A 114,926-nucleotide genomic window follows, 5' to 3' on the forward strand; every position below is an offset into this window, starting at 1 on the left:
TCGAGCTGCGAGCCGTCGCCGTCGACGACCACCGGGGAGGCCGCCTCGACCTCGAAGTGCAGGCGGCGTCCGGCCACCAGGGGCCGCACGGCCTCGGCGGCCGAGCGCAGGACGGCCGCGAGGTCGACCTCCTCGGCGCGCCAGTCGATCGTGCCGGCGTCGAGGCCGCTGAGGGTGAGCAGGTCGTTGCACAGGTCGATCAGGCGGGTGCCGTTGCGCGCGATGATCCGCAGCAGCCGCTCCTGCTCCTCGTCGGGGTCGGTGACCGTGCCGTCGAGCAGCATCTCCGTGTAGCCCAGGATGCTGGTGACCGGCGTGCGCAGCTCGTGGGAGACGGTCGAGACGAACTCGTTCTTCGCGTCGTCCAGCGCGGAGAGCCGCTCCACGGCGGTGCGCTCGCGCTCGAGGGCCGCGAGCAGCGCCTGCTGGCTGCGTCGCTGCTCGGTGACGTCGCGGGCCACGCACAGCAGCGAGCCGGACCCGGGGCCGGAGCCGGGGTCGATCAACGACAGCGACATCGACACCTCGCGCCGCGAGCCGTCGCGCGCCACCCACGTCCAGTCCTGGGCGGGCAGCTCCTGGCCGTCGGCGGTGACGGCCGCCAGGAAGGTCACCGCCTCGCGCAGGTCGGCGGCGCCCGTGCGCTCGAGCAGCTGCGCGGGGTCGAAGAGCTCGGCGAAGGGCCGGCCGATGCGATCGCGTCCCTCCATGCCCAGCAGCCGCTGGGCGCCGGGGTTGAACACGGTGATCAGCCCGGCGCCGTCGATGCCGACCAGCGCGGTGGTCAGCGGCGCCTGCAGCAGGTGGGTGACCAGCTCGGACGCGGCGCGCTCGGAGGTGATGTCGATGCCGGTCATCACCGCGTACGCAGGCAGCCCGTGCTCGTCGCGCACCAGGTTGCTGGTCCATACCAGACGGTGGCGGTCGCCCGAGCGGGTGACGACGTCGGACTCCCGCACCACCGGCGTGCCGTCGCGGTTGGGCCACAGGAAGAGCGCCTCCAGGTCGGAGGCGTCCTCGGGCGCGAGGGTCGTGCGCCACAGGGGCACGCCGACGAGGTCCTCCGCGGCGTAGCCGGTGAGCGCGGTGGTCGCGGCGTTGACCCGCACGATCCGGCCGTCGAGGTCGGTGACGAGGATGACGCAGGCGGTGGTGTCGAGCGTCGCGCTGGTGAGCTTCTCGGCGTCCTCGAGCCGTCGACGCGCCTCGCTCTCGGCGGTGGTGTCGAGCAGCTGCGCGGCGTAGAGGTCGGGCTCCTGCGGCCCCGAGATGCGGGTGACGGTGATCTCGACGCGCCGCTCGGGCCGGGCCGCGACGCCCGCCCGGAGTCGCAGCCCCTCGGGCCGCATCATCTCCCCGCGCAGCGCCGGGCCCAGCGCCGTCGCGATGCGCCGACCCTCGAGGTGCTGGTCGAGGCGGGTCGCGACGAGCTGCTCGCGGGCGCGACCGAGCAGCCGGACGGCCGCCTCGTTGAGGTCGGAGACGACGAGCGCGCCGTGCTCCGGGTGCAGCAGCAGCTGGCCGACGGCCGACTGCTCGAAGCTGCGGCGGTAGCGCCGCTCCTCGGCCCGCACCCGCCGCAGCAGCCGGGCGCGCTGCTGGGTGGCCAGGGTGAGGGTCAGGCAGAGCAGCGACTGCACCAGCACGGTGGCCTGGGCGAGCACCTCGTGCTGCACCACGCTCAGGCCCTCGCCGACGGTGTGGGCGAAGGGGCCCGCGCCGTGCCGGGTGGCGACCGCGACCGCGACCGCCATGATGCCGAGCTCCGCGGCCACGACGTGCACGCCCATGCGCACCGTGGCCCACCCGACCGCGATGAGCGGCAGGAAGCCGAGCGGCAGGTGCTGCGAGGGATGCAGCAGGATCGCGAGCATCGCGCCGAGGGCGACCACCTGCAGCGCGAGCTCCTCGCCGCTGGCCGCCACCTCCTGCCGGCGGCGCGCCAGCACCGGGGTCACCGCGAGCAGCAGGGCCACGGCGTGGGCGCTGCCGAGCGAGGCCAGGCTCCACCCGTCGTCCGGACGGTCGACGACGGCGACGACGAGGGCCGCCACGAGGCCGGCGACCGCGGCCGCGAGCGCGGGTCGGACGAGGTGCTCGGGGGCGGAGACCAGGGGGCCTCGGGCGCGGCCCCGCTCCTCCTGCAGGCGACGCGGCCCGACGAGCACCGCCACCAGGGCCGCCGCCCCGAGCGGGGTCGCGAGCGCCAGGCCGGGCGCGAGCGCCACGGGTCGGACCACGGCGTCGGCCAGCAGCGTGGCGAGCATGCCGAGCACGAGCAGGGTGCGGACGCCGCCGAGGTCGCCGAGCGGACGCCGGGGCGGCGCGACGGGCCGCGTCGCGACCCCGCGTCCCCCCGACCGCGCCTCCGCGCGGGCACTCCTCGCCTCCACGCATCGCATTCTCGCCGGTCGGTGGGCGGCGGCGCGGCCCAAACCCCCCAGGAGGCCTCCCGGGCGAGTCGTAGCATGGACGCCGTCCGCCCTCGTCGAAGGAGAGGCGCCCGTCCGGGCATCCATGACTGACTCCCGCACCGACCCGCACGCCACCGCCGCCGGCGGCGTCCCCACGCCCCACCAGACCACCCGTCACACCGTCACGGTGCCGACCAGCATCGACATGGTGAGCCTCCTCGGGCCGGGCGACGAGTACCTCGGCATCATCGAGGGCGCCTTCGACGCCGAGATCCACGTGCGCGGCAACCGCATCACGCTGCGGGGCGAGCCGGGTGAGATCGCGCTGGCCGAGCGGCTCCTCGACGAGCTCGTCACCATCCTGCGCACCGGCCAGGGCCTCACCAACGAGACCGTCGAGCGCGTGCACTCGATGCTGCGGGCCGAGACCAACGAGCGCCCGGCCGACGTGCTGAGCCTCAACATCCTGAGCAACCGCGGTCGCTCGATCCGGCCCAAGACGCTCAACCAGAAGCGCTACGTCGAGGCGATCGACCAGAACACCATCACCTTCGGCATCGGGCCCGCGGGCACCGGCAAGACCTACCTGGCGATGGCCAAGGCGGTGCAGGCGCTGCAGTCGAAGCAGGTCAGCCGGATCATCCTCACCCGTCCGGCGGTCGAGGCCGGCGAGCGCCTCGGCTTCCTGCCCGGCACCCTCAGCGAGAAGATCGACCCCTACCTGCGGCCGCTGTACGACGCGCTGCACGACATGGTCGACCCCGAGACGATCCCCAAGCTGCTCGCGGCGGGCACCGTCGAGGTGGCGCCGCTGGCCTACATGCGCGGGCGCACGCTCAACGACTCCTTCATCATCCTCGACGAGGCGCAGAACACCACGCCGGAGCAGATGAAGATGTTCCTGACCCGCCTCGGCTTCAACTCAAAGATCGTCGTCACCGGCGACGTCACCCAGGTCGACCTGCCCGGCGGGCAGAAGTCCGGCCTGCGGGTGATCGAGGGGATCCTCGAGGACATCGAGGACATCTCGTTCAACCGCCTCACCGCGGGCGACGTCGTCCGGCATCGGCTGGTCGGACGCATCGTCGCCGCCTACGACGAGTTCGACGCCCGGCAGCCGCAGGTCGGCGCCGCCCCGTCGGGCGGGGCGGGTGCGGGGGGCCAGGCCGGACGCCCCGGCCGTCCCGCGCGATGAGCGGAGTCGCCGCCGGGCCCGCCGACCCCTACGGTGGTGCCGACATGACGATCGAGATCCTCAACGAGTCCGGCGCCGACCTCGACGAGCGCTCCCTGCAGCAGCTCGCCCGGTTCGTCATGGACCGCATGCACGTGCACCCGCAGGCCGAGCTGTGCATCAAGGCCGTCGACGAGGCGACCATCGCCGAGCTCAACGAGCGCTGGATGGAGAAGGAGGGCCCCACCGACGTGCTGGCCTTCCCGATGGACGAGCTGCGGCCGGGCCTGGTCGACGAGGAGCCCGAGGAGGGCGTGCTCGGCGACCTCGTGCTGTGCCCCGACGTCGCCCGACGCCAGGGCGAGACCGCGGGCCACGGCTTCGTCGCCGAGGTCGAGCTGCTCACCGTGCACGGCATCCTGCACCTCCTCGGCTACGACCACGCCGAGCCGGAGGAGCACCGGGAGATGTTCGGGCTCCAGGACCAGCTCCTGGCGGCCTGGCGCCAGCGGTGACGATCTCGCCCGGTGACGCCGGGCTGGTCGTCGTCGCGGCCGTGCTGGTCGTGCTGGCCGGCGTGCTCTCGGCGGCCGAGGCCGCGCTGGGCGCGTTCTCCAAGGCCCGGGCCGTCGAGCTGCGGGCGGAGGGGCGCTCGGGCACCGTGCGGCTGCTGCGGTTCCTCGACGACCCCGTGCCGCACCTGAACACCGCGCTGTTCCTGCGCCTGGCCTGCGAGGTCGGCGCGATCGTGCTCGTCGCCCAGCAGGTCGACGCCGCTTACGGCGACGCCTCGCCGTGGTGGGTCGCGGCCCTGACCTCGATCGCGATCATGCTCGTGGTCTCCTTCACCGTCATCGGCGTCGGCCCGCGCACGCTCGGCCGGCAGAACTCCGAGACCGTCGGGCTGCTGGCCGCCGGTCCGCTGATGGCGCTCACCGGCGTCCTCGGCCCGCTGCCGCGGCTGCTCATCGTGCTCGGCAACGCGCTGACGCCCGGGCGCGGCTTCCGCGAGGGCCCGTTCGCGACCGAGACCGAGCTGCGCGAGCTCGTCGACCTCGCCGAGGCCAGCGCGGTGATCGAGTCGGAGGAGCGGCGGATGATCCACTCCGTCTTCGAGCTCGGCGACACCACCGCCCGCGAGGTGATGGTGCCGCGCGGCGACGTCGTCTTCGTCGACCGCTACAAGAACCTGCGCCAGACCACGTCGCTCTTCCTGCGCTCGGGCTTCTCCCGGCTGCCGGTCGTCGGCGACGGCCTCGACGAGGTGGTCGGCATCGCCTACCTCAAGGACCTCGTGCGCCGCGACTTCGAGGCGCCGGACGCCGAGCTGGTGCAGCGGGTCGAGGAGGTCATGCGCCCGGCCTACTGGGTGCCCGAGTCGAAGCCGGTCGACGCGCTGCTCAAGGAGATGCAGGCGCGTCGCCAGCACCTGGCGATCGTGGTCGACGAGTACGGCGGCACCGCCGGGCTGATCACGATCGAGGACGTGCTGGAGGAGATCGTCGGCGAGATCACCGACGAGTACGACGCCGAGGCGGTCGAGGTCGTCGAGCTCGGCGACGGGCTCTTCCGGGTGCCCTCCCGCTACCCGGTCGACGACCTCGAGGAGCTCGTCGGCTTCGACGTGGAGGAGGAGGACGTCGACTCCGTCGGCGGCCTGATGGCCAAGCACCTCGGCCTCGTCCCGATCGCCGGCTCGAGCGTCGAGGCCCACGGGCTGCGGTTCACCGCCGAGGCCGTCGCGGGCCGGCGCAACAAGATCAGCACGGTGCTCATCGCGCCGCTCGCCCCGGCGTCCGACGCCGACGACCCCGAGGAGGACCCCGATGCCTGACGCCACCCCCGCGCCCGAGCTCGCCGCGGAGGACCGCAAGCTGCTCACCCTGGCCCGGGCCACCCGCGCCCGCACCGGCGCGGCCGAGGGCGCCGCGGTGCGCGACGCCGACGGCCGCACCTACGCCGCGGCCACCGTCGCCCTGCCGTCGCTGCAGGTCTCGGCCCTCGGGGTGTGCGTGGCGATGGCGGTGGCCTCGGGCGCGCGCGGTCTGGAGGCGGCCGTCGTGCTCACCGCGGCCGACGGCCTGGCCGACGCCGACCGGGCGGCGCTGCGCGACCTCGGCGGCGCCGACGGCGCCCCGATCGTCGTCCACGTCGCCGACGAGCGCGGAGCGGTGCGGGGCTCCACCACCGCCTGACCGCCGCCCGACCACCGCCTGACCCTCACCCGCACGGGCATCCGGGGGCCGGAGGGCGACGGGCGGCGCCCGTCGGGAGTAGCGTCGCGGACCGTGATGAGGAGCGGTCTCAGGCGGCCGACCGGCCCGGGTTGGGCGACCCACGAGCAGGCGGTCGCGCGGCTGCAGGCGTCGTACGCGGCGCTGGAGCCGACGGCGCCGGTGCGCCTGGCCAAGCGCACGTCCAACCTCTTCCGGCCACGCCACGCCACGCAGGCGCCGGGCCTGGACGTCACGGGCCTCGACGACGTCATCGAGATCGACCCGCGGCGGCGCACCGCCCAGGTGCAGGGCATGTGCACCTACGAGCGCCTGGTCGAGCGGACGCTCGTCCACGGTCTGATCCCGGCGGTCGTGCCCCAGCTGCGCACGATCACCCTCGGCGGCGCGGTGAGCGGCCTGGGCATCGAGTCGACCAGCTTCCGGCTGGGCCTGCCGCACGAGTCGGTGCTCGAGATGGACGTCTTCACCGGAGCCGGCGAGGTCGTCACCTGCCGACCGGGCGACGAGCTGTTCGACGCCTTCCCCAACTCCTACGGCAGCCTCGGCTACGCCACCCGGCTGGAGATCCGGCTCGAGCCGGTGCCGGCCTACGCGGCGCTGCGCCACGTCCGGTTCGACGACGCCGCGGCGCTGACCGCGGCGGTGGCCCGGATCGTCGCCGACCGGTCCTGGGCCGGCGTGCGGGTCGACGGCCTCGACGGCGTCGCGTTCGCCCCCGACGAGCTCTACCTGACCCTGGCGACCTGGAGCGACGTCCCGCGCCTGGTCGACGGCACGTCCGCCGCGCCGTCCGACTACGCCGGGCAGGAGATCTTCTACCGCAGCATCACCGAGCGTCCCGCCGACCTGCTGACCCTCGAGGACTACCTCTGGCGCTGGGACGCCGACTGGTTCTGGTGCTCCGGCGCGTTCGGGGTGCAGCACCCCGTGGTGCGCCGCCTGTGGCCCCGCCGGTGGCGCCGCTCGGACGTCTACCACCGGCTCGTCGGCCTCGACGAGCGGTTCGGCGTCGTCGAGCGGCTCGACCGGCGCGCCGGTCGTCCGCGCCGCGAGCGGGTGGTGCAGGACGTCGAGGTGCCACTGGAGCGGCTGCCCGACTTCCTCGCGTGGTTCGACCGCGAGGTCGGCATGCGCCCGGTGTGGCTGTGCCCGCTGGTCTCCCTCGGCACCCGCGACGGCGCCCGCTGGCCGATCTACCCGCTCGAGCCCGGCGACGTGTACGTCAACGTCGGGTTCTGGGGCACCGTCGCCGTCGGGCCGGACGCGCCCGAGGGGCCCGTCAACCGGGCGATCGAGGCCGAGGTGCACCGCCTCGGCGGCCACAAGTCCCTCTACTCCGAGGCGTTCTACGACCGCGCGACCTTCGACGCGCTCTACGCCGGGCCGCACCTGGCCCGGGTGAAGTCCACCTACGACCCCCACGGTCGACTGACCACTCTCTACGACAAGGCGGTGAGACGCAGATGACCCTCCTGACCCGCACCTCCGCGCCCCCCACGCCCGCCGGCATCGGCGACGCGGTGGCGTCCCTCCTGCGCGAGGGCATGCCCCTGCGCTTCGAGGCCTACGACGGCTCCTCGGCCGGCCCGGTCGACGCCGACATCACCCTGCGGCTCACCTCGCCGCGGGGCCTGGCCTACCTGCTGACCGCGCCGGGCGACCTCGGCATGGCCCGCGCGTACGTCTCCGGCGACCTCGACACCGAGGGCGTGCACCCGGGCGACCCGTACGAGGCGATGCTGCTGCTGCAGAGCAACCTGCGGTTCCGGGTGCCGCGGCTCGCGGAGGCTCCGGGCCTGCTCTCGACGCTGGCCCGCGGCGTCCTGCCCGGGCTCCTGCGCGAGGGCGGGCTCTCGCAGTCGCTCCTGCCGACGCCCCCGCCCCAGGAGCACCTGCCGCGCTGGCGCCGCACCCTGGAAGGGCTGCGGCACTCCCAGGCGCGCGACGCCGAGGCGATCCACCACCACTACGACGTCTCCAACGCCTTCTACGAGCTCGTGCTCGGCCCCTCGATGGCCTACACCTGTGCGGTCTTCCCCGACGAGGACGCCTCGCTCGAGGAGGCGCAGGCCGAGAAGTTCGACCTCGTGTGCCGCAAGCTCGACCTCCAGCCGGGCCAGCGGCTGCTCGACGTCGGCTGCGGCTGGGGCGGCATGGTCCGCCACGCGGCCGAGCACTACGGCGTGCGGGCGCTGGGCGTCACGCTCAGCCGTGAGCAGGCGTCCTGGGCCCAGGCCGCGGTGGAGCGGGAGGGCCTCGGCGACCGCGTCGAGATCCGGCACAGCGACTACCGCGACGTCGCCGAGACCGGCTTCGACGCGATCAGCTCGATCGGGCTGACCGAGCACATCGGCGTCGCCCAGTACCCGGCCTACTTCGCCTGGCTGCACGACCACCTGCGCCCGCAGGGCCGGCTGCTCAACCACTGCATCACCCGGGCGCACAACCGGCCCGAGGCCACCGGCCAGTTCATCGACCGCTACGTCTTCCCCGACGGCGAGCTCACCGGCTCGGGCACCGTCATCACCGCCGCGCAGGACGCCGGCCTCGAGGTGATGCACGAGGAGAACCTGCGCCGCCACTACGCCCTGACGCTGCAGCAGTGGTCGGCGAACCTGGTGGCCAACTGGGACGCCGCGGTCGCCGAGGTCGGGGAGGGCACCGCCCGCGTGTGGGGGCTGTACATGGCCGGCAGCCGGATCGCCTTCGAGCGCAACGAGATCCAGCTGCACCAGGTGCTGGCCGCGCGCACCGACGACGCCGGCGTCGACGGATTCCCCCTGCGCCCCTCGTGGTGACTACGCTCCGCTGAGTGAGCACCCGGGCCCGGACCTTCGAGGCGCAGGTGCTGCGTCGCGAGCGGCTCTCGCCGCACCTGCTGCGGCTGGTGCTGGGCGGGCCCGGGCTCGCCGCCGAGGGCGGCCTGGTCTCCACCGGCGTCGCCGACGAGTGGCTCGGCCTGGTGGTGCCGGGGCAGTTCCAGAGCCGGTACTACACGGTGCGGCGCCTCGTCCCGACGGCCGACGGCTGCGAGCTCACCCTCGACGTCGTCGTGCACGACGTCGGGCTCGTCACCGAGTGGGCGCAGCGCGGCCTCCCGGGCGACGACGCGGTGATCGGCGAGACCGTCGTCGTCACCGAGCCCAAGGGCTCCTTCGCCCCGCCGGCCGACGCCGCCTGGCTGGTGCTGGTCGGCGATCTCACCGCGCTGCCCGCGATGGCGCGGATCGTCGAGGAGCACGGCGCCCGCCTGCCGGTGCAGGTGTGGGCGGAGGTGCCGGAGATCCCCGAGGGCTACCTGCCCGAGCCCCGCGAGGGCCTCGAGATCACCTGGCTGCCGCAGCCGGGCGACGGCGCCAGCCGGCTCGCCGAGGTGGTCGAGGCTCTGACCCTGCCGGAGGGCCCGGGCTACTTCTGGATGGCGGGGGAGTCCGCCCAGATGCGAGCGGTGCGCAAGCACCTGATGCGCACGCTCCGGCTGCCGGCCGAGGCGTTCGACGTCATGGGCTACTGGCGCGGCACGGCCGGGCGGCAGCCCCGGGCGGTCGACCCCGCGCCGATCTGGCGCGCGGGCAAGGCGGCCGGCAAGTCCGACGAGGAGATCTGGGCCGACTACGACCGCGCCCGCGAGGAGGCGGAGGCCCCGTGACCGACCAGACCGACCAGACCGACCGGACCGAGCCGACCCGGACGTCCGGCGAGGGCTTCCGCAGCGGCTTCGCCTGCTTCGTCGGCCGCCCCAACGCGGGCAAGTCGACGCTCACCAACGCGCTGGTCGGCACCAAGGTGGCGATCACCAGCGACAAGCCCCAGACCACGCGCACCGTGGTGCGGGGCATCGTCCACCGTCCCGACGCCCAGCTGATCCTGGTCGACACGCCGGGCCTGCACCGCCCCCGCACGCTGCTCGGCGAGCGCCTCAACGACCTGGTGAAGACCACGTGGGCCGAGGTCGACGTCGTCGCAGTCTGCTTCCCGAGCGACGAGCGGATCGGCCCCGGCGACCGCTTCCTGGTCACCGAGCTGGCCAAGGTGCGCCGCACGATCAAGATCGCCGTGGCCACCAAGACCGACCTCGTCGGCCCCGAGCGGATCGGCCAGCACCTGCTCGACATCGCCCGGCTCGGCGAGGAGACCGGCACCGACTGGGCCGAGATCGTGCCGGTGAGCTCGGTGGGCGGCGACCAGATCGACCTGCTCGCCGACCTCCTCGTCGCGCGCCTGCCCGACGGACCGCCGCTCTACCCCGACGGCGAGCTCACCGACAGCCCGGAGGAGACGATCGCCGCGGAGCTGATCCGCGAGGCCGCCCTCGACGGCGTGCGCGACGAGCTGCCGCACTCGATCGCCGTCGTGGTCGAGGAGATGGGGCTGCGGGCCGACCGCCCCGCCGATCGGCCCCTGCTCGACATCCACGCCAACCTCTTCGTCGAGCGCGACTCCCAGAAGGGGATCGTCATCGGCCACCGCGGCAGCCGGCTCAAGGAGGTCGGTCGCGTCGCACGCACCCAGATCGAGGCGATCCTGGGCACCCCGGTCTACCTCGACCTGCGGGTCAAGGTGGCCAAGGACTGGCAGCGCGACCCGCGCCAGCTGCGTCGCCTGGGCTTCTGACCCGGCCAGCGCAGGCGTCGGCTCAGGCCGGCACCCAGCACAGCCCGACCCGCTGGCCGGCGTCCCACTGCGCCTTCGTGGGCCACTCGTAGCCCCACTGGAACCGCAGGCTCGAGCCGGCGCGCCGCTGGCCGACGGCCTTGCAGCGCTGCTGGCCGGCGGCCTTCGCCGCGGCCTCGCCGGGGTAGGAGCCTCCGCCCGGCAGCCCGACCACCTCGACGGCCTGCCAGGAGTGCCGCTCCGCGCACGCCACCCGCTCGAACCCGCTCGTGCCGGGCTCGGCGGTGCCGCACATGGCGTAGCGACTGCGGACGGCGTCGCGCTCGAGCGCGCCCCGCAGCCCGCCCTGCAGCGCCAGCAGCCGCTTGTCGCCGGCCAGGGCGATCAGGTCGCAGCGGTACCAGTCGGTGCCGGCGGCGACCTGCGCGGCGGTGGGCAGGAAGCCCACGGCGTGCAGCATCGAGAGCTCGCGCGCCTCCCGGTCGCCGCCGAGGTAGCGGACCTGGGCCCGGCGGCACGCCTCGGCGATCGGCTGCTGCACCGCGGCGGCCGTGAGGTCGGCGTCGCTCGTGGCGTCGCGGGCCGCGCGGGGGAGCCGGCCGACGGCGATCGTCACCGCGGTGTGCCGCTTCTCGCAGGACACCGTGCGGGTCGCGTCGCTGACGGCGATGGCGCGTCGGTAGGTGAGCAGCCGGCACGCCGAGACGGCCGGGCGCGGGGCAGGACGGGCCGTCGGCGAGGCCGAGGCCGAGGGCGCGGCCGAGCCGGTCGCCGCGCCGGACGAGGGGCCGGCGCTCGCCGGGGGCGCCGCGTCGGGGGTGCCGCCGCTGCAGCCGCTGAGGACGAGCGCCAGCAGGCAGACGAGCAGCAGCGGGACGGCGGGGCGGGCGGGGCGGGTCACGGGCATCGCTCCAGGGCGGGTCGGGTGCGGGTCGGGTGCTGCGGATCAGCGGCTGGTGCGGGCCCAGCACACCGAGCGCCGGTTGCCCCGGCTCCACTCGGCGGCCCCGAACCAGGTGTAGCCGTAGTCGTAGGACGCCGGGTACCGCAGCCAGGCGGCCACGGAGTCGGCGCAGAACTGGCGGGTGCGGCGCTCGACCGCGTCGTCGCCGGGGTAGGCGGTGCGGGCCTCGCCGAGCCGGATCGTGGTGACGGCGCGCCAGTCGTGCGGCTGCGCGCACGAGACCCGGCGTCCCTGCTGCACCGAGGCGCCGCGGGCGCAGGCCATCCAGCGGTCGGCGGGGAGGCCGGCCAGGAGGCCGCGGGTGCGGCCGGGCAGGGTCGCCAGCCGGGAGCTGGTGGGGCCACCGCCGACGAGGTCGCAGCGGTACCAGCGGGCGCCGTCGTCCCAGGCCCGGCGGGAGGGCCCGAACCACGCCCAGCCGAGCACGGTGCGCAGGGCGGTCGACTCGCCCGCGCCGAGGTGGTCGGCGAACCGGGCGGCGCAGGTGCGAGCCGTCCAGGCCACCAGCGCGTCGCCGTCCGGGCCGTCGCCGGCGACGTCGTCCGGCACCCGGCCCACCACGAGGGTCTGCGCAGTGTGCTCCTCGGTGCACGCGACCGTGCGGGTGGCGTTGACCGTGCGCGTGAGGTCGTCCGGCACCAGTCGACGGCAGGCGTCGTCGGCGGGCGGGGCGACGGCGTCGACCTGTGCGGGATCGGGGTCGCTGCCCTGGCCGGGGTCGTTGCTGCAGGCGCCGAGCAGGAGCCCGAGCGCGGCGACGACCACGAGCAGCGCCACGTGCCGCGGGGCCGTGGAGCCGCGGTGGGGTCGGGCGTCGCCGCCGTCCCGTCCGCTGCGCTCCACGGCCCCGAGGGTAGCCGGGCCGCTGAGCCCGGCTCAGGTCAGCCGCACGGTCCGTCGCTGGTGGCCGCCGTCGGGCAGCGTCAGCTCGACGGTCACCCGCCGGATCGACGCGTCGCGCACCGCGGCCCGCGCGACGTCGCGCACCTGGAGGCTGACGTCGCGGGCCCCGGCGGCGAACCGCACGCGGCGGTCGGCCAGCACGGTGCCGCGTCGGACGCCGGAGCCGGCGTCCGCGGCGAGCACCCGCAGGCGCACGGTGCCGGTGCGGGCGCTGGTGACGTGCACCCGCAGCGCGTCGCCGCGGGCGGTGCCCGCCACGACCCGGCCGCAGCCGCCTCCGCCGCCCCAGCTCCCGCCGGTGCCGCCGGTGCCGCCGCCCCAGCCGCCCGTGCCCGTGCCGGCGCCGTCGTCGACGACGGTGGTGGCGCTGGCCTGGTCGTCCGCGGTGGTGGCGTCCGGCGTGGTGGTGCTGACGATCGCGGTGTTCACCAGCGTCGTGGAGCGGTAGCCGGCCCCGGTGCGCAGGTCGAGGCAGCGCAGCGCGATCTGCGCGTCCAGGTACGACCAGGTCGGGTTGGCGAAGGTGAACACCCGGACGTCGTCGCGCGGGTCGTCGCCGAGGAACACCAGCCCGCTGTTCGAGGTCCACGAGGCCAGCACGCCGGTCGACCCGGTCGGGCAGGTCAGCGCGGCCGACGACGTGCGGCCGGGGGCGACGCGGAACGTGCCGCCGACGGTGCGCGTGCGCAGGGCGTGGGCGTGCCCGTCGCGGGCGTCGACCGTGGTGCCGAGGCAGCGCACGGTGAGGCTGGCGGTGAAGCTCGCCGTGCCGGAGGGCACGTCAGAGCCGAAGCCCCAGTCGCTGGTGCCGGGCTGGCTGGTGCGCATCTTGCCGGGGCCGCCGGTCAGCGACCAGCCCGGCGCGATCGGCAGGCGGCCGGTCGGGCAGTCGAGGCCGGACGTGCGCGTCCCGGCGGACCAGGCGACGCTCGACTTGGCGACCGACGAGGCGGGCAGCGTGTGCGGCCGGGCCTCGCGGGTGCTGGTGCTGCCGGTGAGGCAGACCGCGACCACGGCGCCCTGCAGCGAGACCCGGTTCGGGTTGCGGATGCGTCCGGACCAGCCGGTGCCGTCGCTGGTCGGGGTGCTGACCAGGACGCCGGCGTCGGCCAGGCTGCCGTAGCGGGTGTCGATCGAGTCCAGCCGCACCGAGCCGTCGACGACCGTCGAGCCGGCGGGGCAGGTGGCGGTGGCCTGGCCGATGGTGCCGGCGGGCACGCTCACCTTGGTCTCCACGTCGCTGGTCACCAGCGCGTGGGAGGCGGCGTCGGTGGCCGAGAGGGCGTCGACGGTGGCCTTGACCACCACGACCCGCTTCGCACCGACCGCCAGCGTGCCCTGGGGGCAGCTGATCGTCGTGGCCGTGCGGGTGCAGGCGCTGGGCGCGCCGGCCGCGCTGGTCACCGAGGTGACCGTGACGCCGGCGGGCAGGCGATCGCTGAGCATGACGTTCTCCGCGGCCGCGGGTCCGGCGTTGGCGGCGACGAGCGTCCAGGTGAGGGTGTCGCCGCTGCGCGCGGTGGGCTTGTCGACGGTCTTGGTGACCGACAGGCCCGCGAGCCTCGGCGCCGCGACCGCGGTGATCGGGGTCGAGGTCGACGCCGTGTTGTTCGACAGGTCGGCGTCGGGCTCGCTGGTGCCCACCGTGGCGGTGGAGTCGACGGTGCCGGGCGCGCTGGCCGAGGCGGCCAGGGTGCCGACCACCCGGATCGTCGGCACCGTGGCGCCGGCGGCGACCGTGCCGAGGACGCAGGTGACGCGGGTGGCGTCGGTGGCCCCGTCGAGGGTGCAGCGGGAGTCGAGCGAGGACGCCGCGACGGAGACGCCGGTGGGCAGGCTGAAGCGGAGCACCGAGTCGGCCGCCGGCGATCCGCCGAGGTTGCGGGCGTCGAGGAGCCACGCGTAGGTGGTGCCGGCGGTCAGGCTGGCGGGCGCGCCCTCGACCCGGTCGGTCACGGCGAGGTCGACCGGACGCACGGTCACGGTGGCCTTCGCGGCGTTGCCGATCAGGTCGGGGTCGGGCTGCCGGGCGGTGACGACCGCGGTGTTGGTCTGCGTGCTGCCGGCCGTGCCCAGCGCGGCCCGCGCGGTCACCCGCAGGGTCGCGGACCGGCCGACGGCCAGCGTCCCGACCTCGCAGCTGACCTGGCTGCCGGTGGCGTCGGCGCTGCAGGCGGCGTCGGCGCTCACGAACGTCAGGCCGGCGGGCAGGGTGTCGACGACCGTCGAGCCGCTGGAGGTCGAGGGACCCTGGTTGCGCACGGTCAGGGCGAAGTCGGTGGTGCCGCCCACGGGGACGACGGTCGGGGACGCGGTCTTGGCGAGCACCAGGTCGGTGATCGCGACCGTGGGGGCGGAGTCGGTGCTGGAGTTGTCGTCCGGCACGCCGTCGCCGCCGCCGACCACGGTGCCGGTGTTGGCCACCGCGTCGGGCGCGGCGTCGGCCACCCGGGCGGTCACGAGCACCGGCGGGTAGGTGCCGCCGGGCTCCAGCCGGTCGGAGGTGGTGCACACGACGGTCGGACGACCGGAGTCGACGACCGGCGCGCAGTCCCAGCCGATGCCGGAGGCGTCCTGGTAGGTCAGGCCATCGGGCAGCGGGTCGCTGAGCGTGACGACGCCCTGCGTGCCGGCGTGGCCGACGTTGCGCACGGCCAGGCGGTAGGTCACCGGCGCGCCGCGGACGATGGACCCGGTGTGGGTCTTGGCCAGCCGCAGGTCGGCGGTCGCGACGACGGTGTCGACGCTGCTCACGACGGTGAACGGCGTGCCGAGGGTCGAGGAGACGAACGACGCGGTGGCGCGGTCGGTGAGCGTGGTGCCGTCGGCCAGGGCCGGCTCGGGGCCGTTGACGGTGACGTCGAAGACGAGCGTGTAGTCGTCGCCGGGGGCCAGCCGCCCGCCGACCGAGGCGTCGGCGCCCGCGCCGAGGCGCGCGACGATCCGGTTGTCGACGGCGTCGTACTCGGCGGCGTCGTCGCCGGAGGGGTCGGTGGCCGGCGCGGCGGCCGTGCCGATCGGCGCCACCTGGAGGCTGCCGGGCACGTAGGTGGTGTCGGTGGGCACCGGGTCGCGCACCACGAGCTGGTCGGCGGCGTCCTCGCCGGTGTTGACGCCGTGCACCGTGTAGCGCAGCCGGTCTCCCTGCTCGACGACCCCGCCGTTCAGGTCCTGCACCGTCACGTCCTGCGTGACGGCGGGGGAGTAGAGCTCGGTGGCGAAGGTGACGACGCCCGGCGCGTAGACGTCGCCGGCCGTGGAGAGCCGGATGGTCGCGCTGGTGTCGCCGTTGCCGATGTAGGTGTTGCCGACGCTCACCTGCGCGTGCTCGTAGCCCAGGCCGTTGGGGTAGGCGGGGTCGGAGCCGCCGACCAGCGCGCCGTCACGGCTGGAGCGGGAGTCGAAGAAGTTGGTCGAGGGGTGCTGGGCGTCGGCGAGGGTGAGGCCGTTGAGCGTCGCGGCGTCGCCGACCAGGCCGAGGTCGCCCTCGTAGGTGACGAACCCGACCGTGCTGCGCACCGGGCCGGACGAGGGCGTCTGGAAGCCGTCGACGGTGATCTGGCCGGGGTTGGTGCCGTCGATCGAGGTGAGGCCGTCGAAGACCGTGAGGTTGCGGGCCGGCTGCGCGGGGTCGTGGTAGGCGACGACCAGCGACCAGCCGCCCAGGCGGTCGTTGCCGGTCGCGGCCTGCACGTTGGCCACGGTGTACGCGCCGGCGCCGGCGTCCTGCACCTGCTGGGTCACGTCGGCGAAGCCCTGGTAGATGACCAGGCCGTCGTCGAGGCTCGAGGCCTTGACGCTGCGGTAGCCGCCCTCGCCGGGGGCGTCCAGCAGCACGGTGCCGCGGGCCTCGCGGTCGGGTGCCGGCAGCCCGTTGGCGCCGGCCTCCACCTCGCCGCCCCAGTAGAGGCCGGCGAAGAGCACCTGGGCGCCGTCGGGCAGGTCGAGCGTGGCGGTGCTGGAGTCGAAGGTGTCGGGGTCGGAGTCGACGTCGACGTAGGTCATCGGGAAGGCGTTGTTGTTGACGCCGTTGCTCTGGGTGGTGCGCGGGCCGGCGTTGCGCGCCGTGAGGCAGCCGGGCGAGGAGTCGGGGCAGGTCATGACCGTGGTGCCGACGATCGTGAGGTCGCCGGTGTCGTTGACGCTGAACCGCTGCGTGAAGCCGCGGTCCGCGGCGTGCGCGGCGGGCGTCGGCAGCGCCAGGAAGACCGCGCCGGTGCCAGCCACGAGGGCCAGCGCCGTCGTCAGGCTCAGCGCGCCGGTGCGGGCGCGGGCGACGATCCTGCGGGATCGGGCGGCGAGGCGGGCGGCGGGACGGCGGGCCGAGACGGTCATGCCCGACGGGATCGGCGGGCCGACGGCCCGACCGAGACGTCGTTACCGGATCGTTACCATTCTGTGGGGGTCGACCGGTTGTCGTGTGGGCGAGGGATCAGTCGAGCAGGAGCGCCGCGAGGGTCGCGCCGAGCTCGCCGACGGCCCCGAGCGCGGCGTCGTCGACGTCGCCGAGCAGCTCGACGGGCGCGGCGGCGGCGACCCAGCCGAGCGCTCCCGCGATCGACGTCACCGCCCGCACCGCGCCCGTCACGTCGTGCCGGCCGTGCACCCACAGCCCGTACGGACGCCGCGCGGCGCGCCCGCCGACCGGCTGGCCGTCCGGTCCCAGCGCGCCGCCGACCTCGAGGAACACGGTGTCGAAGAAGTGCTTCATCGCGCCGGCCATGTAGCCGAGGTTCGCCGGGCAGCCGAGCAGCACCGCGTCGGCGTCGAGCACGTCGGCCGGCTGCGCCTCCAGCGCCGGCCGCTCCACCACCTCGAGCGCCGCGCCCCGCGCCTGCGCGTCGGCGAGCGCGTCGACGAGGTCGGGGTGCCGCGTGCCGGCGAGCGCGGCGTCGGCCAGGGCGCGGGTGCCGCGCGTGGGGGCGTGGTGGACGACGAGCAGCCGGGGCACGCGCCGCAGGCTAGCGGCGTCCCTAGACTCGCGACGTGGACTTCCTCTCGGCCTACGCGCAGGGCTTCGCCCGGGTCGCGGCCTGCACGGTGCCCGTCGCGATCGCCGACCCGGCCCGCAACGCCCGCACCGTGCTCGAGGAGGTGCGCGCCTGCCACGACGACGCGGTCGCCGTGGCCGTCTTCCCCGAGCTGTGCCTCTCGGGCTACGCGCTCGACGACCTGCTGCTGCAGGACGTCCTCCTCGACGCCGTCGTCGCGGCGCTCGGCACGCTGCTCGAGGGCACCCGCGAGCTGCTCCCGGTGGTCGTCGTCGGCGCGCCCCTGCGCCTGGGCACCCGAGTGCTCAACTGCGCGGTCGTCCTGCACCGCGGCCGGGTGCTCGGCCTCGCGCCGAAGTCGAGCCTGCCGACGTACCGCGAGTTCTACGAGCGCCGCCACTTCGCGCCCGGCGACGACCGCCGCGGCTCGGTGGTGACGATCCCCGGGCTCGGCGCCGCGGGCGTCGACCTGCCCTGCGGCCCCGACCTGGTCTTCGCCGCCGCCGACCTGCCCGACCTGCGGCTGCACGTCGAGGTCTGCGAGGACATGTGGGTGCCCATCCCGCCGTCGGCCGAAGCCGCCCTGGCCGGCGCCACGGTGCTCGCGAACCTCTCCGGCAGCCCGATCACCGTCGCGCGCGCCGAGGACCGTCGGCTCCTCGTCCGCAGCGCCAGCGCCCGCTGCAGCGCCGCCTACGTCTACGCCGCGGCCGGCGAGGGCGAGTCGAGCACCGACCTGTCGTGGGACGGGCAGACGCTCGTCTACGAGTGCGGCGACCTGCTGGCCGAGGGCGAGCGGTTCCCCAGCGGCGCGCGACGGATCGTGGCCGACGTCGACCTCGTGCGCATCCGCCAGGAGCGCATGCGTCAGGGCACCTTCGACGACAACCGGCGCACCCACGCCGCGCGGGTCGACGCGATCCGCACGGTCCCGTTCACGCTCGCCCCGCCGGCGGGCGACGTCGGCCTGCGGCGCACGGTGCGCCGCTTCCCCTTCGTGCCCGACGACGCCTCCCGGCTGGCGCTCGACTGCTACGAGGCCTACAGCATCCAGGTCGCCGGCCTCGAGCAGCGGCTGCGCGCGATCGGGACGCCGAAGGCGGTCATCGGCGTCAGCGGCGGCCTCGACTCCACCCACGCGCTGCTCGTCGCGGTGCGCGCGATGGACCGGCTGGGCCGCCCGCGCAGCGACGTCCACGCCTTCACCATGCCGGGCTTCGCGACCACCGAGACCACCCGCTCCTACGCCGAGCGGCTCGCCACGAGCCTCGGCGTCACCTTCGAGCAGGTCGACATCCGTCCGGCGGCCGAGCAGATGCTCGCCGACCTCGGCCACCCCTACGCCGCCGGTGCCGACGACTACGACGTCACCTTCGAGAACGTCCAGGCCGGCCTGCGCTACGACTACCTCTTCCGGCTCGCGAACCACCGAGGCGGCATCGTCGTGGGCACCGGCGACCTCTCCGAGCTCGCGCTCGGCTGGTGCACCTACGGGGTGGGCGACCAGATGTCGCACTACAACGTCAACGCCGGCGTGCCGAAGACGCTGATCCAGCACCTCATCCGCTGGGTCGCCGACAGCGGCGAGGTCGACGCCGCGACGTCCGGGCTGCTGCACGAGATCCTGGCGCTGGAGATCACCCCCGAGCTCGTGCCGACCCGCGAGGGCGAGCGACCCCAGGCCACCGAGGACGCCGTCGGGCCGTATGCCCTGCAGGACTTCACGCTCTTCCACGTGCTGCGCCACGGCATGGCGCCGAGTCGCATCGCGTTCCTGGCCTCGCACGCCTGGCGCGACGCCGAGGCCGGCTCGTGGCCGCCCGGACTGCCCGACGACCGGCGCGTCGCCTACGACCTGCCGACGATCGTCCGCTGGCTCGAGGTGTTCTGCCGGCGCTTCTTCGCCAGCCAGTTCAAGCGCTCGGCGCTGCCGAACGGCCCGAAGGTCAGCGCCGGCGGGACGATGTCGCCGCGCGGCGACTGGCGGATGCCCTCGGACGCCTCGGCGTCGGCCTGGCTGGCCGACCTGGAGCGCGTCCCCCGCTGATCGGGCAGGTCCCTCGGCGGTGTCCTGAGATCTCCTGAGGACTCCTCGCCCGCGGTCGCAACCGGATCGCGATCGCCCGCGTCCACGGTGGCGAACCCGCTGAACGCGGTCAGCGCGGACGCCGACGTGGCGCCGCGCCCCACCCTGGGTCCCCACGAGGGGCCCGCCACCCCAGAAGGAATCCCCAGCATGTCGCTGCTCGGCTCTCGGGGCCCGGCTCTCGCCGGCGCCGTCCTCGCCCTCTCCGCCGTCGTCGCCCCCCTCGCCGCCACCACGGCGCCCGCCACCGCGGCCGCGGCTCCGCTCACGAAGGTCACGCTGAAGGTCTCGAACTGCGAGGGCTGCTCGTTCGCCCCGACCTCGGCCGTCGAGGGCGCGTCGGTGTTCCAGACGTGGAGCGCGGAGCCCCGCACCGTCCAGGACGGCACCGTCACCTTCACCGTGCCGACCTGGCGCACCCGCGGTCTCGTCTTCGCGGTCGACGCCCCGTGGGCCGGTCGATACGGCGCCCAGCCGCTCGTCACGATGCACGAGAGCGGCGCGAAGGTCGGCTCGGCGGTCACCGCCACCCAGGCCGCGACGGCGAAGGCGGGCCACGTCTGCTTCGCCGGCACCGCGTCGCGCAGCATCACCCTCGCGGTGAAGGTCGGCCGGGTGACCCTGAAGGACGAGCGCGGCCGTGCGTCGGTGCAGCCCCGGGCCTTCGCCGCGGTCACCCAGCCCTACCTCGGTGACTCCCGCCGCACCGACGGCGGCGTCGTCTTCACCCAGGAGACCGTGTTCTGCTGATCGGCCGGGCCGCACGGCCCGCGCCGGCGAACCACCGCACCAGCGCCGCGAGGGCGCGTCGACCTCCCGGGAGTCGACGCGCCCTCGTCGCGCGTCCGGGTGTCCGGCGTCACATCCCGTGCGCGTCGGGCCCGAAATGGGCGTGTCGACGCCGCCCGGCTGGTAGAACCGGGGCGCGCGGTGCGGGACCGCGCAGGGGATGCGGTCGGAGGACTCGGGGCGTGGCACAGCGGTACGGCCTGCGGCGCGGTCTGAGCAGGGTCGCGCAGTCGCAGCTCGCCGCCCTCGCCACCATCCTCGTGCTGCTCGCCAGCATGCCGGCCGATGCGACGGCCGCCACCCGCGAGCCCATGCCCTCCTCCGAGGCCGTCTCCGTCGGCCGCGGCCTCGGCCCGTCGGCCGTCGACACCACGCCCAGTCGCAGCGAGTGGAGCGCCGCCCGCGCCGGTCGCGGCACCGTCTACCAGGTCACGTTCTGGGCGCCGGCCGGCGTCAAGATCCTGGTCGAGGGGCTGCTGCCGCTCACGGTGCCCGCCAGCGCCGCCGACGGCCATCTCGCCGGCATCGCCGTGGCCCGCTGCCGCGGCGACGGCGGCGACCGGCGCACCATGACGATCGCCCGCAACATCCGCCGCGGGCAGACCGTGCGGCTGCGCCCCGGCTTCCTCTACACCCCGACGATCACCGGCGACCACCGCTGCGAGGTCGCGCTGCGCACCGGACGCCCGCGGCCGGCCCGCTACGGCGGTGCGTCCAACACCGTCCGGCTCGCGCCGGGCGGGCAGCTGCGGGTGAGCCGTGCCGACGACGCCGTCTCCGAGAGCTTCCGTCCGGGACGCCCGAGCCCGCTGGTGCGCCGCGGACGCCCGCTGCCGACGTTCGCGGCCGTGCGCATCCCCAGCACGATGCCCCGCTTCCAGATCGCCTTCGCGACCTACCTGACCTCGTGCACCTCGCGCAGCGGCAGCTACGACACGATCAGCGGTCGCTACACCTGCCCGCAGCGGCTGGTCCGGCGCAGCGACTCGCGGGTGCGGGTCCGGGTGCTGCTGGCCCAGCTCGGCGGCGGCACCTGCGGACGTCGGGTGGCGCTCGTCGACCAGGTCGTGCGGGTCGACAAGCACCTGCACCACCTGCCGTTCTGGCGGGGCGTCTCCGGCGAGCTGCGCCCCGACTGCGGCGACGCCGTGGCCCGCCTGTCGTTCACCACGCTCAGCGCGACGCCGGTCGTCGTCCACCGCAGCGGCACCCTGCTGCGGGTGCGCGTCCGACCCTGACGCCGATCCCGTCGCGGCCGCGTCGCGCGCCCGTCGCCGGGCCGTCGTCGCGCCCGGCTAGGGTGCGCGCATGGGCAAGCAGGAAGACTTCGTTCTCCGCGCTCTCGAGGAGCGTGACGTCCGGTTCGTCCGGCTCTGGTTCACCGACGTGCTGGGCTCGCTGAAGTCCGTCGCGGTGGCCCCGGCCGAGCTCGAGGGCGCCTTCTCGGAGGGCATCGGCTTCGACGGCTCCGCGATCGAGGGGTTCACCCGGGTATTCGAGGCCGACATGCTGGCCAAGCCCGATCCGTCGACCTTCCAGATCCTGCCGTGGCGCAGCGGCGAGGGCCCGGCCACCGCCCGCATGTTCTGCGACATCGAGATGCCCGATGGCTCGCCGTCGTTCGCCGACCCGCGCCACGTGCTCAAGCGGACGCTGGGCAGGGCCGCGGAGCAGGGGTTCACCTTCTACACCCACCCCGAGATCGAGTTCTACCTGTTCAAGGACATGCCGGGAGCCGGCGAGGAGCCCGTGCCGGTCGACCGCAGCGGCTACTTCGACCACACCGCGCAGTCCGAGGGCGCCGACTTCCGCCGCGAGGCGATCACGATGCTCGAGGCGATGGGCATCTCGGTGGAGTTCAGCCACCACGAGGCGGGGCCGGGCCAGCAGGAGATCGACCTGCGCTACGCCGACGCGCTCTCCACCGCCGACAACATCATGACCTTCCGCACCGTCATCCGCGAGGTCGCGCTGAGCCAGGGCATCTGGGCCTCCTTCATGCCCAAGCCGTTCACCACCCACCCCGGCTCGGGCATGCACACCCACGTCAGCCTGTTCGAGGGCGACGAGAACGCCTTCTACGAGGCCGGCGCGGAGTACCAGCTCTCGAAGGTCGGCCGGCACTTCATCGCCGGCGTCCTCCAGCACGCCGACGAGATCTCCGTGGTCACCAACCAGTGGGTCAACTCCTACAAGCGGATGATGTTCGGCGGCGAGGCGCCGTCCTACATCTGCTGGGGCCACAACAACCGCTCGGCGATGATCCGCGTGCCCATGTACAAGCCGATGAAGGGCCAGTCGACCCGCGTCGAGCTGCGCACGATCGACGCGGCGTGCAACCCCTACCTGGCCTTCGCGGCGGTGCTCGCGGCCGGCCTCAAGGGCATCGAGGGCGAGTACGCGCTGCCCGCGGAGGCCGAGGACGACGTGTGGTCGCTCTCCGAGCGCGAGCGCACCGCCCTGGGCATCAAGCCGCTGCCGCGCAACCTCAACGAGGCGATCGCGGTCGCCGAGGAGTCCGAGCTGCTCGCCGAGACCCTCGGCGAGCAGGTCTTCGACTTCCTCCTGCGCAACAAGCGCGCCGAGTGGGACGAGTACCGCGGTCAGGTCTCGGCCTTCGAGCGCGACCGGATGCTGCCGATCATCTGAGCCGATGCGTTCCGATCCCGCGCCGCGCGTCCTCGTCGTCCAGCACGAGGACGCCTGCCCGCCCGCGCTGCTCGGCGCCGGGCTCGAGGCCGCAGGGTGCGTGCTCGACGTGCGCCGCGGGCACCTCGGCGAGCCGGTGCCCACCGAGCCGGGCGACGCGGACGCCGTGGTGGTGCTCGGCGGCGCGATGGGCGCCCACGACGACGCCGACCACGGGTGGCTCGGCGCCACGAAGGAGCTGATCCGCGCCAGCCGGGGCGCCGACGTGCCGCTGCTCGGCATCTGCCTGGGTCATCAGCTGATCGCGGTGGCGCTCGGCGGCGACGCCGCGCCGAATCCGCGGGGCCGGCAAGCGGGCGTGGTGCCGGTCGGCTGGTCGCCGGCCGCCGCCGACGACCCGCTGCTCGGCGCGGCACGGGCGTCGGCCGCCGTCGGCGTCCACTTCAACGACGACGTCGTCCACACGCTGCCCGCCGGGGCGACGGCGCTCGCCGTCGCCCCGGGCGGGGAGCTGCAGGCCGCGCGCTACGGTCCGCGTGCCTGGGGGGTGCAGTGCCACCCCGAGGCCGACGTCGCGGTGTTCTCCGGCTGGCCCGGCACCGAGCCCCACGTCGCCGCGGTGGCCGACCGGGCCGCGGAGCTCGCCGCCGGCTGGGCGCCGCTCGCCCGGACCCTGGCGGCGCTGGCGCGCCAGCACGCCGGCGCGCGATGAGCCGCCGGGCCACGACCAAGGGCCAGCTGCTGCGGCACGGCTTCCTCGACGCCGACGCCGCGCTCCCACGGCTCGAGCGGCTGGGGCTGGCGGCCGACCCTGTCCTGGCGCTGCTCGGGCGCACCGCCGATCCCGACCGGGCGCTCGCGAGCCTGGTCTCCCTGCTCGAGGTGGTGCCCGACCCCGACGCGCTGACCGCCGCGGTGGCCGACGACGAGGGCACCGCCATGCGCCTGCTGAGCGTGCTGGGCGCCAGCGAGGCGCTCGGCCGTCACCTGTGCCGTCACCCCGAGCAGTGGCGCGAGCTCACCGACCCCGATCTCGGCTCGACCCGTCCGACCCGGGCCTGGCTGCGGGCCTGCCTGCTGCGGGCCGTCGGCGCCGACCCCGTCGCGGTCCTGCCGATCGCCACCCGCGCCGACGCCGACGCGGTCGACGCCCTGCGGGTCGAGTACCGCCGGCTGCTGCTCCGGCTGGCCGCCCGCGACCTCGCCCACCACCTCGGGGTCGACGACGTCGCCGCCGAGCTCTCCGACCTCGCCGTCGCCACTCTCGACGCTGCGCTGGCCGTCGCCCGGCAGCGGGTCGGGGCCGCGGCGAGCACCGTGCGGCTAGCGGTGATCGCGCTCGGCAAGTGCGGCGGTCACGAGCTCAACTACGTCTCCGACGTCGACGTCGTCTTCGTCTACGAGTCGGCGCCCGAGGCCGACGAGGCCCAGGCCGCCGCAGCCAACCGGGTGGCCACCCAGCTCGCCAGCCACCTCATCCGCATCTGCTCCGAGCCGACCCGCGAGGGCGAGATCTGGCAGGTCGACGCCGCGCTGCGGCCCGAGGGCAAGGCCGGGCCGCTGGTGCGCACGCTCGCCAGCCACGTCGGCTACTACGAGCGTTGGGCCAGCACCTGGGAGTTCCAGGCGCTGCTCAAGGCGCGACCCGCTGCCGGCGACCTCGCACTGGGGGAGGCCTACGTCGAGGCGCTGGCGCCCCTGGTGTGGCGGGCGGCCGAGCGCGACGGCTTCGTCGAGGAGACCCGCGCGATGCGGCGCCGGGTCGTCGAGCACATCCCCGCCCGCGACGCCGACCGTCAGCTCAAGCTGGGCGAGGGCGGGCTGCGCGACGTCGAGTTCGCCGTCCAGCTGCTGCAGCTGGTGCACGGCCGCGCCGACGAGGCGCTGCACGCGCCCGCCACGCTCAGCGCGCTCGCCGAGCTGACCCGCGGCGGCTACCTGGGGCGCGAGGACGGCGAGGCCCTGCACCGGGCCTACGAGTTCCTGCGCACCCTCGAGCACCGGCTCCAGCTCTTCGCGCTGCGCCGCACCCACGTGGTGCCGCGCGACCCCGACGACCTGCGCCGCCTGGGGCGCGCGATGGGCTTCCTCAAGGACTCCGCCGCGGCGCTCGAGCAGGCGTGGGCCGACCACCGCCGCGAGGTGCGTCGCCTGCACCAGAAGCTCTTCTACCGCCCCCTCCTCGGCGCGGTGGCGCGGATCCCCGGTCCGGAGGCGCGCCTCTCGCTCGAGGCCGCCGAGCAGCGCCTCGCCGCGCTCGGGTACGCCGACCCGGCCGCGGCCCTGCGCCACCTCGACGCGCTCACCGCCGGCGTCTCGCGCACCGCGGCGATCCAGCGCACGCTCCTGCCGGTGCTGCTGCAGTGGTTCGCCGACGGGCACGACCCCGACGCGGGCCTCTTCGGCTTCCGGCGCATCTCCGAGAGCCTCGGCGACTCCCACTGGTACCTCCAGACCCTGCGCGACGAGGGCCAGGTGGCCGAGCGGCTGGCCTGCGTGCTGTCCCGCTCGCAGTACGCCACCTCGCTGCTCGAGCGCGAGCCGCAGGGCGTCCGCATGCTCGGCGGCCCGCTGGAGCCGGTGTCGCCCGCACAGCTGCTGGACGAGATGCGCTCGGCCGCCGCCCGGCGCGGCGACCCCGAGCGGGCCGTCCGGGCGATCCGGGCCGTGCGGCGCCGCGAGCTGTTCCGCCTCGCCTCCGGCGAGCTGCTCGGCCTGCTCGACGTCGCCGACCTCGGGGCCGCGCTCTCCCGGCTCACCGACGCGACGCTGGAGGCGTCCCTGGAGGTGATCGCCGAGCAGGTGCGGGTGCGGCGCGGGCTCACCCAGCGCCCGGCGCGGCTGGCCGTCGTGGCGATGGGCCGCTACGGCGGGTTCGAGCTGTCGTACGGCTCCGACGCCGACGTGCTCTTCGTCCACGAGCCCCTGCCCCACGTCGACCCCCACGTCGCCTCGGGCTACGCCCAGGCGGTGGCGCACGAGCTGCGCCGCCAGCTCGGGCTCCCCGGCGCCGACCCGGCGCTGGTCGTCGACGCCGACCTGCGGCCCGAGGGCCGTCAGGGGCCCCTGGTGCGCACGCTCGACGCCTACGCCGCCTACTACGCCAAGTGGTCGCAGGTCTGGGAGGCGCAGGCGCTGCTGCGGGCGGACGCGGTGGTCGGCGACCCCGACCTGCGCGAGCGATTCACCGCGCTGATCGATCCGCTGCGCTACCCGGCCGGCGGCCTCTCGGACGCCGACGTCCGCGAGATCCGGCGGATCAAGGCGCGCGTCGACGAGGAGCGGCTGCCCCGCGGCGCCGACCGCGCGACCCACCTCAAGCTCGGCCGGGGCGGGCTCGCCGACATCGAGTGGACCGTCCAGCTGCTGCAGCTGCGGCACGCCGCCGACGTCGCGGGGCTGCGGACCCCGCGCACGCTGCCGGCGCTGGCCGCGGCGGGGGAGGCGGGCCTGCTGGAGGCGCACGACGTCGAGCTGCTGTGCACCGCGTGGCGGCACGTCAGCCGGGTGCGCAACGCGGTCACGCTCGTCCGCGGACGGCCGGGCGACCAGATGCCGAGCGATCCCCGCGAGCGGGCCGGGGTGGCCCGGGTGCTCGGCTACCCGGCCGGCGCGTCGGGGGAGATGCTCGACGACCACCTCCGGATCACCCGGCAGGCCGGCGCCGTCGTCGACCGCGTCTTCTGGGAGTGACCCGCCTCACCCCTCCGGTGAACCCTCGGTGAACCCCGCCGTCCGAACGGTCGGAATCCGCGAGATCCGGCCGTGCGACGACCGTCCGCCGGGTACAACGTGTGCGTGACTCGGCACCGCCACCCCCGCGTCCGCGCGCGCCTCGGCGCGGCGCTGGTCGCGCTCACCGGCGCCGCCCTGCTCCTCCCCGTCGGCGCCGCCCCGGCGCCGGCCGCGCCCTCGGGGTCGGTCGTCGTCTCGGTGCTCGGGGGCCCCAGTCGCACCTTCACCGCCGCGCAGCTCGCGGCGCCCGCCCTGCAGGACGTCCCGGGCGCGCCGTACCAGCTGCGCGACGAGGGCGGCGGCGGCCGCTCCGCCGGCGGCGACGGCTGGGTCTCGCTGCGCGCGCTGCTCGCCGAGGCCGGCGGCCCGCCGCCCGGACGCATCACCTTCGCCGAGGTCCAGGGGCCCGACGGCGTCAGCCACCCGCTCGCCCGGGGCGAGCTCGTCGGCGGGTTCGCCGGGGGGCTGGTGCCGGCGGTCTCCGCGCAGGCCGGCGGCGTCACCTACGTGCGGCCGCTGCGCGGCGGCGACGACGCGAACCTCTCGCCCGACCCGAACCGGCAGGGCTTCGAGCAGACCCCGGGTCGTCTCACGGTGCTGCTGCACACGACCGGCCGGCTGCTCGACGTCGAGGTCGAGGCCGACCGCGTCGACGAGGACACCTACCGGCTCGCGGCGAAGGTCGACGACCCGCCGCCGGGCCTGGCCCTGGCCTGGACCTTCGGCGACGGCACGTCCGGCACCGGCCCGAAGGTCGAGCACACCTGGACGGGCAAGCCGGGCACCTATCCCGTCACCCTGCAGGCCCGCGGCGGCGACGGCTCGTGGGGACGCGCCGCGCCGACGAGCGTCGACGTCACCGCGCCCCGCCAGCCGAGCCCGACGCCCTCGCCGACCGCGCCGTCCGGCAGCCCGACCGGCACGCCGACCGCGATCCCCACCGGCGGCCCGACGGACGCGCCGACCGACGGGCCGAGCGGCTCGCCCGGCCCCGGTGATCCGACGCCCACGGGTCGCCCCACGACCCCGCACGGGGGCCACGGCCAGGCGACGCCGGACCGCGGCGACGACCTCGGCGACCTCGGCGGGGTCGGCGTCGGCCTGCCGCTGGACGGCTCGGGCGGACGTCCGATCGGGCCGTTCGCCCGGGGCCGGGCCGTCACCCCGCCGTCCGGGCCGACGGCCGCCGGGCTCGACGTCGGGTCGCTAGCGGCCCCCGCGCCCGCCGAGGCGGCCCGGCCGCTCGCCGACGGCCGACTGCGCGTCCGCGGCGTGCTGCTGACCTCCGCCGGGCCGATCGCGCCGGCGTCGGCGACGCCGGTGTCGGCGGCGCCGCGCACCGTCGGACAGGCGATGCTGCTGCCCGTCTGGGTCGCGCACCTCATGCTCCTGGCCGGGCTGATCGGCGTCGGCATGCTGCGGGAGACCGCTCCGGTGCTGCGCCGCCCGCGCCCGGTCTCCGACGACGAGCGGGAGGAGCGCCGATGAGCGCCGCGATGGACGGCGTCTACGGCTTCGTCTACGACCTGGCCGACGCGCTCGAGGGGCCGGTCGTGGTGCTGGCCGTCGTCGCGCTGCTGGTGACGGTCGTCGAGGCGGGCGCGTTCCTCGTCGAGCTGTGGCAGCGCCGTCCGCGTGCGGTCTCCGTGGCCGGACGCGCGGTGGCGGCGCGCACCGCGCTCGACGCCGGCGACCGCGAGGCTGCCCTCGACGAGCTCCGGCCGCTCGGTCGGACGGCTCGCATGCGGGTCGCGCTCGAGACCTTCGCCGCCGTCGCCGGTCCGGCCGCGGCCGAGCCGGTGCTCGCCAAGGAGCTCGCCGACGTCGACCTCGACGCGCAGCGTCGGCTGGGGCGCACCCGGCTGCTCGTCCGCTTCGGCCCGGCGCTGGGCCTCATGGGCACCCTGATCCCGCTCGCGCCCGCGCTCGAGGGGCTGGCGTCGGGCGACGTCACGACCCTCTCGCAGAACCTGCGCACGGCGTTCTCGGTCACGGTCCTCGGCCTGCTGGTCGGCGCCGTGGCGTTCGCGGTGTCGCTGGTGCGCGAGCGGCTCTACGGCCAGGACTGGTCGGACCTCGAGTTCGTGGCCGCCGTCCTCACGGCCGACGACGCGCCGCCGCTCCCGCCGCACGCCGTCGAGCCGGAGCCCGAGCCAGAGCCCGAGTCAGAGCCCGAGTCAGACGACGAGGCCGAGGCCGAGGTCGCGCGATGATCCGCGTCTCGACCCGCGCGCGCCGCTCGGGCGACGGCGCGGGCGACCCGCTCGACGGCCTGGTCAACCTCTTCGACCTCGGCATCGTGCTCTCGGTGGGCTTCCTGATCGCGGCGCTCTCCTCGCTGAACCTGACCGACGCGCTCACCACCGGCGACGCCCCCGGACGCGGCGACCAGGTCGCGGTGCCCCCGGGGGCCGGCAGCGGCGACGTGCCGCCCGCGGGGTCCGAGGTGATCGGCACGGGGGAGCGGGTCGGCTCGGTCTACCGGCTCTCCGACGGGCGCCTGGTCTACGTCGTGCCCAGCCCGTCGGCCGGTCCCTCGTCCGGGCCCGCGTCCGGCCTCCCGAGCCTCGCGCCGACGCTGGACACGACGCCGTCCCCGCGCTAGCGTCCGGCCCGAACTAGAACACGTTCCATTTCAGGGGACGTGCTCACGGTGGTGGACGAGGTCCTTGCCGCCGTCCCCGGGCGCAGGAAGGATCGCCGCGTGACCCAGACCACGGCAGCGGCCGACCTCCTGATCATCGGCGCAGGCCCCACGGGCCTCTACGCCGCGTACTACGCGGGCTTCCGCGGCCACCACGTGGCCGTCGTCGACTCCCTGCCCGAGCTGGGCGGCCAGATCACCGCGATGTACCCCGAGAAGCAGATCCTCGACGTCGCGGGCTTCCCGTCGGTCAAGGGCCGCGACCTGGTCGAGGGCCTGGTGGCGCAGGCCGCCACGGCCAAGCCCGACTACTTCCTCGACCGCACGGCCCGCGACCTGGTCGAGGACGACGACGGCGTCACCGTCACCCTCGACGACGGCACGGTCATCCGCGCCGGCGCGGTGCTGATCACCGCGGGCATCGGTCGCTTCACCCCGCGCCCGCTGCCCGCCGGCGAGGGCTGGCTGGGCCGCGGCCTGGAGTTCTTCGTGCCGAGCTTCGCGCCGTACGCCGGCAAGGACGTCGTCATCGTCGGCGGCGGCGACAGCGCCTTCGACTGGGCCCTGCACCTGGAGCCGGTCGCGGCGTCGGTGACCCTCGTGCACCGCCGTGACGCCTTCCGCGCCCACGAGCGCACCGTCGAGGAGGTGCGGGCCTCCCGCACCCGCATCGTCACCCGGGCCGAGGTCGCCGCGCTCCGCGGGGCCGAGCACCTCGAGGAGGTCGACGTCGTCGTCGACGGCGAGACCACCACGCTGCCCTGCCAGGCGCTCGTCGCCGCGCTCGGCTTCGTCGCCGACCTCGGCCCGATCCAGCAGTGGGGCATCGAGACCGATCGGCGGCACATCGTGGTCGACTCCTCGATGCGCACCAGCCTGCGGCGGGTCTTCGCCGCGGGCGACATCACCGAGTACCCCGGCAAGGTCCGGCTGATCGCCGTCGGCTTCGGCGAGGCGGCCACCGCCGTCAACAACGCCACCGTGGCGATCGACCCGAGCGCCAAGGTGTTCCCCGGCCACTCCAGCGAAGGCAACTGAACCCGTCCCGAGGAGGACACATGCGGATCACGGTCGACTTCGACCTGTGCGAGTCCAACGCCCTGTGCGAGGCGCTCGCCCCCGAGGTCTTCGAGCTCGACGACGACGACTACCTGGTCGTCAAGGCCGAGCACACCACGCCCGAGACCCAGGCGTCCGTCGAGCAGGCGGTCGCCGCCTGCCCGCGCGCGGCGATCCGGCTGGAGGCGTGACCCGCGTGAGCACCACCTCCCTCGACGGCCTGGTCGCCGTCGTCACCGGCGCGGGCGCCGGGCTCGGCCGCGCGGAGGCCCTCGCCCTGGCCGACGCCGGCGCGCGGGTCGTCCTCAACGACCTGCCCGGCGCCGCCCAGGAGGCCGCCGAGGAGATCCGCGCGCGCGGCGGCGAGGCGGTCGTCGTCGAGGGCGACGTCGCCGAGCGCAGCACCGCCGACGCCATGGTGGCCGCGGCCGTCGAGGGCTACGGCTCGCTCGACGTCGTGGTCAACAACGCCGGCATGACCCGCGACCGCATGCTCTTCAACATGTCCGACGAGGAGTGGGACGCCGTCGTGCGGGTGCACCTGCGGGGTCACTTCCTGCTCTCCCGCAACGCGGCGTCCTACTGGCGCGAGCGCTCGAAGGCCGAGGGCGGGCCGGTGTACGGCCGGGTGGTCAACACCGCCTCCGAGGCCTTCCTCGGCGGCTCGCCGGGCCAGGCCAACTACGCCGCCGCGAAGGCCGGCATCGCCGCGCTGACCCTCTCGACCGCGCGCGGCCTCGAGCGCATCGGCGTGCGCGCCAACGCGATCTGCCCGCGGGCGCGCACTGCGATGACCGCCCAGGTCTTCGGCGAGGACACCTCCGGCCTGGAGGTCGACCCGTACTCGCCCGAGCACGTCGCGCCCCTGGTGGCCTACCTGGCCTCCCCGGCCGCCGAGGCGATCACCGGGCAGGTGTTCGTCGTCTACGGCGGGATGGTCGCCGTGGTCGCGGCGCCGGTCGTCGCCGAGCGCTTCGACGCGCCCGGTGCGGCCTGGACCGCCGACGACCTCGACAAGCAGGTCGGCGGCTGGTTCGCCGACCGTCCGCTCGGCGAGGGCTTCGCCGCGGACTCGATCATGCGGCTGAGCGTCTGATGGCCGGGGGAGCGGGCCGGCTGGCCGGCAAGGTCGCCATCGTCACCGGCGCGGCGATGGGCCAGGGCGCGGCGATCGCGCGGGCCTTCGTCGAGGAGGGCTCCGCGGTCGTGCTGGCCGACGTCGCCAAGGAGCAGGGCCAGGCGCTGGCCGACGAGCTGGTCGCCGCGGGCGGTCGGGCGCACTTCGCGCACCACGACGTGGCCGACGAGGGCTCGTGGACGAGCGTCGTCGCCGTCGCCGAGGAGCGGTTCGGGCCGGTCTCGGTGCTGGCGAACAACGCCGGCATCCTGCGCTTCGGCGAGATCGCCACGGGCTCGCTCGACGACGTCGAGCTGATGTGGCGGGTCAACCAGCAGGGCACCTTCCTCGGCATGCGGGCCGTCGTCCCGTCGATGCGCCGCGCCGGGGGCGGCTCGATCATCAACGCCTCCTCGGTCGAGGGCCTCGCCGGCATGGCCGGCTGCACCGGGTACGCCGCCACGAAGTGGGCGATCCGCGGCATGACCAAGTGCGCCGCCATGGAGCTCGGCGGCAAGGGCATCCGGGTCAACTCCGTGCACCCCGGCATGATCGACACGCCCATGACCCGGGTGCACGGCGGCGACGTCGCGATGGAGTTCGGCGCCTCGAAGGTGCCGATGCGCCGGGTCGGCACGCCCGCCGACATCGCCCCGGTCTACGTGTTCCTCGCCAGCGACGAGTCGGCCTACATGAACGGCGCCGAGCTCGCGGTCGACGGCGGCGTCACCGCCACCCACGCGTTCGGCGGCTGAGGTGGCCAACCAGCGCTCGCAGGTCGTCATGTCGGACGAGGAGGTCTGGGAGTTCCTGCACCAGCAGCGCTCGGCCACGCTCGGCACCTACGGGCCCCAGGGCCGGATCCACCTCGTGGGCATGTGGTACGCCGTCCGCGACGGCGCGGTCTGGTTCGAGACCAAGGCCAAGGCGCAGAAGACCCTCAACGTGCGCCGCGACCCCCGGGCCTCGTTCCTCGTCGAGGCCGGGCACACCTACGACCAGCTGCGCGGGGTGGCGTTCGAGGGGCGCGCCGAGATCGTCGAGGACGAGCAGGTCGTCTGGGACGTGTGCGTCGACGTCTTCGAGCGCTGCACCGCGCCGTACTCCGAGGAGATGCGGCCGCTGGTGGAGCTGATGGCGAAGAACCGCGTCGTCCTCCGGCTCGAGCCCGAGCGCATCCGCTCCTGGGACCACCGCAAGCTCGGCCTGCCGCCGATGGAGATCGGCGGCACCACGGCGGCGTTCCTCGACTGAGCGGGGTCAGTCGCGCAGCAGCAGGCTGACGGCGACCTCGATCTGGTGCGCGGTGTCGGCGGCGGTGGAGCGTCCGGTGACCCAGCCGACCAGCGCGGAGAGCCAGACGTCGCCGATCACCTTGGTGATGGCGACGTCCTCCTCGCCCAGCTCGCCGACGTCGACCAGGTCGGGGTGCAGCGCGCGGCTGAGCATGGAGGTCATCGTCATGCCCACCCGGTGGATCTCGGCGGTGGCGGAGGAGTCGGCGAACATGAACGCCCGGGTCAGCGCCTCAGTGAGGTGCGGGTCGGCCTGCAGGCCGCGGCTGAGCATCTTGAGGATCGTGATCACCCGCTCGGCGGCGGTCTCGCCGGGCACGGGCCGCCCGCGGAGCCCCTGCTCGGCCTTGTCGAACTCGCGGCCGAGGGCCGAGACCAGGAGGTGGATCTTGGACGGGAAGTACCGGTACAGCGTGCCGAGCGCGACGTCGGCGCGCTCGGCCACCGAGCGCATCTGGACGGCGTCGAAGCCGCCCTCGGAGGCCAGCGCGATGGTGGCGTCGAGGATGCGCTTGCGGCGCTCGCGCTGCGCGGCGGAGCCGACCTCGTCGGGCGAGGGAGCGGCCGCCGGGGCGGTCGCGGCGGTGCCCAGGTCGGTGCTTGCGTCGGTGGTGGCGTCGGTGCTGGTGGGGCTCACGTGTCTTCCGTCCGAGAGGTGGGGCCGGGCGGTCCCGCAGGCGACCGCGGGCCGGACTCCGGTGGCCGTTCCCGCTGATGACCGCATTAGGCTAGCGAGGTCCGGGTCATGATAGGAACACGTTCCACCTCGTCCGGGCTGAACCACCCCTTCGGTCCGGACGCCGCGAGCGCCCCAGCCGTTGCCCGCCCACGACTCCCCGGAGGGTCCCACCGCATGCGGATCGCCCTGCTGTCCTACCGCTCGAAGCCGCACTGCGGTGGCCAGGGCATCTACATCCGGCACCTCTCCCGCGAGCTCGTCGCCCTCGGCCACAGCGTCGAGGTGTTCTCCGGCCAGCCCTACCCCGAGCTCGACGAGGGCGTCAGGCTGACGAAGGTGCCGAGCCTCGACCTGTACCGCGAGCCCGACCCGTTCCGGGTGCCGCACTGGCGCGAGTTCCGCGACCGGGTCGACGTCGAGGAGTTCGCGACGATGTGCGCGGCCGGCTTCCCCGAGCCGAAGACCTTCTCGACCCGCGTGGCCCGCCTGCTGCGCGAGCGGCGCGAGGAGTTCGACGTCGCCCACGACAACCAGGTGCTCGGCTACGGCATGCTCGACGTCGAGCAGACGCTGCCGCTGGTGACGACCCTGCACCACCCGATCACCTTCGACCGGCGCATCGACCTCGCGGCCACGCGTCACCCGTGGCGCAAGATCACCCTGCGCCGCTGGTACGGCTTCCTGCGCATGCAGGGCCGGGTCGCGCGCGCCGCCCGGCTGATCATGACGCCCTCGGAGACCAGCCGCCGCGACATCACCGCCGACTTCGGCGTCGACCCCGCCCGCATGCGGGTCATCCTGCTCGGCGTCGACGACGCCTTCGTGCCGCCGCCGGCCGACCGGCCCCGCGTGCCCGGCCGGATCCTGGCCATGGCCAGCGCCGATGCGCCGATGAAGGGCATCGCGACGCTGCTGGAGGCGTTCGCCAAGCTGCGCACCGAGCGCGACCTCGAGCTCGTCCTCGTCACGAAGCCGAAGCCGGGCGGGCGCACCGAGCAGCTCATCGAGCGGCTCTCGATCGGCGAGCACGTGCGGTTCGTGCACGGCGTGAGCCAGGACGAGCTGGTCGAGCTGATGGGCTCGGCCGAGCTCGCCTGCGTCCCGTCGTTCTACGAGGGCTTCTCGCTGCCGACCGCCGAGCTGATGGCCTGCGCGACGCCGCTGATCGCCTCCCGCGCCGGCGCGATCCCCGAGGTCACCGGTCCCGACGGCGAGTGCGCCGACCTCGTCACCGCCGGCGACGTCGGCGAGCTCGAGGCCGCCATCGCCGCCCTGCTCGACGACCCCGAGCGCCGCGCCCGCATGGGCGCCGCCGGACGCGCCCGCGTCGAGCGGCTCTTCAGCTGGCGGGCGGTGGCGGTCAACGTCGCGGCCGCCTACGAGGAGGTCGTCTCCCAGTGGCACGCCGAGGGGCCGATGCCCACCGCCACGAAGCGCCAGGCGCGCCGCCTGCGCCGGCACCGCTGACCCGTCCCGCTCCCGCTCAGCCCCCGCTCAGCCCCGCAGCACCCAGGAGGACCCTTGCTCACCGTCGACTTCGACCGTCTCGGCCTGACCGCGGGCGACCGCGTGCTCGACATGGGCTGCGGCGCCGGCCGGCACGCCTTCGAGATGTACCGCCGCGGCGGCGACGTCGTCGCCTTCGACATGGACGCCGACGAGCTGGCCAAGGTGCGCGACCTGTTCGTCGCCATGCAGGAGGCCGGCGAGGTGCCCGAGGGCGCGGAGGCCGACGTCAAGCAGGGCGACGCGCTGGCGCTGCCCTTCGCCGACGGCGAGTTCGACCGCGTGGTGGCCGCGGAGGTGCTCGAGCACATCCACGACGACGTCGCGGCGATCAAGGAGCTCGTGCGAGTGCTGCGTCCGGGCGGCACGCTCGCGGTCTCGGTGCCGCGCTGGCTGCCCGAGGTGATCAACTGGCGGCTCTCCTCGGACTACCACCACGCCGAGGGCGGGCACATCCGCATCTACACCGACCACGAGCTGATCGACAAGATCACCAAGGCCGGCCGGTTCAACGACGGCACGCCGGGCGACGCGATGGTCTACGAGGGCCGCGACTACGCGCACGGCCTGCACGCGCCGTACTGGTGGATCAAGTGCGCGGTGGGCGTCGACAACGACGAGCACCCCCTGGCCAAGGCGTACCACCGGCTGCTGGTGTGGGAGATCATGAAGCAGCCGCGGGCGCTGCGCCTGGCGGGCAAGGTGCTCGACCCGCTGATCGGCAAGTCGATGGTGCTGTACTTCCGCAAGCCCGAGGTCGGCGGGGCTGCGGCCCGTGGCTGACGCGCGGCTGCCGTTCGTCGAGGGCGTCCTCTCGGCCGCGCAGGTCGCCGACACCGCTCGCGCGATCGCGGCCATGCAGGAGCCGTGCGGGGCGATCCCGTGGACCACCGGCGAGCACGTCGACGTGTGGAACCACGTCGAGGCCGCGATGGCGCTGCTCGTGGGCGGCGAGGTCGAGGCCGCCGAGCGCGCCTACGACTGGGTGCCGACGAAGCAGCGGGCCGACGGCTCGTGGCCGATGAAGATCGTCGCCGACGCCGTCGAGGACGAGCGGGGCGAGTCGAACATGTCGGCGTACCTGGCCGTCGGGCTGTGGCACCACTGGCTGCTGCGTCGCGACCAGGCGTTCGTGCGTCGGTTCTGGCCGCACGTGCGCGCGGGCCTCGACTTCGTGGTCTCGCTGCAGCAGCCCTGGGGCGGCATCGCGTGGACGCCCGTCGACCACTTCTGCCTGCTCACCGGCAACGCCTCGATCCACCACTCGCTGCGGGCCGGCGTCGCGCTCGCCGAGCTGCTCGACGAGCCGCAGCCGGAGTGGGAGCTGGCCGGCGGCCGGCTCGGGCACGCGATCCGCGCGCACCAGGACCGCTTCGCCGACAAGTCCACCTACTCGATGGACTGGTACTACCCGGTGCTCGGCGGCGCCGTCCGCGGACCGGCCGCCCTCGAGCGGCTCGCGTCCCGCTGGGACGACTTCGTCGTGCCCGGCCTCGGCATCCACTGCGTGGACACCAACCCGTGGGTGACCGGCGCCGAGACCTGCGAGCTGGTGATGGCGCTGGACGTGATCAGCGACCACGCCCGTGCGCGCACGCTCCTGGCCGACATGCAGCACCTGCGCGCCGGCGACGGCTCGTACTGGACCGGCTGGGTCTACGACACCGGCCGCACCGACGAGCCGGGCGACGTCTACTGGCCGCACGAGCAGACCACGTACACCGCCGCGGCGGTGATCCTCGCCGTCGACGCCCTGGGGGAGACCTTCGGCCACGCGACGCCGGGCTCGGGCATCATGCGCGGCACCTCCCTCGCGCCGCACTTCGCCGAGCTCGCGCTGGAGTGCGGGTGCCCGTCGACGGAGGCGGTGCCGACCCGCTGAGCCGCCCAGCGCCCGCCGGCAATCGGCTCGCGCCCCGGCGCGGCCGCGGGGCAGGATGCGGCATGCCCAGCCTCTCGGAGATCTTCCCGCCCTTCGGCCTGTCGGTCGCCGCCGGATCCATGGAGCTGCGCGTCCTGCGTGACGACGACCTGCCCGAGCTCGTCGACCTGGTCGCCGCCGGCGTCGCCGACCCTGCTCTCCCGATGCCGTTCCGTGCCGCCTGGCACGAGGAGCCGCTCGACCTCGGCGGTCCTCGCGGCTTTCCCACCGAGTCGTTGCGCTGGTGGTGGTCGCAGCGCGCCGCGTGCGCGTCGGACGAGTGGTGGCTGGCTCTCGTCGTCCGGGCCGAGGGCCGGATCGTCGGGCTGCAGGACGTCCACGCCGTCGACTTCCCGCTGACCCGCACGGTCGAGACCGGCTCGTGGCTCGGCCGCGAGCACCACGGGCGCGGGCTCGGCACGCTGATGCGTCGCCTGGCGGTCGGCCTCGCCCTGGACGAGCTCGACGCCGAGTGCTGCGTCTCCGCCTACATCGAGGGCAACGCCGCGTCGGCGGCCGTCAGCCGGAAGGTCGGCTACGTCGACGGCGAGCGGGTGCGGATCGTCCAGCGTCGTCGCGGCGAGCGGACGGCCGCCTGGGAGCAGCGAGTGGTGGTCACGCGCGACACGTACGTGCGGCCCGAGGAGCCGGTGCGGATCGAGGGCGCTGCCGCCGTCCGGCGGTTCCTCGGCATCGAGCGCTGACGCCCGGGCATGCCCGTGGCCCGATCACCGGGTGGTGTCGGGCTGCGGGGTGGTGTGGTGGGTCAGGCCGGGGGTTTCGGCAGGCTCAACCACCGGGGTCAGGCTCGACCACCACGAGGGTGGTGCCGTGGCGGTCGCGCTTGAATCGGACGCCGTTCGGTGATCGCCACAGGTAGACGCCGGGTTGGTCGGGTCCGGCTGGCTTGTATCTCCAGCCTTCGTGGGTCTTGTGGCGGTGGTGCTTCCTGCACAGCGGTGCGAGGTTGGAGGACGCCGTCGGTCCGCCGGCCTCGTAGGGGTCGATGTGGTCGGCGTCGCAGGACCGTGCCGGTCTGCGGCAGTACGGGAAGACGCAGGTGTGGTCCCTGATGGTGATCTGCTCGCGGATGAGGTCCGGCACCTCGTAGGCGTCGGAGTACCGCTCGGCGGCGAGGTCGAGGATCGGGCGGACGGTGACGGTGGTGCCGGCGGTCTGGCACCACGCCTTGATGACGTCGACACCGAGCGGTGAGCGGGACGCCTCGCTCCGGGCGACGTCGCCGAGGGCGCCGGTGACGGCGTCGACGGAGAGGTGGACGTAGAGCGCCAGGTGCCGCGACCGGGACGGCGTCGCAGCTGCGGCACTCTCCGTCCCTCCGCTGGCCTCGAGCGGGAGGGCTTGCTCGCCGCGGGCGAGCATGCCGGCGGCCTTGGCACGGCGGACGTTCAGCGTCTCCTCGGAGCCGGCCTTCTTCAGCTGCTCGGCCAGGGCTGCGATGGCGCGTTCGAGGTCGGCGGCGTCGGGCTGGTCGAGGATCGCGGAGACGTCGACGGTGCCGTCGAAGCCGGTCTGGCCGAGCCAGACGTCGAAGCGGCGGTGCTCGGCCTCCCGGGCCTTCCGCAGGATCGCGTCCCCGGGGTCGGCGTGCTCCTGGGCGAGGCGGCAGATGTTCGAGATCTGGGTCCGCGAGACCTGATGGGCGTAGGCGGCGACCCGGGCGTCGACCAGGTCGGCCGCTTCGGCGGAGAGGGGGATGGTGTCCTCGGCGATCCGGCGGACCTGCCACACCGCCAGCTCGCCCTTCACCAGACGAGACCACACCCGCGGGAGCCGCACGCACGCCTCGAGTGCCTGGCCGACGTAGAACGACCCGGCTTGCTGGGTCATGCCGAGTGCGGTGATGAACTCGGTGACCGCATGCTCCTGCACCTCCGGTGCACCGGCGCCGGCGAGGGGAAGCATCATCCCGGTGTCGATGACATACCCAGCGACGTCACCGCTGCCGGCCACGTGTGCGATCGCCCAGTCCGCGGCGGCGATGAACACCTCGCGCTCCGACTGCTCAGCGGCAGCCCGCGCTGCCATCGCGGCGCGCAGGGCGTCGCTGTCACGCAGCAGCCGAGGGGTCCGAGAGGGCATAGCCTGATTCTATGCGAACACGCGTTCGAGAGGAAGTGGATATCCCCAGATCAGACCAGGTTTTCGAAGCGGCGACCACAGACAACTGAGAGAAACTACGACGAGGCCGGCAGCGGCGAACGGGGAACACCCGCTGTACCGAGACGGCGAGCGACCACCGAGTGCCATGACCGCCACCGGGACCACCGACATGCGGTGAGCCGACCGCGGCTGGTCGGCCACACGTCACGGCCAGCATTGCGGTGCGGGGGTCTCGACAAGCTCGACCATCGGCGCGAGCTCGACCACCGGCGCGAGCTCGACCACCGCGCCGCGCCCGACCACCAGCGCGCTCGCCCGCGTCGACGCTCACTGTCAGCCGACGGGAGCCCCCGCCTCGCCGGCGACCCGGCGCAGCACCCGCATCGAGCCCAGGGCCTCGACCTCCTCGAAGCTGCCGCTCTCGAGCGCGCGGAGGAACACGTGGTACGGGGGCTGGCCGCCGTCGGCGGGGTCGGGGAAGACGTCGTGGATGACGAGGAGTCCGTCGCGCATGATCCAGCGGGCCCAGCCGGAGTAGTCGTTCTGCGCGTGCACCTCGGCGTGGCCGCCGTCGATGAAGAGCAGGGACAGCGGGGTGCGCCAGTGGGCGGAGACGGTGGTGGAGGCGCCGACGACCGCGACGACGTGCTCTTCGAGGCCGGAGCGCTCGAGGGTGCGGCGGAAGATCGGGAGGGTGTCCATGCGGCCGGTCTCCGGGTCGACCAGGGAGGTGTCGTGGTGCTCCCAGCCGGCCTGGTTCTCCTCCGAGCCGCGGTGGTGGTCGACGGTGAAGACGACCGCCTGCGGGCCGCCGACGATCCGCGCCGCGCCGGCCAGGTGCAGGGCGGACTTGCCGCAGTAGGTGCCGACCTCGAGCGCGGGGCCGTGGGGGAGGCGCTCGAGCGCGCGGCGGTGGAGCAGCAGGCCCTCGTCCTCGGGCATGAAGCCCTTCGCGGCCAGGGCGTGGGCGTGCCAGTCGTCAGTCACGCGCGGAGCCTATAGAGTGGCGAGCCAAGTGGAACACGTTCTAGTTTCTGGAGGGCGCATGTCGATCGGGATGTCCGAGGAGCACGCCGACCTGGCCGAGAGCCTCCGCGGATGGGCTGCGGGTCTCGCGGGCGCCGACGTTGCCCGGGCGGCCGAGCACGAGCCGGACGAGGCGTTCTCCGCCACCTGGAAGGCCGTCGTCGAGATGGGCGTCGCCGCGATCGGGCTGCCCGAGTCGCTCGGCGGCTCGGACGGGACGACGCTCGACGTCGCCGTCGCGCTCGAGGCGTGCGCGCACCACCTGGTGCCCGGACCGCTGCTCGGCACCGCCGCCGCGGCCCTGCTCGCCCCCGAGGCCGTCGGCGCGACCGTCGCCGCGGGCGGCTCGATCGGCCTCGCCACGCGTCCCGGCGGCCCGGTGTGGGACGCGGCGGGGGCCTCCTCCGTCGTGCTGCCCGACCCGGACGGCACGTGGTGGCTCGTGCCGTCCGCGGTGCTCGACCTGCGACCGGTGGTCGGCCTCGACCTCACCCGTCGCGCGGCGCCCGGCGTCGACCTGCCGCTCGCCGACCTCCCGGACGCCGTCGCCCTGCCCGGGCTGGACGCCGCGCGGGTGCACCGGGTCGTCGTCACGCTGGCGGCGGCCGAGGCGGCCGGCGTGGCGCGCTGGTGCCTCGACACCGCGGTCGCCTACGCGAAGGTGCGCGAGCAGTTCGGGAGGCCGATCGGCGCGTTCCAGGCGGTCAAGCACCTGTGCGCGCAGATGCTCGAGACGGCCGAGGCGGTCACGGCCGCGGCGTGGGACGTCGCCGTCGCCTCCGCCGCGGGCGAGGAGCAGTGGGCGTTCGCAGCTGACGTCGCCGCCATCACGTGCATGGAGGGCGCGGTCGAGAACGCCCGCACCGCCATCCAGGTGCTCGGCGGCATCGGCTTCACCTTCGAGCACGACGCCCACCTGTACTACCGGCGGGCCCAGGCGCTGCGCAGCCTCGTCGGCAGCCCCGACGACGCCGCCGTGCGCCTGGCCGACCGCGCCGCGGACGGCGTGCGGCGCCAGCTCGTCGTCGACCTCGAGGGGCGGGACGCCGAGGTGCGGCCGGCGGTCCGCGAGCAGGTCGCGGCGATCGCCGCGCTCCCGGAGCCCGAGCGGCGGGCCGCCCTGGCCGACGCCGGGCTGCTCGCCCCCCACTGGCCGGCGCCCTACGGACGCGACGCCGACGCCGTCGCGCAGCTGGTGATCGACGAGGAGCTCGCCGCGGCGGGCGTCGAGCGACCCGATCTGGTGATCGCCGGGTGGGCGCTCCCGACGATCATCGAGCACGGCACCGACGCCCAGCGCGAGCGGTTCGTCGCGCCGTCGCTGCGCGGCGAGCTCGTGTGGTGCCAGCTGTTCTCCGAGCCCGGCTCGGGCTCCGACCTGGCGTCCCTGCGCACCCGCGCGGAGCGGGTCGAGGGCGGCTGGGCGCTGACCGGCCAGAAGGTCTGGACGTCGCTCGCCGACCGCGCCGACTGGGGCATCTGCCTGGCCCGCACCGACCCCGACGCGCCCGCCCACCAGGGCATCACCTACTTCCTCGTCGACCTGCGCAGCCCGGGCATCGAGGTGCGCCCGCTGCGCGAGATGACCGGCGAGGCGCTGTTCAACGAGGTCTTCCTCGACGCCGTCTTCGTGCCCGACGAGCTGGTCGTCGCCCGGCCGGGTGACGGCTGGCGGCTGGCCCGCACCACGCTCGCCAACGAGCGCGTCGCCATGGGCAGCGCGCGGCTCGCGACGAGCACCGAGCGCGCCGTCGAGATCGCGGCCGCCGACGACCTCGGCGCCGTCGCCCGGGCCGCCGTCGGACGCTCGGTGGCGCTCTCGACCGTCTGCTCGCTGATCGGGCTGCGCTCCACCCTGCGCTCGCTCGCCGGGCACCGGCCGGGGGCGGAGTCGAGCGTGGCCAAGCTGCTCGGCGTGCGCAACCGGCAGGACGGTGCCGAGCTCGTCGTCGCCCTCGCCGGCGACCGCCTGGCCCTGCTCGGCGCCGACGCCCCGGACGTCTGGGAGATGCTCAACACCCGGTGCCTGTCCATCGCCGGCGGCACGACCCAGATCCTGCGCAACATCGCGGGCGAGCGGCTGCTCGGTCTGCCGCGCGGCTGAGGCCCGGCGAGCGTCCGGAGACGGCCCGCCGGACGACTGGGGGAGGCCTGTCATGCTGAGCGCCATGACGCGCGTCCGCGGCCTCTCGGCGGCCCTCCCGATCGTCCTGCTCGTGGCCGCCGGCGGTCTCGCCGGCTGCGCCGAGGAGCAGGCCACCGACCGCACGTCCTACGGCCGGGTCAGCCAGCTCGACCCGCCGTGCATCACGCCCGAGGGCGGCACGCAGCTGTGCTTCAGCGCGATGCAGGGCCAGCTCGACGACGTGAAGACCGGCGACTGCGTCGAGCTCCGCTCGCGGCCCGGCCAGGCCGGCGGGGTGCCGCCGATCATGACCATCCGGCCGATCCCGCCCTCGGGCGCCAACGGCGCCTGCGGTGCCGGTGCGCAGGGCTGAGCCGCGGGCCGTCGTCCGCCTCGACGGCGGCTTCGGCAACCAGCTCTTCCAGTGGGCGGCCGCCCGGCTGCTGGAGCGGGAGCACGGCATGGCGGTCGTCGTCGACGCGCGCGCGAACGCGCGGCCGGGGCAGCGGGGCGACCAGCTCGGGCCGCTGGGACTGCACGACTGGCCGACCCGCACCCAAGGCGCCGTCTGGCGGGGCCTCCAGCGCACCGTCCCGACGCGGTTCTTCGACCCGGTCACGGCCCGCACCTGGGGGCTGCCGTGGCGGGTCGCCCGGACCCTGGCCGAGGCCGAGGACCTCGCACGCAGGGGACGACCGCTGGTGCTGCACGGCTTCCTGCAGCAGCCGGACGACGTCGCCCGGCTGCTCGAGGCCGACCAGGACTCCCTCGTCGCGCTCCGCGACGCCATGGCCGGCCGGTCCCCGCTGGAGAGTCAGGCGTACGCGGCCGTGCACGTGCGGCGGGGCGACTACGTCTCGCACCCCGAGTACAGCCGCACGTTCGGCGTCTGCTCCGAGGACTACTACCTGCGCGCCCTCGAACGGCTGCACAGCCCGAGGCTGGTGATCGTCACCGACGACCCCGCCTGGGGTGAGGACTTCGCCCGCCGTGCCCGCCCGGACGGCGCGGTCGAGGTGGTCAGCGAGAGCCTGGCCTCCGACTTCGCGACCCTGGTCGGCGCCGAGGAGCTGGTGCTGTCGAACAGCACGTTCTCGTGGTGGGCGGCCCGCGCGTCACGGGCGTCGCAGGTGATCGCGCCGCGTCCGTGGCTCGAGGAGCCCACCCACGACCATCTCGCGCTGCCGGCCTGGTCCACGCTCTCCAAGCGCGACGGTCAGCCGGTCGCCGACTCCTGACGCGCCCGGCGCCAGCCGTTCCAGTGCCAGTGCAGGTACCGGTCGATCGCCCGCACGACGTGCGCGGAGCGGATCGAGGGGAAGACGTCGAAGGCGTGCTGCGCCCCGGGCAGCTCGGCGTAGACGACCGTCCGGCGTGAGACCCGGCGCAGCTCGCGGGCGAACATCCGGGCCTGGTCGACGCCCACGAGGGTGTCGCGGGAGCCGTGGACGAGCAGGAAGTCGGGAGCGTCCTCGGTGATCCGCAGGATCGGCGAGGCGTCCTCGAAGACCTCCGGGGCGTCGGCGAACCGCCGCTGGAAGACGCGCGGCGCCAGGAACCGGTCGCGCATCAGCTCCGCGGAGCGCAGGCCGGTGGAGCCGGCCATGTCGTAGACGCCGTAGTGCGGAGCGGCCACGGCGATCGAGGTGTCGGCGTCCTCGAAGCCGGGCTGGAAGGCGGGGTCGTTGGGCGTCAGCGCCGCCAGGGCCGCGAGGTGGCCGCCGGCCGACCCGCCGGTGATCGCCAGGTACTCCGGGTCGCCGCCGTAGTCCGCGATCGTCTCGCGGATCCACGCGATCGCCCGCTTCACGTCGACGACGTGCGCCGGCCAGGCCGCGCGCGGGCTGAGCCGGTAGTTGATCGCGACGCACACCCAGCCCTTGGCGGCCAGGTGGCGCATGAGCGGGAGGCCCTGCTGCTCCTTCTCGCCGATGCTCCAGCCGCCGCCGTGCACCTGCAGCAGCACCGGCGCCCCGGTGACCGGCGGACCGTCGGGGAAGTAGACGTCGAGCCGTCCGCGCTTGCCGTGCTCGGGCGCGTAGGCGACGTTGCGCGCGACCCGCACGCCGGTGGTGCGCTGACGGAACGGGTTGACCAGCGCGCGCCACGGGGTGGCGAGCTCGGCCGGCGTCGGCGCGGCGTCGAGCTGCTTGACGTAGTCGACGCCGAGCCCCTCCACCAGGGCGTCCTCGAGGTCGCCCCGCGCGCGGCGGCTCTGCTCGATCAGGAACGCCAGGCCGGCGGCGCTGCCGGCGGCCAGGCCGAGCGCCGTGCGGTCGCGCGGGGTCAGCCGCGACGGGCGGGCGGCGTGCACCGCGACGTCGGCCGCCGTGACGGCGAGGACGTGCGGCGCGAGCTCGCCCACCAGCCAGCCCGCGAAGAACGCCGGGATGCCGGCCCGGAAGCCCGGCACCGGCCGGACGGCGTTGGCCACGAGGGCGGCGGTGACGGCTTGGCGGCGCAGGAAGGGCACGTCGGGGAGCCTACGGGGGAGACGAACGCCACCTCCATGCGGTAGAACACGTTACAGTTTTGCGTCAGTCGAGGAACCCCGAGCCGGAGGAGCGCAGCGTGTCCATCGCCAGCCCCGTCAGTCCCAGCCCCGCGCCCGCCGACCTGCCGCCGCTCGTCGACGGCTACGACCCCGCCGCGCACGCCGAGTCGGTGGCCGACGTCCGCGCGGTCGTCGCCGAGGCGCTCGCCCGCGAGGTCGACTGGGCGGGCCTGGCCGCGGCCGGGCTGCTCTCCCTGCCCGTGCCCGTCGACCACGGCGGCGAGGGCTTCGGGCTGATCGAGACCGCCGTCCTCCTGCGCGAGCTGGGCGCCCGCGCCGTCCACCTGCCGGTGTGGGAGGCGCTCGCCTGCGCCGTCCCGACGCTCGCCGCCCACGGCACCCCCGAGCAGCAGGCCCGCTGGCTGCCCGGCATCGCCACCGGCGAGCACCTGCTCTCCCCGGCCCTGCGCGAGCCGGGCCGCGGGGCGTCGGTCGAGCCGGCCACCGTCTACCGCGACGGCGTCGTCACGGGCCGCAAGATCGGCGTCACCCAGGCCGGCGCGGCCGCGCGCCTGCTCGTCACCGCGCTCGACGGCGACCGTCCGGTCGTGGTGCTCGTCGACCCGGCCGGCCCGGGCGTCACCCTGCTCGAGGGCGCCACCTCCGCCGGCACCGGCGCGCACACCGTCGTCATGGACGCCGCCCCGGCCGAGCCGCTGGGCCCGGGGGCCGCGGCCACCCTGGTCGCCCACGCGATCGCCGGACGCTGCGCGCAGGCCGCGGGCGTCCTGGCCGGCGCCCGCGACCTCACGGCCGCCTACGTCAAGCAGCGGCGCCAGTTCGACCGCGCGCTCGCGGAGTTCCAGGCCGTGGCCATGCAGATCGCCGACGTGTACGTGGCCGCCCGCACTGCCGACCTGGTGGCCGAGAACGCCGTCTGGCGCGTCGCGGCCGGGCTCCCCGCCGCCGACGACCTCGCCGTCGCGGCCGCCTGGATCTGCCAGGAGGGCCCCACCGCCGTGCGCACCTGCCACCACCTGCACGGCGGCATGGGCGTCGACACCACCTACCCGCTGCACCGGTACTCGGCCTGGATGTGCGACCTCGTCCACGACCTCGCGACCCGCGCCGCCGACGTCCCGCTGGAGTCGGAGGCGGCCCGCAACCTCGAGCTCACCGCCGCGCAGCGCGCCCTCAAGGCCGAGGTGCGCGCCTACTTCGCCGGGATGGCCGACCACAACGAGCACCGCGACATGGCGCTCGACCGCCACGGCGAGACCTACCAGCGGATCGTGCGGCAGATGGGCCGGGACGGCTGGATGGGCGTCGGCTGGCCGGTCGAGTACGGCGGCCGCGGGCTCGGGGAGGTCGAGCAGACGATCTTCGCCAACGAGGCGCAGTACGCCGACGTGCACCTGCCGGCCGTCACGCTGCAGACCGTCGGGCCGACCCTGATCCGGTACGGCACCGAGAAGCAGAAGGAGATGTTCCTCGAGCGGATCCTGCAGGGCGACGTGCACTTCGCGATCGGCTACTCCGAGCCCGACGCCGGCACCGACCTCGCCTCGCTGCGCACCACCGCGCGCCGCGAGGGCGACCACTACGTCGTCAACGGCCAGAAGCTGTGGACGACGGGCGGCCACCAGGCCGACTACCTGTGGCTCGCGGTGCGCACCGACCCCGACGCCCCGAAGCACAAGGGCATCTCGATCCTCATCGTCGACACCCGCGACCCCGGGTACACCCACACGCCGATCATCACCGCCGACGGCTCCCACCACGTCAACGCCACCTACTTCAACGACGTGCGCGTGCCGGTCGACATGCTGGTGGGCGAGGAGAACCAGGGCTGGCGGCTGCTGACCACCCAGCTCAACCACGAGCGCGTCATGCTCGGCCCGGCGGGCCGGATCGAGGGCCTGCGCGACCGCGTCGTCGCGTGGGCGCGCGCCGCCGGCGTGCTCGAGCACGACGACGTCCGCGCGACCCTCGGCCGCGTCACCACCGTCTGCCGGGTCAACGAGCTGCTCAACTGGGAGGTCGCGCGGGCCGCCGCGTCCGGCGACCCCGACGTCGCGGACGCCTCCGCCTCCAAGGTCTTCGCCTCCGAGCAGGTGCAGCACCTGCTGGCCGAGCTGATCGCCCTCGTCCAGCGCCACGGCGACCCCGCCGAGCCGGCCACCCGGACGCTGCTGGAGTACCTCGACGCCCAGGGCAAGCGGAACCTCGTGCTCACCTTCGGCGGCGGGGTCAACGAGGTGCAGCGCGAGCTGATCGCGATGTTCGGCCTCGGGCTGCCGCGGGTGCCCCGGTGACCGCCACCGGGGTCCCCCCGGTCGAGCTCGTCGCGCCTGATGTGCACGCGCACGTGCTCGCCGAGGCCGAGCGGATCCGCGGGCTGGGCGAGGCCGCCGAGCGGTGGGCCCGCGACGAGGTCAACCAGCCGCGCATCGACGACTGGCTCGAGGCGATGGGCGTCACCAACCCGCGCTGGAAGCAGGGCGAGGCACCGCCGGCGATGGCGCAGGTGTGGACCATGTACGGGCTGGGCGGGCGTCCGCCGGCCGACGACCCGCTGCACGGGATGATGCAGGTGCTCACCGAGGCCGGCTTCACCGCCGTGCTGGGCACCAACTGCGAGCAGGAGTACCACCGGCCGCTCCGCGTGGGGGAGCGGGTGCGGGTGACCACCGCGCTGGAGTCCGTCGTCGGGCCCAAGGCCACCGGCATGGGCGTCGGCTACTTCGTCACCTCCCGCAACACCTGGTACGTCGGGGAGGGCCCGGGCGCCGAGGTCGTCGCGACGATGCTCTTCCGGGTGCTGAAGTTCGTGCCGAAGGGCGCCGCCGGATGAGCGCCGTGCGGCCGATGGCCAACCGCGACACGCAGTTCTTCTGGGACGGCGCGCTGGCCGGCGAGCTGCGCCTCCAGCGATGCGAGGCGTGCGGCGCCCTGCGGCACCCCCCGGGCCCGGTCTGCCCGGACTGCGGCGCGCTCGAGCGCGGCCACGTCGTCGCGTCCGGACGCGGCACCGTGTACTCCTACGTGATCCACCGGCATCCCCCGGTGCCGGGCAAGGAGCTGCCGATCCTGCTCGCCGTCATCGACCTCGAGGAGGGTCCGCGGATGGTCGGCGAGATCGTCGACCTGCCGGAGGACGAGCTCGTCATCGGCCTGCCGGTGCGGGTCGACTTCCGGGCCGTCGACGACGAGCTGTCCCTCCCCGTCTGGCGGAAGGCCGACGCATGACCACCACCCCCGTCCCGTCCGCGCTCGAGGTCGGCACCGCGCTGCCCGCCTGGGAGCTGCCGCTGACGCCGACGCTGATCGTGTCCACGGCGATCGCGACGCGCGACTTCCAGGACGTCCACCACGACCGCGACCGCGCCCAGGCGGCCGGCTCACAGGACGTCTTCATGAACATCCTCACCTCCACCGCGCTGTGCCAGCGCTACGTCGAGGACTCCCTCGGCCACGACGTCGAGATCCGCGCCATCGCGATCCGCCTCGGCGCCCCGGCCTACCCCTACGACACGCTGACCTTCACCGGCGAGGTCGCCGAGGTCGGCGAGGACGAGGTGGTGCTGGAGGTCGCCGGCGCGGTGTCGCTCGGCGCGCACGTGATCGGCACCGTCCGGCTCGCACGGCAGGCAGGACGGGCCGGCGGGGCCGGCGGGGGCGTCGTCCGATGAGCGGCCGCACCCTGTCGGGACGCGCCGCGATCGTCGGCATCGGGCAGACGGAGTTCTCCAAGGAGTCCGGACGCTCGGAGCTGCAGCTCTCCGTCGAGGCCGTGCAGCACGCGCTGCGCGACGCCGGCCTGGCGCCGGCGGACGTCGACGGCCTGGTCACCTTCACCATGGACACCTCATCGGAGATCGCCGTCGCCCGCGAGCTCGGCATCCCCGAGCTGCGGTTCTTCAGCCGGATCAACTACGGCGGCGGCGCGGCGTGCGCCACGATCCAGCAGGCGGCGATGGCGGTGGCCACCGGCGTCGCGGACGTCGTGGTGGCCTACCGCGGCTTCAACGAGCGCTCCGGCAACCGGTTCGGCCAGTTCTCCACCGCGGTCGCCGCCCAGGTCAACACCAACGGCCTCGACAACGCCTGGACCTACCCGTTCGGCCTCGGCACCCCGGCCGCCACCGTCGCGATGCAGGCCCGGCGCTACCTGCACGAGTACGGCGCCACCTCGGAGGACTTCGGCCGGGTCGCGGTGGCCGACCGGCGTCACGCGGCCACCAACCCGAACGCCTTCTTCTACCAGCGTCCGATCACGCTGGCCGACCACCAGGCCTCGCGGATGATCGCCGACCCGCTGCACCTGCTCGACTGCTGCCAGGAGTCCGACGGCGCGGTCGCGATCGTCGTCACGACCCCCGAGCGGGCGCGCGACCTGCCGCAGACGCCGGCCGTGATCGCCGCCGCCGCGCAGGGGAGCGGCCGCGACCAGTTCGTGATGACGTCGTACTACCGCGACGACATCGGCATCCCCGAGATGGGCGTCGTCGGCCGCGAGCTGTGGCGGCAGTCGGGGCTCGGCCCCGACGACGTGGACGTCGCGATCCTCTACGACCACTTCACGCCGTACGTGCTCATGCAGCTCGAGGAGCTCGGCTTCTGCGGCCGCGGCGAGGCGCCGGGCTTCATCGCCGACGGCGCCATCGAGGTGGGCGGACGGCTGCCGATCAACACCCACGGCGGCCAGCTCGGCGAGGCCTACATCCACGGCATGAACGGCATCGCCGAGGGCGTGCGGCAGCTGCGGGGCACCTCGGTCAACCAGGTCGTGTCCGAGGCGGTGCTGGTGACGGCCGGCACCGGCGTCCCGACCAGCGGGCTGGTGCTCACCCGCTGACCGGCACCATGGGGACGTGAGCCCCGAGCCCGTCACCGTCGTCGCGATCCACACCGCCAAGGGGTCCCGCCTGCCGATGCGCGCGCAGGACGGCGTCGACGTCGAGGCCGGACGCGGGATCGTCGGCGACCGCTACCACGGCACGAGGCACCGGCACGTCACGGTGCAGAGCGCCGAGAGCCTCGCGGAGGCCGCCGCGGTGCACGGGGCACCGGTGCCGGCCGAGCTGACGCGGCGCAACGTGACGCTGAGCCACGGCGTGGTGCCGACGGCGCCGGGCACCCGGATGCGCGTCGGCGAGGTGCTGCTCGAGGTCGTGCGGGTGGCGGCCCCGTGCCGGCTGCTCGACGACACCATCGGCCCTGGCGCGCAGGCCGCGCTGCGACGCCGCGGGGGCGCGGTGTGCCGGGTGCTCGAGGGCGGACGCCTCGAGCTCGGCGACCCGTGCGTCGTCGAGGTCACTCCAGCCGCAGCGCCAGCCGCGGGCACGCCTTGACCGCCGCCCGCGCGTCGGCGCGGTCGGCCTCCTCCACCTCGCCGGTGACGATCGGGTAGCCCCACTCGTCGAGCCGGACGACGTCGGGCAGCAGCTCGTGGCAGATCCCGTGCGCGCGACATGCGGGCCAGTCGACCCGCAGGCGGCTCATGCCGCACCCCGCACGGAGGCCTCGCAGCGGCCGCGGGCATGGGCGGCGATCTCGCCCGGCGCCGCACGCAGCAGCGAGGCGACGAGCCGCGCCGTGCCGTCCGGATGCGCGCAGGCGCCGCGTCCGGGCAGCAGGCCGCACAGTCGGGCGACCCGCTCGGCGGCGTCCGGCTGGCCGCGGCGCAGACCGGCCACGGCGTCGGCCAGCGCAGGCAGCCCGTTGACGCACGGTCCGCAGCGCCCGGCGCTCTGGTCGGCCAGGTAGGCGGTGATCCGCTCGGTGAGGCCGAGCAGGCAGGCCCGCGGGCCGGGAGCGATGACCACGCCCGCGCCGATCGGGGTGCCGGCCGCCCGCAGCCGCGCGGCCGAGAGCACGGCGTCCGCGGCCGCGTCGGCGGTGAGCCAGGTGCCGTGGAACCCGCCGAGCAGCACCGACCCGCCGAGCACGTGCGCCGGCAGCAGGTCGCGCAGGGCCGCGCCGTGCTCGACCTCGTGCACCGCCGTCCGGACGCCGGGGGCCACCACGGTCACCAGCGTCGTCCCGGGCTCCTCGGCCGTGCCGCGCAGCAGCGTTGCCGGCAGGCCCTCGCAGGCGAGCAGGCCGACGTGCGCCCAGGTCTCGGCGTTCGACAGCAGCGTCGGGCGGCCCCGGTGGCCGGCCATCGCCTCGGGCTGCCAGGCCGTCACCGGCAGGTTCGGCCGGCCGGCCATCAGCTCCAGCACGGCCTGGGCCTGGCCCGCGACGAACCGCGGCTCGGCGATGTGGGTCTGCCAGCGCAGGCGGCTGCCGTCGAGCAGGCCGCCGCGGGGCTCGGTGGCGACCCGCTCGGCCACGGCCGCCGCGAGCAGCGCCCGGGTGCGCGGACGGTCGCCGGGCAGCACCACGTGCACCTCGCGGGCGCCGAGGGCGCGGGCGGCGACGGCCGCGCCGTCCAGCACCAGGTGCGGCGCGGTCGCGACGAGGGCGGCGTCCTTGGCGCTGGCGGGCTCGCCCTCGGAGGCGTTCACGACCACGACCGGACGACGTCCGCCGGCGGCCGCCGCGGCCAGCTTGCGGGCGAAGGGGAAGCCGGCGCCGCCGCGTCCGCGCATCCCGGCCGCGGAGACCAGCGCCGCGAGGCCGTCGACGTCCAGCACAGCCGGCATGCCGTGGCGGCGCCGGTGGGCGGCGAGGTCGGGCAGGTGCGCGGCCAGGAGGGCCGGTCCGGGCCGCACGTCGAGGTCCTCGGTGACCTCCAGCGGCGAGGTGACGGCGCCCTGGACGAGCCGGTCGCGCCGGGCGGCGGTGTCGGTGCTCATCGGACCGCCTCCGCGGCCCGCGGCTCACGTGCAGGGGCGCTCGCCACGGCGTCGCGGTGGCGGCCGGCTCCCGCGGAGACCCGCCAGCCCAGCGCGAGGAGCACCGCGACCACGCTGAGCGCGGTCGGCACCAGCGCCCACCGCGTCCACTGGGACGGGTCGCGCAGGTCGGTGCCGATCATCACCCCGTGCACCACGCCGGAGGCCCAGGCGGCCCACGACAGCAGGTGCACGGTGCGCCACGAGCGGGCGCCGAGGCGGTGCCGCAGCAGCGCGGTGACGCTCACCGCGACCATGAGGTCGAGGGCCAGCGCGCCCAGCCCGGTCCACAGCGGCTCGTAGGTCGCCCCGACCGGCGAGAAGGCCTGCCACCAGCGGATGTCGACGTAGGAGTCGACCACCGCGGTGACGACGTGCACGAGCAGGAACAGCACCGAGCCGAGCGCGAGGTTGCGATGCAGGCTCGCGGTGACGAACCGGGGCAGCCGGCCCCCGCCGTCGCCTGCGGCGCGGCCGCCGATCGCGGTGACGCCGAGCACCACGCTGGCGCTGAGCAGCGTCAGCAGCACCACGCCGGTGCCGCGGTTGAGGAACCACAGCAGCGGTCCGTCCATCATCGTCCCTCCTCGGGGGAGCGGCCCTGCGGCCAGTCGATCAGGGTCGCCGCGCCGTCGGCGGCGACGAGCCGGGCGGCCTGCCCCGGGGTGTCGGGGCGGGCCAGCCAGGCGGGCGCCTCGGCGCCGAGCACGAGCGCGGCGGTGGTGGCGGTGTTGGCCTCGACGCAGGTGGCCGCGAGGGCGGTGACGGTGCGCCAGGGCGTCACGGCCGGCAGGCCGGTGCGCGGGTCGAGCAGGTGGTGGTGCTCGACGCCGCCGCGCCGCCAGCGCCGCACCCGGGTCGAGGAGGTCGCGAGGGCGCCGGTGGCCCGACCATCAGCGGCGCGGGATCGGGCTCGGTCGGCGGCCGCTCGGTGATCGCGACGGGCCACGGGCGCTCACCGAGGGTGCGCAGGTCGCCGCCGACGCTGACCAGCGCGTCGTCGAGGCCGAGCCGCTCGCGCCACGCGGCGGCGATCAGGTCGGCGCACCAGGCCTTGGCGGTGGCGCCCAGGTCGAGCGCGGTGCCGGACGGGATGCGCACGGCGTCCTCGCGCCAGGCGATCTCGCGCCAGGCGTCGCGGGCCGGCGCGGTCGCGGCGGTCGCCGCGGTCGCGAGGCCGAGGTGCGAGCGCTCCTCGAGCCGGGTGAACGTGCGGTCGTACCCCAGGCTCACCAGCGGCCGGCCGAGCAGCGGGTGCACGAGGCCGCCGGTCCGCTCGGCGGCCTCGACGGCCACCTCGACGGCCGCGACCAGCAGCGGGTCGACCCGCACCCAGGCGCCCGGCCGGGCGTTGACCGCGCTCAGGTCGGAGTCGGCCCGGAAGCGGCTGGCGGTCTCGTCGACGTCGCGCAGCACCTCGACCGCCAGGACGCAGGCGTCATCGAGCACCAGCTCGTCGGCGACCTCCACGTGCACCAGGCAGCCGAGGGCCGACCAGCGCGCGACCCGGTCGCGGCGGGTGTCGGGATCGAGGGCGGTGAGGCTCATCGCGTCACCGGCTCAGGACGGCGAGGACGGCGGCGGGGGCGGCGGAGGCGGCGGCGTCGGCTTGGGAGTGGGCTTCGGCGTCGGCTTCGGCTGCGGCTTCGGGGTGGGCTTCGGGGTGGGCTTGGGCTGCGGCGTCGGGGTGGGCTTCGGCTGCGCGACCGGCGTGGGGCGCGGCTTGACCTGGGGCGTGGAGCGGGTCGGGGTCGACTGCGGCCGCGGCGTGCTGCGCACGGGCGCCGGGGTGCCCGCGGCGTTCGGCGCCGAGCTCGGACGCACCGTGGCGGGGGTGCCGGTACGGGCGCCCGCCACGTGGGCGGACGTCGTCCGGTGGCGACGCTGGGTCGCGCTCGCCTTCCCCGGCTTCCGGGACTTCCCGGTCTTCCCGGCCTTCTGAGCGGTGCCGGCGGCGCCCGGGTCGCGGGAGGCGCGCACGGACGCCTCGTAGGCCGCCCGCTGTTGCGCGTAGGCCTGCTGCTCGGCCTGCTTGCGGGCCTGCTTCTCGTCGTGCTGGTGCGAGGCGGCTGTGGCCGCGGCGCCGGTGGCGGCGACCGCGAGCGCCGCGGTGCTGGCGGTGAGGCCCTGCACGAGCCGGCGGTAGCGGTCGCGGGACCGGGCGGTGTAGGTCATGCGTCGAGCATCGGCCGTTCCCCGCCAAGCCTGACTCATCCGACCCTCAAGCCTGCGTCAAGAAGCGCGGCCCCCGGGATCCTGGAGCAGGGGCAGGCGGACGCGCACCCGGGCGCCCCCGAGTGGGGACGTCCCGCGCTCGAGCTCGCCGCCGACCGCCGCGGCGGTCCGGGCGACGATCTCCAGGCCGAGCCCGGACGTGCCCGGCCGTCGCGGGGCCGCGGCGCCGAAGCCCGGGCCGGCGTCCTCGACCGCCAGGACGACGGCGTCGGCCCCGGCCCCCAGCGACACCGTCAGCGCGACGCCCTCCGGGGTGTGCGCGAAGACGTTGTCGATCAGCACGTCGAGCAGGTCGGCGAGGTCGTCGGCCGCCAGGGGAGCCGGCGCGGGCCGCTCCTCGACGTGCAGCCGCATCGGGCGGCCCTGGTCCTCCGCGAGGGCCGACCAGAACGCGGCCCGCTCGCGCACGACGGCGGCTGCGTCGCAGGTCGCCGCGAGGTCGCCGCGCACGGGCCGGCGGGCCTCGTCGACGATCGCGTCGATGGTGCGCTGGAGCACCGCGATGTGCTCCTGGAGGCGCTCGGCCAGCTGCGGCTCCCGCACGGCCTCGGCGTCGAGGCGCAGCGCGGTCACCGGCGTCCGCAGCCGGTGGGAGAGGTCGCCGACGGCCGCCCGCTCGCTGGCCAGCAGCTCGGTCGTCCGCTCCGCGAGGCCGTTGAGCGCGCGCGCCAGCTCCTGCACCTCGGGCGTGCCGCGCGGGTCGGCCCGCGCGTCGAGCTCGCCGCCGCGCAGCCGGTGCGCCACGCGCGCGACGTCGAGCAGCGGCTCGCTGATCCGCCCGCCGAGCTGCCGGGCCACCACCACCGACGTCGCCAGCAGCCCCAGCCCCAGGCCGACGATGCCGATCCACGCCGGCACGACGCCGGCCCGCAGCCGGTCCTCGGTGACGCTCGTGCGCACCACCGCGGTGCGGGAGCCCACGACGACCGGCAGCAGCACGCGCCCGCCCCGGTCGTCGACGACCCGGAACGCCTCGCCCGCGAGCGCGCGGCGCACCTCCGGGTCCTCGCGCATCGGGGGCCCGCCGCCGAGCTGGCGCCCGCGGGCGGAGAGGACGGAGGTCTGCGTGCCGCTGCCGGCGTCGAGGCCGGACAGCAGGTCGCGGACGGCGGCGTCGGAGCCGACGCCGGTGAGCAGGATGGCGGCGTTGCGGGCCTGCTGGTCGGCCGAGCTTATCGCGCGGTCCTCGGCGAGCGTGCGCACCAGCAGGCACAGCGGGATGACGAACGAGACCACCACGGTGCTCGTGGTGGCCACGACGAGCCAGGAGATCCGGGTGCGCATCAGCGGCCGGCGTCGTCATCGTCGGATGCGTCGGATGCGTCGGATGCGTCGGATGCGTCGGATGCGTCGGGCGCGACGAGGCGCACGCCGACGCCGCGCACGCTGTGCAGGTAGCGGGGCTCGGCGGCGGTCTCGCCGAGCTTGCGGCGCAGCCAGGAGAGGTGGACGTCGACCGTGCGCTCGGCGCCGCCGTAGGCCTGCTGCCAGACCTCGGCCAGCGCCTCGCGCTTCGTCACGACCTCCCCGGCCCGCGAGGCCAGGAGCAGCAGCAGGTCGAACTCCTTGCGCGCGAGCTCCAGGGGGCGGCCGTCCAGGCTGGCCACCCGGGTGCGCTCGTCGATGGCCAGCCCGCCGACCCGCACCGGCCCGGGCGCCGCGGGCCCCCCGGCGCCGGCGCGACGCAGCACCGCCCGGATCCGCGCCGCGACCTGCTCGCTGCCGAACGGCTTGACGACGTAGTCGTCGGCGCCGGCGTCCAGCGCGCGCACCATGGTCGGGTCGTCGTCCTGCGCGGTGAGGATCAGCACGGGCACGTCGCTGGCAGCGCGGATCATGGTCAGCAGCGTCAGCCCGTCGACGTCGGGCAGTCCGAGGTCGAGCAGCACGACGTCAGGACGCTCCGCCAGCACCACCTCGAGCCCGCCCAGGCCGGTCGCGGCGGTGACGACGGCGAGCCCGCGCTCCTCCAGCCCACGACGGACGGCCCGACGGATCGCCTCGTCGTCCTCGACGACCAGGATGCGCGGCATGCCCGGCAGGCTAGCGTCGTCGCATGCGCAGGACCCGACGATCGCTGCTCCTCGGCGGCGCCGTGCTGGCCTGGGCGCTGGTCGTGGCGCTCGGGTCGAGCGTCGTGTGGGGCGTGGTGTCGCGGGCCGGCGAGCAGGCCGGCGGGGCCGAGAGCGAGACGACGGCCTGGGACGTCGTCGTGCGGCCCACCGCCCGGCCCACCCCGCGGCCCACCACCAGCCCGCACGCCCGCCCGACCTCGACGCCCACCCCGGCGGCCGCGCCGGCGACCGTGCGCGGCACGTGGTGGGACGACGCCGGCACGGTGGTGGCCGCGTGTCGCGGCACCGCGATCGCCCTGGTGCGCGCCGTGCCCTCGGCCGACGGCTACGCGGTCGAGGTCGAGGACCGCGGACCCGAGCGGCTGCGCGTCGACTTCACCGGGCGCGAGGACGAGAGCGGCCGTGAGGCCCGCGTCGAGGCCGTCTGCGAGGACGGTCGGCCCCGCTTCCGCGCCTCCAGCGGCGACTGAGCCCGCGCGGACCGGGGCTCGCCCGAAGGGGGGAGCGACGGCCGCTCAGGTGTGGCCGCGGGCCGGCGAGGGCACGCCTCGGGTGCGACTCGGGTCGTCCCACCCCTCGCGCATCCGCGCCACACTCGAAGGAGCACCACCATGGGCTACGGAGCCGGAGGCTTCCTCCTCGTCGTCGGACTCGTCCTCGCGTTCGCGATCGACCGCGACCAGGTCGACGGCGTCGACCTCCACACGATCGGCCTCATCGCCTCGGGCGTCGGCATCCTGCTGATCGTGCTGACCGCGATCACCCTCAACTCGCGCCGGGCCGCGCGCACCACCACCACGACCACCCACAGCGACGGCAGCCAGAGCGTGCGCGACACCCGCACCGACGTCTGAGCCCCCGGCCCCGACCCGGGGCCGGACCCTCAGCGGTGCCGCTCGGCCCGCAGCTGCGCGACTCCCTCGTCGTCGCAGTAGCCGGCCGAGCGGCGCTTGCGGCACACGAGCCCGACCAGCCGCCCCTCGCCGTCGACCACGGCGAGGCGACGCGTGTTGCGCTCGGCCAGCAGCAGGCCCACCGACGCGGCGTCGACCGATGCCGCCACGGTGCGCCCGTCCAGACGCCCGACCCGCCTCGCGGGTCGGGCGTCGTGCGTCCGGTCCTCGGGCAGGTCGGAGGCGTCCAGGGTGGCCACGAGCACGCCGTCGGCGTCGACGAGCAGCGCGAGGTGCGACTTGGGCCGCGCCAGGTAGGCCCGGACGGTCGCGAGGTCGACGTCGGCCGGGTGCACGCGCGGGCCCTGCAGGGCCAGGTCGGCGGCGGTGGCGGGGGCGGGCTCGGAGGTCATGGCCCGTCCATCCTGCCCCGCGACATCCGGTTAGCGTTCGTTAACCCGGGCTGTAGCCTGGCTCACATGGGACAGACCCCGTTCGAGCTCAGCCGGGACCACGAGGAGTTCCGGCGCACCGTCCGCGCCTTCGCCGAGTCCGAGATCGCGCCCCACGCCGCGCGCTGGGACCGCGAGCACCACTTCCCGGTCGACGTCGTCCACCGGATGGGCGACCTCGGCCTCTTCGGCCTCACCGCCCCCGAGGAGTTCGGGGGAGCGGCCGGCGACTTCACCAGCCTGTGCGTCGCCATCGAGGAGCTCGGCCGGGTCGACCAGTCGATGGGCATCACGCTGCAGGCCGGGGTCGGGCTGGGCATCAACCCCCTCGTCGAGTACGGCACCCGCGAGCAGCAGGAGCGCTGGCTTCCCGACCTCGTCGCCGGCCGCGCGCTCGCCGGGTTCGGGCTCACCGAGCCGGAGGCCGGCTCCGACGCCGGCTCGACCCGCACCCGCGCCGAGCTCAGCGCCGACGGCACCGAGTGGATCGTCAACGGCGCCAAGCAGTTCATCACCAACTCCGGCTCGTCGATCACCTCGCTGGTCACCGTCACCGCGCGCACCGGCGAGCGGGAGGACGGTCGGCCGGAGATCTCCGCGATCATGCTGCCCGCGGGCACCCCCGGCTTCACCGCCGAGCCCGCCTACGACAAGCTCGGCTGGCACGCCTCCGACACCCATCCGCTGAGCTTCCAGGACGTCCGGGTGCCGGCCGACCACCTGCTCGGCACCCGCGGGCGCGGCTACGCGCAGTTCCTGGCCACCCTCGACGACGGCCGCATCGCGATCTCCGCGCTGGCCACCGGCTGCGTCCAGGCCTGCCTCGACCACGCGCTCGCGTACGCCGGGGAGCGGCAGGGCTTCGGCGGTCCGATCGGACGCAAGCAGGGCGTCGCCTTCCAGATCGCCGACCTGCAGGTCATGGCCGACGCCAGCCGCCTGCTCACCTACCGGGCGGCCGCGCTGAAGGACGCCGGTGCGCCGGCGGGCGCGGTCAAGCAGGCGGCGTCGGTGGCCAAGCTCTACTCCACCGAGGCGGCCGTCTCGGCCACCCGCATCGCCACCCAGGTCTTCGGCGGCTACGGCTTCATGGAGGAGTACCCCGTGGCCCGGCTCTACCGCGACGCGAAGGTGCTCGAGATCGGCGAGGGCACCTCCGAGGTGCAGCGGATGCTGATCGCCCGGGGGCTCGGGCTGCCCGTCGAGTGACGAGCGGCTCACCGGTCGGACGCCGCGTCGATGCGGCGTCCGACCAGCGGTCGGCTAGGTTGGGGGCACAGCCTGTCGTGCTCTCGCCGCGGGTTGTCCGCACGTCGCAGCTCTGAATCGCAGAACCCGGCTCCGTGCGTCGGCCCGTCGCCACCGGGCGGCCGGGCTCTCGGCGGGACACCACGATCAGAGAGCACGTCTTGAGCACCTTCGCCGATCTCGGCCTGTCCACCTCCCTGACCCGGACCCTCGCGGGTCTGGGCATCACCACGCCCACCCCGATCCAGGCGGCCACCCTGGCCGACGCGCTGGCCGGACGCGACGTCCTCGGCCGCGGACGCACCGGGTCGGGAAAGACCTACGCCTTCCTCCTGCCGCTGGTCTCCCGCCTCGCTGGCGGGCCGCGGCCCACCTCCGGCGCGCCCCGCGCGCTCGTCCTCGCCCCGACCCGCGAGCTGGCCACCCAGATCGAGACCGCGCTCGCGCCGCTGGCCGCCGCGGCCGGCCTCACGTCGCGCACGATCTTCGGCGGCGTCGGCCAGAACCCGCAGGTCGCGGCGCTGCGCCGCGGCGTCGACGTCGTCATCGCCTGCCCCGGCCGGCTCGAGGACCTCATGGGCCAGGGCCACTGCCGGCTCGACCGCGTCGAGATCACCGTGCTCGACGAGGCCGACCACATGGCCGACATGGGCTTCCTGCCGGGCGTCCGGCGCATCCTCTCCGCGACGCCGGAGCGCTCGCAGCGGCTGCTCTTCTCGGCCACCCTCGACGGCCAGATCGACTCGCTGGTCAAGCGGTTCCTGCACCAGCCGGTCACCCACGAGGCCGACTCCGCGCAGTCGCCGGTCGCCAAGATGACCCACCACGTGCTGCACGTCGAGCGCGAGCAGCGCATCCCGGTGCTGCTCGACCTCACCAGCGCCCCCGGCCGCACGGTCGTGTTCACCCGCACCAAGCACGGCGCCAAGGCGCTGGCCCGCCAGCTCGGCCGCAACGGCGTGCCCGCGGTCGAGCTGCACGGCAACCTCAGCCAGAACGCCCGCGTGCGCAACCTCGACGCCTTCCACGCCGGCGAGGTCTCCGTGCTCGTCGCCACCGACATCGCCGCCCGCGGCATCCACGTCGACGACGTCGCGCTCGTCGTGCACGCCGACCCGCCGACCGAGCACAAGGCCTACCTGCACCGCTCGGGCCGCACCGCCCGCGCGGGCGCCGAGGGCACGGTCGTCACGCTGATGACCTCCGACCAGGTCGGCGACGTCCGCTCGCTGACCCGCGCCGCCGGCATCAAGCCGACCACCACCCGCATCGAGGGCGCCAGCCACCCGGTGCTCGCCGAGCTCGCCCCCGGTGAGCGCGTGCGGGTCAGCGTGCCCGCCCCCGCGGTCGTCGTCGCCGAGCCCGCCCGGGCCGAGCGCCCGGCCGGTGGCGGCACCCCCGGCCGGTCGCGCCGTCGCGGCGGGCGTGGCCGCGGCGCCGGGGGCTCGGGCTCGGGCTCGTCCGGTGGCCAGCAGCGCTCGTCCCAGTCCGGAGCGGCCTCCGGCCAGGGCTCCACGCAGAGGTCCGGCCAGAAGCCGGCCGCGCGCCCGTCGTCCGCGGCGGCCTCGGCCCGCTCCGGCGGTGCGGCCGCCTTCTCGGCCGGTGGCGCGGCGCGCTCCGGTCGTCGGCGCTCGGGTCGCTGATCCCAGCACCCCAGCACCTCGGCAGGCCCAGCACGCCAGCACGAAGGCCCCCGGATCCGCGGATCCGGGGGCCGTCGTCGTGTGATGCCGAGCACGTCGAGGCCCGCCCTCCCGCCTGGATCGCGGGGCAGACCCGCGTGCCGGTCCAGTCCGGTCGGCCCACGTCACCGGCACGAAACATGCCCGACTCACGGCGTCCCTAGATTCCGGCCATGACCGCCAATCCCGTCCGCCTGCAGGCCATCGCCGCCGTCCAGGCGACCACCCCGCCGCCGTTCGACTTCGACCCCGCCGCCGAGCCGGGTGCGGTCTTCGGCGAGAACGTCTTCAGCCTCCAGGCGATGCGCAAGCGGCTGCCCAAGGGCGTCTACAAGTCGGTGCTCTCGACGATCGACCAGGGTGCCCCGCTCGACCCCGACGTCGCGGACGCCGTCGCGTCGGCGATGAAGGACTGGGCGATGGAGAAGGGCGCGACCCACTACGCCCACGTCTTCTACCCGCTCACCGGGCTCACGGCGGAGAAGCACGACAGCTTCCTCGAGCCGGTGGGCGACGGCTCGGCGATCTCGGAGTTCTCCGGCAAGACCCTGATCCAGGGCGAGCCGGACGCCTCGTCGTTCCCCAACGGCGGCCTGCGCGCGACCTTCGAGGCGCGCGGCTACACCGGCTGGGACATCCAGAGCCCGGCGTACATCCTGGAGAACCCCAACGGCAACACGCTGTGCATCCCCACGGTGTTCATCTCGATGACCGGCGAGGCGCTCGACCACAAGACCCCGCTGCTGCGCAGCCAGCAGGCCATGTCGTTGCACGCGAAGCGCATCCTGAGCCTGTTCGGCCACGAGGACCCGCAGAACGTCGTGTCCTACTGCGGCCCCGAGCAGGAGTACTTCCTGGTCGACGGCCACTTCTTCCACGCCCGGCCCGACCTGCTCAGCTCCGGCCGCACCCTGTTCGGCGCCAAGCCGCCCAAGGGCCAGGAGTTCGACGACCACTACTTCGGCGCCATCCCCGAGCGCGTGCTGGCGTTCATGATGGACACCGAGCACGCGCTGTTCAAGCTCGGCATCCCGGCCAAGACCCGCCACAACGAGGTCGCGCCGGGCCAGTTCGAGGTGGCCCCGATGTTCGAGCGGTCGAACCTCGCCTCGGACCACCAGCAGCTGCTCATGACGACGTTCCGCTCGATCGCCAAGAAGCACGGCATGGAGTGCCTCTTCCACGAGAAGCCGTTCGCCGGCGTCAACGGCTCGGGCAAGCACGTCAACTTCTCCATCGGCAACGCCGCCCAGGGCAACCTGCTGCTGCCCGGCGACACCCCGCACGAGAACGCCCAGTTCCTCGTCGTGTGCGCGGCGGTGATCCGCGCCGTGCACCGCTACGGCGGTCTGCTGCGCGTCTCGGTGGCCTCGGCGTCCAACGACCACCGCCTCGGCGCCAACGAGGCCCCGCCGGCGATCATCTCGATCTTCCTCGGCGACCAGCTCGCCGACGTCTTCGACCAGATCGCCAAGGGCGGCGCGACCCGCTCGAAGGAGAAGGGCACGCTGACGATCGGCGTCGACACCCTGCCCGACCTCAGCAAGGACCCCGGCGACCGCAACCGCACGTCGCCCTTCGCCTTCACCGGCAACCGGTTCGAGTTCCGGGCCCCCGGCTCGCTGCAGACCGTGGCGGCGCCGATGGTCGTGATCAACACGATCATGGCCGAGGCGCTGGACTTCTGCGTCACCGAGCTCGAGCAGGCGGTCGCCGCCGGCACGGACTTCGACGAGGCCGTGCAGACCCTGCTCACGCAGATCATCGCCGACCACGGAGCGGTGATCTTCAACGGCAACGGCTACTCCGAGGAGTGGCAGGTCGAGGCCGAGCAGCGCGGCCTGAAGAACCTCCGCACCACGGTCGACGCGCTCCCCGAGCTGATCTCGCCCGAGGCCGTCGAGCTGTTCAGCCGCTACGCGGTCTTCAACGAGCGCGAGATGCACAGCCGCTACGAGGTCGGCTGCGAGCAGTACGTCCTGAGCATCGGGGTCGAGGCCAACACCACCCTGGAGATCGGCTCGACGACGGTGCTGCCGGCCGCGGTGCGCTACCAGACCGAGCTGGCCTCGAACGCGGCCGCGCTCAAGGCCGCCGGACTCGAGCCCGACCTGGCCGACCTGACGTCCCTGAGCGCCACGATCGCCGACCTCCGCGCCGGCCTCGCGACGCTGGCCGACGCCGTGGCCCACGAGCACCCGGCCGACCCGCTCGAGGCCGCGACCTTCGCCCGTGACGTCGTGCTGCCGGCCATGGCCGCCGTGCGCGCCGCGGCCGACGCGCTCGAGGGCGTCGTGGCCGACGACCTGTGGGCGCTGCCGACCTACCAGGAGATGCTGCACATCCTCTGATCCGCCGCCGGCCTCCCGCGGGAGGTCCCCGCTCGCCCGCCTCCCCTCTCGCACGCGCCCCGGACGACCCGTCCGGGGCGCGTGCTACGTTCGAGCACGTCCAACGGGAGTCCGCGGCAGCGGGCTGAGAGGGAGCTGTTCCGCTCCGACCGTCACACCTGATCCGGTTCATGCCGGCGTAGGGAGCGACTCGAGATGCGCGTACGCGTGCTCGGCGGAGGCGTCGTCGGCCTCGTCATCGCCGAGACCCTGACCGGCCGCGGTCACGCGGTGCACGTCGTCGACCCGGCCCCGGGCCCGGCCGCCTACGCCGGGCACCCGCTGCCGGTGCTCGCGCTCGGCGGCGTCACCCCCCCCAGAGCCTGGCGTCCGCACTCGGAGCGGGCGCCGACGGCGTGGCGGTCCTGGGCGCGGTGATGCGCTCGCCCGACCCCGCCGAGGTCATCACCCGACTCCTGGAAGGACTCCCCGCATGACCGTCCACGACTCCCACACCCGCCTCGAGCTGGGCCCGCTCGGCGTGCCCGTCACCCGCGTGGCGCTGACCACCGGCGAGACGTTCGACCGCTACTGCACCGAGGGCCCCGGCTCCCAGCCCGAGGTCGGCCTGCCGCCGCTGCGGTCGGCCTGGATCGAGGCCCGCGACGACACGGAGGCCTACGCCGGCCGCGACGCCCGGCTCGAGGACGACGGTCGTGCCGCGGTGCGTCGCGGCGCGGCCAGCCGGGAGTGGCGCGGCGAGCGGCGTCGTCCGCGGCGCGGTCGCGACGGCCGGGCGATCACGCAGATGGCCTACGCCCGCCGCGGCCTGGTGACCCCCGAGATGGAGTTCGTCGCCGCCCGCGAGGGCTGCGACGTCGAGCTGGTCCGCAGCGAGGTCGCCGCGGGCCGCGCGATCATCCCGAACAACGTCAACCACCCCGAGTCCGAGCCGATGGTCATCGGCCGGCGGTTCCTGGTGAAGGTCAACGCCAACATCGGCAACTCCGCGGTGACCTCCTCGGTCGCCGAGGAGGTCGACAAGCTCACGCACGCCGTCACGTGGGGCGCTGACACCGTCATGGACCTCTCGACCGGCGACGACATCCACACCACCCGCGAGTGGATCCTGCGCAACAGCCCGGTGCCGATCGGCACCGTGCCGCTCTACCAGGCGCTGGAGAAGGTCGACGGCCGGGCTGAGGACCTCACCTGGGAGGTCTACCGCGACACCGTCGTCGAGCAGTGCGAGCAGGGCGTCGACTACATGACCGTGCACGCGGGCGTGCTGCTGCGGTACGTGCCGCTCACCGCCGAGCGGGTCACCGGCATCGTCTCCCGCGGCGGCTCGATCATGGCCGGCTGGATGCTCGCCCACCACGAGGAGTCCTTCCTCTACACGCACTTCGACGACCTGTGCGGGATCCTCGCCGCCTACGACGTCGCCTTCTCCCTCGGCGACGGCCTGCGGCCGGGCAGCGTCGCGGACGCCAACGACGAGGCCCAGCTGGCCGAGCTGCGCACGCTCGCCGAGCTGACGCAGCGGGCCTGGGAGCACGACGTGCAGGTGATGGTCGAGGGCCCCGGGCACGTGCCCCTGCACCTGGTCGAGGAGAACGTCGTCCTGCAGCAGGACTGGTGCCACGGCGCGCCGTTCTACACCCTCGGCCCGCTGGTCACCGACGTGGCACCCGGCTACGACCACATCACCAGCGCGATCGGCGCGGCGACGATCGCCTGGCACGGCACGGCGATGCTCTGCTACGTCACGCCCAAGGAGCACCTCGGCCTGCCCGACCGCGACGACGTCAAGACCGGCGTGATCACCTACAAGCTGGCCGCGCACGCCGCCGACGTCGCCAAGGGCCACCCGCACGCGCGGGCGTGGGACGACGCGCTCTCGCGCGCCCGGTTCGAGTTCCGCTGGCGCGACCAGTTCGCGCTGTCCCTCGACCCGGTCACCGCGGAGGCGTTCCACGACGAGACGCTGCCCGCGGAGTCGGCCAAGACCGCGCACTTCTGTTCCATGTGCGGGCCGAGGTTCTGCTCGATGCGGATCAGCCACGACGTCCGCGAGCGCTACGCCGGCATGCGGGAGAAGTCCGAGGAGTTCCTGGCGATGGGGGCCACCGTCTACGTGGAGCCGTGAGGCGCGCCACCGTTCGGGTTCCGTCAAGGACGCGGGGGAGCGGCCCGCCGGACTCGTAGGTTCCCCGGGTGATGTCCGGAACCTCGGTCGGCGGCCGCTCGCCCCTGCGGGCGGCGGTCGTGGTGGGTGCGCTCGGCGTCGTCTTCGGCGACATCGGCACCAGCCCGATCTACACGCTGCAGACCGTCTTCAACCCCGCCGACCCGCACCCGGTGCCGCTGGTGCGCGAGAACGTCCTCGGCGTGGTGTCGCTGATCGTGTGGTCGGTGGTGCTGATCGTGACGGTCACCTACGTGCTGCTGGCCATGCGCGTCGACAACCGCGGCGAGGGCGGCATCCTGGCGCTGATCACGCTGCTGCGCCGCCGGGCCCGCGCGGGTCGCGACCGACTGGCGGCCGCGCTGGTCGTGGCCGGCGTGTTCGGCGCGGCCCTCTTCCTCGGCGACTCGATGATCACGCCGGCGATCTCGGTGCTCTCCGCCGTCGAGGGCGTCACCGTGGTGCGTCCCGGCCTGGCCGGTGCGGTGGTGCCCGCGACCGCGGTGATCCTGCTGCTCCTCTTCGCCGCCCAGCGTCTCGGGACGGCGGCCGTCGGCCGGCTCTTCGGGCCGGTGATGATCACCTGGTTCGTCTCCATCGGCGCGCTCGGCGCCGCCGGGGTGCGACACGCCCCGGAGGTCCTGCTCGCGCTCTCGCCCACCTACGCCGTGGACTTCCTGGTGGGACATGCCTCGATCGCGTTCTTCGCGCTGGCGGCGGTCGTCCTCGCGGTCACCGGCGCCGAGGCGCTCTACGCCGACATGGGCCACTTCGGCCGCCGGCCGATCGCCCTGGGCTGGCTGCTGCTGGTCTTCCCCGCCTGCGTGCTCAGCTACCTCGGCCAGGGCGCGCTGCTGCTCGACGACCCGTCGTCGGCGTCCGCGCCGTTCTTCCTGCTCGCGCCCGACTGGGCGCGGGTGCCGATCGTCGTCCTGGCCACCGCCGCGACCGTGATCGCCTCCCAGGCCGTCATCACCGGGGCGTTCTCGGTGGCCGCCCAGGCCGCCCAGCTCGGCTACCTGCCGCGGCTGCGGGTCGTCCACACCTCCCGCTCGACGGCCGGTCAGGTGTACGTGCCGTGGATCAACGGCCTGCTCGCGGTGGCCGTGCTCGTCCTGGTGCTCACCTTCCGCAGCTCGCTGGCGCTGGCGTACGCGTTCGGCATGGCCGTGACCGGGACGATCCTGGTGACGACCGTCCTGCTGCTCCACGTGGCGTGGCGCACCTGGTCGGTGCCCCGGCCGCTGCTGGTGGCCGGCTTCGGGGTGCTGATCGGCGTCGACCTGCTCTTCCTCGCCGCGAACCTCACCAAGCTCGTGCACGGCGCCTGGCTGCCGCTCGCGCTGGCGCTGACCGCCTTCGCCGTGATGACCACCTGGCAGTGGGGACGCTCGCGGGTCACCGCCCGCCGTCGGGAGATGGAGGGCCCGCTGCTCGCCTTCGCCGAGGACCTGCGCCTGCGCCCCGACGCGCTGACGACCGTCCCGGGCACGGCGGTCTTCCTCGACCGCGGGCCGGACACCACGCCCCTGGCGCTGCGCGCGAACACCGAGCACAACCGCGTGCGCCACGAGCGGGTCGTCGTCCTCACCGTGAAGGTCGAGCCGGTGCCGCGCGTCGGCCCCGACGAGCGGGTGCTCGTCGACGACCTCGGCGATCCCGACGACGGCCTCACGCACGTGACGCTCCGGTTCGGCTACGCCGAGCGGCCCGACGTCCCCCGGACGCTCGCGACGCTCCCGCCCGCGCTGACCGAGGGCGTCCTCGACCTCGAGCACGCCACCTGGTTCCTCTCGACCATCGACCTGCACCCCGACGACGCGGTGCGCGGCCTCGGCGCCTGGCGCACCCGGCTGTTCCTGGCGACCTCGCACCTCACCGCCGACGCCGCCGAGCACTTCGGGCTGCCGCGGGAGCGGACGGTGCTGATGGGCGCCCGGGTCGAGGTGTGAGCGGCTACCAGGCCGCCCGGTTGGCCTGCAGCAGCCCGGTGCCGGCCGTCCAGGTGCGGTAGCGGTACGACGGCGAGCGGGTGAGCTCGACGGTCACCGCGACGCCGTCGTGCCGGGCGTTGAACCACGACGTCAGCGTGGGGTCGTCGGCGGGGGAGCCGGGGGATCCGCCCGCGGTCGGGGCCGCGATGGCGCGCTGCGGCAGCCGCAGCCAGTAGGCGAGGCGGTCGACGTAGGCCGGACGCTTGCGGGTGCGGCCCACGGCGCCGAACGGCTGGTGCAGCGAGGTGACGTAGTCGGGGTCGACGGCGTCGAGGAACCGCAGCATCGCGCGGGTCTCGCGCTCGGAGGCCGGCGCCGGGCCGCCGTAGTAGGGCGACGTGCGCGACCCCGACACCCAGCCGCGCGTCGGCCAGTTGCGGTTGAGGTCGACCCCGCGGGCGTTCTTGCGGGTGCCGCGCAGCGCGCCGTCGGGGTTCATCGTCGGGACGATCCACAGGTCGACGTCGGAGTCGACCGCGAGCCGGTCGCGCACGAACCGCATCGTGGTCGGCCCGGCCGGCTCGTCGCCGTGCATCTGGCCCAGCAGCACGACCCGCACCCGTGCCTCGGGCGAGCCCTTGCGGTAGGCGACGATCGGGCGGCCCTGCCAGGAGTGGCCGAGCACCCGCGTCTCGACCACCTGCTTCGCCCGCGCGTAAGGGTAGGCGTGCGAGCCGGACGGGGTGCTCGCGGCCGCGGCGGCCGGTGCGGGGACGGTCGGCGCGGCGGTGCCGGCGAGGATGAGGGCGGCGGCGAGCGGCAGGACGGGGCGCATGCGACGACCATGCCCCCGGGGGCGTCGTCTCAGTCGCCCTTCGCCTCAGTCGTCCCGGTCGAAGATCTCCAGCAGCGCCCGGATGGGCGTGTCGGACTCCGCCGGGTGGCGCAGTCGCCGCGCGGGGTGCAGCCGGTACTCGTTGCGTCGCCCGACCTTCACCTTGGTGACGTAGCCGGCGTCCTCGAGATCGCTGACGATGGCCTGGGCGGCGCGCTCGGTGATGCCGACCGACTCCGCGAGGTCACGCAGCCGGGCCGAGGAGTCGCGGCTCAGCGCGACGAGCACGTGGCCGTGGTTGGAGAGGAACGTCCAACTGCGGTCGGTCTCGGGCACGCGGGGGAGTCTAGCCCTATGGCAGAGGTCATACTCCGGTCTCTAGACACATGAATTTCTCTTCATGCATTCTTCTTCCCATGAAGCCGATGCGCGCCCTGACGCTGCTGGCGTCCGCCCTCGCCGCCGTCGCCCTCGTCGCCCTGGTCGTCCTCCTCGTCGTGGGAGCCGCCACCGGCGAGTGGCCCGATCGCTCGTACCTCGTCTCGAGCGTCCTCGTCGTCCACGTCCTCGCCCTGGGCTCCGTGATCGCCCGGTTCTCGGCGGTCAACCTGCGCGGCCAGGCGCGACTCGGTCGCTACGCCGCCCTGCTCGCCCTCGCGCTCGCCGCCCTCGTGACGATGGCCGCCGGCCAGACGCTCGCGGTCTTCGCCACCGGCTGGACGCTGAGCACCGTGGCGGTCCTCGGGCTCGTCGGGCATCCCGGCACTCCCGGCTCCGCGCGGGCGGTGCGCCGGATCGCCGCGGCCCTGGTGCCCGGCGACGTCGGCCTGTGGCTGCTCGTCGCGCTGGACGCCGGCCTCGACCTGCCCGACTCCCTCCGCGCGCCCCTCGCCGGCCTCGCGCTGATCGTCGCGCTGGTCTCGCGCGGGGCGCTGGTGCCGCTCGGGGAGTGGCTGGCCGAGACCGCCGAGGCGCCCTCGCCCGTCTCCGCCCTCCTCCACGCGGGCGTGGTCAACGGCGGCGTGCTCCTGCTCGCGCTGCACGGCGACGTCCTCGCCCCCGCGCTGGCCACCCGCGTGCTGATCGGCGTGATCGTGCTGCTCACCCTGGTCGCCGCGGTCGTCGGCCAGCAGGCCCGGTCGGACGTCAAGGGCCGCCTCGCCGCCTCGACCAGCTCGCAGATGGCGCTCGCGACCGCGCAGGCGGTCGTCGGCCTGCCCGCCACCGCGTTCGTGCACGTGCTGCTGCACGCCTGGTGGAAGTCGCGGCTGTTCCTCAACGCCGGCGGCGCGGTCACCGCGTCCCGGCTGGCGCCGGCGCCCGCCCCGCTGGCCGGGTCCGTGCGCGCCGTCCCGGCCCTCGCCGGCGTGGCCGTCGCGCTGATGATCGCGGTGCCGCTCTCCGCGAGCCTGCCGGTGCTCGTCGCGGTCGTGCCGGCCGCCCTGGTCGGCGGCGTCGCGGGCACCACCGTCTCGGCCGCCCTGGCGGCGCGTCGCGCCGGCGGGCCGGCGTCCCACCTCGGCGTCGCCGCCGGGACGATCGCCGCGATCGTCGCCCTGGTCGTCACGGTCGAGGAGTCCCACGCCCTCGGCGAGGTCATCGAGCCGAGCGCGGCCGTCGCCGTGCCGGTGCTGCTCGGCCTCGCCGCCGCCTGGGTGTGCACCCTGCGCGCCGTCCGGGACGCCACCCCGCTGGTGCTGCTCAGGGCCCGCCTCGGCCTCCCTGCCTGGGCCGTCCGCCGCCACCGCACCGACCTCGCCCACCGGCTCGCGCCGTTCGCGGCCGGCGCCCAGGACCCCTCGGACGCCGAGCGGATCCGGATGACCGTCGGCCTCGCCGCCGACGCCCTCGCCCCGGCCTGGCCGCTGCGCGCCGCCGTCGCGGTCTCGCCGTGGGACGGGCTGGAGCGGCTGGACCTGCCCGCCGCGCAGGAGCTGCTCGACGACGTCCACGGTCGCGACCCGCGGGTCGGGCTGCGCCGCATGCTCGCGCTGCACGACGACGGCCGGCTGGCCGAGGCGCACCTCGCGCAGGCGCTGGCCGACCTGCGGGCCGACGGCCGGCTGCCGGCTGCGCTCGCCGAGCTCACCCCGCAGCAGGTCGTCACCCGCACGCGCGGCGAGGTGGCTCCCGGTCCGGACGCCCCGATCGGCGCCGTCGCCCACACCCTCGCGGGCCGCGCCGACAAGGCCGCCGGACGTCGCTCGCGCAGCGTCGGCTCGGCCACCGAGCGGGTCGGCGTCCAGGCCGCCCTGTGGTGCGGACGCGCCTGGGACCGGCTCGGCGCCGGCCGGGTGGCGGACCCGTACGCGATCTGGCTGGCCTCGGCCCGGCGCCCCGGAGCCGACCTCGTGCTCGGCGTGCACGGGCTGCGGCGGGCCGCGCTCGCCCTGCCCGACGACGCCGCCTCGGCCGTCGAGGTGCTCTACACCGAGGCCCGCCGACGCACGATCGAGGCCGGCGGCGAGCCGATCGACCTGGTCTCCTACCTCACCGGCCTGCTCGCCGCGGCGCCCGGCTGGACCGCCCACGCCCTGTGGCGCGCGGCCCACGGCGCGGACGACGCGATCGTCCAGCTGTGCGCCCTGCGCGCGGCGCACGACCTGCTCCTCACCGACCCGGCGGACGCCGCCACGAGCCCGACGCCGGACGCCGAGGCGCTCGAGGCCGTCCGCGCGGCCCGGGGGCTGCTGACCGTGTGGCAGCGGGCGCTGGACGTCGAGGTGCAGGGACGGCTGCTGGCCGCCGTGCCCCTCGCCCCGTCCTCGGCGGGCACGGCGACCGTCACCGTCGACAGCCTGTGGTGTCTGGACGCCCGCTCGGGCCCGGTGCGCCGCCAGCTCGAGGCGGTGAGCGGCCCGCGGCGCCACCGCACCCACGGCGTCGCCGGGTTCTTCGGCATCGCGCTCGAGGCCGACGACCCCGACGGCACGACCGTCACCCGCGCGCCCGGCCTGCTCGACCCCGACCTGCGGTTCGAGGCGCCCGTGCCGGCGCCGGGCACCGGCTGGAGCATGGCCGCCGGCGGCCGGCAGGCGGCCGGCGCGCTCGGCTACGCCGAGTTCGGCGGGCTGGTCGCCCTGGTGGCCACCGTGCGCGGCGTCGTCACCCGGGCCCTGCAGCGCCCGGCGGCCGACCTGCACGGCACGACCCTGCGTCCGGCCGGCGAGGTCTGCGACCTGCAGTCCGGCGTCGTCCCGGCCGAGGAGAAGGCGCGCCGCGTCGCCGCCGTGCTCCACGGCGCGGGCCTCGCGGGCGACCTCGGCTCGGTGCTGCTGGTGATCGGCCACGGCGCGACCACGGCCAACAACGCCTACGCCGCGGCCTACGACTGCGGCGCCTGCGGGGCGAACACCGGCGTGCTGAACGCGTCGGTCTTCGCGGCCTGGACCAACGACCCGGCCGTGCGGGCCGCGCTGCCGGCCCAGGGCATCGCGGTGCCCGACGACCTCGTCGCCATCGTCGGACGCCACGACACCACGGCCGACGTCGTGGCGATCGAGTCCGACCACCCGGTGGCCGACGCGCTGCGGGCCGACCTGGCCACCGCCACCGAGCGGGCCCGGGCCGAGCGCAGCGGCGACCTGCCGGGCGGCCTGAGCGCCATCGCCCGCGGCGGGGACGAGGCCGAGCCGATGCCGGAGTGGGGGCTGGCCGGCGCCCACGGCCTGTTCCTCGGCGGGGCGCGGCTCTCGGTGCCCACGGCGCGCTGGTTCCAGCTCGACTACCACCACGACACCGACCCCGACCTCGCCGTCCTGACCGGCGCGCTGGCCGGCCCCGGCCTGGTGGCCGCGCACATCATGAGCGCGTACGGCAGCTCGGCCGGCGAGCCGGACCTCTACGGCGCCGGCGACAAGACCACCCACAACGTGGTCGGCGACATCGGCGTCGTCCGCGGCCGGGCCGGCGACCTCTCGATCGGCCTGCCCTGGCAGGCCGTCACCCCGGTCGACCCTCGTCGTCCGGACGCCGTGCTGGCGCTGCGGCACCTGCCGGCGCGTCCGGTGCTGGCCGTCCAGGCGCCCCGCGAGCGACTGCGCGCGGCGGTGGCCGCGGTGCCGACCCTGGAGGCGCTGGTGCTGCACGGCTGGGTGACGCTGTGGGCCGTCGAGCCGCAGCCGAACGGCGAGGAGACCTTCGTCGAGCTCGGCTCGGACGAGCGCTGGACCGACGCGCGCCGCGGGCGCGGCGCGCGACCGAGCGTGGGCGCGGAGGGTCGGATCTGATCGGCTGATCGGGCCGCCCTCGCGGGCGGCGTCGGCGGGCTGGCCGACGCGACCGCTGCTGGGGAGCCGCTCCCACCACCCACAGCCGGCGTCACGCGGACTTAACACCGCGTGACGCCGGCTGTGACCTCGCCTCGCGAGGCTCATACCTGTCACTCGACAGGTATTCGGTCCGGCCGCGCCGGACCGTCCGAGCCCCGGAGCCCACCATGACCACCATCAGCCCCTCCGACGCCCTCGGCGGCGTCCCGAGCAGCGAGGGCTACGCCCAGGAGCTGCACCGCGGCGTGGGGACGTTCGCGTCCTTCGCCGCCGGGTTCTCGTTCGTCTCCATCCTCACCACCGTCTTCCAGCTCTTCGGTCTCGGGTTCCTGCTGGGCGGCGCGGCGTTCTTCTGGACCTGGCCGATCGTCTTCGTCGGCCAGCTGCTCGTCGCCCTGTGCTTCTGCGAGCTCGCGGCCCGGTGGCCGATCTCGGGCTCGATCTACCAGTGGTCCTCGCGGCTGGCCGGCACCACCGTCGGCTGGTTCGTCGGCTGGACGATGGTGATCGGGCAGATCCTCACCGTCGCCGCCGCGGCGATCGCGCTGCAGGCGGTGCTGCCGAGCATCTGGACCGGCTTCCAGGTCGTCGGCGGGAGCGACGCCGACCCGACTCTGCTCTCGGCGACCGGCGCGCAGAACTCCATCCTGCTCGGCTGCCTGCTGCTCGTGGTGACGACGCTGGTCAACGTCTCGGGCATCCGGCAGATCGCGGTCTCGTCCAGCGTCGGGGTGGCGATCGAGATCGTGGGCGTGGTGGCCCTGGTGATCGCGCTGTTCCTGCTCCCCGAGCGCGGCGCCGGCGTCGTGCTGACCCGGGACGGCTGGGAGGGGAGCGGGTACCTCGGGGCGTTCCTCGCGTCCTCGCTGATGGCGGCCTACGTGATGGTCGGCTTCGACTCCGCCGGCGAGCTCGCCGAGGAGACCCACGCGCCGCGGCGCACGACTCCGCGCACGATCCTGCGGGCGCTGGTGACCTCGGCGATCGGCGGCGCGCTGCTGATCCTGGCCGCGCTGATGGCCGCGCCGAGCCTCACCGACGGCAGCCTCGCGTCCGGCGGCCTGGCCTACGTGCTCACCGAGCGGCTCGGCGGCGTCGTCGGCCGGCTGCTGCTGTGCAGCGTCGCGGTGGCGGTCTTCGCCTGCACCCTGGCGGTGCAGACCTCCGGCTCGCGGATGATGTTCTCGATGGCCCGCGAGGGCGCCCTGCCGTTCCACCGGCGGCTCGCGCGGGTCTCGCCCCGCACCGGCACCCCGGTGCTCTGCGCGGTGGTCGTCGGCGTCGGCGCGGCCGTGGCCCTGCTGGTCAACGTGCACCAGTACGCGATCTTCCTGGCGCTCTCGTCGCTGTGCATCGCGATGATCTACCTGGCCTACCTCGGCGTCACGCTGCCGCTGCTGGTGAGCCGCCTGCGCCACGGCCTGCCCGAGGGCGTCGACGAGGACGGCCGGCCGCTCTTCTCGCTGGGCCGCTGGGGCGTCCCGGTGACGCTGCTGGCGGTGGTCTACCAGGTCGGCATGACCGTCAACCTGCTCTGGCCGCGGGCCGCGGTCTACGACCTCACCGGCGAGACCTGGTGGCTGCAGTGGAGCGCGCTGCTCTTCCTCGGCCTGACGCTGGTCGTCGGCACCGCCTACTTCCTCTCGCGCCGCCTGCACCTGCGGATCGCGCTCAAGCACCTGCCGCACACCCACGCCGCGGCGGAGGCCCGGTGACGGGCGCGCGCCTGACCGACAGCGTCCTGCACGCCCGCGACGACGCCCGGGCGCAGGGCGACGGCACGGCCGAGTTCATGCCGTACCTGCCGGCCTCGTCCAGTCCGTACGCGCCGGCCGACGTCGACCCGGCCTCGCTGACCTGGGCCGAGACGATCGCGCCCGGCGGGTACGCCCACCGGATCCTCGCCCGGGGCACGCGGCTGCGCCTGGAGGACCCCACCGGGGACGCCTGCGCCCATCTGGTGCTCTTCAACGCGCTGGAGACCGTCGAGCGGCTCAACGTCGCCGACACCCAGAAGATCCCGTGGCAGGCCTACCTCGGCGTGCACCACCCGCTGCTCTCCGGCGACGGACGGGTGCTGGCGACGATCGCCGCGGACTCCTCGGGGCACCACGACGCGTTCTGCGGCACCACCACCGAGGCGTGGAACGAGCGCAAGCACGGCGACGCGCGTCCCGAGGGGCCGTTCCCGGCCGGGCGCTCGCTGCTGGTCAAGGCCGCCGCCAAGCACGGCCTGACCCGCCGCGACCTGCCGCCGGGCGTCTCGCTGTTCCAGGGCGTGCGGGTCGAGGAGGACGGCACGCTGGCGTGGCGGGGGAGCGCCGGGCCGGGCACGGCCGTCGACCTCGTCGCGGAGCTGCCGCTGCTGGTGCTGCTCGCCAACGTGCCGCACCCGCTCGACCCGCGGCCGGACTACGTCGTCGGGCCGCTGCGCGTGCACGCCTGGCGCTCGACGCCGACCGGCCCGTCCGACCCCGCCTGGAGCGCCTCGCCCGAGCGCACCCGGGCCTACCTCAACACCGTCGACTACGCGGAGGCACGCGGACTGTGAGCGCCCTGACGATGACCACGACCACGACCACGACCACGACGGCCGCCTCGACCGTCCCGGTCGGCGCGTCGCACCACCCCGACACCGTGCTCGACTGGTCGGACTCGCTCGTCGAGGGCCGTGTCGTGCGCGACGACGTCGTCGAGTCGCGGGCCTCCTGGTCGGCGGTCGTGGCGGCCGGGCACGTGCTGACGATCGTCGACGTCGGCGGCAACCAGTCCGGCGACTGCCTGCTCTACGACGCCCACGACCCCGACGAGCGCTACAGCGTGCCCGACACCCTGGCCTGGCAGGGGGAGGCCTACGTGCGCACCGGCACCGTCCTGCGCAGCAGCGAGGGCCGCCCGCTGATGACGGTGGTCGGCAACGAGATCGACCGGCAGGACACCATCGGCGGCGCCTGCAGCAAGGAGTCGAACACCCTGCGCTACGGCCACCACGTGATGTTCCACCACGCGTGCCGCGAGAACTTCCTCACCGAGGCCGCGAAGCACGGCCTGGGGCTGCGCGACCTGGTCTCGAACCTCAACTGGTTCATGAACGTGCCGGTGGAGGCCGACGGCGCGCTCGGCATCGTCGACGGCATGTCCGCGCCGGGCCGTCGGGTGGCGGTGCGGGCCGAGCGCGACGTGCTGGTCGTGGTGTCGAACTGCCCGCAGATGAACAACCCGTGCAACGACTTCAACCCGACGCCGCTGCGGATGATCGTCGTCGATCCTGCGATCTCGGGCGCGACCTCGGGCGCGACCTCGGGCGCGACCTCGGAGGCGTCCGCGTGAGCGGCACGCTCCTGGTCGCCAACCGCGGCGAGATCGCCCGGCGGATCCTGCGCTCGGCGCGCGGGCTCGGCCTGCGCACCGTCGCGGTGTACTCCGACGCCGACCGCGCCGCCCCGCACGTGCGGGAGGCCGACGTCGCGGTGCGCCTGGGCCCGGCGCCGGCGCGCGAGTCGTACCTGCGGGTCGACGCCGTGCTCGAGGCCGCGGCCGCCACCGGGGCGACCCTGGTGCACCCCGGCTACGGCTTCCTCTCCGAGCACGTCGGCTTCGCGCGTGCGATCGAGGAGGCCGGCCTCGGCTTCGTCGGGCCGACGCCCGAGCAGATCGTCGCGTTCGGCGAGAAGCACACCGCCCGGGCGCTGGCCGAGCAGGCGGGGGTGCCGATGCTCGTCGGCTCCGGGCTGCTGGCGGACGTCGACGAGGCCGTCGCGGAGGCCGAGCGGATCGGCCTGCCGGTGATGCTCAAGGCCACCGGTGGCGGGGGCGGCATCGGCATGCAGGCGTGCGCGACGGTGGACGACGTCCGCGACGGGTTCGCCCGCGTGGCCGGCCTGGCGGCGGCGCACTTCGGCTCCTCGGGGGTCTTCCTCGAGCGGCTGGTGCGGCCGGCGCGCCACGTCGAGGTGCAGCTGTTCGGCGACGGCGCGGGCCGGGTCGCGGTGCTCGGCGACCGCGACTGCTCGCTGCAGCGGCGCCACCAGAAGGTGATCGAGGAGGCGCCGGCTCCGGGGCTGCCCGACCACGTGCGCGCCCTGCTGCACGACTCCGCGCGGCGGCTGGCCGCGTCGGTGTCGTACCGGAGCGCCGGCACCGTGGAGTTCGTCTACGACCCGGTGCGGGAGGAGGCGGCGTTCCTCGAGGTCAACACCCGGCTCCAGGTGGAGCACCCGGTCACCGAGGAGGTGCTGGGGCTCGACCTCGTCGCGCTGATGCTGCGGCTGGCCGGCGAGGGCCCCGCCGCGCTGCCCGAGCGGCTCTTCGAGCCGTGGGAGCCGCGGGGCCACGCGATCGAGGCGCGGGTCTACGCCGAGGACCCCGGACGCGACTGCCGGCCGTCGTCGGGCCTGCTGACCCGCGTCGAGCTGCCGGGTGCGGACGCACCCGCCGGGGTGCGGGTGGACGGCTGGATCGAGACCGGCCTGGAGGTCTCCTCGCACTACGACCCGATGCTGGCCAAGGTGATCGCCGCGGCCCCGACCCGCGACGCCGCGCTCGACCTGCTCGGCACTGCGCTCGCCGGCACCCGCGTCGACGGCATCGTCACCAACCTCGGCCTGCTGCGCTCGTTCGTCGACCCGGCCGACCCCGTCGGGCTGCGCGCCGCCACCCACGCCACGACGACCCTCGACGTCACGACCGACCCCGAGCCGCGGATCGACGTGGTCGTGCCCGGCGCGATGACCACCGTCCAGGACCTGCCCGGTCGGCTCGGCCACTGGCAGGTCGGCGTCCCGCCGTCCGGCCCGTTCGACGCGGTGTCGCTGGCCGAGGCCAACCGCTGCGTCGGCAACCCCGACGGCGCCCCGGGGCTGGAGATCACGGCCACCGGGCCGACGCTCACGTTCTCCGAGCCGACGCTGGTGTGCGTCACCGGCGCGCCGGCGGTCGTCACGCTGGACGACGCGGTGGTGCCGCAGTGGGAGCCGGTCGCGGTGCCGGCCGGCGGCACGCTGGCGATCGGCGACTGCGCGGGGCCGGGCCTACGCACCTACCTGGCGGTGCGCGGCGGGCTCGACGTGCCGGCCTACCTCGGCAGCGCGTCGACCTTCACCCTCGGCGGGTTCGGCGGCCACGCCGGACGCGCGCTGCTGGCCGGCGACGTGCTGCGCCCGGCGTCGGTCCCCGCGGTGCACGCGCCGCGGCCGACGCCCGCGGAGCACCGGCCGGCGATCACCTCGGACTGGGAGATCGGCGTCACCGAGGGGCCGCACGCGGCGCCGGAGTTCTTCACCCGCGCCGATCTCGACGAGCTCTACGCCACCGCCTACGAGGTGCACCACAACTCCGCGCGCACCGGGGTCCGGCTGATCGGGCCGCGGCCGAGCTGGGCGCGTCCCGACGGCGGCGAGGCCGGCCTGCACCCCTCGAACATCCACGACACCCCGTACGCCGTGGGCGCGCTGGACTTCACCGGCGACACCCCGATCGTCCTCGGCCCCGACGGCCCGTCGCTGGGCGGCTTCGTCTGCCCCGCGGTGGTCGCCAGCGGCGAGCTGTGGAAGCTCGGCCAGCTGCGCCCTGGCGACACGATCCGGTTCGTGCCGGTGCGCGAGGCAGACGCCGCGACGCTGCTCGAGCACCGCTCCGCCCCGCAGGTGCCCGCCCTGCTGCGCGGCGGCGACGGCGACGACGGCGTCCTGGCCCGGCGCGAGGCCACCGAGGAGCGGCCGTCGGTGACCTACCGCCGCGACGGCGACGACAACCTGCTCGTCGAGTACGGCCCGATGACCCTCGACCTCGCGCTGCGCATGCGCGTCCACGCCCTGCAGCAGGTGCTCGCCGAGCACGCGCCCGCCGACGTCCGGGCCGGCATCGTCGACGTGACGCCGGGCATCCGCTCGCTCCAGGTGCACACCGACGCGTCCCGCCTGCGGGCGCGCGACGTCGCGGAGCTGCTGCAGGAGCTGGAGGAGCTCGTGCCGCCCACAGCCGAGCTGGTGGTGCCCTCGCGCACCGTCCGGCTGCCGCTGAGCTGGGACGACCCCGCGTGCCGGCTGGCGGTCCAGCGGTACGAGGCCGGCGTCCGCGACGACGCGCCGTGGACGCCGTCGAACCTCGAGTTCATCCGCCGGATCAACGGCCTGGACGCGATCGACGACGTGCACCGCATCGTCCACGACGCCTCGTACCTGGTGCTCGGGCTCGGCGACGTCTACCTCGGCGCGCCGGTGGCGACCCCGCTCGACCCGCGGCACCGGCTGGTGACGACGAAGTACAACCCGGCGCGCACCTGGACGGCCGAGAACTCCGTGGGCATCGGCGGCGCGTACCTGTGCGTCTACGGCATGGAGGGCCCGGGCGGCTACCAGCTGATCGGACGCACGGTGCCGATCTGGAACCGGCACCGCTGGGGCGCCGCCGGCCGCGGGCTGTTCGCCGAGCACCCCTGGGCGCTGCGGTTCTTCGACCGGCTCGAGTGGTACCCGGTCTCGGCCGAGGAGCTGCTCGAGCTGCGCGCCGAGACCGAGGCCGGACGCGCGGAGGTCGACACCGTCGACGGCACGTTCTCCCTGGCCGAGCACACCGCGTTCCTGGCCGAGCACGCCGACTCGATCGCGGCCTTCCGGGCGCGGCAGGGTGCGGCGTTCGAGGCCGAGAAGGAGCGCTGGCGGGCGTCGGGGGAGTTCGACCGGCGCGACGAGCCCGTGGCGGCCCCGACCGCCGAGGTGGCGCTGCCGGCCGGGGCGGTGGCCGTCACGGCGCCGTTCACCGCGACGGTGTGGCAGGTGCCGGTCGCCGCCGGCGCGCGGCTGGCGGCCGACGACGTCGTGTGCTCGCTGGAGGCGATGAAGATGGAGACGCGGGTGGGCTCGCCGGTCGCGGGCCGGGTCGCGGAGGTGTACGTGCGCCCGGGCGAGCAGGTGGCGCCGGGCCAGGTGCTCGCGGCGGTGGTCCCGTGATCGGCTGGACGCCGTGTGCGGCCGCGCCGCGGGTGGCCGACGCCTACGCGCGGATCGCGGCCGTCGACCGGCCGGAGGCGTGGATCGCACTCCGGCCGCAGGCCGAGGTGCGCGCCGAGGCCGAGGCGCTGGACGCCCGCCGGGCCGCGGGGGAGGCGCTGCCGCTGGCCGGGCTGCTGGTGGCGGTCAAGGGCAACATCGACGTCGCCGGGCTGCCGACGACCGCGGCGGCCCCGACCTTCGCCTACGCGCCCGAGCGCGACGCGACGTGCGTCGCCCGGCTGCGGGCGGCGGGCGCGATCGTCCTCGGCGTCACGAACCTCGACCAGTTCGCCACCGGGCTGGTCGGCACCCGCAGCCCCTACGGCGCGGTGCGCAACGCCTGGGACCCGACGCGCATCTCCGGTGGGTCGTCGTCCGGCTCGGCCGTGGTGGTGGCGCTGGGGATCGTCGACGCCGCGCTCGGCACCGACACCGCCGGCTCCGGTCGGGTGCCGGCCGCGCTCAACGGTCTGGTCGGGCTCAAGCCGACCCGCGGCACGATCCCGACGACCGGCGTCGTGCCGGCCTGCCGCAGCCTCGACTGCGTCACCGTGCTGGCCCGCGACCTGACGCTGGGGCGCGGGCTGGTCGAGACGATGTCCGAGCCCGACGGGCTGGATCCGCTGGCCCGCGCCGTGCCGCCGGCGCCGGCGCCGTCCGCCCACGCCCGGGTGGCGATCCCGACGCCCGAGCACCTCGCCGACCTGGCGCCCGGCTGGGCGGGGGCGTTCGCGGCCGCCGCCGCGCGGCTGGGCGCGGCCGGCGTCGAGGTCGTGGAGGTCGACGTCACCCCGCTGCTGGCCGCCGCGCGCCTGCTCTACGAGGGTGCGTTCGTGGCCGAGCGGCACGCCGCCGTGGGGGCGCACCTCGAGGCGCACCGCGACGCGATCGGCGGCGACCTCGACCCGACGGTCGCCGGCATCGTGCTCGCGGGCGCGGAGCCGTCCGCCGCGCAGTGGGCCGCCGACGCCGAGCGCCTCCAGCGGCTCGGCCTGGAGGTGCGCACGCTGCTCGACGGCTGCGCCGCGCTGCTGACGCCCACCACCACCGCCCACCCGACGCTGGCCGAGGTGGCCGCCGACCCGGTCGGCGTCAACAGCCGACTGGGGCGGTTCACCAACGCTGCCAACCTGCTCGACCTGTGCGCGCTGGCGGTGCCGGCGGGCAGCGTCGACGGGCTGCCGTTCGGCGTCATGCTCACCGGCGCGGCCGGTGCCGATCGGGTGCTCGACGACCTGGCGCGGCTGCTGCTCGAGCCGGGCGTCGCGCTGTTCGTCGTCGGCGCGCACCTTAGCGGGCAGCCGCTCAACCGGCAGCTGGTCGAGGCCGGCGGCACGCTCGTGGCCGCGCGGCGCACGGCCGCGTCCTACCGGCTGTTCGCGCTCGACACGGTGCCGCCCAAGCCGGGGCTGGTGCGGGTGGCGCACGATGGTGCCGTGATCGAGGGCGAGGTGTGGCGGCTGCCGGCCGCCGGGTTCGGCCGGTTCGTCGCCGAGGTGCCCGCGCCGATGGCGATCGGCACCGTCGAGCTCGACGACGGCGTGGGCGTGCCGGGGTTCGTCGTGGAGCCGTGGGTGCTCGAGGGCGCCGCCGAGATCACCGCGCACGGCGGCTGGCGCGCGTACCTGGCCGACGGGATGGCGTCGGCGTGAGCGGTCCCGGGCGTCCGCGCCACTCGGCCGGCGCGGCCGGCGCGGGGCGCGCCGAGATCGTCGACGCCGCCGCGGCGCTCTTCGTCCAGCAGGGCTTCGCCGCCACCTCGACCCGCGCGATCGCCGAGCGGGTCGGCATCCGGCAGGCGTCGCTCTACTACCACTTCGCGGGCAAGGACGACCTGCTCGACGAGGTGCTGCTGGCCTCGGTGGCGCCGAGCCTGGAGACCGCCCGCGCGCTCCTCGCGGCGACGCCGGACGACGCCGGGGCTGCGGCCGCCGCGCTCGCCGCGCTGGTGCGGGCCGACGTCCGCACGCTGCTCGCGACCCCGCACAACGTCGGCACCCTCTACCTGCTGCCGGAGGTGCAGCGGCCGCGGCACGCCGTCTTCCGCGCGGCCCGCGACGAGCTGCGATCCGCCTACGCCGAGCTCGGATCCCGGGCGGCGGGCGACCCCGACGACGACGCCCGGCGGCGACGCGGCGAGATCCTGCTGCAGCTCGTGGAGGTCGTCATCTGGCAGCGCCGCGAGCGGACGGTGACCGACGCGGACGTCGCGGCGATCGTCGAGGCCTGCCTGGCGGTGTGCGGCCGGACCGCGCGGCTCACAGGCTCCTGACAGCCGCTCGACACCCCGCGGCGAGGGGCGGCTCGCACGGTGGAGGTCGAGGCGCTCGCACGGAGCGCCACGGAAGGGATGATCGATGAGGATCTCGAAGCGCGCCCGCATCGCGGTCGCGAGCATCAGCACCGCCGCCGTCCTCGGGGGAGGCGCGCTGGCCTACGCCGGCACCGCGTCCGCCGCCGACGGCAGCGGCACGACGCCGGCGACCCCCTCGGCCACCGCCACCCCGCCCGCGCCGCCGGCCGGCGCTCCCGACGGCCCGGGTCGTCCGGGTGGCCCGGGTGGGCCGGGTGCGGAGAAGCCGCTGACCGGCGAGACGAAGACCAAGGTCGAGGACGCCGTGAAGGCGAAGTACCCCGACGCGACGATCGAGCGCACCGAGACCGACGCCGGCGGCGTTTACGAGGCGCACATCGTCACGAAGGACGGCACGCACTTGGTGGTGAAGGTCGGCAAGGACTTCACCATCACCGGCACCGAGACCCCGCCGGCGCCGCCGAAGGGCGCCAAGCCGCCGACGCCGCCGGCCCCGGCTGCGCCGTCCGCCTCGAGCTCGGCGAGCCCGAGCTCGACGATCGCCAGCTGACCGGCGCGACCGGCCCGGCCTGCCCGGTTCGCTCAGCCCTCGTCGAGCGCGTCCTGGCGCCAGCGCTCGACGAGGGCCGCGTCGGCGTCGGAGAGCAGCGGCCCGCGCCGCGTCCGGTAGGCGTCGAGCACGGCGAGGTCGGGCGCGGTCGGGTCGCCCTCGTGGCCGATGCGCGCGGCGAACACCGCGAGCCGGCCCAGCAGCAGGTCGGTGCGGTCGGCGTCCGAGCGCTGCACCCGGCCGAGGTGGCAGCTCTTGAACTTCCTGCCCGAGCCGCACCAGCAGGGGTCGTTGCGGCCGACGTCGCGGCGCTGCGCCGGCCGGTGGCGCTCGAGGACGATCCGCAGCGGGTCGTCCTCGGTCGTCTCGGCCTCGAAGAGCAGCGCGAGCGCCTGCTCGACGTCGTCGCGGTCGGCGGCGAACGCGGCGAGGTCCTCGAGCGCCAGGGGGCACCGGTCGTCCAGGTCGAGCGCGGAGCGCAGGGTCTGCTCGGCGGCCCGCGGGTCGCCCGCGAGCTCGAGCACGCAGGCGTGCAGCCAGCGCAGGTTCGCCCGCGCGAGGCGGCCGAGCCGGGGTGCGAGCCGCTTCTCGACCGCGGCCACCTGCTCCGGCGTGGGCTCGGCGAGTCCGGTGACCTCGGCGGCCGCCGCGTCCGCGACGGCCGGCTCGGCGAGCAGCTCGAGCAGGGCGAGGCGCTCGGCGTCCGGCTCCTCGTCGGGGAGCGTGAACCGCTCGAGCAGCAGCAGCACCGCCTCCGCCTCGTCGGGCTGGAGGCCGTAGTCGTCCTCGATCTCCTCGCGGTGCACGGTGCGGCGCCAGACCACGAGGTCGACCTCGGGCAGCGCGACCTCGCCGCCGTCGTGCTGGATGCGCGCGTCGGCGAGCACCTCGCCCAGCGGCACGGTGGCCTTCTTGAGCACGTCGGCGTCGGTGGCGCAGGCCTGCCAGACGAGGTCCTGCAGCGGCACCGGCTCGTGCTCGCTGTGCTGCAGGAGCAGGGCGACGAGCCGCTCGCCGAGATCCGCCCCGTCGTCGACGGGCTCGGTGACGAGCTCGGGCTCGAGCCCGAGCGGGCCCACGCGGACGCCGAGCAGGTCGCCCGGTCGCGCGCCGAGCCCGGCGATCGCGTCGCCGGTGAACCGCAGGCGCGGGGCGTCGAGGTCGGTCTCGTCGAGCTCGACGCCGACGTCGTAGGGCTCGAGGTCGACGAGCAGGATCAGGTGGTCGAGGTCGGGCGTGGCCAGCACCGACCCGCTCGCGATCTCCTCGGCGGTGAGCCGGTGCGTCGCGATGCGTCGCTGCAGCAGCCGGTCGAGCCGCAGCTCGCGGCCGTCGAGCAGGTCGATGGTGCCGTCGAACGGCTCGATCTCGGGCGTCTCGTCCGTCGTCACGCGGGTCAGGCTAGTGGGCGGCTCGTGGGTCCCGGTGCCGCCGTCACCACGTAGGCGTCGTGGTCGGAGAGGCGGCGTCCCTCGTGCGCGGCGTCGACGCGGAGCGCCTCGGTCATCTCCCAGGTCGTGGGCACGGCGACGTGGTCGATCGACGCCGCGCCCTCGATCCGGTGGGGGAGGCCGGCGGTGGGCAGCGTCAGGCCGAGCCGGTCGAGCGCCGCGCGGAGCCACTCCCGTCCGGCGATCGTCCCGGCGCTCTCGGGGCCGACGAACGCCTGGTTCCAGTCGCCGCCCCACACCTGCGGCGTGTCCGCCTCGACGGCGGCCGCGGCGTGCACCTGCTTGTCGACCAGCCGCTCGCCGACCCAGAAGGGTCGCGGCGTGCAGCCGCGCCAGGGGAGGATCGAGCAGGCGAGCCGCACGTCGTCGATCGTCGCCGCGAGGGTGGCCGGGTGCGGATGCCGCACCTCGTCGATCGGGCGCCGACTGGCGATGGCGGCCCAGGAGCGTCCCTCCGCCATGTCCTCGGGCGTGCGCGCGAGGTGATGGCCGGGGAGCTCGAGCCGCTGGGAGACCTCGGTGAGCAGCAGGACGTCGGCGTCGAGGCCCTCGAGCAGGCCGAGGTGGCGTGCATCCCAGCGCCCGGCGAGGTTCCAGGTGGCGATGCGCACCGGGCGAGGCTACGGCGTCGGGCTCAGGCGCCGCGACGTGCCAGGCGCTGGGCGGCGGTCTGCGTGTGGCCGGACGCCGGCTCGCTGCCGAGGGCCCGGGCGAGGCCGGTGCGCGGCATGTCGACGTAGAGGGTCTCCGCGGCGGCGGCCCGGTAGGTCTCGTGCCACACGCCGACCGCACCGGGGGCGCGGCGCGCCCGGCGGTTGAACGCGGCCCACGCGGGGCGGTGCCGGGCGTCGCGGTCGGAGGCGTAGCGGTAGAGGTCCTCGGGCGAGCGCCAGTACTGGATCAGCGTCGGCCCGCCGGGGCCGAGCAGGTAGCGGACGCCGAGGAAGCCGGAGTCGGGGTCGCGCGACAGCTCAGCGATCATCGGTCCCATCGCGGCGAAGGTCGGCAGCCAGGCGTCGACGCGCCACCAGCGGTTGACCCGCATGCCGATGAGGAAGACGGTCACCTCGCCGTCGGGGGCCGGGACGTGGGTGTGGCGGCCGCGCTGGATCCTGGCCATGGCTCCTCTTGTAATTGGATACTGTGACTCTCCAATATTGGAGAGCAGTACTATCCAGTTGTCAAGGAGGTCCGACGTGCGCATCTCGCAGCTCGCCGAACGCGGCGGCGTCCCGGTGGCGACGGTGAAGTACTACCTGCGCGAGGGTCTGCTGCCGCCGGGTCGCGCGACCTCCGCGACCCAGGCCGAGTACGGCGACGCGCACGTCGAGCGGCTCGCCCTCGTTCGGGCGCTGCTTGGCCCGGGCGGGCTGACGATCGCCCGCGCGCGCACCGTGCTCGCGGTGGTCGACGACGACTCGCTCACCGTCCTCGACGCCCTCGCCACGGCCAGCGCCGAGCTCCCCGGCCCCGAGGCCGACGTCGAGCCCGACCTCGCGCCGGCGCTCGCCCACCTCGAGCGCTGGGGGTGGCTCGTCGATCCGGCCACGCCGGCGCTGCGTCACCTCGCGGCCGCGCTCGCGGCGCTCGAGGCGGCAGGCTTCGAGGTCACCGACGCGCATGCCGATGCGTATGCCGAGGCGGCGCGACGGATGGCGTCGGTCGACGTCGAGACGGTGCCGGACGACTCGCGCGGCGACGCCGTGCGGGTCGCGGTCGTCGGCACGATCCTGCTCGAGCCGGTGATCATCGCCCTGCGTCGGCTCGCGCAGCAGGACGCCTCGGTGCGGCGCTTCGCCGCGTCGGACGCGGGAGAGCAGGCCACTTCTCGCCCACAGGGCTGATTCCTGCACCTATTTCCACCGGCTGTGGAAATAGTCTCGAGCACATTCTCGGTGGATTTCCTGTTCCATTCCTGTGCCATTCCGCATAGAATCGCTCATGTGTTCGATCTCGGGAGTCTTGCTGGCGTGCCGGCCACGGTGGCCGGGCGGTCGCTGCCGCCCGGCGCGGTAGAGCTGGTGGAGGAGATCGGGCTGCTGGAGGACGCGGTGAACGCCCTGCGGGCGCGGCAGGTGCGGCTTGCTGCGGCGCTGGTGGGGGTGCGGGAGGCCGAGCGTCCGCCGAGGCGGACGCTCACCCGGGACGAGCAGCTGACCCGGCTGTCGCGGCTGCGGGCGTCGGTCGGGGCTGAGGTCGGGTTGGCACGGCGGGTCTCCCCGCACCAGGGCCGGGCGTTCGTCTCTTTGGCGCTGGTGCTGCCTACTGAGCTGCCCGCGACCTGGGCGGCCTGTCAGGCCGGACGGCTGCCGCTGGAGCGGGCCCGGATGGTCGCCGCGGGCACCGCCATGCTCAGCCTCGACCACCGGCTGGAGATCGACGCCGCCGTGTGCGGCGACCCCGACCACGCCGCCCGGCTCGGCGACCGCGAGCTCGCCTCCCTCGTCCGTGGCCATGCCGCCCGCCTTGATCCCGCCGGCGTGGTGGCCCAGATCCGCCACGCCGAGGGCGGACGCCGCGTCACCCTGCGGCCCGGACGCGATCACCTGGTGCACCTTCACGCCGCGCTGCCGATCCGCGACGGCGTCGCCTGCCTGGCCGCACTCAAGGCCGCCGCCACGAAGGCGGTCGCGGCCGGGGAGACCGGCACCGCGGACTCCGAGTCCGCCGTGATGGCCGACCTCCTCGTCGCCCGGCTCACCGGACGCGACACGGCCATGACCGATCCGCCGGAGCCGGTGCAGCTGCGGCTCGTGATGGCCGCTGACGACCTCTTCCGCGCTCCTGGCGATGAGACTGATGGCACGGCGACGCTGACCGACCCGTCCGGCACCATCCACCTCGACGGCCTGCCCGCCGAGCTCGCCCGCCGCTGGATCCGCTCCGCCCTCGACGCCGGCCAACGCGTCGCCGTCAAACGGCTCTTCGTCCACCCTCACGCCGGGGCTCTGATCGGCCTGGACTCCCGCTCCCGCAACTTCCCACCCTGCCTCGCCGAGCTCATCACCCTGCGCGACCGCTGGTGCCGCACGCCGTACTGCAACGCACCCATCCGGCACCTCGACCACGTCCGCCGCCACGCCGACGGCGGCCCCACCTCCTACGCCAACGCCCAAGGTCTTTGCGTCACCTGCAACCAGGTCAAGGAAGAACCCGGCTGGCACCACGACCCACCAGACTCACCCGACGCCCAAGAACCACCCGGCACGCCCCACACCATCCGCATCACCACGCCCACCGGACACCGGACGACGGCTCGGCCGACGCGATCCTCGCTGCGGCTCAGCGGGTAGGTCCGAGCCGCCTCAGCAGCCGACCTTCGTCCAGTCCCCGTCCACGAGCCGTCGCGCACCGGAACGCAGCGAGTACGCCGAGCAGAACCGCTCGCTGGAGATCCCGGGCCGATCGAGGGTGATCGGCGCCCAGACCCCGTTGCCGGTCGGCTCGAGGTAGCGCAGACGCGGGGCGAGCAGGGGCGCGAGGGCACCGCCGCGCAGGTAGCGGTCCAGCCAGCGCTGGGTGATGGCGCTGGTCAGCGCCTGGCCGTAGCGGGAGGCGGGCAGCACGAGCGGGATGTCGGTGTACTCCAGGTGGGTGCTGGCGCGCGGCACGAGCACCATCGAGTCGACGCCGGCCTTCGTCCAGCGGTCGAAGCCGGTGGCCTTCTCGCGCGCGGGGTCGACGCCCTCGGGGCTCGGGGCCGGGAACAGCGAGGAGCCGCCCGACAGCAGCGCGGGCGTCACCGCGAAGCCGTACTCCGACTGCACCCCCAGCGCCGGGACGACCGGCTTTACCGTGCCGGTGACGGTCGGGATCGGCAGGCCGGTGTCGACGTTGCCGAGCTTGTCGAGCGCGACGATCGTCGAGATCCGGCGGTCGTAGCCCTGCACCCGGCTCGCGGCGAACGCGCCCATCGAGTGGCCGATGACGGCGATGCGCGACGTCCGGCCCGGCGCGGTCGGGCGCGGCAGCGGCGAGCGGTCGAAGAGCCGCCACCACGGGTTGAACCCGTCGACGCGGGTGCCGGCGGATCCGGGGTTCGGGTAGCGCGCCGTCGGGGTGGAGGTCAGGAAGTCCAGGGCGTCGACCGTGCCGGTGGTGAAGTTCGAGAGCTGCTGGAAGGGGACGCCGGGGCACGGCAGGACGTCCGCGGTGCCCTGCGCGGGATCGCCCTGCACCCCGTCGAACGGGTTGCAGAACGGGAAGGCCTGGCCGGTGGTGTGGGGGAGGGTCTCGGAGGTGCCCTGGCCCTGGACGTCGTAGGAGAGCACCAGGTAGCCGCGCTCGGCGAGGTCCTGGGCGAGCCAGCGGTACATGCCCTGCGAGCCGCCGACGGAGCCCGGCGTGAGCACCACGGCGGGGTACGGCGCCTGCAGCGGCCGACCCGTGTACGGGTCGCGGGCGCCCTCGAGCGGCGCGTAGAGCGTGCCGGCCAGGCGGGCGCCGTACCGATTGGTGAAGGCGACCGTCCGGGAGCGACCCCGGGTGCCGTCCCAGCCGGCGCGCAGTGGGTTGCCGACGTTCCAGCCCGGCACGGCCAGCGCCGGCGTCACCGACAGCCGCAGCGGATCGGCGAGCTGGGCGAGCAGCTGGGTCACCGTCACCAGCGGCACCTGGGTGGCCAGCGCCGGCAGGTACGCGGGGTTCTGCAGCTGCCCGCCCGGGCCCGTGATCCGGCCGTACGCCTCGGCCATGTTGGCGACGTCGTCCTGCGGGGCGACGGGATGCGGCGCCGCCGCCGTCGCCGGTGCGGCCGCCAGGCCGAGGGCCAGCGTCACGAGCGCGGCGAGCGCCGGGAGCACGGCGGAGCGGCGGGGGGAGCGGGGGGAGGGATGCACCCCGGCATCATCCCCGACGCACGGTCGCCGCGGCGAGGAGTCCAGCGACGAGGAAGAGCCCGGCGCACGCCCAGATCGCCGCGCGGAACCCGTCGAGGAAGACGGCCGGATCGGCGTACGCCGCGCCGCCCAGCCCGGCCGCCGCGGGGATCGCCGCGACCGCCAGCAGCTGCCCGGCCCGGGCCACCGCGTTGTTGACCCCCGAGGCGACCCCGGCGTGCTCCACCGGCACCGCGGCGAGGGCCGCCGCCGTCAGCGGAGCCACCATCAGCGCGAGCCCGCAGCCGAAGGCGACGACCAGCGGCAGCACGTCGCGCAGGTACGAGGCGTCCGGTCCGAGCCGCAGCCCGAGCAGCGTCGCCCCGGCGAGCACCAGCGGGCCGAGGGTCATCTGCCGGCGCGGTCCGACGCGCGCGGCCAGCTGCGCGCTACGCGAGGAGAGCAGGACGACGATCACCGTGATCGGCATCAGGGCCGAGCCGGCCAGCAGCGGGCTGAGGCCCGACGCGACCTGCAGCTCGATCACCAGCAGGAACAGCGTGGTGCCGATGCCGCCGTAGGCGAGCAGGGTGACGGCGTTGACGGCGCGGAACTGCACCGAGCCGAAGACGCCGGGCGGGATCATCGGCGTCCGGCTGCGCCGCTCCACGACGACGAACCCGGCCAGTCCGAGCACGCCGAGCAGGGCGGCGACGAGCACCGCCGGCGAGCCGGCGCCGTCGGTCGGCGCCGCGATCAGCGCGTACGACAGCCCGCCGAGCCCGATCGCCCCGACCAGCGCGCCGGGCAGGTCGAGCCGGCCGGACGCCGCGGGGTCGCGGGTCTCCGGCACGTGCCGCGAGGTCAGCCACAGCACGAGCGCGGCCAGCGGCAGGTTCACCAGGAACACCAGCCGCCAGGTGCCGACGTCCAGCAGCCAGCCGCCGAGGAACGGCCCGAGGGCGGAGGCCACACCGCTGAAGCCCGACCAGGTGCCGACGGCCCGCGCGCGGTCGGCGTCGGCATAGGTGGCCTGGATGATCGCCAGGCTCGCCGGCGTCAGGAGCGCGGCGCCGACGCCCTGCACCGCCCGGGCGGCGATCAGCGCGCCGCCGGTCGGGGCCACCGCGCACAGCAGCGAGGCGAGGGCGAACCAGGCGACGCCGAGCACGAACACCCGCCGTCGGCCGAACCGGTCGCCCGCCGAGCCGCCGAGCAGGATGAGCGACGCGAGGGTGAGCGTGTACGCGGTGACGGTCCACTGCAGGCCGCTGAACCCGAGCCCCAGGTCGCGGCCGATCGCCGGCAGGGCGACGTTGACGACCGTCGCGTCCACGGCCGCCAGCCCCGAGCCGAGGATCGTCGCGACCATCAGCCAGCGGCCCTGCGGACTCGCCAGCCGGATCGACGGCGTGCCGCCGCCGGGGGAGCACACGAGGTTGAGGTCGGCCACGACGCCGATCATCCTCGTCGCGGTGGCGATCGCGACGTCTGCGGGTGGCGTCACTGGGTCTGCTGCACCACTGTGGGCAGGCAAAGTCGTGCAGGAGGCCCGCGTCCGGCTCGCGTCGGAGGCCGTCGAGGCGCTGGAGGCTTTCGCCGCGGGCGCGGGCCGCCGCGGCTGACCGGCCCACCACGTCACAGCCGCCGGCACGGGGAGCGACACGCGCGCAGGCTCCGATCGGCGGCACTGGTCCAGACAGAGGCCGACCGACGACGCGGGGCGCCTAAGAGCCCGCTTCACCCGGCCGATGGGTGGCCGCGGGAGGCGCGCAGCCGGCGCGCAGCTCGACATGGGGGGCATGTGATGGCGGCACGTGACGAGATCGGCTCGGGACTGGGGCGGGCGGCTGACGTCGTGCTGTCACCGGCCACCGCCGTGGTGCGGAGGCTGCGGCTCACGCTGCGGCTGGTGGTGCTGGCGGTCGTCCTGCTGGTGCCGACGGGCGTCCTGGGCCAGGCGTTCCTGACCACGACGAACGGCCAGATCGCCTTCGCGAGCAACGAGCGGGCCGGCGTCGAGGTGCTGCGTCCGGCGCTGCTGGCGATGGCGCAGGCCACCGCGCAGCAGCCCGTCGACCTCGAGCCGCTGCGCGCCGCCGTCGCCGCGCACCCCGAGCTGGGCCTGGACGAGGCGCTGACCGCGGTGACGGGCCTGGCGTCCGCCGACACCCCGGCCGCGCGGGTCGAGCTGGCGAAGGCGCTCGGCGCGCTGATCAGCACCGCCGGCAACAGCTCGCAGCTGATCCTCGACCCCGATCTCGACTCCTTCTACGTCATGGACGCCCTGGTCGTGCAGATGCCGCTGGCGCTCACCACGGCGGCCGAGGCGGCCGTCGGGCCGGGCGCCAAGCCGCAGACCAAGGCGGTGGCCGACCAGGCGCTGATCGCCGGCGGCCTCGTCCACGCGTCCGAGGCGCTGAACTCCGACGTCACGACCGCCGTGGCCTCCACCCACGCGGCCGGACTGGAGGGCCGCCTGGCGCCGGTCTCCGACGTCGCCGCCGCGGTCAACACGCTGCAGACCCGGCTCACCGACACCCTCGGCAAGCCGGCTGCCGCCGACCCCAAGCCCGTGGCCGCCGCGGCGACGACGGCCGTCCCCGCCGCGGCCGACGCGCTCGACGCGCTCCTCCAGGCGCGCATCGACGGGTTCGTCGCCCAGCAGCACCGGGTGCTGCTGATCGGCGTCGTCTGCCTGCTCGTCGCGGCCCTGTTCACCGCTGCGGTCATCCGTCGCACCCGGGACGACGCGCGGCGCACCGTCGCCGCCGTCGAGGCGCTGGCCCACGGCGAGACCGGCGACGGCGAGCTCGACGTGCCCGACGGGCGCGACGAGTTCGGCGACATCGGCCGCTCGGTGGCCGAGGCGGCCCGCACGCTGCGCGAGGCCGAGGCGGCGGTGGCCCGTGCCCAGGCCGAGCGGGAGGCCGAGGCGCGTCAGGCGCAGGCCCGGGCGCTCGAGGCCGCCGAGCGCGACCGCGTCGCCGCGCTGGAGCGGGCGGAGGCCGAGCGACGCGCTCTCGAGGTCGAGGCCGAGCAGCAGGCGGCCGTGGCCCGCATGGAGGCGGAGAGGCAGGCCGAGGCCGCGCGCGTCCAGGCCGAGGGCGACCGGATCGCCGCCGAGCGCGACCGTCAGGCCGCCGCCGAGCGGATCGAGGCCGAGCGTCGCTTCGCCGAGGAGCGCGAGCGCGAGGCCCGCGAGCTCGCGGCCAAGGTCGAGGAGCTGCTGCGGGTCGTCTCCGCGGCCGTGCAGGGCGACCTGACCCGGCCCGTCACCGTCACCGGCGACGACGCCGTCGGCCAGCTCGCCGCGGGCGTCGCCCGGCTGATCGAGGCGATGCGCGCCAACATCGGCGAGATCGGACGCACCGCCGAGCTGCTCGGCACCGCCGCCGACGAGCTCACCGTCCGCAGTCGGGGCATGGGCGCGGGCGCGGAGCAGACGTCGTCGCGCGCCGGCAACGCCTCGTCCGCCTCGACCCAGGTCTCCGCCGGCATCGGCGAGGTCGCCACGGGCGCCGAGCAGCTCTCGGCGAGCATCCAGGAGATCGCCCAGCGGGCCGTCGAGGCCGCCGAGGTGGCGCAGCGGGCGGTGGCGGTCGCGGAGGGCGCGCGCGGCGTCGTCAGCGGCCTGGGCAGCTCGAGCGAGAAGATCGGCGCGGTCGTGAAGGTGATCAGTGCGATCGCCAGCCAGACCAACCTGCTGGCCCTCAACGCCACGATCGAGGCGGCGCGCGCGGGTGAGGCCGGCGTCGGGTTCGCCGTCGTGGCCAACGAGGTGAAGACCCTGGCCCGCGAGACGGCAACCTCGACCACCGAGATCTCCTCGCTGGTCGACGCGATCCAGAACGGCACCGACGACGCCGTGGCCGCGATCGGCCGCATCGGCGGCATCGTCGAGGAGATCAACAGCATCCAGCAGGCGATCGCGGCGGCCGTCGAGGAGCAGACCGCGACGACCAGCGCGATGGCCCGTCACGTCTCGGAGGTCGCCGACGGCGCCACCGAGATCGCCCGCGACATCACCGAGGTGGCCCGGGCGGCCGACTCCACCCGCGCCGACGCGCAGGTGTCGTTCGAGGCCGCCACCGCGCTGGCCGCCACCTCCGAGGAGCTGCAGGGGCTGCTCGCGCAGTACCGGTGCTGAGCGGCTACCAGGACGACTTCGTGACGCCGGGCAGCTCGCCGCGGTGCGCGAGGGTGCGCAGGTTGATCCGCGAGAGCCCGACCTTGCGGACGTAGCCGCGCGGGCGTCCGTCGATCTGGTCGCGGTTGCGCAGCCGCACCGGGCTGGCGTCGCGCGGCAGCCGGGAGAGGGCGCGCACGGCGGCGTCCCGCTCCTCAGGGCTGCTGGCGGTGCGGACGGCCTGCTTCAGCGCGGCGCGTCGCTCGGCGTACCGCTCGACGGTGCGGCGGCGCCGTTGGTCGGCGACGATCTTGGAGGTCTTGGCCATCAGCGCTCCTCGCGGAAGTCGACGTGCTGCCGCAGGCGGGGGTCGTACTTGCGCAGCACGAGCCGGTCGGGGTCGTTGCGGCGGTTCTTGCGGGTCACGTACGTGTAGCCGGTGCCCCCGGTGGAGCGCAGCTTGACGATGGGCCGCACGTCGTTGCCGCGGCGGGCCATCAGATCTTCCCGCCGCGGGCGCGGAGGTCGGCGACGACGGCCTCGATGCCGCGCCGGTCGACGGTCTTGATGCCGCGAGCGCTGAGCGTGAGCGTCACATGCCGGCCGAGGCTCGGCACCCAGTAGCGCTTGCGCTGGACGTTGACGTCGAAGCGGCGCTTGGTGCGGCGGTGGGAGTGGGAGACGTGGTGGCCGAAGCCGGGCGTGGCTCCGGTGACCTGGCAGACGCGGGACACGGGCGTCCTCTCTGGATCGGTGGGTTCGGGGGACGGCGGCTCAGCCCTGACGGGTCTTGAGCCGCGGGTTGCGCTTGTTGATCACGTAGATGCGGCCGCGGCGGCGCACCACCTGCGAGCCGGGCTGGCTCTTGACCGAGCGGATCGAGTTGCGGACCTTCACGGGTGCCTCCTGGGTCGGTTGTCGAAAGAGCCGGGGCGGCTCAGCGGCCGGTGCTGACGTAGGGGAGCAGGGCCATCTCGCGGGCGTTCTTCACCGCGCGCGTCACCATCCGCTGCTGACGGGGTGTGAGGCCGGTGACGCGGCGGGAGCGGATCTTCCCGCGGTCGGAGATGAACGTGCGCAGCAGCGCGACGTCCTTGTAGTCGACCGCGTCGACGTGCGGCGGCAGCAGGGGCTTGCGGCGGGCCCGGCCGGCCCGGGCGCCGCCGGACGAGGGGCGGCGGGCGCTCATCGGCCGGCCGTCGCGGGGTCGAGGTAGCCGCGCTCGACGGCGCGCAGCAGCGCGCGGGGCACGCGGTGGGTGATGCCGTCGATCGTCACGGGGACGAGGTCGGCGGGGGTCGCCTTCCACTGCGAGCGGCGGTGGCGGGTGTTGCTGCGCGAGGTGCGGCGCTTGGGGACGGCCATGGGCGGGTCCTTCCGGTGCTTGGTGCGGGCGGGGGTGGTGGCGTGCGGGTGGGGCGGGGCGGCTCAGGCGACGTCGCGGATGTCGCCGAGCCAGGGCTCGAGCCCGTCCTCGGGCACGTCCCAGGTGCGCTGGTCGAGCAGCGCCTCGGCGGGGGTGAGGAGCAGCTCGTCGAAGGCGGCAGCGAGGCAGGGCGGGGGCGTCCCGAGACCGGTGACGACGATCCGCGTCGTCGGGGTGCGGCGTCCCCAGGCGCTGTGGGCGCCGACGCTGAGCTGGCCGCCGGCGCCCGACCACTCCAGCTGGTCGCCGGGGCGGGTGGGCACCCAGAACGAGCCGCGGGTGCGGTGCGGCCCCCCGCCGAGCCGCTCGATGTCCTCGAGCAGGCGATCGGGGTGGAAGGGACGCGGGGAGTGCAGGTCGAGCCGGAACGCGTGCTCGGAGGCCAGCGGCGGCAGCTCGACGTCGAGACCCGGGGTGCACCACGCGGTGCTGACGCCGGGGCGGTGGCGGCGGGTCGTCAGCTCGGCGGCATCGAGCTCGGCGGCGCCGGCCACGAGCGGGACGTCGGGACGGGCGAGCGCGGCCAGCAGGTCGCGGGCCGGGGCGCCGGGGTCGCCGTCGAGCACGACGAGGTCGGCGTACTCCACCTGGGCGCAGGCCACCTCGCCGACGCCGCGGTCGTCGTCGGGGCTGGTGTGCAGGTCGCGCTCGCGCAGCAGGTCGTCGCTGAGCAGGTCGCGGACGACGTCGCCGGTGCCGATCGCAGCCAGCACGGCGCCGAGCCGCAGGCGCCGCGCGAGCCGGCGGTCGGCGGAGATCAGGTGGGCCAGGTGGGCGGCCTCGGTGGCGAGGGGCAGGCCGGAGACGATCGCGCTCCACCGGCCGTCGGCGGCGAGCCGCTCGAGCGTCGGCAGGATGTCCTCGCGCAGCGCGCAGGTGACGCACGCGTGCTCCAGATGCACCTGCTCGCGCTCGAGCACGCCGGTCGCGTCGCTGACCACGCGGCTGAGCACCTGCGAGTGCGGGTCGATGCGGTGCCGCACCGACACCGCGCGCGGCAGGTCCCATGCCAGGCTCATCAGCGTGGCGTTCATGGCCACGGGGTCGACGCCGGTGACGACGAGCAGCGGCGTCCTCACGACGTCGTCCGTCGGCTGTGCTTGTCCATCTTCGATCCCTTCGTGCCAACGACAATCATTATCATCTAAGCACGACGGACCGGGCCTGTCATCTCGGGGGAGAAGCGACGCGGTTGGGCTAGCGTGGGCAGCCCGTCACCTCTCCAGGAAGCAGGCCCTCATGCGGCTCTCCACGCGCAACCAGCTCGCCGGCACCGTCGTCGACATCACCACCGGTGAGGCCATGGCCGTCGTCAAGGTCGAGCTGGCCGGCGGCCAGATCCTGACCTCCTCGATCACCCGCGAGTCCGCCGAGGACCTCGGTCTGCAGGTCGGTTCCCAGGTCGTCGCGCTGGTGAAGTCCACTGAGGTCGCGCTCGGGATCGAGTGACCCTCGCGCTCAGCGCGGGAGCATCCCCAGGACGATCAGGTCGGCCAGCTCGTCGAGCGTCCGCTCGAGCTCGACGGCCGAGCACTGCAGCTCCTGCGCATCCGTACATGATCGGCCTCCCGCGCGACCGAAGTTGCGCGATGGCCGGCATGATCGGCGCCGACCACGTCGTCTCGGCTCTCGGCCCAGGCGGCGGCTTATGGCACTCGGCCGGCCAGGCCATCGGAGGCTGGGCCCGACCCGCACCGATTCACCGGCTTAACAGATGCCGCCGGTTTCCCGCTAATGGACTTTCGGAAGGATCTGTCACGCTACCTACTGGCGCGGGGAGGTTGCCAACACAGTCGATAGTATTGACGGAAGCGCGGCTCTGGGAGATCGAGCCGCATGAAAGTCCCAGGAATATCGCCAAGATGGCCATCCCATCTGGTGTAGTGCCCGGATTGTGCAAGTGCTGCGCTCGCTGCTTCGTCAATGCTCGTGGCGCGGCCAGTTTTCGGTCCAACGGGTATGCAATTCAGGTCAGCGGGCAGGAAAACCTGGAGGATCAGCCGTCGTGTCGGAAATGCAATTGCGCGCGAGATGAAGTCAAATTTCAACGGCCCCAATGGCGTTCTCGAGCCAAAACTCAAAGTATCCTCGAGGGACGCGAATCGGTATCGCGGCAGAAAGCCCACAAGTTCAATCTCCGCCTTCTCTCCCAACTGGAGAGGCGGATCGAAATACACGTCTTGTACGAACGTACTGCCAGATGATTTTCGCGGTTCCTCAAGGCGGATATCCCCAGCTAGCGAGCGATGTCCGAAGGTCAGCTCGAACATTGGCGGATTGACATTGCTAAAGGGCAGCGAATCCGAACTCCGACTAAAATCCTGCGCAAACGATCGAACTCCCTCGGCGATGTTGGAGCGGAGGCGACGACGCCCTCGATAGGTGATGTCAAGTTTACTTGGATCTGTTGAGTTTCGCGACAGGATGTGTTCTGCCTCAACCAAGTCGTACGTGTGGGTAAAGTCGGTTTCTTGCACCGACATTGGGTTAATGCCTGCCGGGATCCATCCCGTGATAGACGCTGTCGACTGCAGCTTACGAATCGATGCTGTAAGCCCGCTGACTAGACCCACGTCTGCCCGAAAGAAGCAGACGCCAGATTGGGCCTCAACCTCTCGTCGGAATCGCTCGAGGCGCTGTTGTTGGACTGGATCATTTTCGCACCACCGAGAAGGTAGATCCTCGATTTTATCATGCAGGAGCACGATCATCGGCTTGTTCTGCTTGACGGCCTCTCTGAACTCACGGTGAGTCCAGGATATATCCATTCCTGGCACGATGGAGCCGTACCTGCCTGCTATGATGAATACGCAAAAGTCGGCCGAGGTGATTCCCTCGAGAATTGAAGTCCAAGGGCTTTCGCCCGTTGATGGAAAAAGCTCCATGCCAAACGGAAAGCAATCGTGTTTAAGCAGTTGATTGGAAACCAATTGCCTTTGTTCGACCAAATCTAAATAGGTCGATGACACGAATGCTGTGTAGATCCGATGCACGGACGCGAGTCTCTCACAGCATGTGGACAAATTCTTGAGAGTCGACGATGCCCAGTTGGATTGTCGAGATGGACTAGACAGCACGACTTGGAGCCCCGTCGCCCTCCGGGCAGGTCGGCGATCACTCGCTCGCGGCTGAACCGACTCGGTGTGTCCTAGGCGCTGATTGGGACTGCTGAAGGTCTAGTTGTCACGCAGGGTGAGTGGTTTCAGGCCGCGTGTGCCGCGTTGTAGATGGTCTCAAGCTCGATCGGGGTGAGCTTGCCGAGTGGTCGTTGTCGGCGTCGGCGGTGGTAGGTGCGTTCGATCCAGGTGACGATCGCGAGGCGCAGTTCCTCGCGGGTTCGCCAGCGTCGTCGGTCCAGGACGTTCTTCTGCAGCAGCGCGAAGAACGACTCCATCGCGGCGTTGTCGCCGGCTGCGCCGACACGGCCCATCGAACCGGTCAGGCCGTGGTACTTGAGCTCCTCGACGAAGCGTCTGGACCTGAACTGGCTGCCCCTGTCGGAGTGCACCAGGCAACCAGTGACGGCCGAAGGGCCACCGCGACGGGCGACGGCCGAGCCGATGGCAGCCACCGCGATGCGGGTCTTCATCCGCGAGTCGATGGAGTAGCCGACGATCCGGTTGGAGTAGACGTCCTTGACCGCGCAGAGATACAGCTTGCCCTCGCCGGTGTGGTGCTCGGTGATGTCGGTCAGCCACAACCGGTTCGGGGCGTCGGCGGTGAAGTCGCGCTTCACGCGGTCGTCATGGACCGGCGGCCCGGGCCGCTTGCCGCTGCCACGTTTGCGGGAGTGTGCGGAGTAGATCCGAGCCTGTGAACACAGCCGCCACACGCGTCGCTCAGAGGCGACATGACCAGCGGCTGCAAGCTCGTCGGCGACGAAGCGGTAGCCGAACTCGGGATCGTCGGCATGGATGTCGATCGCGGCGTTGGTCAGGGCGTCTTCGAGATCGCGGTCGCTGACCGGGTCGGCGTCCCAGGCGTAGAAGGCTTGACGGGAGAACCCCAGCACCCGGCAGGTCACCGCGACGGGGATCCCGTCAGCGGCAAGGTCACGGACCAGCGGGTAAGTCATTTTGGGGACTGGCCCAGCTTCAGATTCGCCTGGGACAGATACGCCGCTGCGCGGCGCAGGACCTCGTTCTCCTGCTCGAGGAGCCGGATCTTCTTGCGGGCCTCACGCAGCTCGGCGCTCTCAGCCGAGGTCACGCCCGGCTTGATGCCGTCGGCGACATCGGCCTTGGCCAACCAGTTGCGCAGACACGACTCGCTGATCCCGAAGTCCTTGGCGATCTGAGCGATCGGAGCATCGCCACGACGAGCGACCGCAACGACGTCGTCGCGGAACTCCTTGGGATGGGCAGCAGGCATGGTCGACATCCTTCCAGCGGCGACACACATCGCCACAGGTCAGCTGACAACCAAACCCTCAGCAGTCCCCCCGGGGCGATTCAGTCAGTCGCTCCGACCGCGAACGAGTTTGAGGCGAACAAGCGGATCTAGCTCCTAGAGCAAGAAGTTGTCAAGTTCGTGCGTCCCTCGGCCGCCTACCTGCTCGAGTTCATTTGCGCGGAAATTGAGATTCGCGCTCATCCGCGAGCTAATCCCGAGTAGAGATCGTGTCGCGGCGACATGCCATGTGCTCGAGATCGCTCGTCGTGCTCGAGATCGCTCGTCAGCTCTACGCCCCCGTCGGTGGTCGCGCTCGCCAGTCACTTCACAGCGAAGTAGCCCACAACCGCCTGGACGTCTGAAGAAATCAGCCAGACTGCTGCGCCGGTCGGCAGCTCGAACATCCCATTTTCTAGTCTACGCTCCCGTGCGACCCCATCAGCAGTGAGTGCGTTACGAATCTGTCGGTCGAGGTCCTCGCTCCAGCGCTGATCCGGCAGGCAGTTGACTTCGGCGAACATCGCACGGGCGCGCCCGGTCAGCCGGATGCTAGCCGGATTAAAGACCTCCCGAAATTGAGCGAGAGGCACTGCAATACCTGGCTCGTCCTTTGTGCGGATCGGCTCGGTAGGGTCGATCCAAGCATTTCTTGGCTTGGACGCAACACGCGATGGCACGCCAGTTTTCACCTGCTCCCATGTCCGGTCGCGGTGCAATGCGTTGTAGCCGGTCAACGCCGTGCCATCGGGCGACATGATGAGCGAGAAACCCTGGTGGAACATCGCGATGAAGCCGGTGCGAGTCTTCCGCTGCTTTGCCACGGGAAGAAAGTCCGAAAGCATCGCTCGCAACTCGCGATTCGCTTGCTCCTCCGAGCAACTGTGGTGCAGCGCGAACGTGCTCGCTGCACGGAGCGTAATCCGAATGCTCTCGGTGCCGGGGATGAAGATCTCCGCGTCACCGCTGCCCTCGATCGCCAAGAGGCGGGGTTCGTCGATGGTCTCGCCCGCGGCTGGGATGCCGTAGGTCGGGGTGCGCGCGAAGAATCCTGCGCAGTCGGGCGTCCGGCACCAGCCGTCACTGTTCGTGGTGATTGCGGTGCAGCGGGTGCCGTCGGCGTGGAAGCGCTGGCACTGCGCGTCACGGTCGGCCGCACTGGCGGCGGCGTTCTGGGGGAAGAGGGCACGACCGATCTCCGCGAGAAAATCCGTCCAACGATCTGTTTGAACGTCTGCTCGGATCTGTTCTGCGATGACCCGAGCCGCGCCCGCCAGAATCGGGGAAAGAGGTCGCGCCGTAGCTGAGGCGGCCTCAGCGGGGCCGCCGGTCAAGTCGGGCGCGACCTCCAGACCCTGTCCCGAGTAGGGCGCTCGGTACGCTGCCGGGGAAGGCGCTGGCTCGGGCGTGGAGGGACGGATGAGTGGCGTCGCGCCTACCAGCCCAAGCGGCTCGAACGCCTGCGCGTAGACAACCGTTAGGTACTTCGTTGCGCGGGTCAGTGCGATGTAAAGCAATCGGAGTCCCCTGCTACCTACGTTGGCGATCGCCGCCGGTTCGACGACGATGACGGAGTCGAACTCCAAGCCCTTTGCCTCGGTAGCGGACAACAGATTGACACTCGTCCCCAAGGAGCCACCGTCGGCGTCCGTGAAGGAGATCCCGCAATCGCGTAGGCCCGCCGCGATTTGCTGCTTGCTTTCGGGTGCCACGATGACACCGAAAAATCGACCCATCTTCGACTGTTCCTGAACAGCCTCGACGACCTCTTCGGAGAGGTCGAAGTCGCCATCATCGATGATGAACCTCGGAGGCTCCGGTGCGCCTCGGACAACCTCTAGCGGCCGCAGCCCAGGAGCCATCAGTGGGAGTAGCTTGGCGGCCTCGGCATAGACCTCCCGAGGCACGCGGTAGCCATAGGTGAGTTCTTCATAGACAGGGGGCGCAGCTTGCTGCAGACCGGTGACGACATCGTCCCAGTTGTCCCGTGACCACGGCCCAGTCGACTGAGCGATATCACCTACGATCGTGCAGCGGCCGTTGCTTGAGCGGCGCCGAATCGAGCGCAACTGCATTGGAGACAGGTCCTGTGCCTCGTCCACGATGATGTGGTCATAACGGTCGGGGCTGCCTTGGATCAACCATTCGGCTTCGTCCAACAGGGCTACGTCGCTGTCGCTCCAGGTCTCGGCCGCCGCCGTGGCCGCTGCTTGACGATAAAGACGGCCGATATCGCCGGCCGTGAAATCATCGCCCGCAGCTTCCTGGAGCCGAGCCTGCGAGCCGAGGAGGTCGCGGAGGAACTGCTGTGCTGACAGAGACGGCCAGAGCCGATCTAGTGCACGTTCGATGGCCTGCGCGTCCGGCTCGGGCGTACCTCGAGTGAACTCAACTGCCTCAATTAGAATTTCGAGCACGCGATCGGTCAGCCAGTCGCGCATCGATGCCCTGCCACCCATGTATGTAGGTGCGGAACGCAACTCCTCGAGTTTGTCTTCGATCTCCTCGCGGGAAAGTGCTACTCGTGGATAACTATTTCCGATCTGCAGGTCGGGGTCGCTGCCCGCGAAGCGGGCTCGCTGTTCTAGTCCGCGACGTAGCAGTTGGGCCATACGGGCTTCGCCTTTGAGTCGGGCGACATCGGTGTCTTCCTGACGACGTGAACTTCTTTGCGGGCCGAGCGCGCGGAGGTTGGTCTGTGGGACGGACTCGTCTCCGAGCCCTGGGAGGACGTCCTTGATATAGTTCGCGAACGTTTCGTTGGGGCCGATCACCAGCATCCGGCTTGCCTGGAGGCCAGGCTCGTTAAAGAGGAGCCATGAAGCGCGGTGAAGCGCGACGGCTGACTTTCCCGTGCCCGGGCCGCCCTGAATCAGGAGCAGGGCGTCGGCCGCGTGACGGATCAGGCTCGACTGCGACGCTTGTATCGTTCGCACGATGTCTCGCATGGCCCCGTCGCGGCCGCTGTGGAGGTCCGCAAGCAAGGCGTCGTCGAGGCCGACGACCTCGGTCGCTGTGAGCCTCGCGACCTGAGCTGCGAGCTCGTGAAAGATGAGATCGTTGAAGTCTTGGATCTGGTTCGCCTTCGTGCGGAATGTGCGCTTTCGCGCTACCCCGCACGAGTCAAGGACGGACGCGCGCTCGTAGAGGGCTCCCATGCTTGTCTTCCAGTTGATGACGAGTGGCTCGCGCTCGTCATCGAAGATCGTGTTGCGTCCGATGTAGAGAACTTCGCCGTCCTCGAGCGCGATCGCGCCGTGCGCGACGGCGACCTCGGCGGGGGCGAGCTGTTCGGCGTAAGCCTGATTCTTCTGAACGTACGCCTTGACGTCATGGCGGTTGCCCTCGGCTCGAGCTGTCTTCGCAGCGTTGCGCTTGGCCTCGCGGAACTCCCAAGCGGTGTCGAAGTACATCTGCTCCGACTCGAGCTCAAGTGGGTCTGCCATGAAAGCAAGATAGGGGAGGGGCCTGACAAATTGTCCGGATTGGCGGTATCTCCTGACCGACGTGGGATGGATGAGTCCTTCGCTGAGGAGAGCTGGCCGAAATCGGCCGCGCGGGCGATGATTGAAGGCGCAGGCGACGCGGTGGTGGAACTCCCGCTAGGGCGCAGGACGCCCTAGCAATGAAGCCAGGATCTGCTCGGTGCCGAGGACTGCGTCGCAACTGCTGGAGACCTTTCTGCATAGCGTCACCGTCGTTCGCTCTTCGTCCTAGGACACATCGTGGCCAAACGCGAACAAAAACGACCCCTGACGCTCGAAGACGTTGACAGGTGTCTCCGCAGGTCAGGGGCCGTTTTCAGGCAGTCAGCGCGTGGGCATCACCCACGCGAGGCTAAATGTCGTAATACTGACTGACTGACCCATGTTGACCTGCGCAAATGTCGACGATCGGGCTCCTTTTGTACCACGCGTGTAACGAACGGGCCGTGTTTACGTCGGTCTTGAGTGCTCTATTGGCCTGCGAGATCAAGGGTCGCGTGTCGCGGGCGCCGGCAATATGGCGGAGAAGCGCCGCTGCGGCGAGCAGCAGCGCTGCGATCCATCCGAGTCTCAGTGCGAGGGAGGTTGGTCTCGCCAAAGCCGCTGGTGAGTGCGCCGTCGATCATGACTCGGGTGCCGGCGTACCGCTGCAGCCAGGGCGCCCAGGTCGCGGGTTCGCCGCGCAGCATGGGGCTCCATCCGATGCCCAGGTCGAGGAATGGCCGCTGATACGGTTTGCTGGCGGCGGGCGGGCGGAACGCCGCCGATGCGGCGTGGAGTTTCGCTTTCGAGCGGGACCAAGTCATGCCTCATCCCCGTCCGGCGCCGTACCATATGTGCAACATCAACTCGGATCGCCCCCGCGGCCCAGAGCGGGCTCTTGCGATGCCCCACGACAAAACCTGTAGGAAGTTCACCGTGGTTTCGAGGCCTGAAGTTGAGCGTGTTCCGGGCAGCAACCCCGAACGTGTGGGATCTGACGCGACCGGGCCCACGAGTTCGGCGGAAGTCCGGCGTCGAACGCTGAAGGTCCTCTCTCGCGCAGGCGATCATCCCTTGCTGCGTTCCTTCGATGTGACTGCCATCTTCACGTTCGACGAGAGCCAGCGCATTTTGTCGGTGAGCGGCAGCGGTCTCGCCTCTCTGGGTCTCTCCCGCGAGACCTTGGAGGGCAAGACTCTCGTCGAAGCATTTCCCACAGACACGGTTACGATCGCTGAGCCCCGGTTCCGAGACGCGCTCGCCGCCCGCCCGAGTACGGCCGACGTGCCGTTTGCGGGTCGCATCTTTTCTCAGCGACTGTGGCCCATCCGAGACGATTCCGGCGAGGTGGTCGCAGGAGCGGGTGTCGTAGAGGACGTCACCGACATTCGCGTGGCGGCACAGGCACGCAGAGAGTCCGAGGAGCGCTTCCGGCTCAGTTTCGTCCACGCGCCCATCGCAAAGGCATTGGTCGAGCTCGATGGGAGGCTGCGGCAGGTCAACACGGCGTTCACGAGACTTACCCAGTACTCCGAGCAGGAGTTGTTGACACGGTCCTTCCAGGACATAACCCACCCCGATGACCTCGAAACGGACCTGAATCACCTGAGTCGCCTGGTTGCAGGTGAAGTCGACTCGTACGATCTGGAAAAGCGCTACATCACCGGCTCAGGTTCAATCGTGTGGGCGCACTTGGCGGTCACGTCCGTACGCGACCCGGATGGCAGACCCCAGTATCTCATCGCGCAGATTCAGGACATCAGCGACCGCAAGGCACACGAGGCCTCGCTTCGCGACATGATCGCAATGTTGTCGCACGACCTCCGGGTGCCGTTGTCGGTGGTTACGGGGTACGTCGAACTACTTCTTGACACCTGGGATTCTTCGCGCGATGACGAACGTCATGGCTTTCTCCTCAAGACGCACGCAGCGGCGCATTCGGCACTGGCTCTGCTTGAGAACACTCTGACGGTGTCCGTTCTGGACGAGGCTGGCGTGGCCATCACCCGGACGCCTGTGCGAGTGAACGAGGTGGTTGCTGAGGTCTTGGAAAGTCTAAGTGTGACGTCGTCGATTATGGTCCGCACTTCAGGAGACGCCACGGCGCTCGTCGACCGTGGCCATCTGATACAGATCGTGACGAACCTGCTGACGAATGCGCTGAAGTACGGCGCGGAACCAGTCGTGGTGGACATTCGAACAGACGCCAGGTCCGTTCGCGTTGCGGTGACGGACAGGGGTCCCGGGGTGCCTCGGGAATTCGAACGTCGCATGTTCGACCGCTTCACACGGTCCGAGAGCGCCCGAGCGGGTGGGCAGCGGGGAAGTGGGTTAGGGCTTCACATCGTCCGGCGACTACTGCTTCTCAATGGGGGCGACGTGGTTTACCTGTCCCCGCCCGGCGGCGGTGCAACGTTCGCCTTCCGTCTCCCCTGGTTCGGCACTCCCGCAAGCGACTCGTAAAGGCGTCAGCAAGTGCGCGGGTATTCCCCGCCCAAGGGCGAGTCATGACTCGAGGGCATCGCGCGTGCCGGGCGGGGCGAGACCGTCGAGGATCAGGTCGCTGATCGCCGCGGACAGCCGAACTGCCTCGGAAGACGGTTCCTTCAGTGGCCCGTCGACAGCAGCGCTCAGACCGGCGACGGTGATGGCGCCGAAAATGCTCGTCGCCACGGCGCTTGGGTCGGTGACCTGGCGCAGAGAGCCATCGGCGGCTCCGTCGGTCAAGAGTTGCTCGATGGGTTCGAAGAAGGCTGCGCGCAGCGCTACCGCCAAATCGGGAAGTCGCGTGGCGCGCCCGAGGTCGCCCACCAACGCCCGGCAGAGGAAGGGGTGCTCGAGCATTACGCCTAGTTGTGCGGTGACGGCGGTTTCGAGGCGGGTCCGCGCGCTCTCGGCGCTCGCTATGGCTATCCCGACGGCGCCGGCGATCATCTCCAGCAGGTCAGTGAGGAGGAACTCCAGGACTGCGTTCTTGCCTTCGAGGTGGTAATAGAGTGTGGCCTTGGGGATGCCGGTGGCCTCGGCGATGTCCTCGATTTTGGTGCCGTCGAGCCCGCGTTCGGCGATCAGCTCCGCCGCCCCGTAGAGCTGACTGGCCAGCTTCACCGGAAGCTTCCTCATCTCGTCTCCCTTCCGTTGGCGCGGTCGTTGGAGGAACCACGTTCTCGACGCGAGCCACATCCTATGTTGTACTGCTAGTACAAACTGTGAATCCAACACGAGGACGTTGGGACAGATGGAGCGAGCTCGACGAGACGGGATCGGCAGGTCGCTGAGGTCGGGCCTGGGGTTGGGGTATCGCTTTCCGGCTGTGGTGATGGTCGGGTGGGTGCTAGCGGCGACCGCCTTGTCGTTGCTGGTGACTCCACTCGGCACGGTGGTGGAGCGCAGCAGCACCGCGTTCCTGCCCGAGGACGCCCCGACCCTGCACGGGCTGCGGGTCATGGACACCGCGTTCGGCTCGGGTGAGACCCGTTCCTACGTGTACGTGGTCATCACCAGCGATGACGGCCTCGGCGTCAGGGACCGCAGAGTCTACGTCGATCTGGTGCGCATGCTCGAGAACTCGGATCGTGTATCGGAGGTCCAGGACTACCTGGGCAAGCCTGAGGTCCGCGAGTCGATGACCAGCACGGACGGCGAGGCGACCTACCTGGTGGTCGGGCTGCGCTCCTCGGTCGGGTCACCGGCCTCGGATGAGGACGTGAAGTGGCTCCGTTCGGTGGTGGACGACCTCCGGACCCCCACTGGCACGGAGGTGCACGTCACCGGGGATCCGGCGATGATCGCGGACCTGACCACGGCGGTGAACGAGGCGTCGTTGAAGGTCACCGTGGTTTCGCTGTTGTTGCTGGTTGGCATCTTGTGGCTGGTCTACCGCCGGGTCGCGACCGTGCTCGTCTCGCTGGCGACGATCGGGGTCGCGTTGCTGTGCACCCGCGGCGCCTTGGCCTGGGCGGGTGAGCACGGGCTGGCGTTGTCGACCTACACCGACGCCTTCGTCGTGGCCATCACCCTGGGTGCGGGGACCGACTACTGCGTCTTTCTCATCTCCCGGTTCCGGGAGGAGTACGCCGGAGGACTCCAACCCCTCGACGCCGTCGCCGAGTCGGTCTCCCGAGTCGGTCCGGCGCTTCTGGCCTCGGCCGCCACCGTCATCCTCGGCGCGATCTGCCTCGGCTTCACCGACCTGGCAATCTTCGCCACCACCGGCCCACCGATGGCGATCTGCGTCGCGGTCACGGTCGCGGTCAGTCTCACGTTCACTCCGGCACTGATGCGCTGGTTCGGGCCCCGCATCGGCCCCGCGCCGCAACCCCGAGCCGACTCGCGATGGGCCCGCACCGGCCGCCTCGTCGGACGACACCCCGCCCGGATCCTGGTCGCGGGCCTCACGGTGCTCATTCTCCTGGCTCTGGCGCTGCCCACGATGCAGCTCTCCTTCGACGAACGCGCCGCCCAGCCGCCCGACACTCCCAGCAACCTCGGACTCGCGGCGATGGCGGAGCACTTCCCGCCCAACCAGACGCTGCGCGACTACCTGCTCATTCGTTTCGACCACGACATGGCCAACACCCGCGACCTGGCCGTCATCAACGCCATCAGCACTGCCGTGGCCAAGGTCGACGGTGTCGACCAGGTCCGCAGCATCACCAGACCGGCTGGGACACCGCTCGAACCCGCATCCATCGCCAACCAGCTCGGGAAGCTCGCCAAAGGACTCCGCCAGGCGGAGAACAAGCTCGAGGCCGGCGAGCCCGGCCTGAAGCGGCTCGCCTTCGGCGCCGGCGACCTCAGTGACGCACTCGGGCAGGTCTCGGCTGGCGCCGGGAAAGCCGAGCAAGGCGCGGGGAAGCTCAGCGACGGCAGCCGCCTCATCGCCGACGGGCTCGGACAGGCCGCCGACCGCACTGACCAGGCAGCCGACGGAGCCCGCCAGCTGCGCGACGGTGCCGCTACCTTGGCCGCCGGACTCCGCACCGCCCACGACCAGGTCGCCGTGGCCGTCGACGGTCTCGGGATGATCGTCGAGGCCCTCGAGGACGATCCGATCTGCACCGCCGACCCGACCTGCAAGCGTTCCCGTGAGGGCCTGCGCAAGATCTACACCGGCCTGCGAGATGAGCTTCTGCCCGGGCTGGCCCGAGCGGCCGCCGGCGCGGACCGGCTCGCCGCCGGTGACGGCCGCCTCGCCCACGGGCTCGACCAGCTCGCGGCCGGACTTCGCCAGGCACAGTCCGGCAGCAGGCGGATCGCCGAAGGACAGGCGCAGCTTGGGTCGAAGCTCGGCGAACTGGAGGGCGGCACCGACCGGCTCGCCGACGGCGCCGCCGGCATCGCACCTGGAATCGAGCGGCTCCTCACCCAGACCGAGAAGCTCCAAGAAGGCCTCGGCGGATCCGCCGGCTACCTCCAGGACGTCAACCAGCGCGCCGACACCCCCGAGGCCGGCGGCTTCTACCTGCCCGCCTCGACCCTCGGCAAGCCCGACTTCGCCCTGGCCCGCAGTCAGTTCCTCTCCGCAGACGGGAAGCTGACTCGCATCCAGATCACCGGCGACACCGACCCCCTCACCCCCGCCGGCCAGGAACGCTACGACGAAGTCCATGCGGCCGCCGAGCAAGCCATGAACGACACCCGACTCGACGACTCCACGATCCTCGCCACCGGCGCAGCCGGGCTCGGCGCCGACCTAGCCCACTACCTCGCCGACGACGCCGTGCTGGTGGTCCTGGCAGTGCTGCTCATGGTGCTGCTCATCCTCGTCCTCACCCTCCGCGCCGTGGTAGCGCCCCTGTACCTGCTGGCCTCCGTGGTGCTGTCCTGCGCAGCCGCCCTCGGGTTGACCACCCTGGTGTTCCAGCACCTGGCCGGACAAGACATCCACTTCACCGTGCCGGTCATCGTGTTCGTGCTGCTCGTCGCCGTGGGCGCGGACTACAACATCCTGCTGATGAGCCGGATGCGTGAAAGCGGGCTCGCGCTGGACCGCGACGAGGTCGCCCGCGCGGTCACCGCGACCGGCCCCGTGATCACCGCCGCCGGCCTCATCTTCGCCTCCACATTCGTCGCGCTGCTCTTCTCGCCCGTCGAAGCACTCGCCCAGACCGGGTTCGCCGTCGCCGCCGGACTACTCCTCGACACCTTCGTGGTCCGCACCCTGGTCGTCCCCGCCTGCGCGGCGTTGTTCGAGGACCGCAGCTGGTGGCCTCACAGCAGGATCGCACCCGCCCGAACACTTCGCCCGGGACGAGCTCGTGCCGACGCGGCCACCTGATCCGACGACCCACAAGAGAGGATGCGAATGACCCAGCAACCACAGCCCCAGCAACCGATGATCGAGCAGCGGCTGACCTACAGCCCCTTCGACCCGGCAGTGATAGCGGACCCCTACCCGGTCTATCGCGCCCTGCGTGAAAGCGCCCCCGCGTATTGGTCGGCCACGGCGGACTGCTGGGTGCTCAGCCGCTACGACGACATAGACGCCGCCCTCCACGACCCGACGACCTACTCCTCGGCCTCAGGGATCTTCCCCACCCCACCAGGTGTGGACATGACCGAACTCTTCCTTCCCATGCTGATCATGACCGACCCGCCACGGCACAGTCAGCTCCGCCGCATCGTCAGCCGCGCCTTCACCCCCCGCCGCATCGCCGCACTCGAGCCCCACATCCACACCCTCGTCGACGACCTCCTCGACCGGACCCCTGACGCCGACACCTGGGACTTCGTCGCCGAGCTCGCCGGCCCGCTCCCAGCGATCGTGATCGCCGACATGCTCGGCGTCCCACGCGAGGACCGCGACCGGTTCCGTACCTGGTCGACCACCCTCATCCAATCCAACCCCACCCGAGGAGAGTTCGGTCCCGGGTTGGACGCCGCCGCCGCGCTCTACGACTACTTCGCCAGCTTCCTCGCCGAGCGCCGCACGCACCCCCAAGACGACCTCATGACCGCCCTCGTCCACGCCGAGGTCGACGGCCGGCACCTCAGCGAGGAAGAGCTCCTCGGGTTCTGCCTCCTGCTGCTCATCGCCGGCCACGAAACCACCACCAACCTGCTCTCCAACAGCGCCGTGGTCCTTGCCCACCACCCCGACAGCCGACGCAAGCTCGTAGACGACCCGGCCGGCATCCCGGCCGCGGTCGAGGAGCTGCTGCGCTACGACTCACCCGTCCAGGGGCTCGCGCGCACCCTGACCCGACCGGTTGACCTGCACGGCCAGCACCTCAACAAGGGCGACACCGTGCTGCTCTTGTTCGGCTCCGCAAACCGCGACGACCACGCCTTCCCCGACGCCGACCGGTTCGACATCCACCGCGCCCCCGAACGACAGGTCGCGTTCGGACACGGCATCCACTTCTGTCTCGGCGCATCCCTGGCCCGCCTCGAGGCTTGCCTCGCGCTCCAGGCGCTGCTGGCCCGCCACCGCGACTGGGACGTCGACCTCGACGCAGCCGTCCGGCTCCGCTCCGGCCCTATCCGCGGCTACGCCTCCCTGCCCCTGCGACCAGGCAAGCGCACCAGCTCGACCCCGCGAGAGGCGCACCGATGAAGGACCAGCCCAAGCCCACTCGTGCCACCGTCCTACACACCGTGACCCAAGAGATCCTCACCCGCCAAGACGGACGAATCCCCACCGACGTCGACCACGTCGACACCTTCTTCGCCGACGAGGAGGACCTCGCCGACGCGCTCCTGCTCCGCTGGCACACCCTTCTCACCGCACGGATAGAACGTGCTCTCGCCGAGGAGCCCGACGACCGCGAGGCCAGCGTCATCGAAGCCTGGTGTCACGCCGCCAAGGACTACCGGGGTGTGCGCCTGGTCATCGATGAACTCGCCACCAATCCACCCACCGAAGCGGTCGCGCGGGCAGCCCGCACCACCGCGCGCCACGACTGGGCCGCCATGGCCGTCGCCGCCGGCCTCGCCAGCGACTTTGACGAACCCGCCATCCGAATCGGCCATCGACTCGAGCTAGCGGCCCGACAACGTATGCGGGCCGATGACGCGACCAGGCCCGCGTCTCAACGAGAGAGCGCATTGAGCAAGCTCAAGGCGATGCTCACCGATTGAGGCCCCCGCCAAGACCTGGACAAGGGAGTCGACGATCCAGCGCCTGGGCAGCGATTGACTCCTCGGCCCGGCTGACCCTCGCCAAACACCGCCCGCGCGGTCCGAAAATCATCTCCGGTTCCCCCGGGTCGCCGGGGTCTGAGGGAGACCCAGAGTTGGACTGTGCCCATGTGGAGCGCGTTCACGGTGGGGCCGGCATGAAGGCAGTTAGCCAGCCCGCCAGGAGGCCATTTGCGCGCAGAGGGTCGGCCTGCTGCACCATCAGGTGAGGCCACCTGCGAGCCTAGGAGATCGCTCGGTTCAGGCGAGGCAAGTCGACGGTCGACGCAATGACCAGCGGGACGACTTGATCGAGGTTCCTCATCGCTGATCGCGTCGCCCCGATCCGGCGGGGGACGCGCGTGACAAGTCGTCTGGCGGGTGGCCCCTCGTGTGTCGAAACTCCCTCGGGGATTGCCCGGTCCATCGCTTGAACGCATGTGAGAAGTTGCTTAGATCGCCGTACGCGAGATCCGCGGCCACTTGGCTGATTGTTATGGTCGGGTCGAGCAGGAGCGCGATCGCCTGTTCGCGCAGCCAGGACTCGCGGACCTCACGGAAGGTCGTGCCCTCCTCGGCGAGTCTCCTCTTCAGGGTGCTGGTCGAGACCGAGAGCTTGTCGGCAACGCGGGCGCCGTGAGCCTGTCCGGGGTCCTCCTCGAGCAAAAGCCGCACTCGCTCTGCGAAGGAGATCGTGCCGTGGCGCCGCTCCAGCGCTGTGCGCAGGTCCGCGATCGCGACGCGGTAGGCAACAGGGTCCGCGAAGCGGCACACCTCGTCGAGCGCGTCCTGAGGAACCTGCACGTACGAAGTGGGCGCGTCGAAGACCACGCGCCCACCTCGGGACTGCTCCCATTCCGCCGCAGACGCCGGCGCTGGCCACTCCAGGTACAGCGTGACCGAGGGCAGGGTCCCTGCGAGCAGGTCCAGCAGTCGCAGCACCGTGGAGCCGCCATAGGCGACGACGAGGCAGTCCAAGTCCGGGTCGCGCGTGTGTCCGGTGAGCCCAATGGTGAGGCCGCTTTCGCCCGGGTGGACGTGGGGGCGCAGGGCCGTGGAGATCAAAGGCAGAAAGGCAAAGAGCTCAACGATTTCTGCGACCGAGCCCGCGCTCACCAGCGGCACGCTCAGCGGCCCGAAGGAGGTCAGTTGGGAATGTTCGGCGAAGGCGAAACCCAACTGAGTCGCCTCGGCCCTGTCGAGGACCGGGTACACCTCTCGGAACCAGCGCACCGGTGCCTGCCGATCCTGGGCGAGAAGTGCGGTCTCATCGGTCCCTTCCCGCGCCATCACCGTGCGGAACCGGGCAGCAGCCTCACGATCGATTGCAGAGCTGTTGAGCATCTGCGTAAAGGCGAGAGGCGGGACGCCGGGTTCGTACACACGCATCGCACGCATCCCTTGAGCCGAAATCACAACATTCTGACTGTGGAGACCATAGCCACACGCACCCAGAGTCACAAGACTCTCATTACGTCTTCGATACGTGAGGAGTCAAGCCAATGGGTGTAGTCACCTTTGTTTCCTACGACGGCGAGAAGCATGAGGCGCCGCTGGAGGAGGGCCGGTCGCTCATGCAGGTCGCGGTCGACAACATGGTGCCGGGCATCGACGGCGATTGTGGGGGCGAGGCCGCGTGCGGCACCTGTCACGTGATCGTCGACCCGCAGTGGTCTGAGGAGGTGGGTCTCTCCGGTCCCGTCGAGGAGGAGATGCTGTCGATGAATCCTGAGCGACAGCCGACCTCCCGGCTGTCTTGCCAGATGGCGGTGTCGCAGGAGTGGGACGGCCTGGTCGTCCAGCTGCCCGAGTTCCAGATGTGATCGAAAGGAAAGTGGATCGATGATGATGAACATTGCAGACACGCTGAGCGATAAGGTCCAGTCGACCCTCCCGATGGAACTGCAGATCCGGGGCGCCCATCTCTACGACAAGACCCGTCGTTGGGTGACCGGAACGAACGGGCAGAAGATCTTCGTCGAGACCCCGATCCCGCCGGCGGACGAGGTCGAGCTCGCCGACATCGACCTGAGCAACCCGTTCCTGTACCGCCAGGGCAGGTGGCAGTCGTACTTCGAGCGTGTGCGCAACGAAGCGCCCGTGCACTACCAGCCCAACAGCCCGTTCGGTCCGTTCTGGTCGGTCACTCGGCACGCCGACATCATCGCCGTCGACAAAAACCACGAGGTCTTCTCCGCCGAACCCTTCATCATCATCGGCAAACCACCCCGGTTCATGGACGTCGCGATGTTCATCGCCATGGACCCCCCGAAGCACGACCAGCAGCGGGCCGCCGTTCAAGGGGTCGTTGCGCCCAAGAACCTTCGCGAGATGGAGGCCCTGATCCGTTCGCGGGTCCAGGAGGTGCTGGACGAGCTCCCGACCGGTGAGCCGTTCAACTGGGTCGACCGGGTGTCGATCGAGCTGACCGCTCGGATGCTCGCGACGCTGCTGGACTTCCCCTACGACCAACGACGCAAGCTGACCGAGTGGTCCGACCTCGCCACCGCGATGGAGGAGGCCAACGGAGGTCCCTCCGACAACGACGAGATCTTTCGAGGCATGGTCGGCGCCGTTCGCGGCCTCAGCGCGCACTGGCACGACAAGGCGGCTCGACTCGCTGCCGGGGAGGAGCCCGGTTTCGACCTGATCACCATGTTGCAGAGCAACGAGGACACCAAGGACCTGATCGAGCGTCCGATGGAGTTCCTGGGCAACCTGATCCTGCTGATCGTCGGAGGCAACGACACCACGCGCAACTCGATGAGTGGCGGTGTGCTGGCCCTCAACCAGTTCCCCGAGCAGTTCGAGAAGCTCAAGGCGAATCCGGACCTGATCCCGAACATGGTCTCGGAGATCATTCGTTGGCAGACGCCACTTGCGTACATGCGCCGGGTCGCGAAGAAGGACACCGTGCTTAATGGGCAGTTCATCCGCAAGGGCGACAAGGTGGTCATGTGGTACGCCTCGGGGAACCGGGACGAGCGTGTCTTCGAACGACCTGACGAGTTGATCATCGACCGCAAGAACGCGCGCAACCACATCTCCTTCGGGTTCGGGGTGCACCGGTGCATGGGCAACAGGCTGGCCGAGCTCCAGCTGAGGATTCTTTGGGAGGAGCTGCTTCCTCGGTTCGAGGACATCGAGGTCGTCGGCGAGCCGGAGTACGTCCAGTCCAACTTCGTCAGGGGCATCAGCAAGCTCATGGTGCGCCTGACCCCGAAGCGCGGCGCATGACACAGGGGACCGCGCTCGTGGTCGGAGCCAGTCACGCCGGGGCTCAACTGGCGGCCAGCCTCCGTCAGGAAGGCTGGGCCGGCGAGGTCGTCGTCGTCGGTGACGAGGCGGCTCTGCCCTACCAGCGACCGCCGCTGTCCAAGGCATACCTCGCCGGCAAGAGCACGTTGGAGGAGCTGGCGATCCGGAAGGCGGACTTCTACGCCAAGCAGCAGATCCGGCTGGTCAATGCGCACGTGGAGTCGATCGAGCGCACAGACCGGCGGGTAATGCTGGCCGACGGCGAGAGCATGCCCTACGACAAGCTCGCGCTGTGCACGGGTGGCCGGGCACGGCGGCTCCCCGTGCCGGGAGCCGACCTCCCGGGCGTCCACTACTTACGCACGTTCACCGACGTGGAGCAGATCCGAGAGTCGGCGCAACCGGGTCGGCGAGCAGTCATCGTCGGCGGCGGCTACATCGGCCTGGAGACAGCTGCCTCCCTGCGTGCGCTCGGACTGGACGTCACCGTTCTCGAGGCCGCCGACCGGGTGCTCGAACGGGTCACCGCCCCGGAGGTCTCGGCGTTCTACGAGCGCCTCCACCGCGACGCGGGAGTGACCGTCCGCACCGGTGCCCTCGTCGAGGCCCTGGGTGGCGACAACCGGGTCCGAGAGGTCCGACTGGCCGGTGGTGACGAACTCCCGGCCGACCTCGTCGTCGTCGGCGTCGGGATCCAACCCAACACCGAGCTCGCAGCCGCCGCGGGTCTCCTCGTCGACGACGGCGTCGTGATCGACGACCAGGCCCGCACCAGCGATCACGACATCGTGGCCGCGGGCGACTGCACCAGCCACCTGATGGCGCGGTACGGGCGGCGCGTCCGACTCGAGTCCGTGCCGAGCGCGGGGGAACAGGCGAAGGTCGCAGCCGCGACCCTATGCGGCAAGGACAAGACCATCGCGGCGCTGCCGTGGTTCTGGTCGGATCAGTACGATCTCAAGCTCCAGATCGCGGGACTGAACACCGGCTACGACGAGATCGTGCTCAGTGGTGACCCAAGCTGTGATCGCGACTTCACCTGCTTCTACCTGCGCGCCGGGGAACTCATTGCCGCTGACTGCGTCAACCGGCCGCGCGACTTCGCCTTCAGCAAGCGGACGATCGCCCAGGGACTCCACGTCGACCGAGACGCGCTCCTGGGCGTCGCAGCGAGCTGACCGTTCAGACCGGCCACCATTGCCGCACCGGCTCGATCGCGGCGCCCCGCCGCACCTGCTCACTGACAGCCTGAGGAACCACTGAAGAGCACGATGAATGAACCTCCAGCTCACGACGGCAGCCATCCCCGAGGTGCCCAAGATCTCGGTCGGCAAGTTCGACAAGAAGCGCCTTCGCGCTCTCCACGCCGACGAAGATCTTGACGTCATCGACATCTGATACGCCTCATCAGCTTGGAACCTCGCTTATCCCGCTGGTCCGCGCCCCCTAGACAGGAGCTCCAATGAACGCCCCGTCCGCGTCTGCCCTCGACATCCGTCGACCCATCGACGGGACGGTCGTTGGCTCGGTACCGGTCGCCGACGCCACTCGTGTGCAAGCCATCACGGCCGATCTCCGTGCCGCCCAAACCGAGTGGCGTGACATCGGGCCGGCTGCCCGTGCGGTGTGGCTGCGCCGCTGGCGGACCTGGATCCTCGAGCACACCGACGAGCTGACGGACATGCTCGTGGCGGAGACCGGCAAGGTGCGGCCCGACGCCCTGGTGGAGACGACGGCCTCGTGCGAGTTCATCTCCTACTACGCCGACCACGCGAAGGCGTTCCTCGCTCCCGAACGCATCGGGTCCGGAGGGCTGCTGAGCCTCCCGAAGAGGCTGACGCGCACCTATCGCCCCTACCCCGTCGTGGGACTCATCACCCCGTGGAACTTCCCGATCACTCTCTTTCTCATGGATGCCGCACCTGCGCTGGCAGCCGGCTGTGCCGTGTTGACGAAGTCCTCGGAGATGACTCCGCTGACCTGCGCACGCGTCATCGAGGGATGGCACGAGATCGGAGCGCCACCCGTGCTCGCCCACGTGGCGGGTCCCGGCGAGACGGGAGCGGAGGTGCTCGAGGCCGCCGACTTCGTCCAGTTCACCGGTTCGACGGCCACCGGGCGTCGCGTGGCCACGCGCTGCGCGGAGCTGCTGAAGCCGGTCAGCCTGGAGCTGGGTGGCAAGGATGCGGCGATCGTGCTGGAGGACGCCGATCTGGACCGAGCCGCGCACGGCATCGCGTGGGGTGGCATGTTCAACTCCGGACAGGTGTGCATCTCCGTGGAGCGCGTCTACGTGGTGGACCAGGTCTACGACCGGTTTGTGGAGAAGCTGGCCACCGCGGTCGGATCGCTCCGGCAGGGGTCGGGGACGCGCGACGACGTGGGCGCGATGGTGACCCGGGCGCAGGTGGACACGGTGGAGCGGCACGTGGAGGACGCCCGGGAGTCGGGCGCACGGGTGCTGGTCGGTGGCGCCCGTGG

Annotated in this window: 100 protein-coding genes, 1 pseudogene and 1 riboswitch (2 of these 102 only partly in view); of the genes and pseudogenes, 64 read left to right on the top strand and 37 right to left on the bottom strand. The window is 73.4% G+C overall.

The annotated features are described in order from the left end of the window. A protein-coding gene (locus tag K8Z61_RS02715) for an ATP-binding protein (protein WP_224126521.1) crosses the window boundary here: on the bottom strand, positions 1–2,393 show its 5' portion. 325 nt of this gene lie to the left of the window's left edge; only the first 2,393 of its 2,718 coding nucleotides appear in the window; its start codon is at positions 2,391–2,393; the stop codon falls past the left edge of the window. Positions 2,394–2,619: 226 nt separating this feature from the next. Here K8Z61_RS02715 and K8Z61_RS02720 point away from each other — a divergent pair, with 226 nt between their 5' ends. The 8 genes from K8Z61_RS02720 (at position 2,620) to era (ending at position 10,439) form a co-directional block, all read left to right on the top strand. Then, complete coding sequence (locus K8Z61_RS02720; protein WP_224127594.1) at positions 2,620–3,609, top strand: PhoH family protein; 990 nt, start codon at positions 2,620–2,622, stop codon at positions 3,607–3,609. Positions 3,610–3,653: 44 nt separating this feature from the next. Next, positions 3,654–4,103: an rRNA maturation RNase YbeY gene (gene ybeY / locus K8Z61_RS02725; protein ID WP_224126522.1), complete on the top strand. Its 450-nt coding sequence runs from the start codon at positions 3,654–3,656 to the stop codon at positions 4,101–4,103. Continuing rightward, complete coding sequence (locus tag K8Z61_RS02730) at positions 4,100–5,422, top strand: hemolysin family protein (protein ID WP_224126523.1); 1,323 nt, start codon at positions 4,100–4,102, stop codon at positions 5,420–5,422. Before ybeY ends, K8Z61_RS02730 begins: the two co-directional genes overlap by 4 nt. Next, the gene (locus K8Z61_RS02735; protein ID WP_224126524.1) at positions 5,415–5,783 is read left to right on the top strand and encodes a cytidine deaminase; all 369 of its coding nucleotides are present in this window, start codon (positions 5,415–5,417) and stop codon (positions 5,781–5,783) included. Before K8Z61_RS02730 ends, K8Z61_RS02735 begins: the two co-directional genes overlap by 8 nt. Before the next feature lie 96 nt (positions 5,784–5,879). Next, on the top strand, positions 5,880–7,292 hold the full coding sequence (locus tag K8Z61_RS02740; protein WP_224126525.1) for an FAD-binding oxidoreductase: 1,413 nt from the start codon (positions 5,880–5,882) through the stop codon (positions 7,290–7,292). Continuing rightward, positions 7,289–8,623 carry a cyclopropane-fatty-acyl-phospholipid synthase family protein gene (locus K8Z61_RS02745; protein WP_224126526.1) on the top strand — a complete coding sequence of 445 codons (1,335 nt, stop codon included), beginning with the start codon at positions 7,289–7,291 and terminating at the stop codon, positions 8,621–8,623. The genes K8Z61_RS02740 and K8Z61_RS02745 overlap by 4 nt, the downstream gene beginning before the upstream one ends. Before the next feature lie 14 nt (positions 8,624–8,637). Further along, positions 8,638–9,474: a siderophore-interacting protein gene (locus K8Z61_RS02750; protein WP_224126527.1), complete on the top strand. Its 837-nt coding sequence runs from the start codon at positions 8,638–8,640 to the stop codon at positions 9,472–9,474. After that, positions 9,471–10,439, top strand: coding sequence for a GTPase Era (era, locus tag K8Z61_RS02755; RefSeq protein ID WP_224126528.1), 969 nt, complete (start codon positions 9,471–9,473; stop codon positions 10,437–10,439). The genes K8Z61_RS02750 and era overlap by 4 nt, the downstream gene beginning before the upstream one ends. A gap of 22 nt (positions 10,440–10,461) precedes the next feature. Here era and K8Z61_RS02760 read toward each other — a convergent pair whose 3' ends face one another. The 4 genes from K8Z61_RS02760 to K8Z61_RS02775 all read right to left on the bottom strand — a co-directional run bounded on the left by K8Z61_RS02760 (position 10,462) and on the right by K8Z61_RS02775 (position 17,257). Continuing rightward, entirely contained in the window at positions 10,462–11,340 is an 879-nt protein-coding gene (locus K8Z61_RS02760; protein WP_224126529.1) for a septum formation family protein, read from the bottom strand. A gap of 45 nt (positions 11,341–11,385) precedes the next feature. Continuing rightward, positions 11,386–12,246: a septum formation family protein gene (locus K8Z61_RS02765; protein WP_224126530.1), complete on the bottom strand. Its 861-nt coding sequence runs from the start codon at positions 12,244–12,246 to the stop codon at positions 11,386–11,388. A gap of 33 nt (positions 12,247–12,279) precedes the next feature. Further along, the gene (locus K8Z61_RS02770; RefSeq protein ID WP_224126531.1) at positions 12,280–16,641 is read right to left on the bottom strand and encodes a DUF11 domain-containing protein; all 4,362 of its coding nucleotides are present in this window, start codon (positions 16,639–16,641) and stop codon (positions 12,280–12,282) included. 97 nt (positions 16,642–16,738) lie between these two features. Next, positions 16,739–17,257, bottom strand: coding sequence for a flavodoxin family protein (locus K8Z61_RS02775; protein WP_224126532.1), 519 nt, complete (start codon positions 17,255–17,257; stop codon positions 16,739–16,741). Positions 17,258–17,292: 35 nt separating this feature from the next. On the opposite strand from K8Z61_RS02775, the gene K8Z61_RS02780 reads away from it, so the two are divergent. The 14 genes from K8Z61_RS02780 (at position 17,293) to K8Z61_RS02845 (ending at position 32,630) form a co-directional block, all read left to right on the top strand. Next, positions 17,293–19,344 (top strand): NAD(+) synthase, encoded by a 2,052-nt coding sequence (locus K8Z61_RS02780; RefSeq protein WP_224126533.1) that lies wholly within the window; start codon positions 17,293–17,295, stop codon positions 19,342–19,344. A 189-nt stretch (positions 19,345–19,533) separates the two neighbouring features. After that, positions 19,534–20,133, top strand: coding sequence for a hypothetical protein (locus K8Z61_RS02785; protein ID WP_224126534.1), 600 nt, complete (start codon positions 19,534–19,536; stop codon positions 20,131–20,133). A 221-nt stretch (positions 20,134–20,354) separates the two neighbouring features. Further along, complete coding sequence (locus tag K8Z61_RS02790) at positions 20,355–21,410, top strand: hypothetical protein (RefSeq protein WP_224126535.1); 1,056 nt, start codon at positions 20,355–20,357, stop codon at positions 21,408–21,410. Between the two features lie 70 nt (positions 21,411–21,480). After that, the gene (gene glnA / locus K8Z61_RS02795) at positions 21,481–22,821 is read left to right on the top strand and encodes a type I glutamate--ammonia ligase (protein ID WP_224126536.1); all 1,341 of its coding nucleotides are present in this window, start codon (positions 21,481–21,483) and stop codon (positions 22,819–22,821) included. A gap of 4 nt (positions 22,822–22,825) precedes the next feature. Continuing rightward, a complete protein-coding gene (locus K8Z61_RS02800) occupies positions 22,826–23,533 on the top strand; it encodes a type 1 glutamine amidotransferase (protein WP_224126537.1) in 708 nt (235 codons plus the stop codon). Next, a complete protein-coding gene (locus K8Z61_RS02805) occupies positions 23,530–26,514 on the top strand; it encodes a bifunctional [glutamine synthetase] adenylyltransferase/[glutamine synthetase]-adenylyl-L-tyrosine phosphorylase (protein WP_224126538.1) in 2,985 nt (994 codons plus the stop codon). The genes K8Z61_RS02800 and K8Z61_RS02805 overlap by 4 nt, the downstream gene beginning before the upstream one ends. 105 nt (positions 26,515–26,619) lie before the next feature. Then, positions 26,620–28,044, top strand: coding sequence for a PKD domain-containing protein (locus tag K8Z61_RS19195; RefSeq protein WP_308116737.1), 1,425 nt, complete (start codon positions 26,620–26,622; stop codon positions 28,042–28,044). Then, entirely contained in the window at positions 28,041–28,769 is a 729-nt protein-coding gene (locus tag K8Z61_RS02815; protein ID WP_224126539.1) for a MotA/TolQ/ExbB proton channel family protein, read from the top strand. Before K8Z61_RS19195 ends, K8Z61_RS02815 begins: the two co-directional genes overlap by 4 nt. Next, positions 28,766–29,161, top strand: coding sequence for a DUF2149 domain-containing protein (locus K8Z61_RS02820; RefSeq protein ID WP_224126540.1), 396 nt, complete (start codon positions 28,766–28,768; stop codon positions 29,159–29,161). The genes K8Z61_RS02815 and K8Z61_RS02820 overlap by 4 nt, the downstream gene beginning before the upstream one ends. 99 nt (positions 29,162–29,260) lie before the next feature. Continuing rightward, a complete protein-coding gene (locus K8Z61_RS02825) occupies positions 29,261–30,238 on the top strand; it encodes an NAD(P)/FAD-dependent oxidoreductase (RefSeq protein WP_224126541.1) in 978 nt (325 codons plus the stop codon). A 20-nt stretch (positions 30,239–30,258) separates the two neighbouring features. Continuing rightward, positions 30,259–30,450: a ferredoxin gene (locus K8Z61_RS02830; protein ID WP_224126542.1), complete on the top strand. Its 192-nt coding sequence runs from the start codon at positions 30,259–30,261 to the stop codon at positions 30,448–30,450. Positions 30,451–30,455: 5 nt separating this feature from the next. After that, on the top strand, positions 30,456–31,355 hold the full coding sequence (locus K8Z61_RS02835) for a 3-oxoacyl-ACP reductase (protein ID WP_224126543.1): 900 nt from the start codon (positions 30,456–30,458) through the stop codon (positions 31,353–31,355). Then, entirely contained in the window at positions 31,355–32,131 is a 777-nt protein-coding gene (locus K8Z61_RS02840) for a glucose 1-dehydrogenase (protein ID WP_224126544.1), read from the top strand. The genes K8Z61_RS02835 and K8Z61_RS02840 overlap by 1 nt, the downstream gene beginning before the upstream one ends. 1 nt (position 32,132) lies before the next feature. After that, complete coding sequence (locus tag K8Z61_RS02845; protein ID WP_224126545.1) at positions 32,133–32,630, top strand: pyridoxamine 5'-phosphate oxidase family protein; 498 nt, start codon at positions 32,133–32,135, stop codon at positions 32,628–32,630. A 6-nt stretch (positions 32,631–32,636) separates the two neighbouring features. Here the strand turns inward: K8Z61_RS02845 and K8Z61_RS02850 are convergent, their stop codons facing one another. Next, complete coding sequence (locus K8Z61_RS02850; RefSeq protein WP_224126546.1) at positions 32,637–33,308, bottom strand: TetR family transcriptional regulator; 672 nt, start codon at positions 33,306–33,308, stop codon at positions 32,637–32,639. 216 nt (positions 33,309–33,524) lie between these two features. Here K8Z61_RS02850 and K8Z61_RS02855 point away from each other — a divergent pair, with 216 nt between their 5' ends. The 4 genes from K8Z61_RS02855 to K8Z61_RS02870 all read left to right on the top strand — a co-directional run bounded on the left by K8Z61_RS02855 (position 33,525) and on the right by K8Z61_RS02870 (position 37,481). Further along, a complete protein-coding gene (locus K8Z61_RS02855; RefSeq protein WP_224126547.1) occupies positions 33,525–34,817 on the top strand; it encodes a glycosyltransferase family 4 protein in 1,293 nt (430 codons plus the stop codon). A gap of 54 nt (positions 34,818–34,871) precedes the next feature. Beyond that, positions 34,872–35,639, top strand: coding sequence for a class I SAM-dependent methyltransferase (locus K8Z61_RS02860; protein WP_224126548.1), 768 nt, complete (start codon positions 34,872–34,874; stop codon positions 35,637–35,639). After that, complete coding sequence (locus K8Z61_RS02865; protein ID WP_224126549.1) at positions 35,632–36,738, top strand: prenyltransferase; 1,107 nt, start codon at positions 35,632–35,634, stop codon at positions 36,736–36,738. Before K8Z61_RS02860 ends, K8Z61_RS02865 begins: the two co-directional genes overlap by 8 nt. A gap of 62 nt (positions 36,739–36,800) precedes the next feature. Continuing rightward, a complete protein-coding gene (locus K8Z61_RS02870; protein ID WP_224126550.1) occupies positions 36,801–37,481 on the top strand; it encodes a GNAT family N-acetyltransferase in 681 nt (226 codons plus the stop codon). Positions 37,482–37,566: 85 nt separating this feature from the next. Here the strand turns inward: K8Z61_RS02870 and K8Z61_RS02875 are convergent, their stop codons facing one another. Together K8Z61_RS02875 and K8Z61_RS02880 are read right to left on the bottom strand one after the other, a co-directional pair. Then, positions 37,567–38,880 (bottom strand): HNH endonuclease signature motif containing protein, encoded by a 1,314-nt coding sequence (locus K8Z61_RS02875; protein ID WP_224126551.1) that lies wholly within the window; start codon positions 38,878–38,880, stop codon positions 37,567–37,569. Positions 38,881–39,234: 354 nt separating this feature from the next. Further along, complete coding sequence (locus K8Z61_RS02880; protein ID WP_224126552.1) at positions 39,235–39,888, bottom strand: class I SAM-dependent methyltransferase; 654 nt, start codon at positions 39,886–39,888, stop codon at positions 39,235–39,237. Positions 39,889–39,946: 58 nt separating this feature from the next. On the opposite strand from K8Z61_RS02880, the gene K8Z61_RS02885 reads away from it, so the two are divergent. From K8Z61_RS02885 to K8Z61_RS19200, 3 genes are all read left to right on the top strand, one after another. Further along, positions 39,947–42,031, top strand: a complete 2,085-nt coding sequence (locus tag K8Z61_RS02885) for an acyl-CoA dehydrogenase (RefSeq protein ID WP_224126553.1) — start codon at positions 39,947–39,949, stop codon at positions 42,029–42,031. A 64-nt stretch (positions 42,032–42,095) separates the two neighbouring features. Next, positions 42,096–42,425: a hypothetical protein gene (locus tag K8Z61_RS02890; protein WP_224126554.1), complete on the top strand. Its 330-nt coding sequence runs from the start codon at positions 42,096–42,098 to the stop codon at positions 42,423–42,425. Further along, positions 42,412–43,290 carry an alpha-1,2-fucosyltransferase gene (locus K8Z61_RS19200; protein WP_224126555.1) on the top strand — a complete coding sequence of 293 codons (879 nt, stop codon included), beginning with the start codon at positions 42,412–42,414 and terminating at the stop codon, positions 43,288–43,290. Before K8Z61_RS02890 ends, K8Z61_RS19200 begins: the two co-directional genes overlap by 14 nt. Here the strand turns inward: K8Z61_RS19200 and K8Z61_RS02900 are convergent. Further along, on the bottom strand, positions 43,269–44,525 hold the full coding sequence (locus tag K8Z61_RS02900; protein ID WP_224126556.1) for an alpha/beta hydrolase: 1,257 nt from the start codon (positions 44,523–44,525) through the stop codon (positions 43,269–43,271). The two genes, K8Z61_RS19200 and K8Z61_RS02900, sit on opposite strands and share 22 nt — an antisense overlap. A gap of 98 nt (positions 44,526–44,623) precedes the next feature. Between K8Z61_RS02900 and K8Z61_RS02905 the strand changes: the two genes are divergently transcribed. From K8Z61_RS02905 to K8Z61_RS02930, 6 genes are read left to right on the top strand one after another with little or no spacing between them, the layout of a single operon-like run. Beyond that, complete coding sequence (locus K8Z61_RS02905) at positions 44,624–46,861, top strand: acyl-CoA dehydrogenase (RefSeq protein ID WP_224126557.1); 2,238 nt, start codon at positions 44,624–44,626, stop codon at positions 46,859–46,861. Beyond that, positions 46,858–47,400 carry a MaoC family dehydratase N-terminal domain-containing protein gene (locus K8Z61_RS02910; protein ID WP_224126558.1) on the top strand — a complete coding sequence of 181 codons (543 nt, stop codon included), beginning with the start codon at positions 46,858–46,860 and terminating at the stop codon, positions 47,398–47,400. The genes K8Z61_RS02905 and K8Z61_RS02910 overlap by 4 nt, the downstream gene beginning before the upstream one ends. Continuing rightward, complete coding sequence (locus K8Z61_RS02915; RefSeq protein WP_224126559.1) at positions 47,397–47,795, top strand: Zn-ribbon domain-containing OB-fold protein; 399 nt, start codon at positions 47,397–47,399, stop codon at positions 47,793–47,795. The genes K8Z61_RS02910 and K8Z61_RS02915 overlap by 4 nt, the downstream gene beginning before the upstream one ends. Then, positions 47,792–48,238: a MaoC family dehydratase gene (locus K8Z61_RS02920; RefSeq protein ID WP_224126560.1), complete on the top strand. Its 447-nt coding sequence runs from the start codon at positions 47,792–47,794 to the stop codon at positions 48,236–48,238. Before K8Z61_RS02915 ends, K8Z61_RS02920 begins: the two co-directional genes overlap by 4 nt. Then, the gene (locus tag K8Z61_RS02925) at positions 48,235–49,404 is read left to right on the top strand and encodes a lipid-transfer protein (RefSeq protein ID WP_224126561.1); all 1,170 of its coding nucleotides are present in this window, start codon (positions 48,235–48,237) and stop codon (positions 49,402–49,404) included. The genes K8Z61_RS02920 and K8Z61_RS02925 overlap by 4 nt, the downstream gene beginning before the upstream one ends. A 16-nt stretch (positions 49,405–49,420) precedes the next feature. Then, entirely contained in the window at positions 49,421–49,900 is a 480-nt protein-coding gene (locus tag K8Z61_RS02930) for an MOSC domain-containing protein (RefSeq protein ID WP_224126562.1), read from the top strand. On the opposite strand, the gene K8Z61_RS02935 is transcribed toward K8Z61_RS02930, so the two are convergent. From K8Z61_RS02935 to K8Z61_RS02965, 8 genes are read right to left on the bottom strand one after another with little or no spacing between them, the layout of a single operon-like run. Then, positions 49,863–50,051: a ferredoxin gene (locus K8Z61_RS02935; protein WP_224126563.1), complete on the bottom strand. Its 189-nt coding sequence runs from the start codon at positions 50,049–50,051 to the stop codon at positions 49,863–49,865. The genes K8Z61_RS02930 and K8Z61_RS02935 overlap by 38 nt on opposite strands. Then, entirely contained in the window at positions 50,048–51,349 is a 1,302-nt protein-coding gene (locus K8Z61_RS02940) for an NADH-ubiquinone oxidoreductase-F iron-sulfur binding region domain-containing protein (RefSeq protein ID WP_224126564.1), read from the bottom strand. The genes K8Z61_RS02935 and K8Z61_RS02940 overlap by 4 nt, the downstream gene beginning before the upstream one ends. Beyond that, a complete protein-coding gene (locus K8Z61_RS02945) occupies positions 51,346–51,966 on the bottom strand; it encodes a ferric reductase-like transmembrane domain-containing protein (protein ID WP_224126565.1) in 621 nt (206 codons plus the stop codon). The genes K8Z61_RS02940 and K8Z61_RS02945 overlap by 4 nt, the downstream gene beginning before the upstream one ends. Beyond that, positions 51,963–52,241: an FAD:protein FMN transferase gene (locus tag K8Z61_RS18765; RefSeq protein WP_308116738.1), complete on the bottom strand. Its 279-nt coding sequence runs from the start codon at positions 52,239–52,241 to the stop codon at positions 51,963–51,965. The genes K8Z61_RS02945 and K8Z61_RS18765 overlap by 4 nt, the downstream gene beginning before the upstream one ends. Further along, positions 52,169–52,936 (bottom strand): FAD:protein FMN transferase, encoded by a 768-nt coding sequence (locus K8Z61_RS02950; RefSeq protein WP_263430397.1) that lies wholly within the window; start codon positions 52,934–52,936, stop codon positions 52,169–52,171. The genes K8Z61_RS18765 and K8Z61_RS02950 overlap by 73 nt, the downstream gene beginning before the upstream one ends. A gap of 12 nt (positions 52,937–52,948) precedes the next feature. Continuing rightward, positions 52,949–53,563, bottom strand: coding sequence for a hypothetical protein (locus K8Z61_RS02955; protein ID WP_224126566.1), 615 nt, complete (start codon positions 53,561–53,563; stop codon positions 52,949–52,951). 57 nt (positions 53,564–53,620) lie between these two features. After that, a complete protein-coding gene (locus tag K8Z61_RS02960) occupies positions 53,621–54,907 on the bottom strand; it encodes a HAMP domain-containing sensor histidine kinase (RefSeq protein WP_224126567.1) in 1,287 nt (428 codons plus the stop codon). Continuing rightward, positions 54,907–55,656 (bottom strand): response regulator transcription factor, encoded by a 750-nt coding sequence (locus K8Z61_RS02965; RefSeq protein WP_224126568.1) that lies wholly within the window; start codon positions 55,654–55,656, stop codon positions 54,907–54,909. Before K8Z61_RS02965 ends, K8Z61_RS02960 begins: the two co-directional genes overlap by 1 nt. 23 nt (positions 55,657–55,679) lie before the next feature. Here K8Z61_RS02965 and K8Z61_RS02970 point away from each other — a divergent pair, with 23 nt between their 5' ends. Both K8Z61_RS02970 and K8Z61_RS02975 read left to right on the top strand, forming a co-directional pair. Continuing rightward, on the top strand, positions 55,680–56,168 hold the full coding sequence (locus K8Z61_RS02970; RefSeq protein WP_224126569.1) for a hypothetical protein: 489 nt from the start codon (positions 55,680–55,682) through the stop codon (positions 56,166–56,168). Between the two features lie 141 nt (positions 56,169–56,309). Further along, positions 56,310–56,552, top strand: coding sequence for a DUF6458 family protein (locus K8Z61_RS02975; RefSeq protein WP_224126570.1), 243 nt, complete (start codon positions 56,310–56,312; stop codon positions 56,550–56,552). 29 nt (positions 56,553–56,581) lie between these two features. On the opposite strand, the gene K8Z61_RS02980 is transcribed toward K8Z61_RS02975, so the two are convergent. Then, positions 56,582–57,004 carry a CBS domain-containing protein gene (locus K8Z61_RS02980; RefSeq protein WP_224126571.1) on the bottom strand — a complete coding sequence of 141 codons (423 nt, stop codon included), beginning with the start codon at positions 57,002–57,004 and terminating at the stop codon, positions 56,582–56,584. 66 nt (positions 57,005–57,070) lie between these two features. On the opposite strand from K8Z61_RS02980, the gene K8Z61_RS02985 reads away from it, so the two are divergent. From K8Z61_RS02985 to K8Z61_RS03010, 6 genes are all read left to right on the top strand, one after another. Next, entirely contained in the window at positions 57,071–58,252 is a 1,182-nt protein-coding gene (locus tag K8Z61_RS02985; RefSeq protein WP_224126572.1) for an acyl-CoA dehydrogenase family protein, read from the top strand. A gap of 200 nt (positions 58,253–58,452) precedes the next feature. Beyond that, the gene (locus tag K8Z61_RS02990) at positions 58,453–59,934 is read left to right on the top strand and encodes a DEAD/DEAH box helicase (protein ID WP_224126573.1); all 1,482 of its coding nucleotides are present in this window, start codon (positions 58,453–58,455) and stop codon (positions 59,932–59,934) included. Between the two features lie 212 nt (positions 59,935–60,146). Then, complete coding sequence (locus tag K8Z61_RS02995) at positions 60,147–62,324, top strand: glutamine synthetase III (RefSeq protein ID WP_224126574.1); 2,178 nt, start codon at positions 60,147–60,149, stop codon at positions 62,322–62,324. 93 nt (positions 62,325–62,417) lie between these two features. Beyond that, positions 62,418–62,526: riboswitch (TPP riboswitch) on the top strand. Further along, the gene (locus K8Z61_RS03000) at positions 62,520–62,741 is read left to right on the top strand and encodes an NAD-binding protein (RefSeq protein WP_224126575.1); all 222 of its coding nucleotides are present in this window, start codon (positions 62,520–62,522) and stop codon (positions 62,739–62,741) included. (Overlaps the previous riboswitch by 7 nt.) A gap of 55 nt (positions 62,742–62,796) precedes the next feature. Further along, on the top strand, positions 62,797–64,452 hold the full coding sequence (gene thiC / locus K8Z61_RS03005; protein ID WP_224126576.1) for a phosphomethylpyrimidine synthase ThiC: 1,656 nt from the start codon (positions 62,797–62,799) through the stop codon (positions 64,450–64,452). A gap of 71 nt (positions 64,453–64,523) precedes the next feature. Further along, complete coding sequence (locus K8Z61_RS03010; protein ID WP_224126577.1) at positions 64,524–66,443, top strand: potassium transporter Kup; 1,920 nt, start codon at positions 64,524–64,526, stop codon at positions 66,441–66,443. A 4-nt stretch (positions 66,444–66,447) separates the two neighbouring features. Here the strand turns inward: K8Z61_RS03010 and K8Z61_RS03015 are convergent, their stop codons facing one another. Together K8Z61_RS03015 and K8Z61_RS03020 are read right to left on the bottom strand one after the other, a co-directional pair. Then, positions 66,448–67,260 (bottom strand): M14 family zinc carboxypeptidase, encoded by an 813-nt coding sequence (locus K8Z61_RS03015; RefSeq protein WP_224126578.1) that lies wholly within the window; start codon positions 67,258–67,260, stop codon positions 66,448–66,450. A 45-nt stretch (positions 67,261–67,305) separates the two neighbouring features. Next, on the bottom strand, positions 67,306–67,596 hold the full coding sequence (locus tag K8Z61_RS03020; protein WP_224126579.1) for a winged helix-turn-helix domain-containing protein: 291 nt from the start codon (positions 67,594–67,596) through the stop codon (positions 67,306–67,308). 80 nt (positions 67,597–67,676) lie between these two features. Here K8Z61_RS03020 and K8Z61_RS03025 point away from each other — a divergent pair, with 80 nt between their 5' ends. The 8 genes from K8Z61_RS03025 to K8Z61_RS03060 all read left to right on the top strand — a co-directional run bounded on the left by K8Z61_RS03025 (position 67,677) and on the right by K8Z61_RS03060 (position 81,387). Then, on the top strand, positions 67,677–71,489 hold the full coding sequence (locus K8Z61_RS03025; RefSeq protein ID WP_224126580.1) for a putative inorganic carbon transporter subunit DabA: 3,813 nt from the start codon (positions 67,677–67,679) through the stop codon (positions 71,487–71,489). 209 nt (positions 71,490–71,698) lie between these two features. Next, positions 71,699–73,246: an amino acid permease gene (locus K8Z61_RS03030; RefSeq protein ID WP_224126581.1), complete on the top strand. Its 1,548-nt coding sequence runs from the start codon at positions 71,699–71,701 to the stop codon at positions 73,244–73,246. Next, positions 73,243–74,082 (top strand): urea amidolyase associated protein UAAP1, encoded by an 840-nt coding sequence (locus tag K8Z61_RS03035; protein WP_224126582.1) that lies wholly within the window; start codon positions 73,243–73,245, stop codon positions 74,080–74,082. The genes K8Z61_RS03030 and K8Z61_RS03035 overlap by 4 nt, the downstream gene beginning before the upstream one ends. Next, entirely contained in the window at positions 74,079–74,861 is a 783-nt protein-coding gene (locus K8Z61_RS03040; protein WP_224126583.1) for an urea amidolyase associated protein UAAP2, read from the top strand. The genes K8Z61_RS03035 and K8Z61_RS03040 overlap by 4 nt, the downstream gene beginning before the upstream one ends. Further along, positions 74,858–78,481, top strand: a complete 3,624-nt coding sequence (uca, locus tag K8Z61_RS03045) for an urea carboxylase (RefSeq protein ID WP_224126584.1) — start codon at positions 74,858–74,860, stop codon at positions 78,479–78,481. The genes K8Z61_RS03040 and uca overlap by 4 nt, the downstream gene beginning before the upstream one ends. Next, the gene (locus K8Z61_RS03050; RefSeq protein ID WP_224126585.1) at positions 78,478–80,175 is read left to right on the top strand and encodes an allophanate hydrolase; all 1,698 of its coding nucleotides are present in this window, start codon (positions 78,478–78,480) and stop codon (positions 80,173–80,175) included. The genes uca and K8Z61_RS03050 overlap by 4 nt, the downstream gene beginning before the upstream one ends. After that, complete coding sequence (locus K8Z61_RS03055) at positions 80,172–80,795, top strand: TetR/AcrR family transcriptional regulator (protein ID WP_224126586.1); 624 nt, start codon at positions 80,172–80,174, stop codon at positions 80,793–80,795. Before K8Z61_RS03050 ends, K8Z61_RS03055 begins: the two co-directional genes overlap by 4 nt. An 85-nt stretch (positions 80,796–80,880) precedes the next feature. Beyond that, positions 80,881–81,387, top strand: coding sequence for a hypothetical protein (locus K8Z61_RS03060; RefSeq protein ID WP_224126587.1), 507 nt, complete (start codon positions 80,881–80,883; stop codon positions 81,385–81,387). A 32-nt stretch (positions 81,388–81,419) separates the two neighbouring features. Here the strand turns inward: K8Z61_RS03060 and K8Z61_RS19205 are convergent, their stop codons facing one another. The 3 genes from K8Z61_RS19205 to K8Z61_RS03075 are packed head-to-tail and all read right to left on the bottom strand — an operon-like array spanning position 81,420 to position 83,958. Then, positions 81,420–82,778, bottom strand: a complete 1,359-nt coding sequence (locus K8Z61_RS19205; RefSeq protein ID WP_224126588.1) for a YecA family protein — start codon at positions 82,776–82,778, stop codon at positions 81,420–81,422. A gap of 5 nt (positions 82,779–82,783) precedes the next feature. Next, positions 82,784–83,449: an endonuclease/exonuclease/phosphatase family protein gene (locus tag K8Z61_RS03070; protein WP_224126589.1), complete on the bottom strand. Its 666-nt coding sequence runs from the start codon at positions 83,447–83,449 to the stop codon at positions 82,784–82,786. 23 nt (positions 83,450–83,472) lie between these two features. Then, entirely contained in the window at positions 83,473–83,958 is a 486-nt protein-coding gene (locus tag K8Z61_RS03075; protein WP_224126590.1) for a DUF4188 domain-containing protein, read from the bottom strand. Positions 83,959–84,034: 76 nt separating this feature from the next. Here K8Z61_RS03075 and K8Z61_RS03080 point away from each other — a divergent pair, with 76 nt between their 5' ends. Beyond that, positions 84,035–84,682, top strand: a complete 648-nt coding sequence (locus tag K8Z61_RS03080) for a MerR family transcriptional regulator (protein ID WP_224126591.1) — start codon at positions 84,035–84,037, stop codon at positions 84,680–84,682. 99 nt (positions 84,683–84,781) lie between these two features. Continuing rightward, complete coding sequence (locus K8Z61_RS03085) at positions 84,782–86,131, top strand: HNH endonuclease (protein ID WP_224126592.1); 1,350 nt, start codon at positions 84,782–84,784, stop codon at positions 86,129–86,131. A 12-nt stretch (positions 86,132–86,143) separates the two neighbouring features. On the opposite strand, the gene K8Z61_RS03090 is transcribed toward K8Z61_RS03085, so the two are convergent. Then, the gene (locus K8Z61_RS03090; protein WP_224126593.1) at positions 86,144–87,676 is read right to left on the bottom strand and encodes an alpha/beta hydrolase; all 1,533 of its coding nucleotides are present in this window, start codon (positions 87,674–87,676) and stop codon (positions 86,144–86,146) included. 7 nt (positions 87,677–87,683) lie between these two features. Continuing rightward, on the bottom strand, positions 87,684–89,162 hold the full coding sequence (locus K8Z61_RS03095) for an MFS transporter (RefSeq protein ID WP_224126594.1): 1,479 nt from the start codon (positions 89,160–89,162) through the stop codon (positions 87,684–87,686). 351 nt (positions 89,163–89,513) lie between these two features. Between K8Z61_RS03095 and K8Z61_RS03100 the strand changes: the two genes are divergently transcribed. Beyond that, entirely contained in the window at positions 89,514–91,805 is a 2,292-nt protein-coding gene (locus tag K8Z61_RS03100; RefSeq protein ID WP_224126595.1) for a methyl-accepting chemotaxis protein, read from the top strand. A gap of 4 nt (positions 91,806–91,809) precedes the next feature. Here K8Z61_RS03100 and rpsN read toward each other — a convergent pair whose 3' ends face one another. From rpsN to K8Z61_RS03135, 7 genes are all read right to left on the bottom strand, one after another. Then, the gene (gene rpsN / locus K8Z61_RS03105; protein ID WP_224126596.1) at positions 91,810–92,112 is read right to left on the bottom strand and encodes a 30S ribosomal protein S14; all 303 of its coding nucleotides are present in this window, start codon (positions 92,110–92,112) and stop codon (positions 91,810–91,812) included. Continuing rightward, positions 92,112–92,282 carry a 50S ribosomal protein L33 gene (gene rpmG / locus K8Z61_RS03110; protein WP_224126597.1) on the bottom strand — a complete coding sequence of 57 codons (171 nt, stop codon included), beginning with the start codon at positions 92,280–92,282 and terminating at the stop codon, positions 92,112–92,114. The genes rpsN and rpmG overlap by 1 nt, the downstream gene beginning before the upstream one ends. Continuing rightward, positions 92,282–92,518 carry a 50S ribosomal protein L28 gene (gene rpmB / locus K8Z61_RS03115; protein ID WP_224126598.1) on the bottom strand — a complete coding sequence of 79 codons (237 nt, stop codon included), beginning with the start codon at positions 92,516–92,518 and terminating at the stop codon, positions 92,282–92,284. The genes rpmG and rpmB overlap by 1 nt, the downstream gene beginning before the upstream one ends. Before the next feature lie 40 nt (positions 92,519–92,558). Continuing rightward, positions 92,559–92,681, bottom strand: a complete 123-nt coding sequence (ykgO, locus tag K8Z61_RS03120; RefSeq protein WP_224126599.1) for a type B 50S ribosomal protein L36 — start codon at positions 92,679–92,681, stop codon at positions 92,559–92,561. Positions 92,682–92,721: 40 nt separating this feature from the next. Further along, on the bottom strand, positions 92,722–92,973 hold the full coding sequence (gene rpsR, locus K8Z61_RS03125) for a 30S ribosomal protein S18 (RefSeq protein ID WP_224126600.1): 252 nt from the start codon (positions 92,971–92,973) through the stop codon (positions 92,722–92,724). Beyond that, on the bottom strand, positions 92,970–93,149 hold the full coding sequence (gene rpmF, locus K8Z61_RS03130; RefSeq protein WP_224126601.1) for a 50S ribosomal protein L32: 180 nt from the start codon (positions 93,147–93,149) through the stop codon (positions 92,970–92,972). Before rpmF ends, rpsR begins: the two co-directional genes overlap by 4 nt. A 63-nt stretch (positions 93,150–93,212) precedes the next feature. Continuing rightward, the gene (locus K8Z61_RS03135; protein ID WP_224126602.1) at positions 93,213–94,289 is read right to left on the bottom strand and encodes a GTP-binding protein; all 1,077 of its coding nucleotides are present in this window, start codon (positions 94,287–94,289) and stop codon (positions 93,213–93,215) included. Positions 94,290–94,449: 160 nt separating this feature from the next. On the opposite strand from K8Z61_RS03135, the gene K8Z61_RS03140 reads away from it, so the two are divergent. Further along, positions 94,450–94,659: a molybdopterin-binding protein gene (locus tag K8Z61_RS03140; protein ID WP_224126603.1), complete on the top strand. Its 210-nt coding sequence runs from the start codon at positions 94,450–94,452 to the stop codon at positions 94,657–94,659. 311 nt (positions 94,660–94,970) lie between these two features. Here K8Z61_RS03140 and K8Z61_RS03145 read toward each other — a convergent pair whose 3' ends face one another. From K8Z61_RS03145 to K8Z61_RS03155, 3 genes and pseudogenes are all read right to left on the bottom strand, one after another. Then, entirely contained in the window at positions 94,971–96,203 is a 1,233-nt protein-coding gene (locus K8Z61_RS03145) for a DUF4062 domain-containing protein (RefSeq protein ID WP_224126604.1), read from the bottom strand. A 209-nt stretch (positions 96,204–96,412) separates the two neighbouring features. After that, positions 96,413–97,581, bottom strand: a pseudogene (locus tag K8Z61_RS03150) (IS3 family transposase). A 341-nt stretch (positions 97,582–97,922) separates the two neighbouring features. Beyond that, positions 97,923–101,012 (bottom strand): UvrD-helicase domain-containing protein, encoded by a 3,090-nt coding sequence (locus K8Z61_RS03155; protein WP_224126605.1) that lies wholly within the window; start codon positions 101,010–101,012, stop codon positions 97,923–97,925. A gap of 957 nt (positions 101,013–101,969) precedes the next feature. On the opposite strand from K8Z61_RS03155, the gene K8Z61_RS03160 reads away from it, so the two are divergent. Further along, positions 101,970–103,529: a PAS domain-containing sensor histidine kinase gene (locus K8Z61_RS03160; protein ID WP_224126606.1), complete on the top strand. Its 1,560-nt coding sequence runs from the start codon at positions 101,970–101,972 to the stop codon at positions 103,527–103,529. Between the two features lie 42 nt (positions 103,530–103,571). Here the strand turns inward: K8Z61_RS03160 and K8Z61_RS03165 are convergent, their stop codons facing one another. Further along, complete coding sequence (locus K8Z61_RS03165) at positions 103,572–104,174, bottom strand: TetR/AcrR family transcriptional regulator (RefSeq protein WP_224126607.1); 603 nt, start codon at positions 104,172–104,174, stop codon at positions 103,572–103,574. Between the two features lie 271 nt (positions 104,175–104,445). Between K8Z61_RS03165 and K8Z61_RS03170 the strand changes: the two genes are divergently transcribed. The 3 genes from K8Z61_RS03170 (at position 104,446) to K8Z61_RS03180 (ending at position 109,148) form a co-directional block, all read left to right on the top strand. Further along, a complete protein-coding gene (locus tag K8Z61_RS03170) occupies positions 104,446–107,346 on the top strand; it encodes an MMPL family transporter (protein WP_224126608.1) in 2,901 nt (966 codons plus the stop codon). Positions 107,347–107,622: 276 nt separating this feature from the next. Continuing rightward, on the top strand, positions 107,623–108,624 hold the full coding sequence (locus tag K8Z61_RS03175; RefSeq protein WP_224126609.1) for a cytochrome P450: 1,002 nt from the start codon (positions 107,623–107,625) through the stop codon (positions 108,622–108,624). Next, positions 108,621–109,148 carry a hypothetical protein gene (locus K8Z61_RS03180; protein WP_224126610.1) on the top strand — a complete coding sequence of 176 codons (528 nt, stop codon included), beginning with the start codon at positions 108,621–108,623 and terminating at the stop codon, positions 109,146–109,148. The genes K8Z61_RS03175 and K8Z61_RS03180 overlap by 4 nt, the downstream gene beginning before the upstream one ends. Positions 109,149–109,508: 360 nt before the next feature. On the opposite strand, the gene K8Z61_RS03185 is transcribed toward K8Z61_RS03180, so the two are convergent. Next, complete coding sequence (locus K8Z61_RS03185; protein ID WP_224126611.1) at positions 109,509–110,585, bottom strand: AraC family transcriptional regulator; 1,077 nt, start codon at positions 110,583–110,585, stop codon at positions 109,509–109,511. 104 nt (positions 110,586–110,689) lie between these two features. Here K8Z61_RS03185 and K8Z61_RS03190 point away from each other — a divergent pair, with 104 nt between their 5' ends. The 5 genes from K8Z61_RS03190 to K8Z61_RS03205 form a co-directional block, all read left to right on the top strand. Next, positions 110,690–111,010, top strand: coding sequence for a 2Fe-2S iron-sulfur cluster-binding protein (locus K8Z61_RS03190; RefSeq protein ID WP_224126612.1), 321 nt, complete (start codon positions 110,690–110,692; stop codon positions 111,008–111,010). A gap of 73 nt (positions 111,011–111,083) precedes the next feature. Continuing rightward, positions 111,084–112,424: a cytochrome P450 gene (locus K8Z61_RS03195; RefSeq protein WP_224126613.1), complete on the top strand. Its 1,341-nt coding sequence runs from the start codon at positions 111,084–111,086 to the stop codon at positions 112,422–112,424. Next, entirely contained in the window at positions 112,421–113,623 is a 1,203-nt protein-coding gene (locus tag K8Z61_RS03200; RefSeq protein WP_224126614.1) for an NAD(P)/FAD-dependent oxidoreductase, read from the top strand. The genes K8Z61_RS03195 and K8Z61_RS03200 overlap by 4 nt, the downstream gene beginning before the upstream one ends. A gap of 97 nt (positions 113,624–113,720) precedes the next feature. Continuing rightward, positions 113,721–113,843, top strand: a complete 123-nt coding sequence (locus K8Z61_RS18775; protein WP_263430401.1) for a hypothetical protein — start codon at positions 113,721–113,723, stop codon at positions 113,841–113,843. A gap of 64 nt (positions 113,844–113,907) precedes the next feature. Next, positions 113,908–114,926, top strand: the 5' portion of a protein-coding gene (locus K8Z61_RS03205) for an aldehyde dehydrogenase family protein (RefSeq protein WP_224126615.1). The gene runs 490 nt beyond the window's last position; 1,019 of the gene's 1,509 nt are visible here — the first part of the coding sequence; the start codon lies at positions 113,908–113,910; its stop codon lies beyond the right edge, outside the window.

It is taken from the genome of Nocardioides sp. TRM66260-LWL, assembly GCF_020075545.1.
Lineage (GTDB): Bacteria > Actinomycetota > Actinomycetes > Propionibacteriales > Nocardioidaceae > Nocardioides.

Excerpts from the sequence above, each read along its gene's own strand:
- K8Z61_RS02720 (WP_224127594.1), top strand. The coding sequence starts at position 2,620 with ATGGTGAGCCTCCTCGGGCCGGGCGACGAGTACCTCGGCATCATCGAG.
- ybeY (WP_224126522.1), top strand. The coding sequence starts at position 3,654 with ATGACGATCGAGATCCTCAACGAGTCCGGCGCCGACCTCGACGAGCGC.
- K8Z61_RS02735 (WP_224126524.1), top strand. The coding sequence starts at position 5,415 with ATGCCTGACGCCACCCCCGCGCCCGAGCTCGCCGCGGAGGACCGCAAG.
- K8Z61_RS02740 (WP_224126525.1), top strand. The coding sequence starts at position 5,880 with ATGAGGAGCGGTCTCAGGCGGCCGACCGGCCCGGGTTGGGCGACCCAC.
- K8Z61_RS02745 (WP_224126526.1), top strand. The coding sequence starts at position 7,289 with ATGACCCTCCTGACCCGCACCTCCGCGCCCCCCACGCCCGCCGGCATC.
- K8Z61_RS02770 (WP_224126531.1), bottom strand. The coding sequence starts at position 16,641 with ATGACCGTCTCGGCCCGCCGTCCCGCCGCCCGCCTCGCCGCCCGATCC.
- K8Z61_RS02785 (WP_224126534.1), top strand. The coding sequence starts at position 19,534 with ATGTCGCTGCTCGGCTCTCGGGGCCCGGCTCTCGCCGGCGCCGTCCTC.
- glnA (WP_224126536.1), top strand. The coding sequence starts at position 21,481 with ATGGGCAAGCAGGAAGACTTCGTTCTCCGCGCTCTCGAGGAGCGTGAC.
- K8Z61_RS02800 (WP_224126537.1), top strand. The coding sequence starts at position 22,826 with ATGCGTTCCGATCCCGCGCCGCGCGTCCTCGTCGTCCAGCACGAGGAC.
- K8Z61_RS02805 (WP_224126538.1), top strand. The coding sequence starts at position 23,530 with ATGAGCCGCCGGGCCACGACCAAGGGCCAGCTGCTGCGGCACGGCTTC.
- K8Z61_RS02815 (WP_224126539.1), top strand. The coding sequence starts at position 28,041 with ATGAGCGCCGCGATGGACGGCGTCTACGGCTTCGTCTACGACCTGGCC.
- K8Z61_RS02820 (WP_224126540.1), top strand. The coding sequence starts at position 28,766 with ATGATCCGCGTCTCGACCCGCGCGCGCCGCTCGGGCGACGGCGCGGGC.
- K8Z61_RS02830 (WP_224126542.1), top strand. The coding sequence starts at position 30,259 with ATGCGGATCACGGTCGACTTCGACCTGTGCGAGTCCAACGCCCTGTGC.
- K8Z61_RS02840 (WP_224126544.1), top strand. The coding sequence starts at position 31,355 with ATGGCCGGGGGAGCGGGCCGGCTGGCCGGCAAGGTCGCCATCGTCACC.
- K8Z61_RS02855 (WP_224126547.1), top strand. The coding sequence starts at position 33,525 with ATGCGGATCGCCCTGCTGTCCTACCGCTCGAAGCCGCACTGCGGTGGC.
- K8Z61_RS02870 (WP_224126550.1), top strand. The coding sequence starts at position 36,801 with ATGCCCAGCCTCTCGGAGATCTTCCCGCCCTTCGGCCTGTCGGTCGCC.
- K8Z61_RS02875 (WP_224126551.1), bottom strand. The coding sequence starts at position 38,880 with ATGCCCTCTCGGACCCCTCGGCTGCTGCGTGACAGCGACGCCCTGCGC.
- K8Z61_RS02885 (WP_224126553.1), top strand. The coding sequence starts at position 39,947 with ATGTCGATCGGGATGTCCGAGGAGCACGCCGACCTGGCCGAGAGCCTC.
- K8Z61_RS02890 (WP_224126554.1), top strand. The coding sequence starts at position 42,096 with ATGACGCGCGTCCGCGGCCTCTCGGCGGCCCTCCCGATCGTCCTGCTC.
- K8Z61_RS02915 (WP_224126559.1), top strand. The coding sequence starts at position 47,397 with ATGAGCGCCGTGCGGCCGATGGCCAACCGCGACACGCAGTTCTTCTGG.
- K8Z61_RS02920 (WP_224126560.1), top strand. The coding sequence starts at position 47,792 with ATGACCACCACCCCCGTCCCGTCCGCGCTCGAGGTCGGCACCGCGCTG.
- K8Z61_RS02925 (WP_224126561.1), top strand. The coding sequence starts at position 48,235 with ATGAGCGGCCGCACCCTGTCGGGACGCGCCGCGATCGTCGGCATCGGG.
- K8Z61_RS02935 (WP_224126563.1), bottom strand. The coding sequence starts at position 50,051 with ATGAGCCGCCTGCGGGTCGACTGGCCCGCATGTCGCGCGCACGGGATC.
- K8Z61_RS02940 (WP_224126564.1), bottom strand. The coding sequence starts at position 51,349 with ATGAGCACCGACACCGCCGCCCGGCGCGACCGGCTCGTCCAGGGCGCC.
- K8Z61_RS02945 (WP_224126565.1), bottom strand. The coding sequence starts at position 51,966 with ATGATGGACGGACCGCTGCTGTGGTTCCTCAACCGCGGCACCGGCGTG.
- K8Z61_RS02950 (WP_263430397.1), bottom strand. The coding sequence starts at position 52,936 with ATGAGCCTCACCGCCCTCGATCCCGACACCCGCCGCGACCGGGTCGCG.
- K8Z61_RS02955 (WP_224126566.1), bottom strand. The coding sequence starts at position 53,563 with ATGACCTACACCGCCCGGTCCCGCGACCGCTACCGCCGGCTCGTGCAG.
- K8Z61_RS02960 (WP_224126567.1), bottom strand. The coding sequence starts at position 54,907 with ATGCGCACCCGGATCTCCTGGCTCGTCGTGGCCACCACGAGCACCGTG.
- K8Z61_RS02965 (WP_224126568.1), bottom strand. The coding sequence starts at position 55,656 with ATGCCGCGCATCCTGGTCGTCGAGGACGACGAGGCGATCCGTCGGGCC.
- K8Z61_RS02970 (WP_224126569.1), top strand. The coding sequence starts at position 55,680 with ATGCGCAGGACCCGACGATCGCTGCTCCTCGGCGGCGCCGTGCTGGCC.
- K8Z61_RS02975 (WP_224126570.1), top strand. The coding sequence starts at position 56,310 with ATGGGCTACGGAGCCGGAGGCTTCCTCCTCGTCGTCGGACTCGTCCTC.
- K8Z61_RS02980 (WP_224126571.1), bottom strand. The coding sequence starts at position 57,004 with ATGACCTCCGAGCCCGCCCCCGCCACCGCCGCCGACCTGGCCCTGCAG.
- K8Z61_RS02985 (WP_224126572.1), top strand. The coding sequence starts at position 57,071 with ATGGGACAGACCCCGTTCGAGCTCAGCCGGGACCACGAGGAGTTCCGG.
- K8Z61_RS02995 (WP_224126574.1), top strand. The coding sequence starts at position 60,147 with ATGACCGCCAATCCCGTCCGCCTGCAGGCCATCGCCGCCGTCCAGGCG.
- K8Z61_RS03000 (WP_224126575.1), top strand. The coding sequence starts at position 62,520 with ATGCGCGTACGCGTGCTCGGCGGAGGCGTCGTCGGCCTCGTCATCGCC.
- thiC (WP_224126576.1), top strand. The coding sequence starts at position 62,797 with ATGACCGTCCACGACTCCCACACCCGCCTCGAGCTGGGCCCGCTCGGC.
- K8Z61_RS03010 (WP_224126577.1), top strand. The coding sequence starts at position 64,524 with ATGTCCGGAACCTCGGTCGGCGGCCGCTCGCCCCTGCGGGCGGCGGTC.
- K8Z61_RS03015 (WP_224126578.1), bottom strand. The coding sequence starts at position 67,260 with ATGCGCCCCGTCCTGCCGCTCGCCGCCGCCCTCATCCTCGCCGGCACC.
- K8Z61_RS03025 (WP_224126580.1), top strand. The coding sequence starts at position 67,677 with ATGAAGCCGATGCGCGCCCTGACGCTGCTGGCGTCCGCCCTCGCCGCC.
- K8Z61_RS03030 (WP_224126581.1), top strand. The coding sequence starts at position 71,699 with ATGACCACCATCAGCCCCTCCGACGCCCTCGGCGGCGTCCCGAGCAGC.
- K8Z61_RS03060 (WP_224126587.1), top strand. The coding sequence starts at position 80,881 with ATGAGGATCTCGAAGCGCGCCCGCATCGCGGTCGCGAGCATCAGCACC.
- K8Z61_RS03075 (WP_224126590.1), bottom strand. The coding sequence starts at position 83,958 with ATGGCCAGGATCCAGCGCGGCCGCCACACCCACGTCCCGGCCCCCGAC.
- rpsN (WP_224126596.1), bottom strand. The coding sequence starts at position 92,112 with ATGGCCAAGACCTCCAAGATCGTCGCCGACCAACGGCGCCGCCGCACC.
- rpmG (WP_224126597.1), bottom strand. The coding sequence starts at position 92,282 with ATGGCCCGCCGCGGCAACGACGTGCGGCCCATCGTCAAGCTGCGCTCC.
- rpsR (WP_224126600.1), bottom strand. The coding sequence starts at position 92,973 with ATGAGCGCCCGCCGCCCCTCGTCCGGCGGCGCCCGGGCCGGCCGGGCC.
- rpmF (WP_224126601.1), bottom strand. The coding sequence starts at position 93,149 with ATGGCCGTCCCCAAGCGCCGCACCTCGCGCAGCAACACCCGCCACCGC.
- K8Z61_RS03140 (WP_224126603.1), top strand. The coding sequence starts at position 94,450 with ATGCGGCTCTCCACGCGCAACCAGCTCGCCGGCACCGTCGTCGACATC.
- K8Z61_RS03155 (WP_224126605.1), bottom strand. The coding sequence starts at position 101,012 with ATGTACTTCGACACCGCTTGGGAGTTCCGCGAGGCCAAGCGCAACGCT.
- K8Z61_RS03160 (WP_224126606.1), top strand. The coding sequence starts at position 101,970 with ATGCCCCACGACAAAACCTGTAGGAAGTTCACCGTGGTTTCGAGGCCT.
- K8Z61_RS03175 (WP_224126609.1), top strand. The coding sequence starts at position 107,623 with ATGACCGAACTCTTCCTTCCCATGCTGATCATGACCGACCCGCCACGG.
- K8Z61_RS03180 (WP_224126610.1), top strand. The coding sequence starts at position 108,621 with ATGAAGGACCAGCCCAAGCCCACTCGTGCCACCGTCCTACACACCGTG.
- K8Z61_RS03185 (WP_224126611.1), bottom strand. The coding sequence starts at position 110,585 with ATGCGTGCGATGCGTGTGTACGAACCCGGCGTCCCGCCTCTCGCCTTT.
- K8Z61_RS03190 (WP_224126612.1), top strand. The coding sequence starts at position 110,690 with ATGGGTGTAGTCACCTTTGTTTCCTACGACGGCGAGAAGCATGAGGCG.
- K8Z61_RS03195 (WP_224126613.1), top strand. The coding sequence starts at position 111,084 with ATGGAACTGCAGATCCGGGGCGCCCATCTCTACGACAAGACCCGTCGT.
- K8Z61_RS03200 (WP_224126614.1), top strand. The coding sequence starts at position 112,421 with ATGACACAGGGGACCGCGCTCGTGGTCGGAGCCAGTCACGCCGGGGCT.
- K8Z61_RS18775 (WP_263430401.1), top strand. The coding sequence starts at position 113,721 with ATGAACCTCCAGCTCACGACGGCAGCCATCCCCGAGGTGCCCAAGATC.